This is a genomic window from Rhodococcus gannanensis (assembly GCF_042681175.1).
Classification (GTDB): domain Bacteria; phylum Actinomycetota; class Actinomycetes; order Mycobacteriales; family Mycobacteriaceae; genus Rhodococcus_G; species Rhodococcus_G gannanensis.
In genome coordinates this window covers 27,711-143,053 of record NZ_JBHUFB010000020.1, presented here as the reverse complement: position 1 = coordinate 143,053, position 115,343 = coordinate 27,711, and the positions used below count along the sequence as shown (strand labels likewise).

Annotated in this window: 80 protein-coding genes (1 of these 80 only partly in view); 64 read left to right on the top strand and 16 right to left on the bottom strand. The window is 69.6% G+C overall.

Annotation, left to right across the window (positions count from 1 at the left end; genetic code table 11):
* Both ACFSJG_RS21600 and ACFSJG_RS21595 read left to right on the top strand, forming a co-directional pair.
* Positions 1-135, top strand: part of the annotated coding region (locus ACFSJG_RS21600; protein ID WP_378487290.1) for a non-ribosomal peptide synthetase (this coding region is incomplete at its 5' end). 11,424 nt of the annotated region lie to the left of the window's left edge; 135 of its 11,559 annotated nt are in view.
* A gap of 156 nt (positions 136-291) precedes the next feature.
* Positions 292-513 (top strand): MbtH family protein, encoded by a 222-nt coding sequence (locus tag ACFSJG_RS21595; protein WP_378487289.1) that lies wholly within the window; start codon positions 292-294, stop codon positions 511-513.
* 88 nt (positions 514-601) lie between these two features.
* Here ACFSJG_RS21595 and ACFSJG_RS21590 read toward each other — a convergent pair whose 3' ends face one another.
* Entirely contained in the window at positions 602-1,438 is an 837-nt protein-coding gene (locus tag ACFSJG_RS21590; RefSeq protein WP_378487288.1) for a chymotrypsin family serine protease, read from the bottom strand.
* Between the two features lie 271 nt (positions 1,439-1,709).
* On the opposite strand from ACFSJG_RS21590, the gene ACFSJG_RS21585 reads away from it, so the two are divergent.
* On the top strand, positions 1,710-2,102 hold the full coding sequence (locus ACFSJG_RS21585) for a hypothetical protein (protein WP_378487287.1): 393 nt from the start codon (positions 1,710-1,712) through the stop codon (positions 2,100-2,102).
* 78 nt (positions 2,103-2,180) lie between these two features.
* On the opposite strand, the gene ACFSJG_RS21580 is transcribed toward ACFSJG_RS21585, so the two are convergent.
* Positions 2,181-2,903 carry a GntR family transcriptional regulator gene (locus ACFSJG_RS21580; RefSeq protein ID WP_378487286.1) on the bottom strand — a complete coding sequence of 241 codons (723 nt, stop codon included), beginning with the start codon at positions 2,901-2,903 and terminating at the stop codon, positions 2,181-2,183.
* 31 nt (positions 2,904-2,934) lie between these two features.
* Positions 2,935-4,080, bottom strand: coding sequence for an acyl-CoA dehydrogenase family protein (locus ACFSJG_RS21575; protein WP_378487912.1), 1,146 nt, complete (start codon positions 4,078-4,080; stop codon positions 2,935-2,937).
* 241 nt (positions 4,081-4,321) lie between these two features.
* Here ACFSJG_RS21575 and ACFSJG_RS21570 point away from each other — a divergent pair, with 241 nt between their 5' ends.
* The 3 genes from ACFSJG_RS21570 to ACFSJG_RS21560 all read left to right on the top strand — a co-directional run bounded on the left by ACFSJG_RS21570 (position 4,322) and on the right by ACFSJG_RS21560 (position 8,854).
* Positions 4,322-5,842, top strand: coding sequence for an aldehyde dehydrogenase family protein (locus ACFSJG_RS21570; RefSeq protein WP_378487285.1), 1,521 nt, complete (start codon positions 4,322-4,324; stop codon positions 5,840-5,842).
* Between the two features lie 117 nt (positions 5,843-5,959).
* Positions 5,960-7,372 (top strand): wax ester/triacylglycerol synthase domain-containing protein, encoded by a 1,413-nt coding sequence (locus ACFSJG_RS21565; protein WP_378487284.1) that lies wholly within the window; start codon positions 5,960-5,962, stop codon positions 7,370-7,372.
* 87 nt (positions 7,373-7,459) lie between these two features.
* Entirely contained in the window at positions 7,460-8,854 is a 1,395-nt protein-coding gene (locus tag ACFSJG_RS21560; protein WP_378487283.1) for a wax ester/triacylglycerol synthase domain-containing protein, read from the top strand.
* Between the two features lie 4 nt (positions 8,855-8,858).
* Here the strand turns inward: ACFSJG_RS21560 and ACFSJG_RS21555 are convergent, their stop codons facing one another.
* Positions 8,859-10,085 (bottom strand): TetR/AcrR family transcriptional regulator, encoded by a 1,227-nt coding sequence (locus tag ACFSJG_RS21555; protein WP_378487282.1) that lies wholly within the window; start codon positions 10,083-10,085, stop codon positions 8,859-8,861.
* Positions 10,086-10,441: 356 nt separating this feature from the next.
* On the opposite strand from ACFSJG_RS21555, the gene ACFSJG_RS21550 reads away from it, so the two are divergent.
* The 13 genes from ACFSJG_RS21550 to ACFSJG_RS21490 all read left to right on the top strand — a co-directional run bounded on the left by ACFSJG_RS21550 (position 10,442) and on the right by ACFSJG_RS21490 (position 67,418).
* Entirely contained in the window at positions 10,442-11,422 is a 981-nt protein-coding gene (locus ACFSJG_RS21550) for an NAD(P)H-dependent flavin oxidoreductase (RefSeq protein ID WP_378487911.1), read from the top strand.
* Complete coding sequence (locus ACFSJG_RS21545; protein WP_378487281.1) at positions 11,419-12,225, top strand: enoyl-CoA hydratase; 807 nt, start codon at positions 11,419-11,421, stop codon at positions 12,223-12,225. Before ACFSJG_RS21550 ends, ACFSJG_RS21545 begins: the two co-directional genes overlap by 4 nt.
* 168 nt (positions 12,226-12,393) lie before the next feature.
* Complete coding sequence (gene fadD5, locus ACFSJG_RS21540; protein WP_378487280.1) at positions 12,394-13,983, top strand: fatty-acid--CoA ligase FadD5; 1,590 nt, start codon at positions 12,394-12,396, stop codon at positions 13,981-13,983.
* Between the two features lie 210 nt (positions 13,984-14,193).
* A complete protein-coding gene (locus ACFSJG_RS21535; RefSeq protein ID WP_378487279.1) occupies positions 14,194-15,003 on the top strand; it encodes an MlaE family ABC transporter permease in 810 nt (269 codons plus the stop codon).
* Entirely contained in the window at positions 15,003-15,860 is an 858-nt protein-coding gene (locus ACFSJG_RS21530; protein WP_378487278.1) for an MlaE family ABC transporter permease, read from the top strand. Before ACFSJG_RS21535 ends, ACFSJG_RS21530 begins: the two co-directional genes overlap by 1 nt.
* 1 nt (position 15,861) lies before the next feature.
* A complete protein-coding gene (locus ACFSJG_RS21525) occupies positions 15,862-17,133 on the top strand; it encodes an MCE family protein (protein ID WP_378487277.1) in 1,272 nt (423 codons plus the stop codon).
* On the top strand, positions 17,130-18,203 hold the full coding sequence (locus ACFSJG_RS21520) for an MCE family protein (protein ID WP_378487276.1): 1,074 nt from the start codon (positions 17,130-17,132) through the stop codon (positions 18,201-18,203). Before ACFSJG_RS21525 ends, ACFSJG_RS21520 begins: the two co-directional genes overlap by 4 nt.
* Entirely contained in the window at positions 18,200-19,249 is a 1,050-nt protein-coding gene (locus ACFSJG_RS21515; protein ID WP_378487275.1) for an MCE family protein, read from the top strand. Before ACFSJG_RS21520 ends, ACFSJG_RS21515 begins: the two co-directional genes overlap by 4 nt.
* Complete coding sequence (locus ACFSJG_RS21510; protein WP_378487274.1) at positions 19,246-20,394, top strand: MCE family protein; 1,149 nt, start codon at positions 19,246-19,248, stop codon at positions 20,392-20,394. The genes ACFSJG_RS21515 and ACFSJG_RS21510 overlap by 4 nt, the downstream gene beginning before the upstream one ends.
* Positions 20,394-21,455: an MCE family protein gene (locus ACFSJG_RS21505; protein ID WP_378487273.1), complete on the top strand. Its 1,062-nt coding sequence runs from the start codon at positions 20,394-20,396 to the stop codon at positions 21,453-21,455. The genes ACFSJG_RS21510 and ACFSJG_RS21505 overlap by 1 nt, the downstream gene beginning before the upstream one ends.
* Positions 21,452-22,669 (top strand): MlaD family protein, encoded by a 1,218-nt coding sequence (locus ACFSJG_RS21500; protein WP_378487272.1) that lies wholly within the window; start codon positions 21,452-21,454, stop codon positions 22,667-22,669. Before ACFSJG_RS21505 ends, ACFSJG_RS21500 begins: the two co-directional genes overlap by 4 nt.
* The gene (locus ACFSJG_RS21495; RefSeq protein ID WP_378487271.1) at positions 22,659-23,213 is read left to right on the top strand and encodes a mce associated protein mas1a; all 555 of its coding nucleotides are present in this window, start codon (positions 22,659-22,661) and stop codon (positions 23,211-23,213) included. The genes ACFSJG_RS21500 and ACFSJG_RS21495 overlap by 11 nt, the downstream gene beginning before the upstream one ends.
* Before the next feature lie 690 nt (positions 23,214-23,903).
* Entirely contained in the window at positions 23,904-67,418 is a 43,515-nt protein-coding gene (locus ACFSJG_RS21490; RefSeq protein ID WP_378487270.1) for a non-ribosomal peptide synthase/polyketide synthase, read from the top strand.
* Positions 67,419-67,505: 87 nt separating this feature from the next.
* On the opposite strand, the gene ACFSJG_RS21485 is transcribed toward ACFSJG_RS21490, so the two are convergent.
* The 3 genes from ACFSJG_RS21485 to ACFSJG_RS21475 all read right to left on the bottom strand — a co-directional run bounded on the left by ACFSJG_RS21485 (position 67,506) and on the right by ACFSJG_RS21475 (position 70,191).
* Positions 67,506-68,369, bottom strand: a complete 864-nt coding sequence (locus ACFSJG_RS21485) for an ABC transporter permease (RefSeq protein ID WP_378487269.1) — start codon at positions 68,367-68,369, stop codon at positions 67,506-67,508.
* Positions 68,366-69,118, bottom strand: coding sequence for an ABC transporter permease (locus ACFSJG_RS21480; protein WP_378487910.1), 753 nt, complete (start codon positions 69,116-69,118; stop codon positions 68,366-68,368). The genes ACFSJG_RS21485 and ACFSJG_RS21480 overlap by 4 nt, the downstream gene beginning before the upstream one ends.
* A 95-nt stretch (positions 69,119-69,213) precedes the next feature.
* Positions 69,214-70,191 carry an ATP-binding cassette domain-containing protein gene (locus ACFSJG_RS21475; protein WP_378487268.1) on the bottom strand — a complete coding sequence of 326 codons (978 nt, stop codon included), beginning with the start codon at positions 70,189-70,191 and terminating at the stop codon, positions 69,214-69,216.
* A gap of 269 nt (positions 70,192-70,460) precedes the next feature.
* Here ACFSJG_RS21475 and ACFSJG_RS21470 point away from each other — a divergent pair, with 269 nt between their 5' ends.
* A complete protein-coding gene (locus ACFSJG_RS21470) occupies positions 70,461-71,354 on the top strand; it encodes a glycosyltransferase family 2 protein (RefSeq protein ID WP_378487267.1) in 894 nt (297 codons plus the stop codon).
* 148 nt (positions 71,355-71,502) lie between these two features.
* Here ACFSJG_RS21470 and ACFSJG_RS21465 read toward each other — a convergent pair whose 3' ends face one another.
* On the bottom strand, positions 71,503-72,399 hold the full coding sequence (locus ACFSJG_RS21465) for a glycosyltransferase family 2 protein (RefSeq protein ID WP_378487266.1): 897 nt from the start codon (positions 72,397-72,399) through the stop codon (positions 71,503-71,505).
* 329 nt (positions 72,400-72,728) lie between these two features.
* Between ACFSJG_RS21465 and ACFSJG_RS21460 the strand changes: the two genes are divergently transcribed.
* Together ACFSJG_RS21460 and ACFSJG_RS21455 are read left to right on the top strand one after the other, a co-directional pair.
* Positions 72,729-73,796, top strand: coding sequence for a glycosyltransferase family 2 protein (locus tag ACFSJG_RS21460; RefSeq protein ID WP_378487265.1), 1,068 nt, complete (start codon positions 72,729-72,731; stop codon positions 73,794-73,796).
* A gap of 39 nt (positions 73,797-73,835) precedes the next feature.
* A complete protein-coding gene (locus ACFSJG_RS21455) occupies positions 73,836-75,254 on the top strand; it encodes a wax ester/triacylglycerol synthase domain-containing protein (protein ID WP_378487264.1) in 1,419 nt (472 codons plus the stop codon).
* A 31-nt stretch (positions 75,255-75,285) separates the two neighbouring features.
* On the opposite strand, the gene ACFSJG_RS21450 is transcribed toward ACFSJG_RS21455, so the two are convergent.
* On the bottom strand, positions 75,286-75,759 hold the full coding sequence (locus ACFSJG_RS21450) for a hotdog fold domain-containing protein (RefSeq protein ID WP_378487263.1): 474 nt from the start codon (positions 75,757-75,759) through the stop codon (positions 75,286-75,288).
* Positions 75,760-76,271: 512 nt separating this feature from the next.
* Between ACFSJG_RS21450 and rpsJ the strand changes: the two genes are divergently transcribed.
* The 24 genes from rpsJ to map all read left to right on the top strand — a co-directional run bounded on the left by rpsJ (position 76,272) and on the right by map (position 89,089).
* Positions 76,272-76,577 (top strand): 30S ribosomal protein S10, encoded by a 306-nt coding sequence (gene rpsJ, locus ACFSJG_RS21445; RefSeq protein ID WP_003938093.1) that lies wholly within the window; start codon positions 76,272-76,274, stop codon positions 76,575-76,577.
* Positions 76,578-76,597: 20 nt separating this feature from the next.
* On the top strand, positions 76,598-77,254 hold the full coding sequence (gene rplC / locus ACFSJG_RS21440; protein ID WP_007531903.1) for a 50S ribosomal protein L3: 657 nt from the start codon (positions 76,598-76,600) through the stop codon (positions 77,252-77,254).
* Entirely contained in the window at positions 77,251-77,922 is a 672-nt protein-coding gene (gene rplD / locus ACFSJG_RS21435) for a 50S ribosomal protein L4 (protein ID WP_378487262.1), read from the top strand. The genes rplC and rplD overlap by 4 nt, the downstream gene beginning before the upstream one ends.
* Entirely contained in the window at positions 77,919-78,224 is a 306-nt protein-coding gene (gene rplW / locus ACFSJG_RS21430; RefSeq protein WP_007531907.1) for a 50S ribosomal protein L23, read from the top strand. The genes rplD and rplW overlap by 4 nt, the downstream gene beginning before the upstream one ends.
* 40 nt (positions 78,225-78,264) lie before the next feature.
* Positions 78,265-79,101, top strand: coding sequence for a 50S ribosomal protein L2 (gene rplB / locus ACFSJG_RS21425; protein ID WP_378487261.1), 837 nt, complete (start codon positions 78,265-78,267; stop codon positions 79,099-79,101).
* Between the two features lie 13 nt (positions 79,102-79,114).
* Positions 79,115-79,396, top strand: a complete 282-nt coding sequence (gene rpsS, locus ACFSJG_RS21420) for a 30S ribosomal protein S19 (RefSeq protein WP_005518370.1) — start codon at positions 79,115-79,117, stop codon at positions 79,394-79,396.
* Complete coding sequence (rplV, locus tag ACFSJG_RS21415; RefSeq protein ID WP_007531916.1) at positions 79,393-79,794, top strand: 50S ribosomal protein L22; 402 nt, start codon at positions 79,393-79,395, stop codon at positions 79,792-79,794. Before rpsS ends, rplV begins: the two co-directional genes overlap by 4 nt.
* Positions 79,794-80,588 carry a 30S ribosomal protein S3 gene (gene rpsC, locus ACFSJG_RS21410; protein ID WP_007531919.1) on the top strand — a complete coding sequence of 265 codons (795 nt, stop codon included), beginning with the start codon at positions 79,794-79,796 and terminating at the stop codon, positions 80,586-80,588. The genes rplV and rpsC overlap by 1 nt, the downstream gene beginning before the upstream one ends.
* A 3-nt stretch (positions 80,589-80,591) precedes the next feature.
* Positions 80,592-81,008 carry a 50S ribosomal protein L16 gene (rplP, locus tag ACFSJG_RS21405; protein ID WP_006947154.1) on the top strand — a complete coding sequence of 139 codons (417 nt, stop codon included), beginning with the start codon at positions 80,592-80,594 and terminating at the stop codon, positions 81,006-81,008.
* A complete protein-coding gene (rpmC, locus tag ACFSJG_RS21400) occupies positions 81,008-81,244 on the top strand; it encodes a 50S ribosomal protein L29 (protein WP_378487260.1) in 237 nt (78 codons plus the stop codon). The genes rplP and rpmC overlap by 1 nt, the downstream gene beginning before the upstream one ends.
* On the top strand, positions 81,241-81,522 hold the full coding sequence (gene rpsQ / locus ACFSJG_RS21395; RefSeq protein WP_007531924.1) for a 30S ribosomal protein S17: 282 nt from the start codon (positions 81,241-81,243) through the stop codon (positions 81,520-81,522). Before rpmC ends, rpsQ begins: the two co-directional genes overlap by 4 nt.
* A 231-nt stretch (positions 81,523-81,753) precedes the next feature.
* Positions 81,754-82,122 (top strand): 50S ribosomal protein L14, encoded by a 369-nt coding sequence (gene rplN, locus ACFSJG_RS21390; RefSeq protein WP_007531925.1) that lies wholly within the window; start codon positions 81,754-81,756, stop codon positions 82,120-82,122.
* Positions 82,122-82,436 carry a 50S ribosomal protein L24 gene (gene rplX / locus ACFSJG_RS21385; RefSeq protein WP_378487259.1) on the top strand — a complete coding sequence of 105 codons (315 nt, stop codon included), beginning with the start codon at positions 82,122-82,124 and terminating at the stop codon, positions 82,434-82,436. The genes rplN and rplX overlap by 1 nt, the downstream gene beginning before the upstream one ends.
* Position 82,437: 1 nt before the next feature.
* On the top strand, positions 82,438-83,004 hold the full coding sequence (rplE, locus tag ACFSJG_RS21380; RefSeq protein WP_007531927.1) for a 50S ribosomal protein L5: 567 nt from the start codon (positions 82,438-82,440) through the stop codon (positions 83,002-83,004).
* Positions 83,005-83,006: 2 nt separating this feature from the next.
* Positions 83,007-83,192, top strand: a complete 186-nt coding sequence (locus ACFSJG_RS21375; RefSeq protein WP_050063877.1) for a type Z 30S ribosomal protein S14 — start codon at positions 83,007-83,009, stop codon at positions 83,190-83,192.
* A 332-nt stretch (positions 83,193-83,524) separates the two neighbouring features.
* Positions 83,525-83,923, top strand: coding sequence for a 30S ribosomal protein S8 (gene rpsH, locus ACFSJG_RS21370; RefSeq protein ID WP_050063876.1), 399 nt, complete (start codon positions 83,525-83,527; stop codon positions 83,921-83,923).
* A gap of 12 nt (positions 83,924-83,935) precedes the next feature.
* A complete protein-coding gene (gene rplF, locus ACFSJG_RS21365) occupies positions 83,936-84,475 on the top strand; it encodes a 50S ribosomal protein L6 (RefSeq protein ID WP_007531933.1) in 540 nt (179 codons plus the stop codon).
* Position 84,476: 1 nt separating this feature from the next.
* A complete protein-coding gene (rplR, locus tag ACFSJG_RS21360; protein WP_378487258.1) occupies positions 84,477-84,884 on the top strand; it encodes a 50S ribosomal protein L18 in 408 nt (135 codons plus the stop codon).
* Positions 84,885-84,915: 31 nt separating this feature from the next.
* A complete protein-coding gene (gene rpsE / locus ACFSJG_RS21355; RefSeq protein ID WP_007531936.1) occupies positions 84,916-85,554 on the top strand; it encodes a 30S ribosomal protein S5 in 639 nt (212 codons plus the stop codon).
* Complete coding sequence (gene rpmD, locus ACFSJG_RS21350) at positions 85,554-85,733, top strand: 50S ribosomal protein L30 (protein ID WP_378487257.1); 180 nt, start codon at positions 85,554-85,556, stop codon at positions 85,731-85,733. The genes rpsE and rpmD overlap by 1 nt, the downstream gene beginning before the upstream one ends.
* A 2-nt stretch (positions 85,734-85,735) precedes the next feature.
* Complete coding sequence (rplO, locus tag ACFSJG_RS21345; protein ID WP_378487256.1) at positions 85,736-86,176, top strand: 50S ribosomal protein L15; 441 nt, start codon at positions 85,736-85,738, stop codon at positions 86,174-86,176.
* A gap of 250 nt (positions 86,177-86,426) precedes the next feature.
* Positions 86,427-87,740: a preprotein translocase subunit SecY gene (secY, locus tag ACFSJG_RS21340; protein ID WP_378487255.1), complete on the top strand. Its 1,314-nt coding sequence runs from the start codon at positions 86,427-86,429 to the stop codon at positions 87,738-87,740.
* On the top strand, positions 87,737-88,282 hold the full coding sequence (locus tag ACFSJG_RS21335) for an adenylate kinase (protein ID WP_378487254.1): 546 nt from the start codon (positions 87,737-87,739) through the stop codon (positions 88,280-88,282). The genes secY and ACFSJG_RS21335 overlap by 4 nt, the downstream gene beginning before the upstream one ends.
* 12 nt (positions 88,283-88,294) lie before the next feature.
* On the top strand, positions 88,295-89,089 hold the full coding sequence (gene map, locus ACFSJG_RS21330; RefSeq protein ID WP_378487253.1) for a type I methionyl aminopeptidase: 795 nt from the start codon (positions 88,295-88,297) through the stop codon (positions 89,087-89,089).
* Between the two features lie 75 nt (positions 89,090-89,164).
* On the opposite strand, the gene dtd is transcribed toward map, so the two are convergent.
* Entirely contained in the window at positions 89,165-89,596 is a 432-nt protein-coding gene (gene dtd / locus ACFSJG_RS21325; protein ID WP_378487252.1) for a D-aminoacyl-tRNA deacylase, read from the bottom strand.
* A gap of 226 nt (positions 89,597-89,822) precedes the next feature.
* Here dtd and infA point away from each other — a divergent pair, with 226 nt between their 5' ends.
* The 8 genes from infA (at position 89,823) to truA (ending at position 94,548) form a co-directional block, all read left to right on the top strand.
* On the top strand, positions 89,823-90,044 hold the full coding sequence (infA, locus tag ACFSJG_RS21320; protein WP_003418601.1) for a translation initiation factor IF-1: 222 nt from the start codon (positions 89,823-89,825) through the stop codon (positions 90,042-90,044).
* 78 nt (positions 90,045-90,122) lie between these two features.
* Entirely contained in the window at positions 90,123-90,236 is a 114-nt protein-coding gene (gene rpmJ, locus ACFSJG_RS21315; protein ID WP_003938068.1) for a 50S ribosomal protein L36, read from the top strand.
* 234 nt (positions 90,237-90,470) lie between these two features.
* Positions 90,471-90,842 carry a 30S ribosomal protein S13 gene (gene rpsM / locus ACFSJG_RS21310; RefSeq protein ID WP_378487251.1) on the top strand — a complete coding sequence of 124 codons (372 nt, stop codon included), beginning with the start codon at positions 90,471-90,473 and terminating at the stop codon, positions 90,840-90,842.
* A complete protein-coding gene (gene rpsK / locus ACFSJG_RS21305; RefSeq protein WP_005239680.1) occupies positions 90,842-91,255 on the top strand; it encodes a 30S ribosomal protein S11 in 414 nt (137 codons plus the stop codon). Before rpsM ends, rpsK begins: the two co-directional genes overlap by 1 nt.
* Before the next feature lie 26 nt (positions 91,256-91,281).
* Positions 91,282-91,887 carry a 30S ribosomal protein S4 gene (gene rpsD / locus ACFSJG_RS21300; RefSeq protein WP_007531951.1) on the top strand — a complete coding sequence of 202 codons (606 nt, stop codon included), beginning with the start codon at positions 91,282-91,284 and terminating at the stop codon, positions 91,885-91,887.
* A gap of 118 nt (positions 91,888-92,005) precedes the next feature.
* Entirely contained in the window at positions 92,006-93,070 is a 1,065-nt protein-coding gene (locus ACFSJG_RS21295) for a DNA-directed RNA polymerase subunit alpha (RefSeq protein WP_050063864.1), read from the top strand.
* Between the two features lie 33 nt (positions 93,071-93,103).
* Positions 93,104-93,649 carry a 50S ribosomal protein L17 gene (gene rplQ, locus ACFSJG_RS21290; RefSeq protein WP_007531955.1) on the top strand — a complete coding sequence of 182 codons (546 nt, stop codon included), beginning with the start codon at positions 93,104-93,106 and terminating at the stop codon, positions 93,647-93,649.
* The gene (gene truA, locus ACFSJG_RS21285) at positions 93,646-94,548 is read left to right on the top strand and encodes a tRNA pseudouridine(38-40) synthase TruA (RefSeq protein WP_378487909.1); all 903 of its coding nucleotides are present in this window, start codon (positions 93,646-93,648) and stop codon (positions 94,546-94,548) included. Before rplQ ends, truA begins: the two co-directional genes overlap by 4 nt.
* Positions 94,549-94,575: 27 nt before the next feature.
* Here the strand turns inward: truA and ACFSJG_RS21280 are convergent, their stop codons facing one another.
* Both ACFSJG_RS21280 and ACFSJG_RS21275 read right to left on the bottom strand, forming a co-directional pair.
* The gene (locus tag ACFSJG_RS21280) at positions 94,576-94,944 is read right to left on the bottom strand and encodes a PAS domain S-box protein (RefSeq protein WP_378487250.1); all 369 of its coding nucleotides are present in this window, start codon (positions 94,942-94,944) and stop codon (positions 94,576-94,578) included.
* A gap of 136 nt (positions 94,945-95,080) precedes the next feature.
* Positions 95,081-96,223, bottom strand: a complete 1,143-nt coding sequence (locus tag ACFSJG_RS21275) for an acyl-CoA dehydrogenase family protein (RefSeq protein WP_378487249.1) — start codon at positions 96,221-96,223, stop codon at positions 95,081-95,083.
* Positions 96,224-96,280: 57 nt separating this feature from the next.
* Between ACFSJG_RS21275 and ACFSJG_RS21270 the strand changes: the two genes are divergently transcribed.
* The 5 genes from ACFSJG_RS21270 (at position 96,281) to ACFSJG_RS21250 (ending at position 101,293) form a co-directional block, all read left to right on the top strand.
* Positions 96,281-96,856 carry a TetR/AcrR family transcriptional regulator gene (locus ACFSJG_RS21270; RefSeq protein WP_378487248.1) on the top strand — a complete coding sequence of 192 codons (576 nt, stop codon included), beginning with the start codon at positions 96,281-96,283 and terminating at the stop codon, positions 96,854-96,856.
* A gap of 174 nt (positions 96,857-97,030) precedes the next feature.
* Positions 97,031-98,488: an Ig-like domain repeat protein gene (locus tag ACFSJG_RS21265; RefSeq protein ID WP_378487247.1), complete on the top strand. Its 1,458-nt coding sequence runs from the start codon at positions 97,031-97,033 to the stop codon at positions 98,486-98,488.
* Positions 98,489-98,567: 79 nt separating this feature from the next.
* Entirely contained in the window at positions 98,568-99,743 is a 1,176-nt protein-coding gene (locus ACFSJG_RS21260; protein ID WP_378487246.1) for an Ig-like domain-containing protein, read from the top strand.
* A 33-nt stretch (positions 99,744-99,776) separates the two neighbouring features.
* Positions 99,777-100,661 (top strand): Ig-like domain-containing protein, encoded by an 885-nt coding sequence (locus tag ACFSJG_RS21255; protein WP_378487245.1) that lies wholly within the window; start codon positions 99,777-99,779, stop codon positions 100,659-100,661.
* 68 nt (positions 100,662-100,729) lie between these two features.
* Positions 100,730-101,293 (top strand): NADPH-dependent FMN reductase, encoded by a 564-nt coding sequence (locus ACFSJG_RS21250; RefSeq protein WP_378487244.1) that lies wholly within the window; start codon positions 100,730-100,732, stop codon positions 101,291-101,293.
* 43 nt (positions 101,294-101,336) lie between these two features.
* Here ACFSJG_RS21250 and eccE read toward each other — a convergent pair whose 3' ends face one another.
* Positions 101,337-102,974, bottom strand: coding sequence for a type VII secretion protein EccE (eccE, locus tag ACFSJG_RS21245; protein WP_378487243.1), 1,638 nt, complete (start codon positions 102,972-102,974; stop codon positions 101,337-101,339).
* An 89-nt stretch (positions 102,975-103,063) separates the two neighbouring features.
* On the opposite strand from eccE, the gene eccB reads away from it, so the two are divergent.
* Positions 103,064-104,512 carry a type VII secretion protein EccB gene (eccB, locus tag ACFSJG_RS21240; RefSeq protein ID WP_378487242.1) on the top strand — a complete coding sequence of 483 codons (1,449 nt, stop codon included), beginning with the start codon at positions 103,064-103,066 and terminating at the stop codon, positions 104,510-104,512.
* A 54-nt stretch (positions 104,513-104,566) separates the two neighbouring features.
* Here the strand turns inward: eccB and mycP are convergent, their stop codons facing one another.
* Complete coding sequence (gene mycP / locus ACFSJG_RS21235; RefSeq protein ID WP_378487241.1) at positions 104,567-106,006, bottom strand: type VII secretion-associated serine protease mycosin; 1,440 nt, start codon at positions 106,004-106,006, stop codon at positions 104,567-104,569.
* Positions 106,006-107,427, bottom strand: a complete 1,422-nt coding sequence (gene eccD / locus ACFSJG_RS21230) for a type VII secretion integral membrane protein EccD (RefSeq protein ID WP_378487240.1) — start codon at positions 107,425-107,427, stop codon at positions 106,006-106,008. Before eccD ends, mycP begins: the two co-directional genes overlap by 1 nt.
* A gap of 216 nt (positions 107,428-107,643) precedes the next feature.
* Here eccD and eccCa point away from each other — a divergent pair, with 216 nt between their 5' ends.
* From eccCa to ACFSJG_RS21210, 4 genes are all read left to right on the top strand, one after another.
* Entirely contained in the window at positions 107,644-111,606 is a 3,963-nt protein-coding gene (gene eccCa / locus ACFSJG_RS21225) for a type VII secretion protein EccCa (RefSeq protein WP_378487239.1), read from the top strand.
* A complete protein-coding gene (locus ACFSJG_RS21220; RefSeq protein WP_378487238.1) occupies positions 111,603-113,006 on the top strand; it encodes a type VII secretion-associated protein in 1,404 nt (467 codons plus the stop codon). The genes eccCa and ACFSJG_RS21220 overlap by 4 nt, the downstream gene beginning before the upstream one ends.
* 147 nt (positions 113,007-113,153) lie before the next feature.
* The gene (locus ACFSJG_RS21215; protein ID WP_378487237.1) at positions 113,154-113,468 is read left to right on the top strand and encodes a WXG100 family type VII secretion target; all 315 of its coding nucleotides are present in this window, start codon (positions 113,154-113,156) and stop codon (positions 113,466-113,468) included.
* A 65-nt stretch (positions 113,469-113,533) separates the two neighbouring features.
* A complete protein-coding gene (locus ACFSJG_RS21210; RefSeq protein ID WP_378487236.1) occupies positions 113,534-113,824 on the top strand; it encodes a WXG100 family type VII secretion target in 291 nt (96 codons plus the stop codon).
* A gap of 76 nt (positions 113,825-113,900) precedes the next feature.
* Here the strand turns inward: ACFSJG_RS21210 and ACFSJG_RS21205 are convergent, their stop codons facing one another.
* Complete coding sequence (locus ACFSJG_RS21205) at positions 113,901-115,049, bottom strand: alkaline phosphatase family protein (RefSeq protein WP_378487235.1); 1,149 nt, start codon at positions 115,047-115,049, stop codon at positions 113,901-113,903.
* Positions 115,050-115,343: the final 294 nt, after the last annotated feature.

Genomic DNA, 115,343 nt, shown 5'->3' with positions numbered 1-115,343 from the left:
ACCTGGGCGAACGGCGTCGACGGCCGCATCGAGGTCCACGCGATCGACGAGACCCACTGGGGTATGGCCTCGCCCGAAGCGCTCGGACGGATCGCAGGCGTTGTTGCCCGGTCGTTCGTCGAGCAGCGAGGGTGAGGCGGTAGCGACCAGGGACTGCGCCCTCCACCCCACGAGACCTCCGGCCCGAACCGGAGACCGGTCGCCGCCGCCGCCCGAACGGCGGCGGCGACCACCCCGATTCCAGGCCGGTCGACAACCGTCAATCGCTACGACACGAAAGGCAGTACGACTGTGAGCAATCCCTTCGACGACGAGGACGGCACGTTCCTCGTGCTCGTGAACGACGAGGGTCAGCACTCGTTGTGGCCCCTGTTCGCGCAGGTTCCTGCCGGATGGAACGAGGTCCACGGACCTGCCGCCAGGCAGGAGTGTGTCGCCTACGTCGAGGCGAACTGGACCGACATGCGGCCGAATAGCCTCATCGACGCGATGGCGTCCGACGCCGGGGAATGACCCCGCCACGAGAGCGGCCCCGAGTTCGAGAACTCGGGGCCGCTCCGGTCTGCTCGAGTGTGATGACGTGCGCAGGCCGCCGTCGGTTTCAGTCGTCGCTGTCGGTGACGACGAAACCGCTGCCGGTGATCGCGCGCGAGTTCAGATCGGCGAGGATGGTCTGCGCCGACGTCGATTCCCACTGCGGGAACGCGTCGTAGCGCGCCCGGGTCGAGATTCCGACCCATTCCGAGGTGCCCTGCATGATCAGCGGGCCGCCCGAGTCACCGGGCTGGGTCGGTGCCCACGAGCGGAACAAGCCGTCCCCGGACTCCACGACGACACCGGTCGCAGGGGTGTGCGCCACCGGGTTCGACGACTCCGCCCCGTATTCGTAGGACGCGGCGCCGAAGTTCTGCACCTTGTCGCCAACCCTCGGCAGGGCGGGCTCGCCATCGGTGCCACGGTGGACTGCGTCGATCCGGAAGACCTCGTCACCGGAGGCATTCAGCACCCGGCTCGACAGCTGGATGTGCGGCTCGAACTCGATGACCATGTAGTCGATGCTGCTGCGGTACGACATGTCCGGCGACACCCAGCGGATCCAGCCGATCGGCCCGGCTTCGATGTCGTTCTTGTCCCAGACCGGGTGGTCGTTCCTCTCGATGTGGACCCCGACCGGGGCGCCCGGAAGCGCGCTCACGTCGTCCGGCTCGGAGTAGGGATTGCAGTGCCCGGCCGCGATCCCGACCTTGCGCCCGTCGGCGTCGGTGCCGACCGCGCCGAGCGTGCAGTTCTTGCCCATGTGCCGTACCGGATTCCCGTCGAAGTCGAGGAATGCGCCGGCAGCAATGGTTTTCGACGGGACATCCGCCCACGCGGCCGTCGGCATCGGCAAGGCCAGGGTCAGTGATGCGGTGAGCCCAGCGAGAATTACGTTGCGCATGGGGTGCTTTCCGAGCCGGGGCGCGATGATGCCTCGGCGACACCGCTCCCGGCCCTGGTGAGGCCGCCTGGTCGGCGGACGATGTGGGCAGCGTGTCGCCGACGTTGCCGAGTCTGCGTGTGAAGGGCTGCGTGGCCTCGGTGACAGTACTCGCAGGTGGGACCTGCCGGTCCGGTTTTGCAGAACCGCTGCCCACGGACGGGTGCGGCCCATGCGACGGGGAAGGTCGACCTTCCTTTACAGTCCGACCCCGGACCTGTTCGATGCAGGCATGACCGCTGCCATCGACATCTTCCTGATCCTGCATTTCATCGGCCTGGCCGCCATCATCGGCACCTACATGACCGTGGCGATGCGCGGAGTGCCCCAGGTGCTTCCGGGCATGATGCACGGCGCGTTCCTCCAGCTGGTGTCCGGTCTCGCACTCGTCGGGCTGAACGAGGCGAACGACGCGGACCTCAACCACACGAAGGTCGGGGTGAAGCTCGTCATCGCGATCGTCATCACCGTGCTCGCGGTGATCGGCGTGCGCAAGGTGAAGGAGGAGAACGAGGGGACCTCGGGCGGTGCGGGCGCCCTGGCCACCGCGAGCTCCACGGCGACGCTCGCGCACGCGATCGGTGCCCTCGCCATCGCCAACGTGATCATCGCCGTCGTGTGGTGACCCGACCCTGACGCCACATCAGGCCGCGCCCGGACACCGGGCGCGGCCTGATGCGTTGTCGGCGACGTCGATCGCCGGTCAGTCCCAGATGCCGATCGTCTCCAGGTGCGTGAGGAGGCGGTCGGCGCCGTCGGCGAAGTGCTCGCGGGTGACCGCGGCCGCCTCCTCCGCGTCACCGGACTCGAGGGCCGCGATCAGCCGGTCGTGACTGGCGACCGCGGCCTCGCCCCACGTCGGGTCGGACGAGTACAGGTGTGCGGGGGTGTAACGGACGGCGTTCAGCAGGAACCACGACAGCTTGTTCGCGTTGGCGAGCCGGTTGAGCTGCCGATGGAACGAGAACTCGAGGTGCTCGACGCGGGCGGCGTCCGACTCCGCGACTGCCCGGGCCAGCTCGTCGCGGGCCTCGCGCATCTCCCGCAGCACCTCCGGGGTCACCGCCGCCGTCGCGCGCGTGGCGAGTCGCTCGGCGATCTGTCCCTGCAGCCAGAACAGGTCGTGGATGTCCGAACGGCTCAGCGGCGCAACAACGTAGCCGCGGTGCGGCACGAGTTCGACGAGACCCTCGCCGCGCAACGTGAGCAGCGCCTCCCGCACCGGGGTGACACTGACGCCGAGCTCGGCGGCCGTCTCGTCGAGGCGGACGTAGTCACCGGGTCGCACCCCGCCCGACATGATCAGCCCGCGCACGTGCGCCGCGACCTCGTCCGACAGCTGGGGGCGCCGACGCAGCGCGCTGCCGGCGAAGCCGCCCTTTCGGGTCGTGGTCAACGGGAACCCTCCTTCACGGCTGTCGAGCATAGGCGCCCACGATCGGGTGCCCGACTTCTCGTCAGAGTCCGTACGTCTTGCCGATGATGTCGCGCTGGATCTCGCTGGTGCCGCCGAAGATCGTCGAGACCAGTGCCGACCGGACGTGCTTCTCCATGTCGAACTCGGCCGCGTAGCCGTAGCCGCCCATCATCTGCATGCCGTCGAGCGCGACCCGTCGCGCGGTCTCGGTGGCCTTGAGCTTGGCCATCGAGGCCTCCCGCGGCAGCATCATGTCGGGGTTGGCGTCCGCCTGCCGCGCGACGCTGTAGACGAGCAGCTTCGTGCACTCGATCTCGGTGGCGAGGTCGGCGATCCGGTGCCGCAGCGCCTGAAAGGTGCCGATGGGTCGTCCGAACTGCTTGCGCTGCGAGACGAACCCGAGCACGTCCTCGAAGGCGCGCTCGGCCGCTCCGAGCGCCATCGCCGACAGGATCAGCCGCTCGAAGTTGAGCCCGGTCATCAGTTGGCGCCAGCCGCCGCCGACCTCGCCGACCACCGCGTCCTCGGGCAGCACGCAGTCGGTGAAGTAGAGGTCGTTGGTCTCCTTCTGGCCGCCCATCAGCTCGATCGGACTGATCTTCAGGCCGGGGGTGTCGGCGGGCACGTGGAACATCGTCAGTCCCTCGTGCTTGTTCTCGCCGCGGCTGGTCCGCGCGACCAGCAGGATGTTCTCGGAGATGTGTGCGTTCGAGCACCATGTCTTCTGGCCGTTGACCACCCAGCCGTCGGACGTCTTCTCGGCGCGGGTGCTCAGGTTGCCGACGTCGGAGCCGGCCTCCGGCTCGGACATGGAGATGGACTGGGAGACGCCGGCGACGATGCCGCGCAGCACGGCGTCCTTCTGCGCGTCGGTGCCGAACTTCGCGTACGCGCCGCCGGTGATCAGGGTGGGGCCGATCGCCCCGATCGGGGCCATGCCTCGTGCGGTCTCCTCGAGCAGGATGCACATGTCGACCATGGTCGCGTCGGAACCGCCGTACTCCTCGGGCACGGTCAGGCCCAGCCAGCCGAGGTCGGCCATCTTGGAGTACACGCCCTGGTTGTGGTTGTGCGCGCCGTGGTCGGTGAGCTGGTCGCGCTTCTCCCGGGTGCCCGCCTCGCGCTTGCAGAAGTCGGTGACGGCCTGCGCGAAGGCCCGCTGTTCGGTGGTGAAGTCGACGCTCATCGTCTCTCCCGTGGTCAGGGTGGTGGTCGTGGTGTGGCCGGGCGCGGTCCTCTTGCCTGCCGCCCCGGTACGGCCTAATGTGACGGCCACAACAGTAAGACAAATCAAATATATGTGATGTGATTTCGGTCCGGAAGGGTTCGAACCCGCCCAGGATCGACACAGGCCACCCCGGACCGACCAGGGCAACACGATCGAGTCCGGCTCACATCAATCGCCACACCGACGGAGGAACACCCCCATGTCCCAGGGGACCGACAACAAGCCGAGCACCGCCCCGGCACCCGAGACCGCCGCGACCTTCGCCTCCCTCGATCCGCGGACGGGCAACGTGATCGCCGAGTATCCGATCCACGACCTCGACGACGTGGCCGCCGCCGTCAAGCGCGGCCGCGACGCCTCCGTGTGGTGGGCCGCCCTCGGCTTCGACGGCCGCAAGAAGTGGCTCCAGAAGTGGAAGTCCGCCATCGCCCGCGACGCGCAGTCGCTGGCCGAGGTCATGTCCGCCGAGACCGGCAAGCCCATCGACGACGCGATCCTCGAGATCATGCTCGCCGTCGAGCACCTGGACTGGGCGTCGAAGAACGCGGGCAAGGTGCTCGGTCGCAAGAAGGTCCCGTCCGGCATGGTCAGCGCGAACCAGGAAGCGACCCTCTACTACCAGCCCTTCGGTGTCGTCGGCGTCATCGGCCCCTGGAACTACCCGGTCTTCACCCCGATGGGGTCGATCGCGTACGCACTCGCCGCAGGCAACGCGATCGTCTTCAAGCCCAGCGAGCTGACCCCCGGCGTCGGCGTGTGGCTCGCTGACAAGTGGAAGTCGCTCGTCCCGAACCAGCCCGTGTTCCAGGTCGTCACCGGCCTCGGCGCCACCGGCGGCGCGCTCGTCGAGGCGGGCGTCGACAAGATCGCCTTCACCGGCTCCGGCCCGACCGCGAAGAAGGTCATGGCGGCCTGTGCCAAGACCCTCACCCCGATGGTCGCCGAGGGCGGCGGCAAGGACGCGATGCTCGTCGCCGCCGACGCCGACCTCGACGCCGCAGCCGGCTTCGCGGTCTTCGGCGGCATGGGCAACGCCGGGCAGACCTGCGTCGGTGTCGAGCGGATCTACGTCGCCGACGAGGTCTACGACGCCTTCGTCCGCAAGCTCACCGACAAGGCGTCCCGCCTCCGCGTCGGCGGTGACAAGGACTCCTCGTACGGCCCGATGACCCTCGACCGCCAGAACGCGATCGTCAAGGGGCAGGTCGAGGACGCCCTCGACAAGGGCGCGCACGCGCTGCTCGGCGGCCGCGAGTCGCTGCGCGAGCCGTACATCGAGCCGGTCATCCTGGGCGACGTCCCCGAGGACAGCACCGCCATGACCGAGGAGACCTTCGGTCCGATGCTCGCGGTCAACCGGATGCGCGACCTCGAGGACGGTGTCGAGAAGGCGAACGCGGCCAACTACGGACTCGCGGCGTCGATCTTCACCAAGGACAAGGCCCGGGCCGTGAGGGCCGCCGAGAACCTGCGCACCGGCATGGTGTCCATCAACTCGGTGCTCGGCTTCGCCGGTGTCGCGGCGCTGCCCTTCGGTGGTGTCGGCGAGTCCGGCTTCGGGCGCATCCACGGCGCCGACGGCCTCCGCGAGTTCGCCCGCACCAAGTCCGTCACCCGCCAGAAGTTCAACGCTCCGCTGAACCTGCTCACCATGGAGCGCAAGGCCCGCGACATGAAGATCGCGGCCTGGATGCTGAAGACCCTGCACGGCAAGGGCTGACACCCCGTCGCCTCCACCGGATCGCATCGTGTCGACCGGTGGAGGCGACGCCGCCGCTATACGCTACGGTGCGGCCGCGGTGCCAACCCCGGAGCTCGGCCGGATCAGGAGGCATTCGTGCGGCAACTCGAGCCCAAGGACGCCTGGTTCGTGTACGTGGACACCCCACGTTTCCGCCAGGCGTACATGTCCGCATTCGTCCTGACACCCGACGACGCCGACGGCCGCCTACCCGACCGAGCCGAGATCACCCGCTGGTTCGAGGAGCGCGCAGTCCTGCCGCTCCTGCGTCAGCGACTCCTCCGCGTCCCGCTCGACCTCGACCATCCCTACTGGGTCGACGACCCCGACTTCGCCGTCGACCGTCACCTGCACTTCCACGGCGCGCTCGGATGGGACGAATCCCGAACCATGGTCGCCGACCTCTCCACCGAGCCGATGGACGAACGCCGCCCGCTCTGGGAACTGCACGTGATCGAGCAGGTGCACGGTGTCCCGGACACGGACGGCCCCGCGATGATGGTCGTCCTGAAGATGCACCACGCCGTGACCGACGGCATCGGCAGCGCCGTCGTGACGACGACCCTCTTCGGCGACGCACTCCCGCCGAACCCGAATGCGATACCGCCGCAGCACATCCCGGGCGACGTCGAGCTCGTGCTGCGCGCACTGGGCCGCGTCCCGCGCACCGTCGTCGACGCCGTCTCCGCCGTCCGGCGGGCCCGTGCCAACTGGCGAGCCCTGCATCTCGCCCGCGCCGACGCGGCGTATCCGCTTCCGCGCCAGGACCGTACGCCGACCCCGCTCGACGGCCCCGTCGGTCCGCGCCGAGTGATCGAGGCCGTGCACTTCGCGCTTCCCGAGGTACAGGAGATCAAGGCCCGGATCGGCGGCGTCACCGTCAACGACCTGATGCTCACCGTCGTCGGCGGTGCCATGCGCGCCTACCTGGTCGAGCAGGGGCACACCCCGCCCGGATCGCTCGCCACCTCGGCGCCGATGACCATCCGCGGCACCGGAACCGCCGCAGGAGACGAGTCCAACAACAAGTTCGTCATGATGGTCGTCGACCTGCGAACCGACATCGCGGACCCGGTCGCCCGCGCCCGCGCGGTCCACGACGCCGTGCTCGGCGAACGCGCACGGCTCGGCGTACCCGCCGAAGCGGCCGTCGCCCACGTGGACTACATGTTCCCGGGCTGGGTGTTCCGCGCCGCCCGCCGGGTCCGGGCGTGGCAGGGCGTGGACGCCCAGGGCATCGGCCGCCGCCCGTTCAACACATTCGTCAGCAGCGTCCCCCGCGAGATCAACGAGGTCAGGGTCGCGGGCACCACCTGCGTCCATTCTTTCGGGATCGGACCGCTCGACGGGACGGGTACCGGGCATGCAGTCGGAGCCGTCGGCGAGCGACTCGGCATGAACGTGGCCGCCGACCCCGACCTGCTGACGGACTCACGGCGTTATGCAGAGCTGATCCGGCAGTCGTACACCGAACTCCGAGACGCCGCCCGCCAACTGTCCATGACCTGAACACGTCGCGGTCGCCGCTTCACGCTCGCCCCCAGGCCACACAGTGGCGTCGATGCCAGTCGTTCGAAAGGTCCGACCTTGCAGCAGATGTCGCCCCACGATGCGTGGTTCCTCTACGCGGACAGCGCACGCTTCCGCCACGCATACGTCTCGGCGTACGCCTTCGCTCCCGAGGACGACTCGGGTCGCCTTCCACGTCCCGAGGAGGCGGTGCGGTGGATAGCGGAACGCGCGACCCTGCCCGTGCTCCGCCGCCGGGTCGTCCGCACCCCACTCGATCTCGCGCGTCCCTACTGGGTCGAGGATGCCGGTTTCGACGCCGCCGAACACATCCACGCACACGATCCGATGACGTGGGACGGGTTGCGTGACTTCCTGGCGGCGCTGGCGACCGTGCCGATGGACGACACCCGCCCGCTCTGGGAAGTCCACGTCGTCGCCCGGGTCGACGCCGTCCCGGGCACGTCCGGACCCGTCACCGTCGTCGCCGTCAAGATCCATCACTGCGCCGCGGACGGAGTCGCGAGCGGAGAGGTCACCACCGCCCTGTTCGGAGGCGACACAACCGACCCCGCCGACGACCACGGCAGCCGCGTGCCCGGGCAGGGCGAATTGATCGCCCGGGCCGTCGTCGGCGTACCGGGAGGTGTCGGTCAGGTCGTCGCGGCGGCCAGATCCGCGAAAGCGGCGCGCGCGGCGCAGCTGTCCGCGCGCGAGTCCGCGTCGTATCCCGTTCCACCGCAACGCCGTACGCCGACATCGCTGGACGGGCCGGTCGGACCCGGCCGGGTCTACGAGGTGGCGACGTTCTCGCTTGCGGAGATGCAGGAGGTCAAGGCGCGGATCGGTGACGTGACGATCAACGACTTGATCCTGACCGTCGTCGGGGGTGCGTTGCGGTCGTACCTGGTCGAGCGCGGGGAGACCCCCGGCGGTTCGCTGGCGGCATCGGTGCCGATGACGGTTCGTGGCACGCAACCGCACTCGGACTCGAACAACCAGTTCGTGATGACGGTCGTCGATGTGAACACAGAAATCGTGGATCCGGTCGCGCGTGCCAGAGCCGTCCATGACGCAGTGCTGGGCGAGCGGAGGCGAATGACGATCCCGGCCGAGGCCGAGGTATTGGCAATCGATTTCGTCCTGCCCGGCTGGATGTTCCGGGTCGCCAGGGCGCTGGAGCGGTGGCGGGGCGTGAAGCCGGCCGGTGTGGTCGCGCGGCCCTTCAACACGTTCGTCACGAGTGTGCCGAGGCGCACCACATCACTCCGCATGCTCGACACGACCGCGGTGATGGCCTTCGGCACGAGCACCCTGGACGGCACCGGCACCTCGCACTCGGTCGGATCCACCGGGGACGTTCTCGCCCTCAACATCACCGCGGATCCCGCACTGCTGACGGACTCCCGCAGATACGTGGAGCTGATCCGGCTGTCGTACACCGAACTTCGGGACGCCGCCTTCGCGACGGTGCCGGGCTGAAGAGTCAGCTGTGCAGGACGGTGAGCATGAGTTTCTGCATGCGGCCACGCGCCTGCGCGCCGGTGTCGAATCGCATCTGCCTGCCGACGTCGAGCGTCTGGCCGAGTGCCGCGTGGACGAGGAACCGGGCCTCCGCCTGCTGACGGTCGGGATGCACGGCGGTCAGCAGGTTCACCCACTCCTCGATGTGCAGGCGCTGGACGTTGCGGAGGCTCGTCCGTTCGCTCGCCGGGAGGTTTCCGATCTCGGCGAAGTACACCGCGATCACGTCGGGGTGGGCGAAGGCGAGGTCGATGTATGCGCCGGTGAGTCGTTCGAGGGCCTCGGCGGGATCGGAGGTGCTGCCGAGCGCCGACTGGGTGGCCACGGCCAGCCGATCCGCGGCCCGGTAGAACGCCGCCGCCAGCAGGTCCGCCTTGCTCGGGAAGTGCCGGTACACACTCGACGCGTTGATCCCGGCGGCCGCGCCGATCTCCTCGATGCTCGACTCGTGATAGCCGCGGCGGTCGAAGATCTTCATGGCCTCCGTGAGCAGCAGTTCGCGCTTCGACGTCACCGACAGACCGCCGGCCGACGGGTCCTCGATCGTGGTCTGCGCGGGAGCCGCCGACCCGAGATCGCAGCGCAGGACCGCCCACGCCGCTCCGTGCAGCAGCTTCTCGATCCGCCGGTTCGCCAGGGTCGCGCGGTGCGCGGTGATGCTGCCGATCACGCTGAGAGTGGACGCCGCGATCGCCCCGGCATCGGGTCCGGTCAGTTCGGGGCGCATCTCCGCCAGCGGGGCCATCAGGCCGGCGTTGAGCGCCGCGAAGTCCGCCCGCATCAGCGCGCGGTCGTCGGGCTGGAGGTAGCGGCCCTCCCAACGGTAGAGGCCGCCGGTGGTGCGGTTCTCGATCGTGGTCGTCAGCAGTGCGTTCACGATGGCGTCGAGGCGGCCCTCGGGATCGGCGTCCGACTGCGCCTCGACCGCGCCCTCGGCGGCAGCGCGCAGGGACCCCACGGTCCCGAGCGCTGCCTGCACGAACAGGGCGTACTTGTTGGGGAAGTGCCGGTAGAGCGCGGGGCCCGAGATGCCGAGGCGGGCGGCGATGTCGTCGACACCGACTGCGTGGTAGCCGCGCTCGCTGAAGGCCTCCGCGGCGACCAGGGCGATCTGGGCCTTGCGGTTCTTGGGGCGCTTGCGAGGTGCCGACGGGTCCGGAACCGACCGACTTCGGGTCGATTGCGTCATCGGGCCTCCTGAACTGTTCGGGGAAATGGGAAATGGTATCGGAGGGGACGGCCCCGTCCGGTCGGAGTGCCCCGTCCTCGTCCGAGCCGACCCGGGTCCGGTCGGAGCCCGGTCGGCGCTTCCCCGCTTCGCTGACTGATTCGCTCTTGACAGTACGCGGACCGTCGGCGAAAGTTAACGCGAATTCGCACAACTTCGTGACGGATCTCACCCCCTTGGCGTCGTGTTTGCCCGATTGGTCTGATTCGGCCGAGGCGTCGCGTTCGGGGAGTGATCGCAAGAGATGACCGCAAGCATGATTCGCCGCGGCGCCGGACACGGTCCGGCGGGCGACGGCGGGGAGGTGGATCCACGTGTTGAGAACTCGCTTCACGGAGGCGTTCGGAGTCGAGCACCCCATCGTCCAGGGTGGAATGATGTGGGTCGGCCGTGCGGAACTGGTTGCCGCGGTGGCCAATTCGGGCGCGCTGGGGTTCATCACGGCGCTCACGCAGCCGACCCCGGAGGACCTGGTCAAGGAGATCGCGCGCTGCCGCGACCTCACCGACAAGCCGTTCGGCGTGAACCTCACCATCCTCCCGTCGATCACGCCGCCGCCGTACGCGGAGTACCGGCAGGCGATCGTCGAGTCCGGCATCACGATCGTCGAGACCGCCGGGTCCAACCCCGTCGACCATCTCCCGCACTTCAAGGACGCCGGCGTCAAGGTGATCCACAAGTGCACGAGCGTCCGGCACGCGATCAAGGCCGAGCGCACCGGTGTCGACGCGGTCAGCATCGACGGCTTCGAGTGCGCCGGACATCCCGGTGAGGACGACGTGCCCGGCCTCGTGCTGATCCCCGCGGCCACCGCGCAGCTTCGGATTCCCGTCATCGCCTCCGGTGGCATCGCCGACGCCCGCGGACTGGTCGCCGCGCTCGCGCTCGGCGCCGAGGGCGTCAACATGGGCACCCGTTTCATGTGTACCCAGGAGTCGCCGGTCGCCGACGAGGTCAAGCGTCAGATCGTCGCCAACAGCGAGCTCGACACCAAGCTGATCTTCCGGACCCTGCGCAACACCGCCCGTGTCGCGACCAACGCCGTCAGTCGCGAGGTCGTCGACATCGAGGCCCGCGGGAACGCCACCTTCGAGGACATCCGCGAGCTCGTCGCAGGCGCCCGCGGCCGCAAGGTTTTCGAGGACGGCGACCTCGACGCGGGCATTTGGACCGCCGGTCAGTGCCAAGGCCTGATCGACGACGTTCCGACGGTGGGGGAGATGGTCTCCCGGATGGTCGCCGAGGCCGAGGAGATCATCGCGCGCCGTCTCGCCTCCATCACCGGAGCGACCCGATGACCGAGGCCACCAGCGCGCCGGCGGGGGAGCGGATCGGCGGACTCGTTGTCGCCCAGGACGGCGGCGTCCTGCGCATCACGATCGCGCGTCCCGAGCGGATGAACGCGATCGATCTCGACACCATGCGCACCCTCGGGGACCTGTTCGAGACCCGGGCCAGGGAACGCGACGTCCGCGTCGTCGTGCTGGCGGGCGAGGGTGGTCCGCTCAGCACCGGCGCCGATCTAATGGCCGCGGCCACAGGTCCGGCGACAGATCCGCGTGTCGTCATGGACACCGCGAACCGCCTGATCCGGGCGATCCTCACCGCACCGGTCCCGGTCGTCGCGCAGGTCGACGGCGCCGCCGCAGGCGTGGGTGCCTCGATCGCGCTGGCCGCGGATCTGACCTACGCGTCGCCGAAGGCCTACTTCCTGCTCGCGTTCGTCAACATCGGTCTCATGCCCGACGGTGGGGCGACCATGCTCGTCCCGGCCTCGATCGGCCGGGCCCGAGCGGCGGAGATGGCGCTGCTCGGTGAGCGCCTCCGCGCGGAGGACGCCTTCACCGCGGGCCTGATCACCCGGGTGCTTCCCTCCGAGGAGCTGGCTGCACACGTCGACACTGTCGCGGCGAAGCTCGCGGCCGGTCCCCGGCGGGCGCTGGAGCTGACGAAGCGGTCGATCACCGCCGCGACTCTCGCTCGCGTCGAGGAGGCGTTCGAGATCGAGACCGAGGGCCAGATCGAGCTGCTCGGATCGGCGGACTTCGCCGAGGGCGCGGCCGCGATGCTCGGCCGCCGGGCCCCGAAGTTCGGGTCCTGACCCCACCGGTGTCCCCGGCGTGTCGTACGCCGGGGGCGCTGGTGTCCGAATTTGCGAATACTAGTTAACAAAACGGCCCCGTCCGGGCCGCTTCGTTGCCATAATCGACCACAACCGGAGAGGCGCCCCACCGCGCCGAACAGCTCCGTGACAGGGAAGGCCACGACGATGTCACCCGATCTCCTCACACAGCCCCTGCAGTCTCGCAGGAACCACTGGAACAACCAGGTCGCCACGCACGCGCTGATGCGTCCGGAGGAAACCGCGCTGCGTTTCCTCGGCGCGACCACCACCTGGGCCGGACTGCACGGCCGCAGCGAGGCGCTCGCGGACGCGCTGCACCGCCGCGGCGTCGGCTTCGGTGACCGCGTGCTGATCGTGATGCTCAACCGCCCCGAGTACATCGAGGCCGTGCTCGCGATCAACTCCCTCGGAGCCATCGCGGTTCCCGTGAACTTCCGCCTGACCCCGCCGGAGATGGCGTACATCGTCACCGACAGCGGCTCGAAGGTCGTCGTCACCGACGAGCAGCTCGCGCCGCTCGTCGCCGCGGTCCGCGCGCAGGTTCCGGAGCTGGGCGTCACCATCGTCGCGGGCGGCGAGTCCGCCGACGGCGTGGAGGGCTACGAGGCTCTCGTCGCCGAGGCGGGCGAGTCGCACCCGGCGGTGGATCTGCCCGAGGACATCCCGGCCCTGATCATGTACACCTCGGGGACCACCGGCAGTCCTAAGGGCGCGGTGCTCTCGCACGCGAACATGCAGGCACAGGCGCAGACCTGTATCCGTGCGCTGAGCATTCGGGCCAACGGTGACGTCGGCTTCTGCGCGTCCCCGATGTTCCACATCGCCGCGCTCGGCAGCATGGCTCCCAGCCTGCAGCTCGGCGTGCCGACCGTCATCCATCCGCTGGGCGCGTTCAACCCCGTCGAGCTGCTCGACGTCTGGGAGGCCGAGCGCGTCACCACCGCCTTCCTGGTGCCCGTCCAGTGGCAGGCCGTGTGCGCCATCCCCGGCGTCAAGGACCGCGATCTCGCGCTGCGCGTGATCAGTTGGGGTGCTGCGCCGGCATCGGACACGGTGCTCAAGGCGATGGCCGACACCTTCCCGACCGCGCTCAACGTCGCGGTCTTCGGTCAGACCGAGATGTCCCCGATCACGTGTGTTCTCGACGGCGAGGACGCGCTGCGCAAGCTCGGTTCGGTCGGTCGGGTCATCCCGACCATTCAGGCCCGCGTCGTCGACGACGAGATGAACGACGTCCCTGTCGGCTCGGTCGGTGAGATCGTCTACCGCGGCCCGACCATGATGAGCCACTACTGGAACAAGGAGGCCGCGACCGCAGATGCGTTCGCCGGCGGCTGGTTCCATTCGGGCGACCTCGTCCAGCAGGACGAGGAGGGCTTCGTCTGGGTCGTCGACCGCAAGAAGGACATGATCATCTCGGGTGGCGAGAACATCTACTGCGCCGAGGTCGAGAACGCTCTGTTCAGCCACCCGAAGGTGCTCGAGGCCGCCGTCATCGGCCGCTCCGACGCCAAGTGGGGTGAGGTCCCCGTGGCCGTCGTGGCGCTCAAGGAAGAGGTCACCGAGGACCTGACCCTCGACGAGCTGTCGGCGTTCCTCGACGACCTGCTCGCGCGCTACAAGCACCCGAAGGAGCTCGTCGTCGTCGACGCGCTGCCCCGCAACGCCAGCGGCAAGGTCGTCAAGGGTGATCTGCGCAAGGCGCACGGCACCGAGGGCGTCCGGGTCGGCTGACGCCGAAGTGCGATCGCACGGGTGGTGTCGCGGCCGTCGGGGGCTGCGGCACCACCCGTGCGTCGTTCGTGGCTACCGGTGAGTACGGGGCCGTGGAAGCTGAGTGATACAAAACGCATCAAGTTGTTGCGTGATGTGGGTTACTCCGCATAGTGTTTGGCGAATTGCGGTTCACATGTCGGGGGGCCGCTGGACAGGGGAGCGCGCAAGTTGACCTATGAGCTGCCGGCCGCGAAAGGGCCGCTTCGCGATGTCGCGAACCAGGGTGGCTATCTGATCGGATTCGCGGTCATGTCCTTCGTCGCGCTGATCAGGGCCGTGTTCGCACGTCGCCTCTCGATCAGCGAAACGGTCACCCAGACCCTGTTCATCGGGCGGGTGAGCACCGGCCCGTCGCTCCTGCTCATGATCCCCATCGGCGTGTTCATCGCCGTGTCCGTCGGTGAACTCGCCGGGCGGATCGGTGCGGGCGGCTACTCGGGCGCAGTGGTCGCGTTCATCATCGTCGGCCAGGCCGCAGCGCTCGTCTGCGCGCTCATGATGGCCGGCGTTGCCGGTTCCGCGATCTGCACCGACCTCGGCTCCCGGAAGATCCGCGAGGAGATCGACGCGATGGAGGTCATGGGCCTCGACGTGATCGAACGTCTCGTCGCACCCCGCCTGGTCGCCGCCGTCGTCGTCTCGGTCGCACTGTGCGCGATGGTCACCTTCGGCGGCGTCATGGCCTGCTACCTGTACCACATCTACGTGCAGCACCTGCCCGCCGGAACGTTCATGGCCACCTTCAGTCAGTACGGGCGCATGTCCGACTTCGTGATGGCGCTGATCAAGGCCGCGATCTTCGGCATCACCTCGACGCTCGTCGCCACCTTCAAGGGGCTGCACACCAAGGGTGGTCCGCGCGGCGTCGCCGACGCCGTCAACGAGGCCGTGGTCATCGCGTTCGCCCTGGTGTTCATCGTGAACACCGCGCTCTCCGCGCTGTACACGGTGATCGTCCCCGCTGTGGGGGCGTACTGATGGTCGACATCGACGTCCGCTACCGCCTGCGCCGCATCACGGCGCCCGCCAACCACGTCGCCGACGGCCTCGCCTCGGTCGGCAGGCACGTCACGTTCTACTGCAAGACGATCGCGTCGATGCCGTTCGCGCTCGTCCACTACCGCAAGCACGTCCTCGCGCAGATCAGTGAGGTCAGCTTCGGCACCAACTCGATCCTCTCCGGCGGCGGCACAATCGGCATCGTCTTCGCGATGTCGCTCGCCGCCGCGATGATGCTCGGCGTCGAGACCCAGCGCGGCCTCGAACTCGTCGGCATGACCACCATGTCCGGAATGCTCTCCGCGATCGCCAACACCCGCGAGCTCGCGCCCGTCGTCGTCGCGATCGCGCTCGCCGCGAAGGTCGGCACCGGATTCACCGCCCAGGTCGGCGCCATGCGCATCTCCGACGAGATCGACGCCCTCGACTCGATGGCGATCCGCTCCATCCCGTTCCTCGCCGGCACCCGCGTACTCGCCGCGATGGTGTGCGTCATCCCGATCTACATGATCGGCCTGCTGGCCAGCTACCTCTCGACCCGCCTGGTCCTGGTGACCTGGGGCGGAGCCTCGGCCGGCACCTACGACTACTACTTCCATCTCGCGCTGGCACCGGAGGACCTGCTCTACTCCGCCCTCAAGGCGGTCGTCTTCGCCGCGGTCGTCTCCCTCGTCCACTGCGCCTACGGCTACTACGCGCACGGCGGACCCTCGGGCGTCGGCCAGGCCGCGGGCCGGGCGCTGCGCACCGCAATCCTCGCGATCGGAATCCTCGACGTGCTGCTCACCTTCGCACTGTGGGGCCTGGTCCCCGAGATCCCCGGATTGGGGATCTGACATGGAGAACCTCACTGGACGCGCGAAGGCGGGATACGCGGTCCGGGGACTGATCGCGGTCGTCGTCGGCCTGGTCGTCGCCGTCGCGCTCGTGCTGCGCGGCACGGACTCGCTCAGCCGCAACCCGGTCGTCACCGTGGCCATCCCGGCATCGGCGGGCCTCATCAACGGCGAAGCGCCCGTCCGCTACACCGGCGTCAACGTCGGCCGGATCGCTGGTATCGACTCCGGCACCGAGTCGTCGGTGGTGAGCCTGGAGATCGACTCCGCGTCGATCGACCTCATCCCGGCCGACGTCGTCGCGCGCGTCGTGCCCCGAACCTTCTTCGGCGACATCTACATCCAGCTCGTCGACCCGGCGCCCGAGTCCGGCGCCCCGGCCGACCCACTCGAGGCAGGCGACACCATCGTCGTCGACCAGGGCCCGGACGCGGTCGCGCTCTACAGCATCTACACCAAGCTCGTCGCCGTGCTCGACAGCATGCAGCCGCAGAAGCTGCAGACCGCGCTGACCGCGCTCGGTCAAGCCCTCGACGGTCGCGGCGACACCATCGGCCGGGTCGTCGACCGGTTGGGTTCGGTGACCACGACCCTCACCCCGGCGACCGAACAGTTCCTCGACGCCACACCGGAGTTCCGAGAGGTGATGACCGCACTCGACGCCGCGACACCAGACGTGATCGCGACGCTCGCCGCCGCGACCTCGGTCTCGCAGTCCGTGTCCGACAACCGCGACTCGATCGCCCGCATGCTCGACTCGGCGTCCGGATTCGCGTCCGTCGCCAACGGATTCTTCACCGAACGTCAGGCGGCGGTGACGACGGTCGTCGACTCGGCCGGCATCATCCTCGCCACCACCGCGGCCAACCCCGAGGGGCTGACGGCCACCCTGGCCGGCGCGCAGTCGTTCGGCGCCGCGGGCGGACGGGTGTTCTCGACCGGCAAGTTCAACATCACCGCGGTGCCGTCGTTCGCCGATCCGTTCACCTACACCGGCGCGGACTGCCCGCAGTACGGCACGATGACCGGCGACTACTGCAGCGGCGGCCCCTCCCCGCGGCAGGCTCAGGCGCAGGTGTCCGATCCCCAGGTGCGGGCCGCCGGTGCGCGCGCCGCGGCGCCCGTGGTCGACACGGCCAACGAGTCCGATGCGCTCGGTCTCCTCGAGTCGCACCTGCGTGGCATCCCCGGGCTCGGCGGCGCGGACCCGAACCCGGCGACCGTGACCATGCTCGGCCCGCTCGTGCGCGGAAACGAGGTGACCGTCCGATGAAGCTCGGCTGGGTTCCGGTCGCCAAACTGATCGGGTTCTGCACCGCGGGTGTGGTGTCGGGTGTGCTCGTCGCCAACACCCTGCTCGTGCCGGTGCGCGGGTCCACCGAGGAGTACACGGTGGAGTTCTCGGACGTCGAGGGCCTGTCACCGGGCAACCCCGTGACCATGTCCGGTGTCCGGGTCGGGCGCGTGCAGTCCATCGCGTTCGCCGACGCAGGCGGCGGGACGAGCAAGGCCGTCGTCGACATCGAGGTGCAGTCGGACCACCCGCTCACCACCGACGTCACCGCCGCCGTCCGCTACGGCGACATGCTCGGTGCCCGCTACGTCGCGCTGTCCGGGTCCGACGGTCGTCCCGTCTCCGCGGACGGCGTGCAGCCTGCGGGCGCGACGACGGTCGCGGCGGACGACGAGATCCTCCCGCCCGGGTCGACGATCCCGATGGACCGCACCACCCCGCCCATCGACCTGACCGCGATGATGAACGGCTTCCGGCCGCTCTTCGACGCGCTCGCACCGGATCAGGTGAACTCGCTGACCCGGAGCTTCGTCGAGACGTTCTCCGGGCAGGGGCAGGCGGTGTCGACGCTGCTGACCCAGATCGGCGAGCTCAGCACCGGACTCGCCGATCGCCAGCCCGTGCTCGAACAGCTCGTGAACAACATGGCCGTGCTGCTCGGCTCGGTGGACGCTCGGTCGCCGCAGCTCGAGGAAATGCTCGTCGGCCTCGGGACCCTGTCGTCGACCGTGGTGGGCAGCAACGACGACCTCGTCGCGCTGCTCGACGGTGGCAACCGGGCCATCGCCGACCTCGCGCGGGCGATGGCGGCGTCGAACGGTGCGTTCGGCCAGTCGATCACCGACCTGAAGTCGGTGACCGACTCCTGGATCGCGTCCACACCGCAGTTCGAGACCTTCCTCGCGAAGATGCCCGCGTTCGGCGGCGACCTGAACCGGATCGGCAGCTACGGCAGCTTCGTGAACCTCTACCTGTGCAACTTCACGATGGAGAGCGGTGACGTGAACGTCAACCTGTTCGGCGCCACACATTCTCAGGTGTGCCGATGATGTTCCTCGTCAAGATCATCGACTTCTTCGTCGGTATCGCACTGTTCCTGTTCAAGGGCGAACGCCGACCCGGATCGAACACGCCGATGGCCCTGGGCGCGTTGGGCATCGCCGTGCTCGTCATCGGACTGCTCGCCGCAGTCGGCGCGCCGCAGATCTGGTACCAGGTCAGGACCGGTCCCTACACCGCCGAACTCGCCAACGCGAGCGGCCTGTCCGACGGCGACCCCGTCTACGTGGCCGGTGTCCCCGCCGGCCGGGTGGAGGCCGTCAACCTCGCGGGCGACCACGTGACTGTGGACTTCCGTCTCGACAACGACCAGCCGCTCGGCAACCAGACCACTGCCACCGTCCGACTGAAGACCGTGCTCGGCAAGCGCTACCTCGAGGTGGTGCCCGCCGGCGTCGACGACGGACAGTCGCTGATCCCGTTGTCGCGCACCACGGTTCCCTACAGTCTCGACGACGTCAGCCGGGCGACGACCGACGCCGCGCAGAACCTCGACGTCGACTCGCTGCAGGCGATGCTCACCACCCTCGAGCAGGTCCTGCCCGCGGACTCGGAGCAGCTCGGCAAGGCGCTGACCGGACTGAGCGGGGCGTCCGCCGCCTTCGCGGAGAACGGCGAGCAGATCGACCAGTTGCTGACCACCTCCCGCTCGATCTCCGACCTGATGGTGCGACAGAGCGACGCGCTGACCACGACCGCCCGCAACGCGCAGACGATCATGCAGATCCTCGCCGCGCGCAAGCAGGCGCTGACCGACATCGTGGACAACCTCACCGCGGTCCTCGACACCCTCGCGAACACCATGAGCGCGAAGGAAGCCGAGTTCGGACCGATGGTGGAGAACCTCGTCGCCGTGACCGAGACGTTGAAGGCGAACGCGGCGAACATCGACCAGATCCTGGTGAAGGTGCCGCCCGCGCTGCGCGGTGCCACCGACGCCACCGGCAACGGCGCCTGGACGGACGTGAGCGCACCCGCCGCGGTCATCCCGGACAACCTGCTGTGTGCCCTCGGAATCATGCAGGGGTGCCAATGACAGTCCAGTCCGTAACGCACTGGGAGGGCGACGGTCCGGGCAGCCGACGTCGCTGGCCGCTGGTCGTCACCGCGACCGGTGTCGTCGTCGCGATCGTCGTGGCCGGGTGGTTCGTGTTCGCGCGGACCGACCGGAGCATCACGGTCCACGCGAACTTCGCGTACGTGAACGGCATCTACACCGGCAGCCAGGTGACCGTGCTCGGCGTCCCCGTCGGCACCGTCACCGACGTACAGCCGCAGGGCACCACGGTCCGGGTGTCGATGTCGATGCCCGAGGACGTCCCGTTGCCCGCCGATGCGAGCGCGTACGTGCTCAGCCCGGCTGTCATCGCCGACCGTCACGTCGAACTCGGTCCCACCTACACCGGTGGCCCGAAGCTCGAGGACGGCGCCGACATCCCGGCCGAACGCAGTCACGCCCCGCTCGACTTCGACTCGCTCATGAACAGCATCAGCACGCTGACCGACGCCGTCGAGTCCGAGACCGGATCCACCTCCCAGCTGCTCACGAAGGCCGCCGACGGCTGGCGTGGCCGGGGCGAGGAGTTCAACGAGGCGATCCGCAACCTGAGCTCCGCCACCGGTGTGGTCGGTGCTCGGGCCGAGGACGTCGGCGCGCTGGTGGAGAACCTGTCCGGCCTGATGGCCGCGCTCGACGCCCGCCAGGTCAGCCTGGACCAGCTGGTGCGGGACATGGGTGCCGTCGGCGACCAGTGGGCTGCCGCCGACGTGGACATCGCCGGCCCGCTCCAGGACCTGCAGGTGGTGCTCGACCAGGTCCGCACCTTCATGGACGAGCACGGGGACGACGTCGGCGCCGCCGCCGCGAACGTCACCGCACTCACCGACGTGATGGTGAAGAACAAGGTCGGGCTCGCCGAGTTCATGGACCTGGTGCCACTGCTGATGCAGAACCTGTCGAACAGCATCGACGACGAGACCCAGCGAGGACGGATCCGACTGAACATCTCCACCGCGCTGACCCAGTTCTCGGTCGCGGGACCGCTCTGCGAGCAGTATCCGTTGCCGCTGTGCACCGGCGCGGGCTTCACGAACCCGATTCCGTTCCCGGTCAGCGCCGCCGACCCGCTCAACATCGCACCCACGGTGACCGGCGGTGCCGCACCCTCGGGGGGTAATTGATGTCGCGCCGTATCCGCAGACTCACGGCAGTCTCGGCGAGCCTGCTGATCACCACGGGTTGTGGTGTCGGCATGCAGGACCTGCCGCTCGGACTGAGCGCCGACGGCGCCGACTACACCGTGACCCTGCAACTCGCGACCGCCGAGGGCCTGCTGCTCGGTGGCGACGTGCGCACCGGCCAGAAGGTCATCGGCCGGATCGCGGACCTGGGCACCGACGTGGCGGGGGCGAAGGTCGAGCTGAGCCTCGAGGAGGCGACGCCGCTGCCCGACAACGTCCTGGCCGCGGTCGAGTTGCCGTCGGCGCTCGGCAGTCCGTTCATCCGGTTGACGCCGCCACCGGACCCGTCGGACCGCACGTTGCAGGACGGTGACGTCATCGTCGAGCAGAACACGACGATCGGTCCGCAGATCGAGAGCATGCTCGCCACGCTCGGCACGATCGTGACCGGCAGCGGCCTCGGGCAGCTGCAGACCGTGATGCACGAGCTGGACGTCGCGTTCTCCGGTCGCGGGCCGCAGGTACGCGGCCTGACCGACTCGATGACGGTGCTCCTCGACAAGGCGGTCGCCAACCAGGACGACTTCCAGGTCGCGATCGACACCGCCGCCCGGATCGCCGGACAGCTCACGGCGCAGCAGGGCACCGTGGACGCCTACCTGGACACCATGCCGGACGCCGTCCGGGCCCTCACCGACCAGCGGGACAGTATCGCCGCCCTGCTGACGTCGGCGCGGCAGCTGACGGACACGGCCAACGCCGTGGTCGGCGGCGACCCGGACGGGCTCGGCGCGATGGTCACCGACGCGCAGACGGTGCTGTCCACGCTCGCGGGCTTCAACTCCCAGATCGGCTCGACCCTGGACAACATGAACTCCTTCCTCGACAACTTCAGTCGGTCGGTGCACGGCGACTACCTGAACTTCGACGGCGCGCTCGACGTGCCCGGGACGATCGACATGCTGGTCACCGGCGGCGAAAGCCTCGGCCCGGCCGCGTCGACGCCCGTCATGGGTGTCGCCGGTGACCTGTCCGCGCTGCTGCAGGGAGGCGTGCGATGAGGCGCATCGTTCTGGTTCAGGTGCTGCTGTTCGCGCTCGTGTCGGCGGTGGTCGTTCCCTTCGCGATCAACTACGTGATCGGACCCCAGGCGTTCGGCGACTCGATCCGCGTGTACTCGGTGATGACCGACGCCCGCGGACTGACGGCAGGCACCGCCGTCACCTACCGCGGCGTGTCCGTGGGTGAGGTGTCCGGCGTCCGGCTCGACCCCGACGCGGGCGGTGCCCGCGTCGACTACGAGCTCGACCCGGGCACCGAGATCCCGGTGGACAGCGTCGCCAAGGTCGGCATGGGCACCGCGGCGGGCATCCAGAACGTCGACATCTTCCCCAACACCGGCGACGGGCCCTACCTCCAGGAGGGCGACGAACTGCCGGCGCCCGCGGAGGCGCAGCCCGTCCAGATGGGCGAGCTGATGATCGAGGCGTCCGACCTGCTCGACACCATCGACCCGGCCGCGGTCCGCGACCTCGGAACCGAACTCGGGGCGTCCTTCGACGGGCTCGGACCGTCGCTGGCGAGCATGATCGACAACGGCGACAAGCTGGTGGCGCAGATCGACGAACAGGCCCCGATGCTGACCAGCCTCTTCTCGCGCACTGCGTCGCTGGTCACCACGATGGCCGGCGAGTCCGGCTCGTTCGTGCGGGGGATGGGCGCGGCCCGCAACTTCACCGAGCAACTCGACTCCAACACCCCGGTTCTCGTGTACCTCGCGGACACGTCACCAGCCGCGCTGGACAACGCCCGGACGCTGTTCGACCGCTATCAGGACACGTTCGGGGCGCTGCTGGCGAACCTGGTGACGGTCACGCCGATCATCGCCGACCGGAATCAGTCGCTCGCCTCCGGACTGAACGACATCCCGGACGCGCTCGGCGAGCTCGAGTCGATCGTCACGGGCGATCGAGCCAACTTCGTCCTGGTCGGTACCCTCGGCCAGGTTTGCAGTTACGACACGGTGAGGCGCGCGGTCGGCGACGAGAGTCCCACCGACCCCAACCTGACGTTCTACTGCCCGCCCGCTCCGAATCTGGAGCAGCGCGGGTCCCGTAACGCACCCCGCCCGAACGACCTCGGGCTGCAGAACGCGACGACCCCGGGCACCCCGATCGGGTACCCGCCCGTCGCAGATCCGGTCCTCGTTCCCACGGGAGTCGAGGCGCTGGAGTACTGGAATTCGCTCCTGAAGGACCTCGGCAATGGCCAATGACGACACCGCCCTGATCGACATCACCGACGACGCCGGCGCCACGCCGGAGAAGACGAGCGGCCCGACCGGCCCGCGCAGGCGGGGGGTGTGGCTGCCGGTCGTGCTGGCCGTCGCCCTGCTCGCCGTCGCCGGCTGGCTGGCGTTCACCGTCGTGCAGAACGGCCGGGAGGACTCGCTGCGGGAGGAGGCCGTCGACACCGCCCGCGACTACTCGGTGGCGCTGTCCTCGTTCGACTTCGAGAATCTCGACGCGAACCGCGACGCGATCACCGCGCAGTCGACGCCGGAGTTCGCCGGCAAGTACGGCGAGATGGTCGACGCCCTGCGCCAGGTCGTCACCGACGGCAAGGGCAAGGCGACCGCCTCCGCCGCGCACGTCGCGGTCGAGTCGATCGACGACTCGGACGCCACGGTTCTGGTGTTCGTCGACCAGCAGGCGACGAACGTCGTCAACCCCGAGGGGAACACCCAGAAGTACCGCATGGTGGTCAGCCTGGTTCGCGACGGAGACCGCTGGATCGTCGACAACGTCGACACCAAGTAGCGGCTTTCGTCTCGGGTCGGCCCACGGCCCGCCGCGGGCTTTGCAGTGGACCCCTCCGTCGGCCGAGCGTGACTGTCGCCACGCCGTGCCACCACGCGGTCGTTGCCACCTGCCGTGACGTCTGATACGAATGCACGTTCCGGCCACTGCCGGACGTCGTCCTCCCGACGCCGGCCGTATTCGCTGTGCGCGAACCTGGCCGCCGTGGCAGAGACGGTGACGTGTGACGCATGTGCGGTGCCCACGGGTATCGCCGGGCAAGGAGGCGCCGGGGCGGATCCCGAACGCTGCGGGGGCGGTGCCAGGATGCCGTGTCCGTCATGTGACCGACGGGTGTTCGAATGACGGCAGTTCCTCGGTCAACCGGGTGCGTGTGACCAGGACTTCTCATGCGTTTTCGCAGGACAGTGCAAGGTTCGCGAATCACGGGAGGGACCGCTGGCAGTTAGCCATCGGTAACGATTCGGCGCCCACGGCAGATACAAGATCAGATTCTCACCGCTCGTACTGTTGGATCGTCAGGGGTGGTCGACCGACGTCGACACCGCCGACCGGGCGTTCCGGCAGGGTGGTGGTGAGGCGTACGAGTTGGGTCGAGAAGGGCCTGCGGAGTCGGGGGGCGTGGGGCCCTCGTCAGGTGATTCAGGTCCTTCGTGCACGACGCCGTGGCGGCGGCGACGAGGAGGACGAGTGGACGAGTGGACGACGAACGAGGGAAACCCGACGGGGGAGGGTGCGGGGGTTCCCGCAGGAGCATTCCCCCTCTCGGCCGCCCAGTTCGGACTCTGGCTCTCGCAGCAGCTCAACCCCGATGTGCCGGTCAACATGGCGCAGTACGTCGAGCTCCGCGGTGACATCGATCTCGATCTACTCGAGCGTGCGGGCATCGTCGTCGGCAAGGAACTCGGGTCGGGCTATCTCCGCATCCTCGACGTCGACGGTCGTCCGTACCAGACGATCGACCGCGGCATCGACCAGTCGCTGCTGCGCATCGACTTCTCCGAGCATCCCGATCCCGTCGCGGCAGCACACGAGTGGATGCGCGCCGAGTACACGGCACCCCTCGATCTGCTGTCTGCGCCGCTGATCCTGTGCGCGATGCTCAAGCTGGCTCCCGGCCACCACTACTGGTACGCCCGATGCCATCACGTCGCACTCGACGGACTCGGCGCGATCACCCTGATGACCCGCACGGCCGAGCTGTACACAGCCGCGCTGGCGGGCGAGGACCTCCCGGAGCCTCGCAGCGACGCGCTGTTCGATCTGTACCAGGCCGAGGAGAAGTACCGCGGCACCACCCGCTTCGCCGACGACCGCGACTACTGGCACGAGATCGCCAAGGGTTTGCCGGAGCCGGTGAGCTTCGCGTCCCGTCAGGCACCGCCGCAGGCGCTGAGCCGGGTCGCCAGCTCGCCGCTCTCCCGCGACACCGTCGACCGGATGAGCGAGGCCGGGCCGTCCTTCGCGCCCGCGACGATCGCCGCATTCGCCGCCTACTTCGGCCGGATGACCGGCACCGAGGACGTCCTGCTGTCCCTCCCGGTGTCCGCGCGGACCACGGCGGCGATGCGTCGCGCCGGCGGCATGGTCTCGAACGTGGTCCCGCTGCGCGTGACCGTCCGCGACGACACCCCGATCCGGGACCTGATCGAGTCGGTGCAGGTGCAGATCGTCGGTGCACTGCGCCATCAGCGCTACCGTGCCGAGGACATCCGGCGTGACCTCGGCGTCCACGGAGCCGAACGGTCCTACTTCGGTCCCGTCGTCAACATCATGATGGGACTCGGCGACCTGCGCCTCGGCGAGATCGAGTCGCATCTGCACGTGCTCTCCTCCGGCCCGGTCGACGACCTGATGCTCAACCTCTACGAGACGGGCACCGGATCCACGCACGTCGACTTCATCGGCAACCCCGCCCGCTACACGGACGAGGAGATCGAGCGGCACCACGAGCGGTTCTTCGACTTCCTCGCCCGGTTCGTGGCAGCGGACCCGAGCACTCCCGTCTCCGTCCTCGACTACGTGGGCGAGGCAGAGGTCGTGTGGCTGTCGGACCGGCGTGGTGAGGAGGCCACGGCTCCGACCGTCCTCGGCGACATCCTCGGTGACACCGCGAGCCGTCACCCGGATCGGGTGGCCGTCACCTTCGAGGGCACCGACTGGACGTACCGCGAACTCGACGAGCGGGCGAACCGGCTGGCCCGCGTGCTGGTGTCGCGGGGTGTCGGGCCGGAGACCTTCGTCGCGCTCGCCGCACCCCGTTCGCTGGAGTCGGTGCTCGCGGTGTGGGCGATCGCGAAGGCGGGCGGTGCCTACCTGCCGATCGACCCGAACTACCCGATCGACCGCATCACGCACATGGTCACGGACTCACAGGTGCACGCGGGCGTCACGCTCGACGCACACCGCGCCGGGCTCCCCGAGTCCGTCGACTGGCTCGTGCTGGACGCCGCGGAGGTCGCCGACCTGTGTGCGGCGGAGTCGTCGGAACCGATCACCGATGCCGACCGCCTCGCGCCGGTGCGTGCAGGCAACCCGGCCTACGTCATCTACACCTCGGGATCGACCGGCAAGCCGAAGGGCGTCGTCGTCCCGCACCTGGGCCTGTCGACCCTGGCCGCCGATCTCCGGGTCACCTACTCGGTGACTCCGGGTGCGCGCGTCGCACAGTTCGCCTCGCCGAGCTTCGACGCCGCGTTCGGCGAGATGCTCGCCGCGTTCGCGCACGGCGCCGCCCTCGTCGTCGCACCGCCGTCGGTGCTCGGCGGTGACGACCTCGCCGCACTCATCGCGCGCGAACAGGTCACCACCCTCGTCTCGACCCCGCCCGCCGCCCAGACGCTCGACCCGGCCGGTCTGGACTCGATCGTCCGCGTCGTCACCGGCGGCGACGTGCTGCCTGCGGAGCTGGCGGCGCGCTGGGACGGTCGCCTGCGCAACGCGTACGGACCGACCGAGACCACCGTCATCGTCACGATCACCGAGCCGCTGACGCCGGAGCTGCCCGTCACCATCGGCGCCCCGATGCGCGGCGTGCACGCGCTGGTGCTCGACGCCCGGCTGCGGCCGGCCCCGATCGGCATCGCAGGCGAGCTCTACATCGCGAACCCCGGCCTGGCCCGCGGCTATCACGGCCGCCCGGGGCTCAGCTCCGAACGCTTCGTCGCGAACCCCTTCGGCGCTCCCGGCGAGCGGATGTACCGCACCGGCGACGTCGTGCGCTGGACCGCGGGCGGCGAACTCGACTACGTCGGCCGCGCCGACTTCCAGGTCAAGGTCCGCGGGTTCCGCATCGAGCTCGGTGAGATCGACGACGTCCTCAGCGCCCACCCCGCCGTGGACTTCGCGACCACCCAGGTGCGGGCGGGCGCAGCCGGACAGAGCCGCCTCGTCGCCTACGTCCTGCCCACCGAGGGGCAGACCGTCGACGCCGCCGACCTGCTCGCGTTCGCGGGACGGGCCCTGCCGGAGTACATGGTGCCCGCCGTCGTCGTGACACTCGACGAGATCCCGCTGACGGTCAACGGCAAGCTGGACCGGGCCGCTCTCCCGGACCCGCAGCAGGTCGTCCCGGCCGCGGGCCACCGGGACCCGGCCACCGCCCTCGAGCACCGCATCGCGACCGTGTTCTCGCAGGTCCTCGGGCTCGACCGGGTCAGCGTCGACGCGAGCTTCTTCGAACTCGGCGGCGACAGCATCGTCTCGATGCAGCTGGTGTCGCGGGCCAAGGCCGCGGGGATCTCGTTCACCGCGCGGGACGTCTTCGAGCGGCGCACCGTCGCCGGGCTCGCCGAGGTGGCCCGGATCGTCGACGCCGCGGCGGACACGGTCCGGCTCGCCGAGCTGCCCGGTGGTGGCGTCGGCGACATCCCGTTGACGCCGATCACCCGCGCGATGCTGGAGCTCGGTGACTACGCGGCCTTCGCGCAGGCTCTCGTGTTGACGCTGCCCGCAGGCGCCGACCGCGACCAGGTGGCCGCGACCGTGCAGGCCGTCCTGGACTGCCACGACCTGCTGCGCGGCATGCTGATCGTCGAGGACGGCGATACGCGTCTCGTGACCCACGCGGCCGGTGCGGTCCGGGTGGACGACGTGCTCGTCGAGGTGGCCGCCGTGTCGGCTCCCGGTTCGGCGGAGTTCACCGCGCAACTCGCGGACGAGACCTCCGCCGCCGCCGGGCGGCTGGATCCGGCCGCAGGCATCATGGCGCAGTTCGTCCGGGTGTGCTCGGCCGACGGCAGCGACGACCGGATGCTCGCCGTCGTCCACCACCTCGCCGTCGACGGCGTGTCCTGGCGGGTGCTCGTCCCGGACTTCGCGATGGCCTGGGTGCAGGTGTCGGCAGGATCGGTTCCCGCACTGCCCGAGGTCGGGACCTCCGTGCGACGCTGGGCTCACGGCCTGGTCGAGCAGGCGCGCACGCCGCAGCGCGGCGAGGAGCTGGACTTCTGGCGCGCCGTCGTCGACGGACCGGATCCGCTGCTCGGGTCCCGCACGCTCGACGCGGCCGTCGACATCGCCGACACCGAGCGTCGCCTCGAGGTCGAACTGTCCGCCGAGACGACCGACGCGCTGCTGTCGGCGCTGCCCGCGCAGTTCCGCGCCGGCGTGTCCGACGCGCTGCTCGCCGCGCTGGCTGTGGCCGTCGCGGCGTGGCGCCGCAACCGCGGACTGGCCGAGTCGTCCACCCTCATCGACGTCGAGGGCCACGGGCGTGAGGAAGCGGTCGTGCCGGGCGCGGACCTCTCGCGCACGGTCGGCTGGTTCACCAGCGTCTTCCCGTTGCGCCTCGATCTCGGGGACGTCGACCTCGACGACGCGCTAGCGGGGGGCCCTGCCGCCGCGGTCGCGATCAAGCGGATCAAGGAGCAGGTGCGCTCGGTGCCCGATCACGGCATCGGCTACGGCATGCTGCGGTACCTGCGCGAAGACACCGCGGAGGAGATGCGGGGCTGGACCCGCCCGCAGATCGCCTTCAACTACCTGGGCAGGCTGTCCGTCGGTGACATCCCCGCCGAGCTGCGGGCCGTCGGCTGGATGCCGGACGGCGACTCGCTCGGGACCGGCGCACACCGCGATCCCGGCATGGCGTTGCCCGCCCTGCTGGCGATCGACGCGATCGCCGCCGACACCGCCGACGGGACCAGGCTGACCGCGACGTTCGCCTACGCGTCCGAGGTCCTCGGCGCCGAGTCGGTCGCCGAACTGGCATCCCTGTGGGGCCGGGCCCTCGACGGCTTCGCACAGCTCGCCGCGTCCGGTGCGGCCGGTGGCCACACCCCGTCCGACCTGCCGCTGGTGTCGGTCACCCAGCCTCAGATCGACCTGTGGGAGCAGCGGTACCCGTCGCTCGTCGACGTGTGGTCGCTGTCCCCGTTGCAGGCCGGCCTCCTCTTCCACGCATCGGTGACCGAGCAGTTCGTCGACGTGTACACCGCGCAGATCGTGCTGGACCTCGGCGGCGTCGTCGACGACGAGCGGATGCGCGGCGCCGGTCAGGCACTCGTCGATCAGCACCCGAGCCTGCGCGCCGCGTTCGTCTACGACGAATCCGGCGAACCGGCGCAGATCGTCGTCGACGAGGCGACCGTGCCGTTCACCGTCGTCGACCTGACCGACCGCGAGAGCGGCGAGGCAGAGGCCGAGGCCGAGCGGCTGATCGAGGCCGACCGGGTCGCGCGTTTCGACGTCGCGGCGCCGCCGCTGGTGCGGATGCTGCTGATCCGGGTGGCGGACGGACGCCACCGGCTCGCGATAACCAATCACCACCTGCTCCTCGACGGCTGGTCGCTGCCGCTGATCCTGCAGGACCTGATCGTCCTGTACGCGCAGGCGGGGGACCGGTCGGTGCTGACCCGGAGCCGCTCGTACCGGGACTTCCTCGACTGGCTCGGCCGGCAGGACCCGGCGGTGTCCCGGGAGGCGTGGGCGCGGGCCCTGTCGGGGCTCGAGGAGCCGACGCTGCTGGCGGCCGGCCGCGGGCTGACTGCCCTGCCGGTGCCCGAGCAGGTCGACGTCACGCTCGACGCGGACGTCGAGGCAGGCGTCGTGGAGCTGGCCCGCGAGCTCGGGGTCACCGTCAACACGATCGTGCAGGCGGCGTGGGGTGTGCTGCTCGCCCGGCTGACCGGGCGCACCGACGTCGTGTTCGGCGCGACGGTGTCCGGCCGCCCGCCGCAGTTGCCCGGCATCGAGACGATGGTCGGCCTGTTCATCAACACCCTGCCGGTCCGGGTCCGCCTCGACGAGGACGAGACGATCGCCGACCTGGTGCGGCGGGTGCAGGGCGAGCAGGCGGATCTGCTCGACCACCACCACACGGGTCTGACCGACATCCAGCGGGCCGCCGGCCTCGGCGCCCTGTTCGACACACTCACGGTGTTCGAGTCCTATCCGGTCGACCGGGACGCGCTCGCCGCGGCCACCGACATCGCCGGCATGCGGGTCGACGACATCGGTGTCAACGACGCCACCCACTACCCCCTGACCCTGGTGTCACTGCAGGATCCGGCACTGCGGTTCGCGGTGAAGCACCTGCCGACGGCATTCACCCGCGACGAGGCGCTGGCCCTGATGGCCCGCTTCACCCGGATCCTGGCGGCCGTGGTCGCTGATCCGAGCGCGCCGGTGGGCACCGTGGAGATCGTCGACGACGCCGAGCGGGCACGCCTGGCGCCGGTTCGTGGCCTGCCCGCGACGCAGGCGGGAGACGGCTTCGAGCTCTTCGCCCGAGCGTGCCGCGACAATCTCGAGGGGACAGCTGTCTCCTTCGCCGGCAGGCACCTGACGTACCGCGAGCTCGACGACCTGTCGAACCGCCTGGCCCGCGTCCTCACGGACCGCGGCGTCGGACCGGAAACCTTCGTGGCACTGGGCATGACGCGGTCGCTGCACTCGATCGTCGCGATGTGGTCGGTCCTCAAGGCCGGTGGCGCGTTCGTGCCCGTCGACCCGAACTACCCGCTCGACCGCATCGAGCACATGCTCACCGACTCCGGTGCCCGGATCGGCCTGACGGTGACCGCGGAACGGGCGCTGCTGCCCGGCGGCGACACCGACTGGCTGGTGATCGACTCCGAAGAGTTCGAGTCGCTCGTCGCCGCCCGGCCCGCGGCGCCGCTCACGGCCGCCGAACGCGGCGCAGGCCGACTCGACCAGACGGCGTACATGATCTACACCTCGGGTTCGACGGGCCTGCCGAAGGGCGTCGTCGTGACCCGGTCGGGTCTGGCGAACTTCGCCGTCGAGCAGCGTGAGCGGTATGCGGTGACCCCCGCGTCGCGGGTGCTGCACGTGTCGTCGCCGAGCTTCGACGCGTCGATCCTGGAGTTCACGATGGCGTTCGGCGCCGGCGCCACCCTTGTGGTGTCGCCGCCGACGGTGTTCGGCGGCGCCGAGCTGCACGACCTGATCGTCACCGAGGGCGTCACGCACGCCTTCGTCACGCCGTCGGCGCTCGCCTCCGTCGACCCCGAGGGCCTCGACGTCCTGCAGCACCTGGTCGCCGGCGGCGAGGCCGTGCCGACCGAGATCGTCGCCCGCTGGGCGCCGGGACGCCGCCTGCACAACGGCTACGGGCCGACCGAGACCACGATCATGGCGGCGATCAGCGACCCGATGTCGCCGGGTGCGCCGATCACGATCGGCGGTCCGATCCGGGGCGTCTCGTTGCTGGTGCTCGACGAGCGGCTCCGGGTGGTCCCGGTCGGCGCGACAGGTGAGCTCTACATCGCCGGTGTCGGCCTGGCCCGCGGCTACCACGACCGCCCCTCGCTCAACGCCGAGCGGTTCGTCGCCAACCCGACCGAGCCCGGTACGCGGATGTACCGCACCGGCGACTTGGTGCGCTGGCTCGACGACCTCACCCTCGAGTACCTCGGTCGCTCCGACTTCCAGGTCAAGGTCCGTGGTTTCCGCATCGAGCTCGGCGAGATCGACGCCGCGCTGACCGCGCATCCTTCGGTCGACTTCGCGGCGACCCTCGGTGTCGACAACGAGCACGGCCAGACGCAGCTCGTCGCGTACGTGCGGCCAGTGCCCGGCGCCACCGTCGACGTCGCCGCGCTGACCGCGTTCGTCGCGGAGTCCCTCACCGCCTACATGGTGCCGTCGGCGATCGTCGTGCTCGACGAGGTGCCGCTGACCCCGGTCGGCAAGCTGGACCGGCGGGCCCTCCCGGAGCCGGTCTTCGCTTCCGCCACAACCGAATACGTCGCACCGGTGACCCCGGTCGAGGAACTCGTCGCGGAGATCTTCGCGGACGTCCTCGGCGTGGACCGGGCCGGCCTGACCGACGACTTCTTCGACCTCGGCGGCAACTCGCTGGTCGCCACCAAGGTCACCGCACGGGTCAACGCGGCGCTCGGCACCGCGATCGGCGTCCGCGACCTCTTCGAGGCGTCGACCGTCGGCGCCCTCGCGGTTCGCGCGGAGCACGCAGCGGCCGGGGCCACGGATCGGCCGCCGCTGGTTTCCGGACCGCGTCCGGAACGGATCCCGCTCTCGCTCGCGCAGCAGCGCATGTGGTTCCTGAACCGGTTCGACGCCACCTCGGGCAGCTACAACGTGCCGCTGGCGGTCCGGCTGTCCGGGCGGCTCGATCTGGGTGCCATGCGCGCGGCGCTGCGCGACGTGCTCGACCGGCACGAGGCGTTGCGGACGGTGTTCCCGCAGTCCGTCGACGGCCCGGAGCAGATCGTGCTCCCGCTCGCGGACGTCGACGTCGAGCTCACCACCGTCCAGGTGTCCGAGTCCGAACTGCACAGCCGCGCACTGGAACTCGGATCGCGGGGTTTCGACGTCACCCGCGAGATCCCGGTCCGGGCGCACGTGTTCGAGGTCGTGCCCGACGGAGCGCCGGAAGGCGGTGACACCACCGAGCACGTGCTCGCGCTGGTGATGCACCACATCGTCACCGACGGCTGGTCGCTCGCACCGCTCGCCCGGGACCTGGTGCTCGCCTACAGCGCCCGGACCCGCTCGGTGCCACCGGTGTGGGCGCCGCTGCCCGTGCAGTATCCGGACTTCGCGATCTGGCAGCGGGTGATGCTCGGCGACGAGCAGGACCCGGATTCGCTCGCGGCGCGTCAGATCGACTTCTGGACGCGTGAGCTGGGTGGCCTGCCGGACGTCCTGGAGCTGCCGTCCGACCGGCCTCGCCCCGCTGTTCGCTCGGGAGTGGGTGCGCGCGTGCAGTTCTCGCTCGACGCGCAGACCCGGCGCGCGGTCGACGAGCTGGCGCACGCTCATCGCTCCACCCCGTTCATGGTGCTGCAGTCGACGCTGGCCGTGCTGCTGGCGCGGCTGTCGGGCGAGGCCGACGTCGCGGTGGGCACACCCGTCGCCGGTCGCGGTGAGAAGGCGCTCGACGACCTGGTCGGCATGTTCGTCAACACCCTGGTGCTGCGCACGCCGGTCGATGCAGGCGCCGCGTTCACCGATCTGCTCGCCCAGGTCCGCACCCGAGACCTCGCCGCCTTCGAGCACGGCGACGTGCCTTTCGAGCGGCTCGTCGAGGTGCTCAATCCGGTGCGCTCCGCGGCGCATTCGCCGCTGTTCCAGGTGCAGTTCGCGATGGAGGGCTTCAGCGAGCCCAGCATCGACCTGCCGGGACTGACGGTGCACGCGGAGGGCATCGAGACCGCCGTGTCGAAGTTCGACCTTGCGGTCACGGTGACCGAGCGCGCCGACGCCGAGTACGGCGTCACCTTCCTGTACGCGACCGATCTGTTCGACGAGTCGACGATCACGCGGTACACCCGCTGGTTCACCCGACTGCTCACGGCGGTCCTCGCCGATCCCGCCGTTCCGGTCGGCGACCTGTCGATGCTCGATGTCGACGAGGCCGCCGCCGTCACCGCGCTCGGCTCCACCGGGTCCGGCGAACCGCAGTCGGGACTTCTTCTCGACGACTTCCACGCGCAGGCGCTGCGCACGCCGGACTCCGTCGCGGTCTCCAGCGACGTCCGGACCCTGACGTACGCGGAGTTCGGGGCCCGGGTGTCCCGGGTGGCGCGGGCACTGGTCGGCCTGGGCGTCGGGCCGGAGACCACGGTCGCGCTGGCGATGCGTCGTTCGGTCGAATCGCTCGTCGCCGCCTACGCGATCGTCGAGGCCGGTGGCGCCTACGTGCCGGTGGACCCGGACCAGCCGACCGAACGCAACACCTACGTCCTCGGTGCCGCGGCACCCGTCTGCATCGTCACGACGGCCGCCGACGAGGAAGGCCTTCCCGTCGGCGCGTGTCCGGTGCTGCGGATCGAGGACGTCGCGGACAGCGGCCCCGCAGGTCCGCTCACCGATGCCGACCGGCTCGGGGCCCTGCGCCCGGAGCACCCGGCGTACGTCTTCTTCACCTCGGGATCGACCGGACGCCCGAAGGGTGTCGTCGTCTCGCACCGCGCGATCGTGGCGCACCTGCGCTGGGCCCGCACCGAGGCCGAGCTCTCGGATCGCGATGTGCTGCTGCACAAGTCGGCGTCGACCTTCGACGTCGCCGTGTGGGAGACCTTCGCCGGCCTGCAGGCAGGCGGCAGCATCGTCGTCGCGCGGCCCGACGGACACCGCGACGCCGCCTACCTCGCCGATCTGATCGCCCGCGAACGGGTCACCGCCGCGCACTTCGTCCCCTCGATGCTCGAGGTGTTCCTGAGCTCCGGCCTGCCCCTGGCCGATTCGCTCCGCTACGTCCGCGTCGGCGGCGAGGCCATTTCCCGCTCGCTCGCCGAGCGGGCCGCGGCGTCGGGCGTCCGGGTGCGCAACGGCTACGGCCCCACCGAGACCACGGTCACCGTCACGATCGCCGCCGAGTTCGATCCCGCTGCGCTCGACGCGGGTGCGATCGTGCCGATGGGCCGCCCCGGCGCGCACGTCCGGGCGCACGTGCTCGACGGCCGCCTGCATCCGGTCCCGGTCGGTGTCGCGGGAGAGCTCTATCTGTCGGGCGACCAGCTCGCACGCGGCTACCTCGGCCGCGCCGACCTGACCGCCGAGCGATTCGTCGCCGCGCCGGCGGGAGACGTCTCCGGGGCACGGATGTACCGAACCGGCGACCTGGTGCGCTGGAACACCGCCGGTGAGCTGGAGTTCCTGGGCCGCACCGACTTCCAGGTCAAGCTGCGCGGACAGCGGCTCGAACCGGGCGAGGTCGAGGCCGCACTGCGCGGCGAGCCGAACGTCGCGAGCGCGGCAGTCGTCGTGCACCACGACCAGCACGTCGGCGCGCAGCTGGTTGCCTACGTCGTCACCGTGGACGGCGCGGACGCCGACGCCGGGCTGCTGCGGCACGCGCTCGAGCGGACCCTGCCGCGCTACATGGTCCCCTCCGCGATCGTCACGCTGCCCGAGCTCCCGCTCGGCGCCGCGGGCAAACTGGACCGCCGGGCGCTGCCCGCACCGTCCTTCGACGCCACGGTCGGCGCGTACGTCGCGCCGCGCACGCCGATCGAGGAGATCGTCGCCGCGATCTACGCGGACGTCGTCGGTGCGCCGCGGGTCGGCGCCACCGACAACTTCTTCGACCTCGGTGGCAACTCGCTCGTCGCGACACAGGTGATCGCACGTGTCAACGCCGCCGTCGGCACCTCGCTCGGCGTGCGCGAGATCTTCGACGCACCGACGGTCGCCGAGCTCGCGCTGCGTGCCGAGACCGGCACCGAGGCGGCGCCGCGTCCCGCGCTGGTGCCCCGCGACCGCGGGCGCGAGGTGCCGCTGTCGCTGGCGCAGCAGCGGATGTGGTTCCTCAACCGCTTCGACCAGGACTCCGCCGCCTACAACATGCCGTTCGCGATCCGGCTCACCGGTGAGCTCGATCTGGATGCCCTGCGCGCCGGCATGCGCGACGTGCTCGACCGGCACGAGGCACTGCGCACCGTCTACCCGGACTCCGCGACCGGCCCGCATCAGCTCGTGCTGCCCGCCGAGCAGGTCGCGGCCACCGCCGACCTCGACGTGGTCCGGATCGCCGAGGACGAACTCGAACGCGAGGTCGTCGCCCTCGCCACCGGCCCGTTCGACGTCACCGCGGCGCCGCCGCTGCGCGCGCGGCTGCTCGCCGTCACCCCGGACGACCTCGACGGCACCGCGGTCGCGGACACCCATGTGCTCGTGTTCGTGTTGCACCACATCGCCTTCGACGGCTGGTCGTCGGCTCCGCTGGCCCGCGACCTGATGATCGCGTACACCGCCCGGACGTCGGGGGAGGCGCCCTCGTGGGCGCCGCTGCCGGTGCAGTACGGCGATTTCGCGATCTGGCAGCGGGACCTGCTCGGCGACGAGAACGACCCGGAGTCCCTCGCGGCCCGGCAGCTGGGCTACTGGCGCACCGCGCTCGCGGACCTGCCCGACCTGCTGGAGCTGCCCACGGACCGCCCGCGGCCGGCGGCACAGTCCTTCCGCGGCGCCGACGTCGCGCTGCACCTCGACGCCGACCTGCACGCCCGCCTGCTCGGCGTCGCGCGGCAGACGAACACCACGCTCTTCATGGTCGTGCACGCCGCGCTGTCGGTGCTGCTGGCCCGCCTGTCGGGCAGCGAGGACATCGCCGTCGGCGCCCCCATCGCGGGCCGCGGCGAAGCCGCCCTCGACGACGTGGTCGGCATGTTCGTCGGAACCCTGGTGCTGCGCACCGAGATCGACGAGAACGTCTCGTTCACCGATCTGCTCGCGCAGGTGCGTGAACGCGACCTGGCGGCGTTCACGCACACCGACATCCCGTTCGAGCGGCTCGTCGAGGCGCTCAACCCGACCCGCTCGGCTGCGTACCACCCGCTGTTCCAGGTGTCGCTGTGGTTCCAGAACATCGCCCGCGGCGAGCTCGAACTGCCCGGGCTGACCGTCGCCCCTGCCGAATTCGAGATCGGGCTGTCCCGTTTCGACCTGCAGGTGACCGTCACCGACACCGTCGACGCCCAGGGCGCGCCCGGCGACATCGACATCGTCCTCACCTACGCGACCGACCTGTTCGACCGGTCCACCGCAGAGTCCTTCGTGCGCCGCCTCGGCGGAGTGCTGGACGCCGTCGCCGGCGACCCGGCGGTCGTCGTCGGCGACATCGCGTTGGTGTCCGACGCGGAACGGTCGCTGGTACTGGGCGACTGGAACGACACCGAGCACGTGGTGCCGGAGGTCGCGGCGGGCGACGACACCCTCGTCGCGCTGTTCGACGCGCAGGTGGCCCGCACCCCGGACGCGGTGGCCCTCGTGTTCGAGGGCGAGCAGCTGACGTACGCCGAGTTCGACGCCAGGGCCAACCGCCTGGCGCGCCACCTCGTCGCACTCGGCGTCGGCCCGGAGTCCCTCGTCGGACTGTCGATCAGGCGGTCGATCGACCTCGTCGTCGGCATGTACGCGATCGTCAAGGCCGGCGGCGCCTACGTGCCGCTCGACCCCGACCACCCCGCGGAGCGCAACGGCTACGTCCTGGACAGCGCGGCACCGGTGTGCGTGCTCACCACCTCCCGCGACGCCGACGCGCTGCCCGCGGACGCGCCCGCCCTGCTCGTCGACGAGGTCGATCTCTCCGGCCTCGACCCGGCGCCGCTCACGGACGCGGACCGCATCTCGCCGCTGCGCCCGCAGCACCCGGCGAACCTGATCTACACGTCCGGTTCCACCGGCCGCCCGAAGGGCATCGCCGTGCCGCACGCGGGACTGGTCAACCAGTTGCGCTGGATGCAGGACGAGTACGCGCTCACCGGCGACGACGCGGTGATGCTCAAGACCCCGATGACCTTCGACGTCTCGGTGTGGGAGTTCTTCTGGACCCTGCAGACCGGTGCCCGGCTCGTCGTCGCCCGCGCCGACGGCCACCGCGATCCCGAGTACCTGTCCCGTCTGATGGTCGACGAGCACGTCACGGTCGTGCAGTTCGTGCCGTCGATGCTCGCGATGTTCGTGTCGAACTCCTCGGCGCGGATTCCGGATTCGGTGCGGGCGGTGATCGCGATCGGTGAGGCATTGCCGATCGAGACGGCCGAACGCTTCCGGGCGCTGGCGTCCGCACCGCTCGACAACCTCTACGGCCCGGCCGAGGCGTCCCTCGCCGTCACGTACTGGCGGCACAGCTCCGACGATCGAGGGATCGTCCCCATCGGTGTCCCCATGTGGAACACCCGTCTGTACGTGCTCGACTCGCGCCTGCAGCCGGTCCCGCCGGGTGTCGCGGGTGAGCTGTACCTGTCGGGCACCCAGCTGGCCCGCGGCTACCACGGCCGCGTCGACCTGACCTCCGACCGCTTCGTCGCCGACCCCTTCGCCGCTTCGGGCGAGCGGATGTACCGCACGGGTGACCTGGTCCGGTACCGCACCGGCGCCGACGACGGGCGTGGTGTCCTGGAGTACATCGGCCGCACCGACTTCCAGGTCAAGGTGCGCGGCAACCGGATCGAGCTCGGCGAGATCGAGGCCGCGCTGCTGTCGGCGCCGGGCGTCAGCCAGTCCGTGGTCGTCGTCCGTTCCGACGCCCACACGGGTGACCAGCTCGTCGGCTATGTCGTGCCGACGGGGGAGCTCGAGGTCACCGGCGACGCCGTCGCCGCGCACGCCGCGCAGGCGCTGCCGTCGTACATGGTGCCCGCGGCCGTCGTGGTGCTCGACGAGTTCCCGCTCAACGGCAGCGGCAAGCTGGACCGGAAGGCGTTGCCGGAGCCGGTCTTCGACCTCACCTCAGCCGAGTACGTGGCTCCCCGCACCCCCGTCGAGGAGGTCGTCGCCGGGGTGTTCGCCGACGTGCTCGGCGTGCCGCGGATCAGCACCACGGAGAGCTTCTTCGACGCGGGCGGCAACTCCCTCGTCGCGACCCGCGTCGTCGCACAGGTCGGCGAGGCGCTCGGTGTCCGTGTCGGTGTCCGGGACCTGTTCGAGGCGCCGACCGTCGCGCAGCTGGCGGCTCGGCTGGAGAGCTCCGACCACCGGGACCGTCCCGCGCTGACGCGACAGGACCGCGGCGACGCGGTTCCGTTGTCGCTCGCGCAGCAGCGGATGTGGTTCCTCAACCGGTTCGACCCGTCCTCGCCCGCCTACAACCTGCCGCTGCCGGTGCGAATGGTCGGCGACCTGGACGTCGCCGCGATGGCCGCTGCCGTCGCCGACGTCCTCGAGCGGCACGAGTCGCTGCGCACGATGTTCCCGGACTCGGACAACGGTCCGCACCAGGTGATCGTGCCCGCGGCCGCGGTCGCGCCCGACCTGACGCCGGTCGCGGTGGACGCGGACGGCCTGCACGGCGCCGTCGCCCAGGACGTGACCCGCGGCTTCGACGTCACCGCCGAGGTCCCGCTGCGCGCCCGCCTGCTGCGGGTCACCGACGGCGACGCCCGCGGTGAGCACGTGCTCGTCCTTGTCCTGCACCACATCTCGGGTGACGCGCTGTCGCTGGCGCCGCTGGCCCGGGATGTGATGATCGCCTACCGCGCCCGCACCGCAGGAGAGGTGCCCACCTGGGCTCCGCTGGAGGTGCAGTACGCGGACTACGCGATCTGGCAGCGCGCCGTCCTCGGTGACGCCGAGGACCCGCAGTCCCCGGCCGCCGCGCAGATCGACCACTGGCGCCGGACCCTCGCCGGTCTGCCCGACCGCCTCGACCTGCCGACCGACCGCCCCCGCCCTCACGCGCAGTCGATGCGCGGCGCCGACCACCGGTTCGAACTCGGGGCGGAGCTGTACGCGGAGGTCACCGCGTACGCGCGTCGCCGCGGCGTCACGCCGTTCATGGTCCTGCACGCCGCCTACGTCACGCTGCTCGCGCAGTTGTCCGGTACCGACGACATCGCGGTCGGCACGCCGGTCGGCGGCCGTGGGGAGCGCGCCCTCGACGACGTGGTCGGCATGTTCGTCAACACCCTCGTGTTGCGGACGGTTCTCGATCGCGGCGAGAGCTTCGACGACCTCGTCACCAGGATCCGCAGCACCGACCTCGCGGCGTTCGAGCATGCCGAGGTCCCCTTCGAGCAGTTGGTGGACGCCCTCGACGTCCCGCGTTCGATGGCGCACTCGCCGCTGTTCCAGGTGGCACTCGCCTTCCAGTCCGAGACCCGGTCCCGGTTCGAGCTGGCCGGCCTGGACATCGACGCCCTCGACGTCCCGATGGGCTCGGCCAAGTACGACCTGATGCTCACGGTGCTCGAGAAGGCCGGCGAGCAGGTCGCTTCCGGCGCCGACGCGGTACTGACGTACAGCACCGACCTGTTCGACGCGCCGACCGTGGCGCGTATCGGGGAGCGCCTGCGGTCGCTGCTCGCCGCATCGCTCGCCGCGCCGCAGACCCCGGTCGGCGACCTCACGGTGCTCGATCCCGCCGAGGCCGCCGCACTGGTCGCCCGGCGGGGAACCGAAGCCGAACCCGCCCGGACGCTCGCGGAGATCTTCGCCGCGGCCGCGGCGGAGCACGCCGACCGGACTGCGATCGAGTGGGCAGGCGAGCGCATCACCTACGCCGACCTGTCGGCCCGGTCGAACCGGCTCGCCCGGCATCTCGTCGATCTCGGTGTCGGACCGGATTCCGTGGTGGCCCTCGCGATTCCGCGTTCCGTCGACGCGATGACCGCGATCTGGGCGGTCGCCGCGGCCGGCGGCGCCTACCTGCCGATCGACCCGAAGCTGCCCGCCGACCGCATCGCCCACATGGTGCGGGACTCCGGTGCGGTGATCGGCCTGACCACCGCCGAGTTCGTCGCCGAGCTCCCCGAGCACGTGCGGCCCACGGGCGGCTGGCTCGACCTGCGTGACCCGGCGCTCACCGACACCGTGGCGGCACGGTCCGCACAGCCGCTGTCGGCCGCCGACCGGTCCGCCGAGCCGACGGCGGATCACCTCGCGTACCTGATCTACACCTCCGGCACCACCGGTGTGCCCAAGGGCGTCGCCGTGCCGCACCGCGGCCTGGCCTCGCTGACCGCCGATCTCGTCGAGTACTACGGCACCTCGCCGGCGTCACGGGTCCTGCAGTTCGCGGCGATCAGCTTCGACGCCGCGGTCGGCGAGCTGCTGTCGACGTTCGGAGCGGGCGCCACGATGGTCATCGCCCCGACCGATCTGTACGGCGGCACCGAACTCGCCACCTTCATCCGCGACCAGCGGATCACCCTGTTCGTCGGTGCGCCGACGGCCGTGCAGACGATCGACGCCACAGGTCTCGATCTCGTCGAGCGGATCGTCGTCGGTGGTGACGTGTGCCCGCCGGAGCTCGCCGCCCGCTGGGGTGGTCGTCTGCGGAACGCCTACGGCCCCACCGAGACCACCGTCATCGTCACCGTCACGGAGCCGCTCGCGGCGGGTGCACCGATCACCATCGGCGCGCCGATGCGCGGCGTGCACGCACTGGTGCTCGATGCCCGGATGCGCCCCGTTCCCGTCGGCAGCCCCGGCGAGCTGTACATCACCAACGCAGGCCTGGCCCGCGGCTACCACGAGCGCCGCGGCCTGACCGCGGAGCGATTCGTCGCCAACCCGTATGGTGCGCCGGGGGAGCGGATGTACCGCACCGGCGACGTCGTCCGCTGGACCGACTCGAACGACCTGGACTACGTCGGTCGCTCCGACTTCCAGCTGCAGGTCCGTGGTTTCCGCGTGGAGCTCGGCGAGATCGACGCCGCCCTGGCCGCGCACGAGTCGGTCGCCTACGCCGTGACCGTCGGCCGCCCGGGACCGGCCGGGGACCTCGCGCTCGTCGCGTACGTCCAGCCCGCCGTCGGCGCCCGCCTCGACACCGACGAACTGGCCAGGTTCGTCGCGACGAGGCTCCCGTCGTACATGGTGCCGTCGGTGATCATGGTGCTCGACACGGTGCCGCTCACCGCCCTCGGCAAGGTCGATCGGGCGGCGCTGCCCGCACCCGAGTTCGGTGGCGGCTCCGTGTACGTCGAGCCCGTCGGAGACGTCGAGCGCGGTGTGGCCGAGATCTTCGGACGCATCCTGAACGCGGACCGGGTCGGCGCCACCGACGACTTCTTCGATCTCGGCGGCAACTCACTGGTCGCGACCCGCGTTGTCGCACAGGTCAATCAGGCGTTCGGGACGGAGATCGGCGTCCGTGAGCTGTTCGAGGCGCGCACCGTCGCCGACCTCGCCGCCCGCGTCGTCCGGGGCGGGACGGGAACCCGCCCGCCGCTCGTTCCGCAGCAGCGTGACGGTCGGGTTCCGCTCTCGCTCGCGCAGCAGCGGATGTGGTTCCTCAACCGGATGGATCCGCAGTCCGCGGCCTACAACATTCCGCTCGCCGTCCGGCTCTCCGGCGCCGTCGACCTGCCCGCCTTGCGGGAGGCGCTGCGTGACGTGGTCGGCAGGCACGAGACGCTGCGCACCGTCTACCCGGACTCGGTGGACGGCGGGCACCAGGTCGTGCGCGCCGTCGACTCGGCGGATCTCGACCTCGACGTCGAGGCGGTCACCGCCGAGCAGGTGCCCGATCGGGTGCGAGCCCTCGCCACCGAGGGCTTCGACGTGACCGAGCAGGTCCCGGTTCGCGGCGCACTGCTCGATCTCGGGTCCGGCGAGTACGTCTTCGTCCTCGTGATCCATCACATCGCCACGGACGGCGTCTCGCTGCGACCGCTGGTGACCGATCTGATGACCGCGTACGTGGCCCGCCACGGCGGGCAGTCGCCGCAGTGGGCGCCGCTGCCGGTCCAGTACGCGGACTACGCCATCTGGCAGCGCCGCCTCCTCGGCGACGTCGCGGATCCGCAGTCGCGTGCGGCCGCTCAGCTCGGGTACTGGACCACGGCCCTCGCGGGCCTGCCGGACCAGCTCGAACTGCCCACCGACCGGCCGCGGCCGGCCCGCGCGTCGATGCGCGGCGACCGTGTCGAGTTCACCATCGACGCCGAGGTGCACCGCGCGGCAGCGGAGATCGCCCGCGCCCAGGGCGCCACCGTGTTCATGGTCATGCACGCGACACTGTCGGTGCTGCTGGCCCGGCTGGGGAACACGACCGACATCGCCATCGGCACCGCGGTCGCGGGCCGCGGGGAGGCAGACCTCGAGGGCCTGGTCGGCATGTTCGTCAACACCGTCGTGCTGCGCACGCGGGTCGAACCGGAGACCGAGTTCGCGGCACTCCTCGAGCACACCCGCACCGTGGACCTCGGCGCGTTCGCGCACACCGAGCTGCCGTTCGAGCGACTCGTCGACGTGATCAGCCCGACGCGGTCGCAGTCCCACCACCCGTTGTTCCAAGTGGCGATCGACTTCCAGAACGCCACCGACACGAGCCTCGAACTGCCCGACCTGACGGTCACGCCGGAGCCGGTCACCGCCGGGGTCGCCAAGTTCGACCTGCAGCTCACCCTGGCCGAGCAGGTCGACGCCGACGGCCGTCCGAACGGTATGCGGGCGTCGTTCGACTACGCCACCGATCTCTTCGACGCCTCGACCGTCCGCGCCTTCGCGGACCGGCTGGTGCGCATCCTGTCGACCGTTGTCGTCGATCCGACCTTCCCGGTGGGTGACGTGCCGATCCTCGATCCCGGTGAGCAGTCCGCCCTCGCGGGCGTGGCCGGGCCCGAGGGGCTCCGGGCACGGACCCTGCCGCAGATCTTCGCGGACGCGGTCGCCGTCGACCCCGACCTGGACGCGGTGGACGCCGGTGGCACCCGGCTCAGCTACCGGGACCTCGACGTCCGCTCCAACCGGCTGGCCCGGGTCCTGGCGGACCGGGGCGTCGGCGCCGGATCGTTCGTCGCGGTCGCGATGCCGCGCTCGGCCGACACCGTGGTGGCGGTGTGGGCAATCGCCAAGACCGGTGCGGCATTCCTGCCCGTCGATCCGAACTACCCGGCCGACCGCATTGCGCACATGCTCACCGATTCCGGCGTGGCCGTCGGTGTCACGACGTCCCGGCATCGCGGCGCGCTGTCGGGTGCCGTCGACTGGCTCGTCCTCGACGAGATCGAGACCCAGCTCGCCGGGGCAGGCGACGACCCCGCCGTGCCCGCCCGGCCGGTGCACGTCGACGACGCCGCGTACGTCATCTACACCTCGGGTTCGACGGGTCTGCCGAAGGGCGTCGTGGTCACCCACCGCGGTCTCGCCGACCTCGTCGCCGAGCAGCGCACCCACATGCTGATCGAACCGCGTTCGCGCACACTGCAGTTCGCCTCGCCGAGCTTCGACGCATCGGTGTTCGAGATGCTGATGGCGTTCGGCAGCGCGTCCACGCTCGTGGTGGCCCCGGCGGACCTGTTCGGCGGCGTCGAGCTCTCCGAGTTCCTCCGCGCCCAGCGCGTCACCCACGCCTGCATCACCCCGGCCGCGCTCGCCGCGGCCGACCCCGCCGGCCTGGACACCCTCCGCGTCCTCGCGGTCGCGGGCGACGCCTGCCCGCCGGAACTGGTGGCCCGGTGGGCACCGGACCGCACGATGCTGAACCTGTACGGCCCGACCGAGGCGACGGTCTGGTCGACGGTGTCCGCACCGCTGCGCGCCGGCGAGCCGATCACCATCGGCGCCCCGACCCGCGGCTTCCACGTCTCCGTTCTCGACGGCCGACTTCGGCCGGCTCCGGTCGGTGTCGCGGGTGAGCTGTACCTGTCGGGGCCCGCGCTGGCCCGGGGCTACCACGCCCGCGGCCCGCTGACGTCGGAACGGTTCGTGGCCAACCCGTTCGGCCGCCCCGGCGAGCGGATGTACCGGACCGGAGACGTCGTCCGGTGGACGGCCGACGGCACCCTCGAGTACGTGGGCCGTTCCGACTTCCAGGTCAAGGTCCGCGGCTTCCGCATCGAACTCGGCGAGATCAGCGGCGCCCTGGCGTGCCACGACAGCGTCGGCTTCGTCACCACCGAGGGCGTCACCGCGCCCGACGGCGACACGGTTCTCGTCGCGTACGTGCTGCCCGCGCCGGGCCGCGTCGTCGACGAGGAGACGCTGCGTGCCTTCGCTGCGGAGTTCCTGCCCGCCTACATGGTTCCGTCGCACGTGGTCGGGCTCGACGAGGTGCCCCTCACCCCGGCGGGCAAGCTGGACCGCCGCGCCCTCCCGGTGCCCGAGTTCGTGGCACCCGAGATCGAGTACGTGGCGCCGCGGTCGCTGACCGAGCAGATCGTCGCAGGCATCTTCGCCGAGGTACTCGGGCTCGACCGGGTCGGCGTGACGGTGAGCTTCTTCGACCTGGGTGGCAACTCGCTGTCCGCCACCAAGGTCACCGCCCGGATCGGCGCCGCACTCGGTGTCCGGGTCGGCGTTCGTGAGTTGTTCGACGCACCCTCCGTCGCCGAACTGGCTGCGCGTGTGGAACATTCGTCGGCTCCCGCCGCTCGTGCACTGACGGCGGCGGATCCGCGCCCGGACCGGATCCCGCTGTCCCTCGCGCAGCGTCGGATGTGGTTCCTCAACCAGTTCGATCCGGAGTCGGCCGCGTACAACGTCCCGATGGCGGTGCGGCTGTCCGGGGCACTCGACGTCGACGCGCTGCGCGCCGCCCTCGTCGACGTCCTGACCCGGCACGAGGTGCTGCGCACCGTGTACCCGGACTCCGCGGACGGACCGTTCCAGCAGATCCTGCCGCCGGCCGACGCCGCCGTGTCGCTGACGCCCGTCGAGGTTCCCGAGAGTGAGGTCGTGGCCCGCGCCGTCGACCTGATCTCCCTCGGTTTCGACGTCACCGCCGCTCCGCCGGTGCGGATCGCACTGTTGCAGACCGCGCCCACCGAGCGGGTGCTCGTCGTGGTGATGCATCACATCGCCGCCGACGGTGCCTCCGTCGCGCCGCTGGCACGGGACGTCATGACCGCCTACGGCGCCCGCGCGCACGGCGTCGCCCCGCAGTGGTCGCCGCTGCCCGTGCAGTACGCGGACTACGCGATCTGGCAGCGCGAGCTCCTCGGGTCGCCGGACGACCCGGAGTCGCTCGTCAGCGGCCAGAGCGCCTACTGGCGTGAGCAACTCGCCGGCCTGCCCGAGGTGCTGGACCTGCCGATGGACCGGCCGCGTCCCGCCGTGCAGTCGACGGCAGGCGCGAACGTCGGGTTCGTCATCGACGCCGCCACCCACGACCGGCTGCTGGAGTTGGCTCGTGCACGCGGGGCCAGCCTGTTCATGGTGCTGCACTCGGCGTTCGCCGTGCTGCTCGCGCGCCTGGGCCGCGAGACGGACATCGCGATCGGCACACCCGTCGCGGGCCGCGGCGAGCAGTCGCTCGACGACCTCGTCGGCATGTTCGTCAACACCCTCGTGCTGCGCACGGGCGTCACCGCCGAGACCACGTTCGCGGCACTCGTCGACGCCGCCCGCGAGACGGACCTGGCCGCGTTCACCCACGCGGACATGCCGTTCGAGCAGCTCGTCGACGTCCTCGCCCCCGCCCGGTCCACCGCGTACCCGCCGCTGTTCCAGGCGATGTTCACGATGCAGAACAACGCGCAGGCGAGCTTCACGCTCCCCGGTCTTACGGTCAGCGGCCTGACCTCCGACTTCGACGTCGCCAAGTTCGACGTGCAGCTGACCGTCGGCGACGCGCGCGACGAGCACGGTGCACCCGCGGACCTGGTGTCGACGCTCAGCTACGCGACCGCACTGTTCGACGAGTCGACCGTCCGGGGATTCGCCGACGCCTACCTGCGGATCCTGTCCGCGGTCGCCGCCGATCCCGAGATCGCGGTCGGCGACATCCGGATCGCGGACACCGCCGACCTCGCCGCGATCGCGGCCGTGAACGCCACCGCGCGACCGGTCCCCGAGGCCACCCTGGTCGACCTGTTCGACGCACAGGTCGCCCGGACGCCCGATGCGGTCGCGCTCGTCGTCGAGGGCGAGTGCCTGACCTACGCGGAGTTCGACGCCCGTGCAAACCGTCTGGCGCGCATGCTGATCGACGCCGGTGTCGGTCCGGACGTGTTCGTCGCGCTCGCCGTCCGGCGGTCGACGGAACTGCTCGTCGGCATGTACGCGGTGATCAAGGCCGGCGGTGCCTACGTGCCGGTCGACCCCGACCATCCGGCCGAGCGCACCCGGTACGTGCTCGACTCCGCGAACCCGGCCGTGGTGCTCACGGGCGGCGATGTCGCGCTCGACCTCCCCGCGGGCGTTCCGGCCTGGTCGCTCGACACACTCGACGTGAGCGGCCGGTCGGACGCGCCGGTCACGGACGCGGACCGCACCCGGCCGCTGCGCGACTCGAACGTCGCGTACGTCATCTACACCTCCGGCTCGACGGGACGCCCGAAGGGTGTCGCGGTGCCGCACTCGGGCATCGTCAACCGCCTCGAGTGGATGCAGGCGCAGTACCCGATGGGACCGTCGGACGCCGTCGTCCAGAAGACGCCGGCGACCTTCGACGTGTCCGTCTGGGAGTTCTTCTGGCCGCTGCAGGTCGGTGCCCGTCTCGTGATCGCACGCCCCGACGGCCACCGGGATCCGCTGTACCTGGCGGACCTGATCGAGGAGCACGACGTCACCACCGCCCACTTCGTGCCGTCGATGCTGTCGGCGTTCACGTCGCTGGTCGACGCGGGTCGGGTGCCGTCGCTGCGGCAGGTCTTCTGCTCTGGTGAGGCGCTCACGCCGCAGGCGGCGCAGTCCTTCGCCGCCCTGAGTGCGGCAGCGCTGCACAACCTCTACGGCCCGACCGAGGCGTCCGTCGACGTCACGTTCCACGAGTACACGGCGGCGGACACCACCACGGTGCCGATCGGCGCCCCCGTCTGGAACACCGAACTGCACGTGCTCGACGGCCGGTTGCTGCCCGTTCCGGTGGGTGTCGCAGGTGAGCTCTACCTGGCGGGCACCCAGCTCGCGCGCGGGTACGTCGGCCGCGCCGACCTGTCGGCGGACCGGTTCGTCGCGAACCCCGCGGGCGCAGGCGAGCGGATGTATCGCACCGGCGACCTGGTGAAGTGGGTCGAGAGCGGTTCGGGCGCACTGGAACTGGTGTACCTCGGCCGAACCGACTTCCAGGTGAAGCTGCGCGGCCTGCGTATCGAGCTCGGCGAGATCGAGTCGGTGCTGCTCGAGCAGCCGGGGATCGCACAGGCGGCGGTCCTCGTCCGCGAGGACGTGCCCGGCGCCCAGCAGTTGGTCGGTTACGTTACGGCCGCCGCCGGCGGCGCGCCGCAGGTCGACGCCGTGCTCGCCGCCGTGTCCGCGCGGCTGCCCGAGTACATGGTTCCGTCGGTGCTGATGGTCCTGGACGCCTTGCCGCTCAACGCCTCCGGCAAGCTCGACCGCAAGGCACTGCCCGCACCGGAGCTCACCGATCGCGCGGAGACCTACCGGGCGCCGAGTACGCCTGCCGAGACCGTATTGGCCCGCCTCGTGGCGGAGCTGCTCGGCGTCGACCGAGTCGGAGTCGACGACTCGTTCTTCGCACTCGGCGGCGACTCGATCATGGCGATCCAGCTGGTGTCGCGGGCCAAGCGTGAGGGCATCGTGCTCAAGCCCGCGCTCGTCTTCGAGCACAAGACGGTCGCGGCCCTCGCCCGCATCGCGGCGGTCGGCGACGACGCGGTCGTCCTCGAGGAGCTGCCCGGCGGCGGCGTCGGCGAGATGCCGCTCACCCCGGTCATGCACTGGATGATCGAGCACCTGCGCGCGTTCGACGAGTTCTCGCAGGCGGTCCTGCTCACCCTGCCCACCGAGGTCGCCGAGGCCGACCTGCACGCCACCGTCCAGACGGTTCTCGACCACCACGACATGCTGCGGTCGCGTCTCGTGCGCGCCGAGGCCGGCGGCCACCTCGAGGTGACCGCCCCCGGTTCGGTGCCCGCCGACGCCCTCGTCACCCGGGTGCCGGTCACCGACCAGCCCGGCTCGGACGCGTTCGCGGCCCTCGCGGAGACCGAGATGCGCCGCGCGGCAACCCGACTCGACCCCGAGGCCGGAGCGATGATCCGGTTCGTCTGGTTCGACACCGGCAGCCCGGAATCAGAGGCGGGTGCGGGTCGCCTGCTGGTTCTCGCCCACCACCTGGTCGTGGACGGCGTCTCCTGGCGAGCGCTCGTCCCGGACCTCGCGCTCGCGTGGTACCGCACCACGCAGGGGCAGGGTGCGGACCTCTCCGGGGTCGGCACGTCGTTCCGGCGCTGGGCGCACGGCCTCGTCGCCGAGGCTCCGTCCCGCGTGGCGGAACTGCCGCTGTGGCAGTCGATCCTCGGCGGCGACGACCCGCTCCTCGGATCCCGCGCCCTCGACCCCGCATCCGACACCGTCGGAACGGTGGAGGACCTGCGCATCGAACTCGACCCGGCGATCGCCGACGCCGTCCTCGGGCGCGTGCCGGCGACGGTGCACGGCACCGCCAACGACGGGCTGCTCACCGCACTCGCCCTGGCAGTCGCGAAGTGGCGTCGGGACCGCGGCGTCGACGCGCCCGGTGCCCTCGTCACCCTCGAAGGCCACGGTCGCGAGGAACAGGCCGTGCCCGGTGCCGACCTCGCGAACACCGTCGGCTGGTTCACCAGCGCCTTCCCGGTCCGACTCGACCTGGCGGGCATCGATCTCGACGACGCCTTCGCCGGCGGACCGGCCGCGGGTGCCGCGCTCAAGCGGGTCAAGGAACAGTTGCTGGCCGTCCCGGACAACGGCATCGGCTTCGGCATGCTCCGCTACCTCGACGGCGAGGGCGGCGCCGCGCTGCGGGAGCTGCCGTCGCCGCAGATCGGGTTCAACTACCTCGGCCGCGTCACGGGAGCCGCGTCCGGAACCGGCGCCCCGTGGGTCCCGGACTCCGCGTCCGGGTCCTTCGGCGGCGTCCGCGACGCCGGCATGACCGCACCGGCCGTGCTCGACGTCAACGCCTCCGCCGTCGACACCGAGGACGGCACCCGCCTCGGCGCCACCTTCTCGTACGCCACCGGTGTCCTCGGTGCGGAGCAGGCACGCGGCATCGCCGACCTGTGGGTCTCGGCGCTCGCCGCGCTCGTCACCCACGCCGACACCCCGGGCGCCGGCGGATTCACCCCGTCCGACCTGCCGCTGGTCGCGCTCGACCAGGCCGGTGTGGAATCCCTCGAGGTCCGGCACCCGGGCCTGGCGGACGTGTGGTCGCTCTCCCCGCTGCAGGAGGGCCTGCTCTTCCACGCGCAGTTCGCGGGCGGGCACCTCGACGCGTACATGGTGCAGACGGTGCTCGACCTCGACGGCGTCGTCGACGCCGCGCGCCTGCGGGAGGCAGGCCGGGCGTTGCTGCGCAGGCACGCGAACCTGCGCGTCGCGTTCGACACCGCGTCGGGCGAGCCGGTGCAGATCGTGCCCGGCGACGTCGAACTGCCCTGGCTGGCAGTCGATCTCGGTGGAGAATCCGATCCGGAGGCCGCGTTCGAGGCGCTGCTCGCGGAGGACCGTGCACGTGGCTTCGACATGGCGACGCCGCCGCTGATCCGGTTCACCCTCGCCGACCTCGGCGGCGGCCGGTACCGGATGCTCTCCACCAACCATCACGTCCTGCTGGACGGATGGTCCACCCCGCTGCTGCTCAAGGACCTGCTCTACCTGTACGCCACCGGCGGCGACGCATCCACGATGCCGCAGGTCGGCGCGTACCGGGACTTCCTGGTCTGGCTGTCCGGTCGCGACCGCGGCGCCTCGACCGCGGCATGGCAGGGTGCCTTCGCCGGTGTCGACGAGCCGACCCTGCTCGCGGCGGGCGAGGGCGACGGTTCCGTTGCCTCCGCCGACCTCGCCACCTTCGCGTCCACGGAACTCACCGCGGACCTGACCGCGCTGGCACGCAGGCAGGGCGTCACCCTCAACACCGTCGTGCAGGCGGCCTGGGGAATCGTGCTGTCCGCGTTGACCTCCCGCCCCGACGTGGTGTTCGGGTCGACGGTGTCCGGCCGACCCGCGGACCTGCCGGGCGTCGAGTCGATGATCGGTCTGTTCATCAACACCCTGCCGGTGCGTGTGACGCTCGACCCGGCGGAGACGCTCGCCGACCTGCTCGCCCGCGTCCAGGTCGAGCAGGCAGCCCTGCTGGACCACCACTACGTGGGTCTGTCCGAGATCCAGCACGTGGTCGGGGCCGGTGCCTCGTTCGACACGCTGACCGTCTTCGAGTCGTACCCGGTGGACCAGGAGGCACTGGCCCGGGCAACCGACATCGACGGCATGCGGGTGACCGGCCTGCGTGGCATGGACTCCACGCACTACCCGCTGACCCTGGTCGCCAGCGTCGCGGACCGGCTGCACCTGCAGATGAAGTACCTGACCGGCATCTACGACGCCGACCGCGTCCAGACACTCCTCGACCGGGTGCTCCGGGTGCTCACCGCGTTCGTGGAGACCCCGGACCGGCGCGTCGCCGCCGTCGACGTGCTCGGCGGCGCCGAGCGCGAACAGGTGCTCGCGTCCTGGTTCGACGCCGGTGTCGAGGTGCCCGCGGGCACCCTCGCCGAGGCGTTCGCGGCGCAGGCGCTCGCCCACGCGGACCGCACCGCGGTCGTCGCTGCTCGGGAACTCGGCGGGGATGGTGCTGCTCGGGAACTCGGCGGAGGTGCTGCCGGTGAAGATCGGATCACGTACGGCGAGCTCGCCGATCGGGTGAACCGTCTGGCCCGCGTTCTGATCGCCGAGGGTGTCGGCCCGGAGTCGATGGTCGCGGTCGCCATGCCGCGCACCACCGACCTGGTGGTTGCCCTGCTCGCGGTGGTGACCGCGGGCGGCGGGTACGTGCCGGTCGACGTCACCTACCCGCAGGACCGCCTCGCTTACATGCTCACCGACTCCGAGCCGGTGCTGGTGCTGTCCACTCGCGGCGATGTGGAGTCGGTGCCGGGCAACGACATTCCGCAGTTGCTGCTGGACTCTCCGGAGCTCGCGGCGCGTCTGGAAGGCACGTCGGCGGCGCCGGTCACCGACGCGGACCGGCGGTCGGCGCTGTCGCCGCTGCACCCCGCCTACGTGATCTACACGTCCGGCTCCACCGGCCGGCCCAAGGGTGTCGTGGTGCCGCACGTGGACGTGCTCACCCTGATGGCGAACACGCAGACCAAGTTCGGTTTCGGCGAGACCGACGTGTGGACGATGTTCCACAGCTACGCCTTCGACTTCTCCGTCTGGGAACTCTGGGGCCCGCTGCTGTTCGGCGGCGAACTCGTCATCGTCGACTACCTGACGTCCCGCTCTCCGGAGGAGTTCCTGGAACTGCTGCGGCGCGAACGGGTGACGGTCCTCAATCAGACGCCGTCGGCGTTCTACCAGCTCGCGGAAGCGGATCGGATCCACTCCTCTCCCCGCAACGCAGGGGAGGAGTCTGTCTCGAGCGCAGGGGAGGAGTCTGTCTCCGACCTGGCGCTGCGGTACGTGATCTTCGGCGGCGAGGCCCTGGACCTGGGTCAGCTGGAGCGCTGGTACGAACGGCATCCGGAGGATTCGCCGCGTCTGGTGAACATGTACGGCATCACCGAGACCACGGTGCACGTCTCGTACCTGGCACTGGACCGCGCGTTCGCGGCCGAGTCGACGGCCAGCGTCATCGGCCGTGGACTGCCCGGCATGGGTGTGTACGTGCTCGACTCGCGGTTGCAGCCGGTCCCCGTCGGCGTCGTCGGCGAGATGTACGTCCACGGCGGGCAGCTCGCCCGCGGGTACCTGGGCCGCCCCGACCTGACCGCGGACCGGTTCGTCGCGAACCCGTTCGTAGGGGCGAGCGGAGCGACACGGGATGTGACCGCCTCGGCCGGCGAGCGGATGTACAGGTCGGGTGACCTTGCCCGCTGGAACGACCGCGGTGAGCTGGAGTACCTGGGTCGCAGCGACTTCCAGGTGCAGCTGCGCGGCTTCCGCATCGAGCTCGGCGAGATCGAGTCGGCGCTGCTGCGGTTCGACGGCGTCGCGGCGTCCGCGGTGCTGGTCCGCTCCGACGAGCTCACGGGCGACCGCCTCGTCGGCTACGTCGTGCCCGAGGCAGGCGCGACCGTCGAGGCCGACGCGGTCCTCGCGTTCGTCGGTGAGTTCCTGGCCGCGTACATGGTGCCGTCGGCGCTCGTCGTGCTCGGCGAGTTCCCGCTGACCGCGAACGGCAAGCTCGACCGTCGGGCCCTGCCCGCACCCGACTTCGTCTCGGCGGCAGTCGAGTTCGTCGATCCCCGGACTCCGGTGGAGCGGGCCGTTGCGGACGTGTTCGCGGCCGTGCTCGGCGCCGAGCGGGTGGGCGCCCACGACAGCTTCTTCGACCTCGGCGGCAACTCGCTGGTCGCGACCCGCGCGATCGCCCGCGTCAACGCCGCGCTCGACTCCGCGCTCGGCGTCCGGGACCTGTTCGAGGCACCGACGGTCGCCGAACTGGCACAGCGGTTCGAACGCGCGGGCGCAGGTGCGGGGCGTCCCGCGTTGACGCCGCAGGCGCGACCGGCGCGGATCCCGCTGTCGCTGGCGCAGCAGCGGATGTGGTTCCTCAGCCGCTTCGACCCGGAGTCTCCCGCTTACAACATCCCGATGGCCGTGCGTCTGTCGGGCGAACTCGACACCGGTGCGCTGGCGCAGGCGGTGCGGGACGTGCTCGGCAGGCACGAGTCGCTGCGGACGATGTTCCCGGACTCGGAGGACGGGCCGCACCAGGTGGTCGTCCCCGCCGACGAGGTGGACCTCGACCTCGCCCCGGTCGCGGTGACGCAGTCCGAGCTGGCGGCCGCCGTGGTCGAGCTGCTCGGAACCGGCTTCGACGTCACCGCCGCTCCGCCGGTCCGGGCCCGTCTGCTCGCGGTCGGCGAGGCCGGAGTGGAGCCTGCGGAACGACTCGACAGGACCGAGCACGTCCTGGTGATGGTGGTGCACCACATCAGCGCCGACGGCATGTCGATGGCGCCGCTGGCGCGCGACGTCATGCTCGCCTACACCTCGCGCACGGCCGGTGCGGCGCCGCAGTGGGCCCCGCTGCCCGTGCAGTACGCGGACTTCGCGATCTGGCAGCGTGACCTGCTCGGCTCGGAGGACGATCCCGACTCGCTCGCCTCCCGGCAGATCGGCTACTGGACCGGCGCGCTCGCCGGCCTGCCCGATGCCCTCGACCTGCCCACCGACCGGCCTCGCCCGGCCGACCAGTCGATGCGCGGCGGACGCCACCTGTTCACGATCGGCGAGGACCTGCGCCGCGCGGTGCACGAGCTCGCCGCGGCCAACGGCGCCACGCCGTTCATGGTCCTGCACGCGGCCCTGTCGGTACTGCTCGCCCGCCTGACCCGCGAGTCGGACATCGCGGTCGGCACGCCGATCGGCGGGCGCGGCGAGGCCGCCCTCGACGACCTCGTCGGCATGTTCGTCAACACGATCGTGCTGCGGGCGAACGTCGGCGGGGAGGACTCGTTCTCCGACCTGCTCGCGCGCGTGCGCCACGACGACCTCGGTGCCTTCGGTAACACCGACATTCCGTTCGAGCGGCTCGTCGACGTCCTCAACCCGGCCCGGTCCACCGCCCGGCATCCGCTGTTCCAGGTGTCGCTGTCGTTGCAGAACCAGCAGCGGGCCGAGTTCGAGCTGCCCGGTCTGACCGTCAGTGCGCTCGATCCCGGCGCCGAGGTCACCCAGTTCGACCTCGACCTCACCCTCGGCGACGCCGTCACCGAGGCGGGCGAGCCCGACGGCATGTACGCGTACTTCACGTACGCCACCGACCTGTTCGACGAGTCCACGGTCGCCGGGTTCGCCGAGCGGTTCGTCCGGATCCTCGGCGCCGTGGTCGCCGACCCCGCCGCCCCCGTCGGTGACGCGGACGTCCTCGCCCCCGCCGAACGCGAGCGGATGCTGGTGGACTGGAACGACACCGCGGTCGACCTGGAGCCGGCCACTCTGGTCTCGCTGTTCGACGCCCAGGTCGCCCGCACACCCGACCGGGTCGCCGTGCGGTACGAGGACCGTCAGCTCGACTACCGCGAGTTCGACGCCGCAGCGAACCGGTTGGCGCGCACGCTGATCGAGTCCGGCGTCGGCCCCGAGTCCCGGGTCGGCCTCGCGATGCGGCGTTCGCTCGACCTGATGATCGGCATCTACGCGATCGTCAAGGCCGGTGGTGCTTACGTCCCGATCGACCCGGACCACCCGGCCGAGCGCACCGCCTATGTCCTGCACTCGGCCGATCCAGTCCTGGTCCTGACCACCATGACGGACGGCGCCGACCTGCCCGCCGACCGCTCGGTGCTGTTCGTCGACACCCTCGACCTCGGTGCCCTGTCGTCGGCACCGGTCACCGACGCCGACCGTCTGGCGCCGCTGCGTCCGGACAACGCCGCGTACGTCATCTACACCTCCGGATCGACGGGCCGGCCGAAGGGCGTGGCGGTGTCGCACGCCGCGATCGCCAACCAGACCCGGTGGATGCACACCCACTTCGGCATGACCGACGCCGATCGGGTGATGCAGAAGGCGCCGATCACGTTCGACGTCTCGGTGTGGGAGTGCTTCGCGGCGTTGCAGGTCGGAGGCGCCGTGGTGGTGCTGCGGCCCGACGGCCACCGCGACCCGGAGTATCTGACCGAGGTGATGGCCGCCGAGGCGATCACGGTCGCCGAGTTCGTGCCGTCGCTGCTCGAGATGCTGCTCGCCAGCCCCGGCATGGGGATCCCCGCGTCCATGCGCCACATCGTCGCGGGCGGCGAGGCGCTGTCCCCGCAGACCGCACGCCGGGTCGCCGAACACGGTGTCGCGGTGCACAACACCTACGGGCCCACCGAGGCCGCGATCACCACGACCGCGTTCGACGCCGCGGGCGCGGGGGAGTGGACCGTCCCGATCGGCCGCGCCGTCTGGAACACCACCTCGTACGTCCTCGACGCCCGGCTGCGGCCCGTCGCCGTCGGTGTCGCAGGCGAGCTGTATCACGCCGGCGACCAGCTCGCCCGCGGCTACGTGGGCCGGACCGACCTCACCGCCGACCGGTTCGTCGCCGACCCGTTCGGTACCGATGGCGGCCGTATGTACCGCACCGGTGACCTGGTCCGCTGGAACACGCAGGGACAGCTCGAGTTCCTGGGTCGGACCGACTTCCAGGTGAAGCTGCGCGGCCTGCGCATCGAGCTCGGGGAGATCGAGGCGGCGCTGCTCGCGCAGCCGTCGGTCGACCAGGCCGTCGTCGTGCTGCACAGCGACCCCCACACCGGGGACCAGCTCGTCGCGTACGTGGTGGGCACGGCTGTCGACTCCGCGGACCTCAAGTCGCGTCTGGCCGCACGCCTGCCCGGCTACATGGTCCCGGCCGCGTTCGTCGTGCTCGACGAGATGCCACTGAACGCCAGCGGCAAGCTGGACCGCCGGGCGCTGCCCACCCCGCACATCGAGGTCGACCGCGCCGACTTCGTCGCCCCGCGCGGACCGGTCGAGGAAATCGTCGCGTCCGTGTTCGCGGAGGTCGTCGGCCGAGGTCGCGTCGGCGCCACCGACAGCTTCTTCGATCTGGGCGGAAACTCGCTCGTGGCGACCCGGGTCGTCGCCCGCGTCAACGCCGCGCTCGGCACGAACCTCGGCGTGCGCGCACTCTTCGACGCGCCGACCGTCGCCGGCCTTGCGCAGCAGGCAGAGCGGGCAGGCACCGGCCGGACCACGCCCGCCCTCGCCGCCAGGACGCGGCCCGACCGGATCCCGCTGTCGCTGGCGCAGCAGCGGATGTGGTTCCTCAACCGCTTCGACCCGTCCTCCGCCGCGTACAACATTCCGCTCGCGGTGCGACTGACCGGCGACCTCGACACGACGGCGATGGCCGCCGCGGTACGCGACGTGATCGCCCGGCACGAGTCCGTCCGCACGGTGTTCCCGGACTCCGCCGACGGACCGCACCAGGTGATCCTCGGTGTCGACGACGTCGCGACGGACCTGGAACCGCTGGACGTCACCGCCGACGAGATCGCCTCGGTGGTGAGCGCATTCGCGCTCGCACCGTTCGACGTGACCGAGGCGGCGCCGGTCCGCGTCGCGCTGTACCGGGTCGCTCCCGACGAGCACGTCCTCGCGTTCGTGGTGCACCACATCTCCGGAGACGGATCCTCGACCGCACCGCTCGCCCGCGACGTCATGGTCGCGTACCTCGCGCGCACCGCCGGGGTGGAGCCCGGCTGGGCGCCGCTCGAGGTGCAGTACGCGGACTACACGCTGTGGCAGCGCGAGCTGCTCGGCGACGAGGCCGACCCCGAGTCCCTCGTCGCTCGGCAGATCGCCTACTGGACCTCGGCTCTCGCCGGCGTCCCCGAGGTGCTGGCCCTGCCGACGGACCGCCCGCGACCGGCCGAGCGCACCCAGCGCGGCCGCTCGGTCGAGTTCACGGTGTCCGCACAGACGCACCAGCGGCTCCGCGAGATCGCCCGTGGCAACGGCGCGACCGTCTTCATGGTGATGCACTCCGCGCTCGCGGTGCTGCTCGCGCGACTGTCGGGCACCTCCGACATCGCCGTCGGCACCCCCATCGCCGGTCGCGGCGAGCGTGCCCTCGACGACCTCGTCGGCATGTTCGTCAACACCCTGGTGCTGCGCACCGACGTCGACGGCGCCGAGGACTTCACCACCCTCCTCGGTCGGGCCCGCGAGACGGACCTCGGTGCGTTCGCACACGCTGACCTGCCGTTCGAGCGGCTCGTCGACCTTCTCGACCCGGCCCGCTCGACCTCGCACTCACCGCTGTTCCAGGTGGTGCTGTCCACCGAGGACACCGGCGAGGAGCGGTTCGAACTGCCCGGCCTGACCGTCAGCGGCATCGCCGACGACAGCCACGTCGAGAAGTTCGACCTCGAACTGTCGTACACCGAGGCCGTCGACGACGACGGTGTCGCGACCGGCATGACCGCCCGATTCGGTTACGCCACAGACATCTTCGACGCCGAGACCGTCGAGCTGTTCGCGGCGCGACTGTCCCGGGTCCTGGACGCGGTCGCGGCCGACCCGTCGGCCGCCGTCGGTGACATCGAGATCCTCGGAGAGTCGGAGCGTGCCGCGCTCACCTCGGTCCGCGGCGCGGGCGAGGTCGGTGCACGCACCCTCGCCGAGCTGTTCGCCGCCACCGCCGCGGTCGACCCCGCAGGCACCGCGCTCGTGTTCGGGGACACCGCCGTCAGCTACCGGGAACTCGACGAGAGTTCCTCGCGGCTCGCCCGGATCCTGATCGACCGCGGTGTCGGACCGGAGAGCTTCGTCGCCCTCGGCCTGCCCCGGTCGATCGAATCGGTCACCGCAGTGTGGGCCGTCGCGAAATCCGGTGCGGCGTTCCTGCCCGTCGACCCGAACTACCCGGCCGACCGGATCAGCCACATGCTCACCGATTCCGGGGCACCGCTCGGTGTCACGGTCCGCGCACACCGCGACTCGTTCGACGACTCCGTCGACTGGCTGGTGCTCGACGACGCGGACTTCGTTGCCGACTGGGCGCAGCAGCCGTCCGGGCCGGTCACCGACGCCGAGCGGGTGTCCCCGGTCGACCTCCGCGACGTCGCCTACCTGATCTACACCTCCGGCTCGACGGGTCTGCCGAAGGGCGTCGCGGTCAGCCACCAGGGCGTGCGCAACCTCGCCGAGGACGTCCGTCGCCGGTTCTCGCTGGGCTCCGCGTCGCGGGTGCTGCACGTGACGACCCCGAGCTTCGACGCGTCGATCATCGAGTTCCTGATGGCGTTCGGCTCCGGCGCCACCCTGGTGATCGCCCCGCCGACCGTCTTCGGCGGCGCCGAACTCACCCAGCTGCTGCGTGACGCCGAGGTGACCCACGCGTTCATCACGCCCGCCGCCCTCGCGTCGGTGGACGAGCGGGGACTGGACCGCCTCGTGATGATCGGCACCGGCGGCGACGCCTGCCCGCCGGAACTGGCGGAGCGCTGGGCCCCCGGCCGCGCGATGTACAACATGTACGGCCCGACCGAGGCCACGATCGCGGTCGCGATCGACGGCCCGATGGAAGCCGGCGAACCCGTCGCCATCGGTGGCCCCACCCTCGGTGTCGAGGCGCTGGTGTTCGACTCGCGCCTGCGGCCGGTGCCCGCCGGTGTCCCCGGCGAGCTGTACCTCGCGGGGCCGGAACTGGCGCGTGGCTACCACGCCCGCGCCGGGCTCACCTCGGATCGCTTCGTCGCCAACCCGGTCGGGACGCCCGGTGCCCGGATGTACCGCACCGGTGACGTCGTCCGCTGGATCGCCGGGGACTCCGCGCCGCGCCTGCAGTACCTCGGCCGGTCCGACTCCCAGGTCAAGGTTCGCGGATTCCGCATCGAGCTCGGCGAGATCAACTCGGCCCTCGCCGCCGACCCGGGAATCGACTTCGCACACACCACCGGTCACACGGCCGAGTCCGGCGAGACCCACCTGGTGTCGTACGTCCTCGCGGCCCCCGACGCCGACGTCCGGGTCTCGGACCTCACCGCGAGCCTGGCGCGGACGCTGCCCGCGTACATGGTGCCGTCCGCGATCGTCGTGCTCGACGAACTGCCGATGACCCCGGCAGGCAAGCTCGACACCCGAGCCCTGCCCGAACCCGAGGTCGTCACGGTCACCGGCGCGCACGTCCCGCCGCGGACCGCGACCGAGGAGATCGTCGCAGGCATCTTCGCCGAGGTGCTCGGCGTGGCCGGCGTCGGCTCGACGGACAGCTTCTTCGACCTCGGCGGCAACTCGCTGTCGGCGACCCGGGTCACCGCCCGGATCGGCTCCGTCCTCGGCGCGACCGTCGGCGTCCGGCAGGTGTTCGACGCACCCACCGTCGCGGCACTCGCCGCGCACGTGGACTCGACTCGCGCACAGGGTGTCTCGCGCCCGGCCCTGATCGCCGGACCGCGTCCGGACCGGATCCCGCTGTCGCTCGCGCAGCGACGGATGTGGTTCCTCAACCAGTTCGACACCGACTCCGCCGCCTACAACATCCCGCTCGCGGTGCGGCTGTCCGGCGACCTCGACGTCGCCGCGCTCGCCGCCGCCGTCGCCGACGTCGTGGGCCGGCACGAGACCCTCCGGACCGTCTACCCGGCCGTCGGACGGGAACCGTTCCAGGTGGTGCTGCCCGCCGACGAGGTGGTGCCCGCGCTCACCCCGCGTCCGGTCACCGACGGCGAACTGCTCACCGCGGTCGCCGCGTTCGCCGGCGGCGGATTCGACGTCACCGTCGCCCCGCCGCTGCGGATCGCGCTGTTCGAGACCACGCCGACCGAGCGGATCCTGGTCGTCGTCGTGCACCACATCGCAGGCGACGGCTCGTCGATGGCGCCGCTCGCCCGTGACGTCATGGTCGCGTACGGATCCCGCGCCGCCGGACTGGCGCCGCAGTGGACCGAACTTCCGGTCCAGTACGCCGACTACGCGCTCTGGCAGCGTGAGCTGCTCGGCGACGAGAACGACCCGCAGTCCGTCGCGGCCCGCCAGATCGACTTCTGGCGTGGCGCACTCGCGGACCTGCCGACGGTGCTGGAACTGCCCACCGACCGGCCCCGGCCCCCGGTGCAGTCCCTCGACGGCGACGCGATCGACTTCACGATCGGGGAGGACACGCACCGGGCCCTCGTCGAGGTGGCGCGAGCCGCCGGGGCGAGCGTGTTCATGGTCGCGCACGCCGCGCTGTCGGTGCTGCTCGCCGGTCTGTCCGGCACGACCGACGTCGCCGTCGGCACCCCGTCCGCCGGCCGCGGTGACGCCGCGCTCGACGACCTCGTCGGCATGTTCGTCGGCACCCTGGTCCTGCGCGCCCAGGTCGACCCGGACGCGACGTTCGCCGATCTGGTCGCGGCGGTCCGCGAGAGCGATCTCGCGGCGTTCGGGCACACCGACATTCCGTTCGAGCGGCTCGTCGAGGTGCTCGAACCGGAACGGTCCACCGCGCACTCGCCGCTGTTCCAGGTGATGCTCACCTTCCAGAACCTGGAACGGGCGAGCTTCGCGCTGCCCGGGCTCACCGTCGGCGCCCTCGACGCGGGACCCGAACCCGCCAAGTTCGACCTGACCTTCGGGCTCCAGGAGACCTACGGCGAGGATGGCGCCCCCGCCGCCATCGCCGGATCGCTCAGCTACGCCACCGCGCTCTTCGACGAGGCGACGGCACGGTCGTTCGCCGACCGGTTCGGACGCATCCTCGACCAGGTGTCGGCGAACCCGGCGCTGCGCATCGGTGACGTCGACCTGCTCGGTCAGGACGAGCGTGCGCGGATCGACGAGATCGGTCGCGGGCCGGTTCCCGAGGTGGACGCCCCGACACTCCTCGGTCGGATCGCGGCCCACGTGGCCCGCACACCGGACGCCCACGCCGTCGTCGACGGCGACCGGTCGCTGTCGTACCGCGAACTCGACGAGCGTGCGAACGGCCTTGCCGCCCGGCTGGACTCGGCCGGCGCGGGTCGCGACGACGTCGTCGCCCTCGCGCTCGGCCGGTCGGCCGACTGGGTTGTCGGCATGCTTGCCGCGTGGAAGATCGGCGCCGCGTACGCGCCCGTCGATCCGTCGCACCCGGTGGACCGGATCGCGTTGCTGCTCGCCGACACCGGCGCCCGGGCCCTCGTGTCCACGGCGGACTGGATCTCGTCGTCGAACCTCGGTGACTCGGTCGGCACCGCCGCCGTGATCGTGGTCGACGACGCCGCCGATGCGGCGCAGCCCGTCGACCCCTGGACGGAGCCCGGCGCGGGCGCCCGACTCGGCTACGTCATCTCGACGTCCGGGTCCACCGGCCGGCCCAAGCCGACGCTGGTGCCGATGGCGGGCATCGCCAACACCGTCGACTGGTACCGGCGCGAACTGGCCCTCGCCGAGGGCGACGGAGTGCTCGTCGCCTCGTCCCCGAGCTTCGACCTCACCCAGAAGAACGTGTGGGCGGCGCTCGTGTCCGGCGCCACCGTTCACCTGGCAGGCGAGGCCTTCGACCCCGAGACGATCCTGCGGATCGTCGCGTCGAACCCGGTCGCCGTGGCCAACATGTCGCCGTCCGCTTTCGACGCGGTCCTCGACGCCGACACCGACGGCGCACTGGCACGCCTGCGGATGCTGTTCCTCGGCGGCGAGGCCGTGAAGCCGACGGTCCTGCGCGACCTGATCGACGGCGGACTGCGCGTGTTCAACAGCTACGGCCCGACCGAGGCGTCGGACGTCGTGTCGTTCCACGAGATCGGCCGCGACGAGCACGGCAGCGTGCCGATCGGCGCACCGATCCCCGGTGTGGAACTGCACGTCCTCGACGACCGGCTCCGTCCCGTCCCGATCGGCGTTGCCGGCGAGCTGTACGTCGGCGGCGTCGCCGTCGGCCGCGGTTACGGGGCCATGTTCGGGCAGACCGCGGACCGGTTCCTCGCGAACCCGTTCGGCGAGAACGGCTCCCGCATGTACCGGACCGGTGACCGCGTCCGCTGGAACCGCACAGGTCGGCTCGAGTACCTCGGTCGCGCCGACTTCCAGGTCAAGCTGCGTGGCCTGCGGATCGAGCTCGGCGAGATCGAAGCGGTCCTGCACGACCAGGACTCGGTGGCGCAGGCGGCGGTGCTGGTGCGGGAGGACAACCCCGGCCAGCAGCTGCTCGTCGGCTACGTGGTGCCCACCCCGGGCGCCGCACTCGACGAGTCCGCACTCGCGGCCGGGCTGCGCCGGAGCCTGCCCGAGTACATGGTTCCCGCGGTCTTCGTCGCGCTCGACGCCTTCCCGCTCAACCGCAGCGGAAAGCTCGACCGCAACGCCTTGCCCGCACCGGACCTCGCCGCCCGCGCAGGCGCGTCCCGAGCCCCCCGGACCGACACCGAGAAGCTGCTGTGCGAGCTGTTCGCGCAGGTGCTCGGCCTCGAGTCCGTCGGTGTCGACGACTCGTTCTTCGCCCTCGGTGGAGACAGCATCCTGTCCATCCAGCTCGCTGCGCGCGCCAAGCACGCGGGACTCGTGCTGACCTCGCGGATGGTGTTCGAACACCGGACCGTCGCGGCGCTCGCCGCGGTCGCGTCCGCCGTCGAACAGGTGGTACTCGACGAACTGCCCGGCGGCGGAGTCGGCGACGTCCCGCTCTCGCCGATCGCGCACTGGATGATCGGGCACGGGCGCAGCCACCGCAGGTTCTCGCAGGCCGAGATCCTCACGCTGCCACGCGATGTCGACCCGGCGCACCTGACCGCCGCGGTCCAGGCGGTCGTGGACCACCACGACATGCTGCGTGCCCGACTGGTCGCCGACCCCGCGTCGATCGACGTGCTCGCACCCGGCGCGATCGACGCGGCCGGGCTGGTCCGCACCGTCGCCCACACCGGTGACTTCGTCGACGTCGCTCCCGCCGAACTCGACGCCGCCGCCGACCGGCTCGACGCGGCAGGCGCCGTCATGATCCAGGCCGTCTGGCTGGTCCCGGAGGACGCCGCACAGCCGGGTCGGCTCATGCTGCTCGTGCACCACCTGGCCGTCGACGGCGTGTCCTGGCCGATCATCAGCGGCGACGTCGTCACCGCCTGGGGTCAGATCTCCCACGGCCAGACGGTCGCCCTCGCGCCGGTCGGCACGTCGGCACGGCGATGGGCACACGGTCTCGTCGACGAGGCCCGCTCCGAGCGCCGCGTCGCCGAACTGGACACCTGGCAGCGCATCCTGAGCGGACCGGACCCGGACCTCGGTTCCCGGCCGCTCGACCCCGAACGCGACGTCGTCGCCACCACCGAGGACCTGCTCGTCGAGGTTCCGGCCGGCATCGCGGACGCGGTCCTCACGACGCTGCCGCAGCGCTTCCACGGCACCGCCAACGACGGACTGCTCACGGCACTGACGCTGGCGCTGGCCGCATGGCGGCGTGAGCGCGGCATCGACGAGCCCACCGCGCTGGTCAACCTCGAGGGTCACGGCCGCGAAGAGCAGGTGCTGCCCGGCGCCGACCTCTCCCGCACCGTCGGCTGGTTCACCACCCAGGTGCCGGTCCGCCTCGACCTCGCCGGTGTCGACCTCGCCGCGGCCTTCGCGGGCGGCGCGGAGCTCGGCGCCGCGGTCAAGGCCGTCAAGGAACAGTTGCTCGCGGTGCCGGACCACGGCATCGGGTACGGCCTGCTCAGCAGGCTCAACCCCGACACCGCACCGCTCCTCGCCGGGTACGCCGCCCCGCAGATCGGATTCAACTACCTGGGTCGCCGCGGGTCGGTCGCCGAGACAGGCGAATCCGCCGCCGCCACGCCGTCCGTCAACCTGGCCGGCCGCCGCGACGACGACATGGTGGTGCCCGCGGTCCTCGACATCAACGCCGCCGCGATCGGCACCGCGACGGGCTCCGCGCTCGTCGCGACCTGGACCTACGCGAGCGGGATGCTGGACCGCACCGAGGTGCAACGCTTCGCCGACCTCTGGGTGGCGGCGCTGACCGCGCTCGCCGAGTACGCGACCCGTCCCGAGACGGGCGGTTTCACCCCGTCCGACTTCGACCTGGTGACGGTCGACCAGCGCCGGATCGACCTGTGGGAGGAGCAGTACCCCGGACTGTCCGACGTCTGGTCGCTGTCGCCGCTGCAGGACGGCCTGGTCTACCAGTCGCAACTGGCCGACGGCGACACGGACTTCTACCTGGTCCAGATGATGCTCACCCTCACCGGGCGGGTGGACGCCGACCGGATCCGCACCGCCGGGCAGGCGCTGCTGGGCCGGTACCCGAACCTGCGGGCGGCGTTCAGCTACGAGGGCGGTGTCGGCGCGCAGATCGTCCAGGACGGCGTCGCCCTGCCGTGGCGGACGGTCGATCTGACCGGTGTGCCTGCCGCGGAGCGGGATTCGGCGCTCTCCGCCCTGCAGGACGCGGACCGTGCCGAGGGCTTCGACCTCGCGTCGGCGCCGCTGATCCGCTTCACGCTGGTCCGGGTCGCCGACGACGAGCACCGGCTGATGCTGCTCGTTCACCACGCGCTCATCGACGGCTGGTCCACGCCGCTGCTGCTGCGTGAGCTGCTCACCCTGTACGCAACCCACGGCGACACGACCCACCTGCCGGCTGCCCGCAGCTACCGGGACTTCCTCGCCTGGCTGTCGGTGCAGGACCGTGCCCGGTCGCTGGAGGCATGGCGGGACGCGTTCGACGGCAGCGACGAGCCGACCGTCGTGGTCGGCGACGCAGGCACCGATCCCGGTGACTCCCAGGAACTGTCGGCGCACCTCGACACCGAGGTGTCGGACGCACTGGTCGCGCTCGGCCGCGAGCAGGGCTTCACGATGAACACCGTCGTGCAGACCGCGTGGGCGCTGGTCGTCGCAACCCTCACCGGCCGCGACGACGTCACCTTCGGTGCCACCGTGTCCGGACGCCCGCCGCAGATCGCGGGTGTCGAGGAGATGATCGGCCTGTTCATCAACACCCTGCCCGTGCGGGTGCGGACCGACGCCACCGAGACGGTGACCGACCTGCTCACACGGGTGCAGGGCGAGCAGGCGGACCTCCTCGACCACCACTACCTCGGGATGCCGGAGATCCAGTCGGTCACCGGCGCAGGGGCCTCGTTCGACACCCTCGCGGTGTTCGAGTCCTACCCGGACAGCGGTGCCGGGGGAGGCGGCGACATCGACGGCATGACCGTCGCGGGCATGTCGGGTTCGGACTCGGTCCACTACCCGCTCGCCCTGGTCGCCGAGTACGGCGGAACCCTCGACCTGCGACTGAAGTTCCTCGACGGCATGGTCTCGGCGGAGTTCGCAGGCACCGTGCTCGGCATGGTCACCCGCGCGATGGAATCGTTCGCGCGGAGCCCGCGCACCCGCCTCGCCGCACTCGATCTCCTCGAGGAGACGCAGCGCGCCGAACTGGTGCCCGCACACGGCCCGCAGGGCCACGGCTTCCGTAGCATGCCCGACCTGCTCGCCGCTGCTGCGGCCGTCGACCCGGGCGCACTCGCCCTGATCGAGGGCGACGAGAGCGTGACCTACCGCGACCTCGACGAGGTCTCGAACCGGCTGGCGCGCCTGCTCCTCGACTCGGGTGTAGGGACGGAGAGCGTCGTCGCGATCGCGCTGTCGCGGTCTGTCGAGTCGGTCACCGCGATCTGGGCGACCGCGAAGGCGGGTGCCGCGTTCCTGCCGATCGACCCGAGCTACCCGACGGACCGGATCGAGCACATGCTCACCGATTCCGGTGCCGTTCTCGGGGTGACGCTGCACGCGCACCGCGACGGCCCGCGTGCCGGACTGCCCTGGATCGAGATGGACGATCCCGACGTCGCGGCACGGCTGGCCTCGTACTCGCCTGCACCCGTGACCGACGCCGACCGCACCCACCCGGTACGCCCCGGCTCGGCGGCGTACATGATCTACACCTCCGGCTCCACCGGTCTTCCGAAGGGTGTCGTGGTCACCCACCGCGACGTGTTCAACACCGCGGAGGAGGCACGCACCCGCTTCGGGATCGCGCCGGGTGACCGTGTGCTGCACGTGATCTCGCCGAGCTTCGACGCGTCGGTCCTCGAGTACCTGATGGCGTTCGGCGCGGCGGCCACGATGGTCGTCGCTCCCGCTGGGGTGTTCGGCGGCATGGACCTGGCCGACCTGATGCGCAAGCAGCACGTCACGCACACCTTCATGACGCCCGGCTCGCTCGCGTCCGTCGACCCCGAGGGCCTCGACGAACTGCGGTTCGTCTCCGTCGGTGGTGAGGCGTGCCCGGCCGACCTCGTGGCGCGGTGGGCGCCGGGACGGACGTTCGTCAACGCCTACGGCCCCACAGAGGCGACGATCTGGGTGACCGCCACCGGCGGCATCGAACCCGGGGAGCACGTCACGATCGGCGGGCTGCTCGCCGGCGTCGGCGCCGTCATCCTCGACCGGCACCTGCGGCCGGTCCCCGCAGGCGTCCCCGGCGAGCTGTACGTCTTCGGCGACTCCCTGGCTCGTGGGTACCACCGCCGTGCGGCGCTGACCTCGGACCGGTTCGTCGCCAATCCCTACGGTGCGCCGGGTGACCGGATGTACCGCACCGGCGACGTCGCGCGCTGGGTTGCGCACGAGGAGTCAGGTGGCTGGATCGTCGACTACCTGGGTCGCTCCGACTTCCAGGTCAAGGTCCGCGGGTTCCGGATCGAGCTCGGCGAGATCGAGTCCGCACTGGCCGCGCACCCGAGCGTCGAGTTCGTCCACGTCATCGGTGTTCCCGGTCCGGGCGGGGCGACCGCGCTCGCGGCGTACGTCCTTCCCGTCGAGGGCACCGACGTCGACCCGGTCACGCTCACCGCGTTCGCGGGGGAGACGCTGCCCCCGTACATGGTTCCGGCCGCGATCGTGCCGATCAGCGCGATCCCGCTGACGGGCGCGGGCAAGATCGACCGCAGGGCGCTGCCCGAGCCGCAGTTCGCGGAACGGGCGCCGTACGTCGCGCCGAGCACGCCGACCGAGTCGATCGTCGTCGCGGCGTTCGAGGAAGTGCTCGGGGCCGAGGGTGTGGGCGTCGACGACGGCTTCTTCGACCTCGGCGGGCACTCGCTGCTCGCGACCCGGCTCGTCGCCCTGGTCGGGGAACGGACCGCGGTACGGGTGCCGCTGCAGTGGATGTTCACCGATCCGACGCCGCGCCGCATCGCCGAACGGGTCGACGCCGAGGCCACCGGTGCCGGCGCCGACGAGGACGCGCTGCAGGTCGTGTTGCCGCTGCGTAGCGGGGATGCCGACGGCGCGGTGCCGCCGCTGTTCTGCATCCACCCGTTCGTCGGACTCTCGTGGTCGTACGGTGGCCTCGCGCAGCACCTGCCCGCCGACCGCCCGCTGTACGGCATCCAGTCTCCGGTCCTGTCGGGCGGCGTCCTGCCGGACACCGTCGAGGACATCGCGGCCCACTACGTGGACCGGATCCGGGAGGTGCAGCCGGAGGGGCCGTACCACCTGCTCGGCTGGTCGTTCGGTGGCGTCGTCGCCCACGAGATGGCCGTCCGGCTGCAGGGCGTGGGGGAGACGGTCGGCTCCGTGGTGATGCTCGACAGCTTCCACGAACTGGTCGAGGTCGGGTCGGCTGCCGCCGCGGCCGACATGACCGAGGTGGTCGCGGGGCTCGGCTTCGGCATCGACCTCGGCCCGGACCCGTCGGCGATCACTCCCGACGTCCTGCTCGCGCTGCTGCGGGGGGTTCCGGGCTTCCCGCCCACGCTCACCGCCGAGGACCTCGAGCGCATCCTCGTCAGCGCGGGCCGGGCAGGCGAACTCGTCGACACCCACCGCCCGAAGCGGTACGACGGGCACGTCGACTACTTCGCCGCGGCCGGCGGCGGCGAGCAGCACCGTGGCTCCGAGCAGTGGGCCCGGCACGCCGGTTCGATCGATACGCATGCCGTCGACTCCGATCACAACGGCATGACCACGCCGGACGCGCTGGCGCAGATCGGGCCCGTCCTCGACCGGATCCTCCGCGGTCGGTGACGCTGACCGGGTGACGTGAGAAGGGCCCCGCCGTGAGGCGGGGCCCTTCTGCCGTTCGAGTCCGTGTGTGGCGGGGTGGGACCGCCGTCAGACGGGGGTGCCCGCCGCCTTCCGGTAACCGCGGATGGCGGGCCACGCGAACAACACGATGGCGCCCACCGACCACAGGACGGTCTTGATCAGCGGTTCGGCGACCGGACCGCCCAGGCTCAGGCCCCGCATCGCGTCGATCGCCGTCGACATCGGCTGGTTCTCGACGAAGCCCTGCAGCCACGTCGGGTACGCCGCGGTCGGCACGAAGCCCGAGTTGAAGAACATCAGCAGCGTGCACACCAGGGACAGCAGCTCGACCAGGGGCGCCTTGGCCGAGTTCACCGCGAGCGCGGTCACCATGGTCGCGAAGCCGAGACCCATCAGCAGCGGCACGCACATGAGCGCGAGTCCCGCGATGGGCCCCTGGCCGAACCGGAACCCGAGAAGCATGCCGACCGCGATGATCAGGACCGTCGTGAGCATGATCCGGACCGCCTCGGAGATGAGGCGGCTGATGAGGCCCGAGGCGCGGTGCACGGGCAGCACCCAGAACCGGCTCAGCAGACCGCGCTTCCACTCCATCTTCAGTTCCATGCCGCTGGCCATGGAACCGAACATGGATCCGACCAGGGCGATCATCGGCGCGTACCCGTACACGCTGGGGATTCCGGTTGCCTTGGTCACCGAGGTGCCCAGCACCGCGTTGAACATCAGCAGCATGATTGCCGGGTAGCCGATCGCCTGGAGCATCGTGAACGGATCACGCATCCACCGCGTCATGAGCCGCTTGGCCTGCAGCAGGCTGTGCGTCACCATCGCCTGCCGGGAGTCCTCCGGGTACGCCTCGGTGGTCGGGACGAACGTGACGTCGGTGAGGGCGCCCTCGGCGCGGCGCTCGTGGGTCGGTGCGGTGGTCACTTCCGCCTCACATTCGCCCACACCGTGATCGGTGTGATGACCACGAACAGGCCGACACACCACAGGATCGCGGGGGTCATCAGGTGCAGGGTCACGGTGCCGTCCGCGATGGCCCGCATGGAGATCGAGAACTGGGAGATGGGCTGGTTGCGGACGAACCACTGCGACCATTCCGGGAATTGGGCCACCGGCACGAAGCCGGCGGAGAACATGCCCAGGATCAGCTGGGGAACGGTCAGTGCCTGGCTGGTCCGCTCCGGGCTTCGGGTCAGCGTGCCGATCAGGTCACCGCCCAGCGACAGCGTCATCGCAATGGCCAACGACATCGCGACGAACAGCAGCGAGTTGGCGAGGCCGCCGGTGAACCGGAACCCGATGATGTGGCCGTACACCAGTGCCGCGATCAGGGAGATCGTGCAGTGCACGAACGACGCCGACATCCGAGAGGCCAGCGGGACGCCGGCAAACACCGGCATCGTCTGGAACCGGGCGTTCATGCCGTTGACGGCCTCCTGCGCCGCCTTGCCCGCCGCGGAGATGGCGGTGAACGCCATGGCCTGAAGCACGATGATCGGCATCACGAACTGGGCGTAGTCGACGCCCTGGAACGACATCACGAAACGCAGTGGGAGATAGAAGCCGACCGTGAAGATCGCCGGTGCCAGCACCGCGATGAACAGCTGGCCCGTCGTCCACATCCGCCGGAGGTTGCGGGTCGTCAACGCGAGCCACTGACCCGTCACGGACAGTTCCGGCCTGCGGTGCCTGCCGACTCTCTCGACGGCCTCGGTCTTGGGTTCCGGTGGGGTGTCGTCGGATTGAGTGGTGCCCGCCGCGATCGCGGTCACGAGGCTTCGCTCTCTTCGATGCTCTCCTCGGCGGGCTGGCCGGTCAGAGCGAGGAACACGTCGTCGAGGGACGGACGCCGCAGCGCGATGTCCGCCAACGGCACCCGCGAGATGTCGAGCCGACGCAGGACCTCGGCGAGCGTCTGCGCGCCGTACTGGGCCGGGATCGAGAGCCGGTCGTGGCCGGTGGCCGTGACGTACTCCGGCGGCACCAGGCTGGTCAGCACCGCATGAACGCGCGGAAGATCGGCGATGCTGAGCGGGACCACCTCGCAGTAGCTGCCGCCGGTCCGCTCCTTGAGTTCGTCGGCGGTGCCCTCGGCGATGACGGTGCCCTTGTCGATCACCACGATGTTGTCACTGAGCACGTCCGCCTCTTCGAGGTACTGCGTGGTCAGCAGGATCGTGATGCCCTGCTCCTTGAGCGTGGAGACGAGCGACCACACGCTCTGACGGCTGCGCGGGTCGAGTCCGGTGGTCGGCTCGTCGAGGAAGACGACCTCCGGCCGGGTGACGAGCCCACACGCGATGTCGACGCGGCGGCGCATGCCACCGGAGTATCCGGCGACCTTCCGCTCGGCGGCGTACTCGAGGTCGAACTGGCGCAGCAGTTCCTCGGCGCGGGCCTTCGCGGACTGGCGGTTGAGACCCATCAGTCGTCCGAACAGGACGAGGTTCTCGCGTGCCGTCAACTGCTCGTCGAGCGCCGCGTACTGGCCGGTCATCATGATGGACCGCCGTACCGCGGGCGCCTGTGTCACTACGTCGTGGCCGGCGACGACCGCGCGTCCCGAGTCCGGGCGCAGCAGGGTGGACAGCACGTTGACCGTCGTCGTCTTACCTGCGCCGTTGGGGCCGAGAACGCCGAGAACAGTGCCGCGAGGCACCTCGAAGCTGACCCCCCTGAGCGCCTGCACTTCCCCGAAGGACTTGCGGATGCCCTCGACCAGGACGGCAGAGTGGGGTGTGGACATGCCAGCGAGTATGTCACGCGTCGGATGCGCTGGAGGCTGTCTGGGTGAAGTACATCCGAACCTCGGATGACCGGTGAACTGGCCGGTAACATACCCGACCCGGTGCGCGATACGCAGCGCCGACCCCGGAACGAGTGCCGATCCGGTGCCCGGTTCTCGATGCGTGCCAGGGGCTGCGCGCGGTTGCTCCGCGGACCGGTGTCGGACGAACGACCGACATCGTGCTCATCCGGACCGCGAGGCACCGGTGGTGTCCCTAGTCTGTCGCGGTGACTCCTCCCACCCTGGCTGTTGTCATTCCCACATTCAACGAGTCGCGCATCATCGCCGCGGCCATCGAGCGGCTGCTGCGGCAGATCGACAGAATCGACGAGATCATCGTTGTCGAGAACAACTCGACAGACGGAACTGCGGACGTGGTGACCGCGTTGCTCGGCCGATCTCCGAAACTGAAGATGATCGTCGAACGGAGGCCGGGGTTGATCGCGGCGCGCAACGCCGGCGTCGACGCGGCGAAGTCGGAGATCGTTGCGCGAATCGACGCCGACACCCTGGTGCACGACGGATGGGCTGCAGCGATCACGGACTTCTTCGAGAATGCCCCGGCCGATGTCGGAGCGGTGACCGGTCCGCTGGTCCCGCATGACAGTCCGCCGAGTTTCCGGACCATGTTCGTCGCAGGGCAGGACGCGAAGATCAACCGGGCACTCGCCGAGTCGGACGACCCGCGCGCAGTTCACGGCATCGAGGCGGTCCGCGGTCCGAACATGGCGTTTCGGCGGTCGGTGTGGCGCGAAGTGCGTGGCGCGCTCACCACCCGTACCGATGTCTACGAGGATCTCGACTTCGCGCTGTGCGTGCAGAAGGCGGGATACCGCCTCGCGTGCGTCGTGGGCATGCGGGCCGACGTGTCGGGTCGCAGATTCCTCACCGGTCGCAGGTCCTACTGGCAGTACACTGCTCAACTCCCTCGGACCTGGGAGGTGCACGGCAACGACGAGCGTGCGCGCGACAGTCGGAAGGAAATGTGGTCGAACAGACTCATGTACTGCATCTACTGGATTCCGAACCGGGCCTACGATCCCGTGACCCAGAAGTACTCCGCGAGGCGGGTCCTCGCCAAGCGTGACGAGTTGGTCATTCCGACTGCCACCGACAGGTAGCTCGTGCAGTTGGTGTCGGTGGTCGTGCCGCTGCCGGGCGGGCGCCCGCGACGCACCGACGAGAACTGCCTCGAACCCTCGACGGTGACAGGTTCCGGGTATGGATATGGCTGGGAAACGAGTCGAGGAACGTTCGGACCGGAGCAGTTCAGTTCGACGACCCGGATTCTGGGCGTCCGGTGATCCGGTCCTGTTCGGGGGTGAACATCCGGGTGAACGAGAACCGTCGTGACTGCGGGTCGTATGCACGGGTCGGCAGCCAGGTGACCAGGTGAACTGCGCGGTTGTTCCAGACCTCCACCCGGGTTGCGCGGGCCTCGGGCGTCATTCCGTGCGTCTTGTACGTTCTGGTCAACAGGTTCGTGTAGCGCCAGTACGCCACCGGGTTCGTACGGAAACGACGGGCTGACGTCTCGGCCTCCATACCGAGGATGAACGCGATGGAGAAGTCGCACCTTCGGGCACACAGGGAGAGGTCGAGGTCGTCGTGGATGTCCGTGCGATCCGAGACGGCCGCCCTCACGGTGGACCACGCGGACCTGCGAATCACCATGTTTCCGCCCGGCGCCATCCGGAGTCCGACGACGGAGCGGCCGTCACTCGACGCGGCGCGTGCCCTCGCGATCATCCTGTCGTTCGATTTGGTGAACGCGTTTCGGAACGGTGAGTCGAACGGCAGCAACGGGCCTGTCGCGATGCCGACCGTGCCGGGTGCCGAGGCGAAGTAGTTTCGGATCGCTCGCGCCCACCCTGGTTGCGCGAGGGTGTCGGCATCGAGACGTGCGATGACGTCGGAGGTGGCGGCATTCAGGCCGGTGTTGCGGGCGAAGCTCACACCGCGTCGCGGCTCGTTCACAACCTTGAGTTTCGGATGACGCACTTGGAATTCCCGAAGGACGTCCTCGGTGCGGTCGGTCGAGTTGTTGTTGACGACCACGATTTCGTCGATTTCGTCGATCTGGGCGAACAGGTGGTCCAGCGTCGCCGTGATCGTGTCTTCCTCGTTGAAGGCGGGAACGACCACAGAGAGCGAAGGAAGAGCCATGGGCACACAGATTAGATGTGGCGGGCCCGTTCGACGAAGACGAAACGCCTATAGTGTGTCGACTTGTTCGACCATTCCGGAGGGGTCGAACAACCCGATACTGCCGTTCGTAGCGGGTGTTCCGTGCGGTTGACGACGCGGATGTGCCGGCGACCGACCGCGGAGGCGGTGCGTGTCGACAGGGCATCGGAGCGAGATCGTCGCTGTCGAGAGGCACCTGACTTCCAGCGGCCACCGAAACTGTTGAAGGGGAAGGTCTCAGTGGCGGAGTGCCGTACAGGACCCGCCGTTGACTCGGGGCGGCCCGGTCCGGCAGACAGAAGTGTGACGTGAGTGTGCCGTGGCGCACGACCACACGTCCTGCCCTGAATGTGGGCCGTGCAACGCCGGAATCGGTACCGGCGTCGAGCCTGCGCCGCCGCGACGAGTCCTCGTTTCGGCCGACCGGTGACTCTCCGCCGACAGCACGGGGCCGGGACGAGCCTGCCGACTCGCCGGGACGCCGACCGCAGCAGCTGCCACGTCTGGTGTCGGTGATCATTCCGGTGCGGAACGGACTCCCACACATCGACGAGCAGCTACGTGCGCTCGCCGATCAGGACTACGCCGGTGACTGGGAGGTGATCGTCAGCGACAACGGCTCGACGGACGGCACGCGCGAACACCTGGAGTCGCACGCGGTGACATCCACCCTCGACCTGACCCTCGTCGACAGTTCAGCACGAACGGGAGTCTCCCATGCGCGCAACGTGGGGGCGTGCGCAGCCAGAGGCGATCTGTTCGTGTTCTTCGATGCCGACGATCGCGTTCGGCCGGATTGCCTGACCAACCTCGTCGACGCTGCACAGGGTTTCGACGCGGTCTCCGGCGCGTTGGTGACCACCGAGATCAACAGCGTTGCCGTCGCGAAGAGTCGGCGCATCTTCCCACCGGACAAGCCGTGGGAGATGGCGGCGGGGATTCCCACGCTGCCTGGCGCGAATCACGCGGTGTGGCGCCATGCCCACAATGGGACGGGTGGTTGGGACGAGAGCCTCACGGCCTCCGAGGACAACGATTTCGCGTGGCGGCTGCAGCGCTCCGGCTACACCATCGGGCACAGTGCCGACGCGATTGTCGATTACCGCTTACGGAGTCCCTGTCGACAAGTGTGGAACCAAGGGATGGCGTACGGGGAAGGTGAGGTCGACATTCGGGTGAAACACGTCGGCGACGAGTTGTTTCCGGCTTTTCCGAATCCTCTCCGGTTCCCGCTCACCCTGGTCGGGTTCATTGCGAAGAATCCGCTGTTGCCGATGCTCGTCACCAGAACTCCACGGCGGTACTGGCTCTTCTCGCTCGGCTACGAGGTCGGGAGAATCCGCGGCAGCATTCGGCACCGAGTGCTCTGTATCTGACAGCGCGCACATCGCGACCGGCCACGTATGTTCGAAGGCATGGGGGAATACGTCGGTCGTTGCGGACCACAGTCGTCACAGATCGCTCCACGCGACGCGGCCAACATCTACGGGGAGACGGATCGCAGCCCGGCAACGATCGTCGACGCGTACGTGTTCGACGGCGGCGGCCGGCGACTGACCGACGGCCAGGTGCTGGAGTGGATGGCTGAGCGGACCCACGCGTCGCCGGTGCTCACGTCGACACTCCACCGGGTATGGGCTGACCTCGAGTACCCGAGTTGGGTTCAGGACCCGGCGTTCGACCTACGGAACCACGTCACCGTCGTCGCGGGCGACACGGACTGGGAGAGTGCACGCTGGATCCTGTCGGGTCTGGTGCACGCCCGCATGGACCTGACGATGCCGCCGTGGGGAATGACGGTCGTGCAAGGGGTGTCCGGGATGGGAGAGGGGATCCCGGACGACGCAACCCTCGTCGTCTTCCGCTTCCATCATTCGATCGGTGACGGGGTCGCGACGGCGTCGCTGGCCCGGCAACTCTTCGACATCCGGCCACCGGTACCGGCGGATCCGCCCGCCCGAAACCGGAGTCGATGGCGTCCGCCGCCGGTGGTCGCTCTGCCTCGCAACCTGGTGCGGTACGGATCCGCCTTGGTCGCGGGGATCCTCACCGCGCAACTGGAGGACCGTGCGGTGCGACGAGGTGAAATCCCGGCGGAGGGACCGAGTCCACGCACCCGGTTCGACCGGAAGCTCGCAGGCGTGCCTCGGATTGCCGTCCTCTACTTCGATCTCGCCGAACTCCGGGCCGTCCGCGCATCCGTCGAAGGAGCGACGATCAACGACGTCGTCCTCACCGTGGTGGGTGGTGCGATGGCCGCCTATCTCACCGAGACCGGTGAACGGCCGGCGGGCTCGCTGAGCACGAAGATGCCGATAGCCCTCGCGGACGACACAGGATCAGAGAACAGGTTCGCGCTGGCACTGGTCGACCTTCACACCGATGCGACATCGTCGCGCGAGAGGTTACGCCTGGTGAGCGGATCGACCCGGGCCGCGAAGGACCGGCAGAAGCACCCCGTGGTGGCGGCCCGCCGCAGCAATGTCCGCCGTATTCCGGCAATAGCGACGCGCTTCGCCGGTTTCCGGACGTCGCGCCCCGAGCCGGAGGACGCGACCACCCGGACGGGCAACACCCTGATCTCGAACGTCCCGACCGACCGCACCGGTGCGACGTTCTGTGGTGCGCCGATCGTCGCCACCTTCGGCGCACTCACACTCTCCGACGGTGACGGTCTCGCGCACTTCGTGTCGTCCGTCGGCGACCGGTTGTCTCTGACGGTGACCGCGGACAGCGCCACAATGCCCGATCTCGACCACTACGAACGCTTGCTGCGCAGCGAATTCGAACGACTGCTGGCCGAGGGACTCGACGAGGTGCCGTCCGCACCCTGACGTCGGCGTCACGATCACAGCGCCGCCGCCGTCAGGTCGGCGTGACCCAGACGGTGATGTCCGCGTGCACGACCAGGACGCCCGCCCGGTCGAGGATCGAGACCGGAACGACGAGGTCGAACCCCTCGTCCTCGCCGAACTCCGGCAACGCCGGGAGCTCGGCGACCGCGCGCAGCCCGGTCGAGGCCTTGGCGAGGTACTGCGTGTGCATGGCCTTCGGGATCCAGCGATGCGTGGGCGGGACGGTCGCCTCGGCGAGCATCCCCATGGCGACCTCGGCGAGATTGCAGGCCGCGATGGCGTGGAAGGTACCGATGTGGTTGCGCACCCCCCACCACTTGGGTGCGCGTACCTCGCAACGGCCGGGTTCGAGCGCGGTCACCCGCGGGAGCACGGAGGTGAAGTAGGGAACCCGCACGCACATGCCCAGGGAGAAGAGCGCGGAGCCCAGGGTGTTGCGGGGGAGCCGCTGCCACGCGCGGTAGGTCGGTGTCACCGTTGTCATGACCAAACCTTACTCGTAAGTAAGATTGCCCACGAGATGTGACCCGATCGGATTTGAAGTCCTGGGCGAACTCCGGCATACTGGTCGGGTTGCCTGGACCGGGGACGTGCACGAGTGCGGCCTACGTCCGGCGTTAAGGGTCGACGAGCATCACCTGTCGACAAGGTGGCAAGCAGTTACCAACCGTGCTCCATCCGGAGTGCGACCCGGTTTCACATTCTGCTGGTCGATTCGTGTGCGAACACGAATCGGAGAATGAGCGGGAGGGCGACACGCCCGACCGCGTGGACCGGGGACAGTTCCATGACAGATGAACAGCGGCAGCGGATCGGACATCCCGATCGGCATCGGACCAGGGCCAAGCGCCTCGGACCCCGATCGCCAACGTTCTTCTTCGCCCGGTAGTGGGTGGAACTGTGCAGACAGTGACCCCACGCGGGGTCACAGCAGACGAGCGCTCCCCTCGGGGAGTGCAAGGCCTAATCACATCGGGCAAGGAAGAGGACACAAGCGTGGCGGGACAGAAGATCCGCATCAGGCTCAAGGCCTACGACCATGAGGCGATCGACGCATCTGCGCGCAAGATCGTCGAGACGGTGACCCGTACCGGGGCCCGCGTGGTCGGACCGGTGCCGTTGCCGACCGAAAAGAACGTGTACTGCGTCATCCGCTCGCCGCACAAGTACAAGGACTCGCGCGAGCACTTCGAGATGCGTACCCACAAGCGGCTCATTGACATCCTCGACCCGACGCCGAAGACGGTCGACGCGCTCATGCGCATCGACCTCCCGGCGAGCGTCGATGTCAACATCCAGTGAGCGCGGCGGAGACAACAACAATGACTGAGAACAAGATCACGGGAATCCTGGGCACCAAGCTCGGCATGACCCAGGTCTTCGACGAGAACAACCGGGTCGTTCCGGTCACCGTCGTCAAGGCCGGACCGAACGTCGTCACCCAGATCCGCACCGAGGAGCGCGACGGATACAGCGCCGTTCAGCTCGCGTACGGCGCGATCGATCCCCGCAAGGTGAACAAGCCGACCTCCGGCCAGTTCGCCAAGGCGGGCGTGACCCCCCGTCGCCACATCGTCGAGCTGCGCGTCGCCGACGCCGGCGAGTACGAGGTCGGCCAGGAGCTCACTGCCGCTGTGTTCGAGGACGGCGCCTACGTCGACGTCACCGGCACCTCCAAGGGCAAGGGCTTCGCCGGCACCATGAAGCGCCACGGCTTCGCCGGCCAGGGTGCTTCGCACGGTGCGCAGGCGGTTCACCGCCGTCCCGGCTCCATCGGTGGCTGCGCCACCCCCGGCCGCGTGTTCAAGGGCATGCGCATGTCGGGCCGCATGGGTAACGACCGCGTGACCACGCAGAACCTCACCGTCCACAAGGTGGACGCCGAGGCCGGCCTGCTTCTGATCAAGGGTGCGATCCCCGGCCGCAAGGGCGGCCTCGTGATCGTCAAGACCGCAGTGAAGGGTGGTGCGTCCGCATGACCGAGACCGCAACCAAGCTCACCCTCGACGTGCGCAACGCCGACGGCGGCACCAACGGCACCGTCGACCTGCCCGCCGAGATCTTCGACGCCCAGGCCAACATCGCGCTGATGCACCAGGTCGTCGTCGCTCAGCTGGCCGCGGCACGTCAGGGCACGCACTCCACCAAGACCCGCGGCGAGGTCCGCGGCGGTGGCAAGAAGCCGTACCGCCAGAAGGGCACCGGCCGCGCACGTCAGGGCTCGACCCGCGCGCCGCAGTTCGCCGGTGGTGGCACCGTCCACGGACCGAAGCCGCGTGACTACTCGCAGCGCACCCCCAAGAAGATGAAGGCCGCCGCTCTCCGCGGTGCCCTCTCCGACCGGGCACGCAACGAGCGCATCCACGTGATCACCGAGCTGGTCGCGGGTCAGACCCCGTCGACCAAGTCCGCCCTCAAGTTCCTGGGCGAGATCTCGGATCGCAAGAAGTTCCTGCTCGTCGTCGGCCGCGAGGACGTCGCAGCCTGGAAGAGCGTGCAGAACCTCGAGGGTGTGCACCCCATCGCCCCCGATCAGCTGAACACCTACGACGTGCTCAACAGCGACGACGTCGTCTTCAGCGTCGAGGCGCTCAACGCGTTCATCCACGGCCCGGCCGAGGCGGCGCAGAAGGAGGAGAGCAAGTGAGCACCATCGCAGATCCCCGCGACATCCTGCTCGCCCCGGTCATCTCCGAGAAGTCCTACGGACTGATCGAGGAAGGCACCTACACCTTCCTGGTGCACCCGGACTCGAACAAGACGCAGATCAAGATTGCCGTCGAGAAGGTCTTCGGCGTCACTGTGACCAGCGTCAACACCGCCAACCGTCAGGGCAAGCGCAAGCGGACCCGGTTCGGCTACGGCAAGCGCAAGGACACCAAGCGCGCGCTCGTGACCATCTCGGCCGACAGCAAGCCCATCGAGATCTTCGGAGGCCCGGTCGCGTAAGCGAGCGGGACTTGACGAGACAAAGAGGACGAGAAGACTCATGGCAATCCGTAAGTACAAGCCGACTACCCCGGGCCGTCGCGGCTCGAGCGTCTCGGACTTCGCCGAGATCACTCGGTCGACGCCCGAGAAGTCGCTCATCCGCCCGCTGCACGGGCGTGGCGGTCGTAACGCACACGGTCGCATCACCACCCGTCACAAGGGTGGCGGACACAAGCGCGCCTACCGGCTGATCGATTTCCGTCGCAACGACAAGGACGGCGTGCCGGCCAAGGTCGCGCACATCGAGTACGACCCCAACCGCACCGCGAACATCGCGCTGCTGCACTACGCCGACGGCGAGAAGCGCTACATCATCGCGCCGAAGGACCTCAAGCAGGGTGCACGGGTCGAGTCCGGCGTCGGCGCCGACATCAAGCCCGGCAACAACCTGCCGCTGCGCAACATCCCGACCGGTACCACCATCCATGCGGTGGAACTGCGTCCGGGCGGCGGCGCCAAGATGGCCCGCTCCGCAGGCGCCAGCATCCAGCTCCTCGGCAAGGAGGGTCCGTACGCGACCCTGCGTATGCCGTCGGGCGAGATCCGCCGCGTCGACGTGCGCTGCCGCGCCAGCATCGGCGAGGTCGGCAACGCCGAGCAGTCGAACATCAACTGGGGCAAGGCCGGCCGTATGCGCTGGAAGGGCAAGCGCCCGACCGTCCGTGGTGTCGTCATGAACCCGGTCGACCACCCGCACGGTGGTGGTGAGGGTAAGACCTCCGGTGGTCGCCACCCGGTCAGCCCGTGGGGCAAGCCGGAAGGCCGTACCCGCAAGCCCAACAAGCCGAGCGACAAGCTCATCGTCCGCCGCCGTCGTACCGGCAAGAAGCGCTAGGAGGGAGTGAAGAATGCCCCGCAGTCTTAAGAAGGGTCCGTTCGTCGACGACCACCTCCTCGCGAAGGTGGACGTGCAGAACGAAAAGGGCACCAAGCAGGTCATCAAGACCTGGTCCCGTCGTTCGACCATCATCCCGGACTTCATTGGTCACACGTTCGCCGTCCACGACGGTCGCAAGCACGTGCCGGTGTTCGTGTCCGACTCGATGGTTGGTCACAAGCTCGGCGAGTTCGCACCGACCCGCACGTTCAAGGGTCACATCAAGGACGACCGGAAGAGCAAGCGTCGATGAGCACTGAAACTCAGAACCCCACCGCCAAGGCGGTCGCGCGCCACGTGCGTGTGACGCCGATGAAGGCGCGTCGTGTCGTGGACCTGGTTCGTGGACGTTCCGTCGAGGACGCCCTGAACATCCTGAAGTTCGCGCCGCAGGCCGCCAGCGAGCCGGTTGCGAAGGTCGTTGCCAGCGCAGCGGCCAACGCCGAGAACAACCTCGGCCTCGACCCCAGCACGCTGGTCGTCGCCACCGCGTACGTGGACGAGGGTGCCACCCTCAAGCGTTTCCAGCCGCGTGCCCAGGGCCGTGCGTTCCGCATCCGCAAGCGCACCAGCCACATCACGGTCATCGTGGAGAGCCTGCCCAAGGCCGGCGCCTCGAACCGCAATCGCCGGAAGGGAAGTGCTCAGTAGTGGGCCAGAAGATCAACCCGCACGGCTTCCGCCTGGGTATCACCACCGACTGGAAGTCCCGCTGGTACGCAGACAAGCAGTACGCGGAGTACGTCAAGGAAGACGTCGCGATCCGTAAGCTCCTCGCCACCGGCATGGAGCGCGCGGGCATCGCGAAGGTCGAGATCGAGCGCACCCGTGACCGGGTCCGCGTCGACATCCACACCGCGCGTCCGGGCATCGTCATCGGCCGCCGCGGCGCCGAGGCCGACCGCATCCGCGCCGAGCTCGAGAAGCTGACCGGCAAGCAGGTCCAGCTGAACATCCTCGAGGTCAAGAACGCGGAGGCCGAGGCCCAGCTCGTCGCGCAGGGTGTCGCCGAGCAGCTCAGCAACCGTGTCGCGTTCCGTCGCGCCATGCGCAAGGCCATCCAGTCGGCCATGCGTCAGCCGAACGTGAAGGGCATCCGGGTGCAGTGCTCCGGTCGTCTCGGCGGTGCCGAGATGTCCCGCTCGGAGTTCTACCGCGAGGGTCGCGTCCCGCTGCACACGCTGCGCGCGGACATCGACTACGGCCTGTACGAGGCGAAGACCACCTTCGGTCGTATCGGCGTCAAGGTCTGGATCTACAAGGGCGACATCGTCGGCGGCAAGCGTGAGCTGACCGCTGCGGCTCCGGCCGAGCGCCCGCGTCGTGAGCGTCCGAGCCGTCCGCGTCGTTCCGGTGCCTCGGGCACCACCGCGACCAGCACCGAGGCCGGTCGCGCCGCCACCGCCGAGGCTCCGGCCTCGACCGAATCGAATCAGGAGGGCTGACGCATGTTGATCCCACGTCGGGTCAAGCACCGCAAGCAGCACCACCCGAGCCGTTCGGGTGCGGCCAAGGGCGGCACCCAGGTCACCTTCGGTGACTACGGCATCCAGGCTCTCGAGCCGGCCTACATCACCAACCGTCAGATCGAGTCCGCTCGTATCGCCATGACGCGCCACATCAAGCGTGGCGGCAAGATCTGGATCAACATCTTCCCGGATCGCCCGCTCACCAAGAAGCCCGCCGAGACCCGCATGGGTTCCGGTAAGGGTTCGCCGGAGTGGTGGGTCGCGAACGTCAAGCCCGGTCGGGTCATGTTCGAGATGAGCTACCCCAACGAGGAGATCGCCCGCGAGGCCCTGCGCCGCGCGATGCACAAGCTCCCGTGCAAGTGCCGGATCGTCACCAGGGAGGAGCAGTTCTGATGGCTACTGGAACCCCCGCCGCAGAGCTCCGCGAGCTCACCGAGGAAGAGCTGGTCACCAAGCTCCGTGAGTCGAAGGAAGAGCTGTTCAACCTTCGCTTCCAGATGGCGACCGGTCAGCTGGACAACAACCGTCGGCTGCGCACCGTCCGTCACGAGATCGCGCGCGTCTACACCGTTATGCGCGAGCGTGAGCTCGGCCTCGCCACCGGCCCGAACGCGGGTGACGTGGCATGAGTGAGAAGGACACCGCAGTGACCGAAGAGCGTGGGACCCGCAAGGTCCGCATCGGCTACGTCGTCTCCGACAAGATGGAGAAGACGATCGTCGTCGAGCTCGAGGACCGTGTGAAGCACCCCCTGTACGGCAAGATCATCCGCCGTACCACCAAGGTGAAGGCACACGACGAGAACGGCGTCGCCGGCATCGGCGACCGCGTCCAGCTGATGGAGACCCGACCGCTGTCGGCGACCAAGCGCTGGCGTCTGGTCGAGGTGCTCGAGAAGGCCAAGTAAGCCCTCTCGACCCGAGTACGTCATGACGAACGGCCCGTCCCGAGCACGTGGGGGCGGGCCGTTCGCCGTTCGTGGGGTGTCACCTGGGACGATTTGGTTTCCCGGGGTGGATTCCCTACACTAGAGCGGTTGCCTGTGCCTCTGCGCGTCCGCGTGCGGCAGGCAGGCGGCAGACCGCGCGTATCGGGTCGGTATCCGCTACGTACGAAAATCCAGGTCTAGGAGACATCAGTGATTCAGCAGGAGTCGCGACTGCGTGTCGCCGACAACACGGGTGCCAAGGAGATTCTCTGCATCCGCGTTCTCGGTGGTTCGTCTCGTCGCTACGCCGGGATCGGTGACATCATCGTCGCCACCGTCAAGGACGCCATCCCGGGTGGAAACATCAAGAAGGGCGAGGTCGTCAAGGCCGTCGTCGTGCGCACCACCAAGGAGCGCCGCCGCCCGGACGGCTCGTACATCAAGTTCGACGAGAACGCCGCCGTCCTCATCAAGCCCGACCACGATCCCCGTGGCACCCGCATCTTCGGACCCGTCGGTCGCGAGCTGCGCGACAAGAAGTTCATGAAGATCGTCTCGCTCGCCCCGGAGGTGCTGTGATGAAGGTGCACAAGGGTGACACCGTTCTGGTCATCGCCGGCAAGGACAAGGGCGCCAAGGGCAAGGTCATCCAGGCCTACCCGGCGACCGACAAGGTCCTCGTCGAGGGTGTGAACCGGATCAAGAAGCACACCGCGGTTTCCGCGAACCAGCGTGGCGCCTCCTCCGGCGGCATCGTGACGCAGGAAGCCCCGATCCACGTGTCGAACGTCGCGGTCATCGACTCGGACGGCAACCCCACCCGCGTGGGCTACCGCACCGACGAGAACGGCAAGCGCGTTCGGATCTCCCGTAAGAACGGGAAGGACCTCTGAGATGACGAGCACTGAGAACAAGATCCAGCCGCGCCTGAAGCTGCGCTACCGCGCCGAGATCAAGGACGCGCTGAACGCAGAGTTCAAGTACGACAACGTCATGCAGATCCCCGGCGTGGTCAAGGTCGTCGTCAACATGGGTGTCGGCGACGCCGCCCGTGACGCGAAGCTGATCAACGGTGCGGTCGCGGACCTCGAGCTGATCACCGGCCAGAAGCCGGAGATCCGCAAGGCCCGCAAGTCGATCGCGCAGTTCAAGCTGCGTGAGGGCATGCCCATCGGCGCGCGCGTCACCCTCCGTGGCGACCGCATGTGGGAGTTCCTCGACCGTCTCGTGTCGATCGCCCTTCCGCGAATCAGGGACTTCCGCGGCCTGTCCGGCAAGCAGTTCGACGGCAACGGCAACTACACCTTCGGTCTCAACGAGCAGTCGATGTTCCACGAGATCGACGTCGACAAGATCGATCGCCCGCGCGGTATGGACATCACCGTCGTGACGACCGCCACCAACAACGAAGAAGGCCGTGCCCTGCTCAAGCACCTCGGCTTCCCGTTCAAGGAGAACTGAGCATGGCGAAGAAGGCACTGGTCAACAAGGCCAACAAGAAGCCCAAGTTCGCGGTTCGCGCGTACACCCGCTGCCAGAAGTGCGGCCGGCCGCACGCGGTCTACCGCAAGTTCGGTCTGTGCCGCGTCTGCCTGCGCGAGATGGCGCATGCCGGCGAGCTGCCGGGTGTTCACAAGAGCTCCTGGTGATCCATCGCACTTCGCGGTGACAACCAGAGGCTCTCGGTGACTCACCGAAGCTGACGCGACAGGGCGCGCACTCCATCGGAGTGCGCGCCCTGTCGCATTCACCCGCCTCGTGCGGGGTGGCGAAACCGGACGATTTGTCCTGTGCTGCGGTTTTCCCTACACTAGTGGGGTTGCCCGTGCAACGTCGGTGCTCTGCGGCCTGTCGTTGCCGAGTGGCACGAATTCACTCCGGTCGGCCACTGTCGCCCGGACCAGCCGAATTGTTGTAGGCCCACGACCGGTTCGCCGGTGCTGAATGGGAACCGCAGCGAGAAAGGTGTCGAGGTCTAACCATGACCATGACCGATCCCATCGCAGACTTCTTGACGCGTCTGCGCAACGCCAACTCGGCGTACCACGACGAGGTGAAGCTGCCGCACTCGAAGATCAAGGCGAACATCGCCGAGATCCTCAAGCGCGAGGGCTACATCTCCGATTTCCGCACCGAGGACGCCGAGGTGGGCAAGACCCTCATCGTCGACCTCAAGTACGGCCCCAGCCGTGAGCGCAGCCTCGCCGGCGTCCGCCGTGTCTCCAAGCCCGGTCTCCGGGTGTACGCGAAGTCCACCAACCTGCCCAAGGTTCTCGGCGGCCTCGGCGTGGCCATCATCTCCACGTCCTCCGGCCTGCTCACGGATCGTCAGGCGGCCAAGCAGGGCGTGGGCGGCGAAGTCCTCGCCTACGTCTGGTAAGGGAGGACCACCATGTCGCGTATTGGAAAGATTCCGGTCACCATCCCCTCGGGTGTCGAGGTGACCATCGACGGCCAGGACGTCGCAGTGAAGGGTCCCAAGGGCCAGCTGTCGCTGACGATCGCCGAGCCGATCGCCGTTGCCAAGGGTGAGGACGGTGCCCTGCTGGTCACCCGTCCGAACGACGAGCGCAGCAGCCGCGCGCTGCACGGCCTCTCGCGCACCCTCGTCGCGAACCTCATCACCGGTGTGACCCAGGGTTACACCACCAAGATGGAGATCCACGGCGTCGGCTACCGCGTTGCGCTCAAGGGTCAGGACCTCGAGTTCTCGCTCGGTTACAGCCACCCGGTTCCGATCGAGGCGCCCGAGGGCATCTCGTTCGCAGTCGAGTCGCCGACCAAGTTCTCGATCTCTGGCATCGACAAGCAGAAGGTTGGCCAGATCGCGGCCAACATCCGCCGCCTGCGCAAGTCCGACCCGTACAAGGGCAAGGGCATTCGCTACGAAGGCGAGCAGGTCCGCCGCAAGGTCGGAAAGACGGGTAAGTGATATGAGCCAGACTGCAAACCAGAAGGCCAAGCGGATCCCGCTCGGCAAGGACGCGTCGACCACGCGTCGTCTCTCGAAGACGCGTCGTCACTTCCGTCTGCGCAAGAAGATCTCCGGCACCCCCGAGCGTCCGCGTCTCGTGGTGAACCGCTCCTCGCGCCACATCCACGTCCAGCTCGTGGACGACCTCGCCGGCCACACCCTGGCCGCGGCGTCGACCACCGAGGCGGACCTGCGTGCTGCCGAGGGCGACAAGAAGACGCTCAGCGCGAAGGTCGGTCAGCTGATCGCCGAGCGCGCCAAGGCAGCCGGTGTGGAGGCCGTGGTGTTCGACCACGGTGGCCACGGCTACCACGGCCGCATCGCCGCTCTGGCCGATGCCGCTCGCGAAAGCGGGTTGAAGTTCTGATGTCGAAGATCTCTAACGGAAGGACAGTCTGATGCCGGGACGTCAGCGTCGTGACGGCGGCAACGGACCCGCCGGACAGAATGGACCTGCGAACGAGGGTCGGGGCGGTCGCGACCGTCGCGACAACCGTCGGGACAACGCAGCGGAGAAGTCGAACCACATCGAGCGTGTGGTCGCGATCAACCGCGTGTCCAAGGTCGTGAAGGGTGGTCGTCGCTTCAGCTTCACCGCCCTCGTGATCGTGGGCGACGGCAACGGGCTCGTTGGCGTCGGCTACGGCAAGGCCAAGGAAGTTCCTGCGGCCATCCAGAAGGGTGTCGAGGAGGCTCGCAAGGGCTTCTTCCGCGTGCCGCTCATCGGTAGCACCATCACCCACCCTGTTCAGGGTGAGGCTGCTGCCGGCGTCGTCATGCTCCGCCCGGCCAGCCCGGGTACCGGTGTCATCGCCGGTGGCGCGGTGCGTGCCGTGCTCGAGTGCGCCGGTGTTCACGACATCCTTGCCAAGTCGCTCGGTAGCGACAACGCCATCAACGTCGTGCACGCGACCGTTGCCGCCCTCAAGGGCCTCCAGCGTCCCGAGGAGGTGGCCGCTCGTCGCGGTCTGCCGCTCGAGGACGTCGCCCCGGCCGGCATGCTCCGTGCACGCGCACAGGCTGGGAGCGTGAAGTAATGGCCGAACTCAAGGTCACCCAGGTCAAGAGCATCATCGGGACCAAGCAGAACCAGAAGGACTCGCTGCGCACGCTGGGTCTCAAGGGCATCCGTCAGACCGTTGTCCGTGAGGACAACGCGCAGAACCGCGGTCTGATCAACGTGGTGCGCCACCTCGTCACAGTTGAGGAGGTCTAACCATGACCATCAAGCTGCACCACCTCCGGCCTGCGCCGGGCGCCAAGACCGACAAGACCCGCGTCGGCCGTGGTGAGGGTTCGAAGGGTAAGACCGCTGGTCGCGGTACCAAGGGCACCAAGGCACGCAAGAACGTGCCGGTGGCCTTCGAGGGCGGGCAGATGCCGTTGCACATGCGGCTGCCCAAGCTCAAGGGCTTCACCAACCCGAACCGCGTCGAGTACCAGGTCGTCAACGTCGCTGATCTCGCTCGGGTGTTCCCCGAGGGCGGTCAGATCGGTGTCGAGGACCTCGTCGCCAAGGGCCTGGTTCGCAAGAACCAGCTCGTGAAGATCCTCGGTGACGGCGAGCTCACGGTTGCCGTCCAGGTGACCGCGAACAAGTTCACCGGCTCCGCCAAGGAGAAGATCGCCGCTGCGGGTGGGACCACCACCGAGCTGTGATTGCTCCGTAGCTGCACCGGACCGGCCGCAGCACCGTCCCGAAAGGGGCAGTGCTGCGGCCGTTTCCGTCGGTTCCTCCTGCCGGTGACGGCAATTGGGGGAATGCCGGGCAGTCGCACGAGCCGCCACTGATAGAGTTTCAGAGTTCGGCGTGACCGTCGGGCTCGCCGCCGGGACCCCGGTGCGGCCCCGCACGCGGTTCCACTGTCCCAGCCCACCCCTCATCTCATCGTCGTGCCCAGGAGGATTCTTGCTTTCCGCCTTCGTCTCGGCCTTCAGGACTCCCGACCTGAGGCGGAAGATCCTCATCGCACTCGGATTGATCGCGCTGTACCGGTTCGGTGCGACGCTGCCGTCTCCGGGTGTCGACTACGGCAACGTCAAGGCCTGTATCGACCAGATCTCGGGCAGTGACCAGGCGGGCATCTACTCGCTGATCAACCTGTTCTCGGGCGGGGCGCTGCTGCAGCTGTCGGTGTTCGCGATCGGCATCATGCCGTACATCACGGCGAGCATCATCGTGCAGCTGCTGACGGTCGTCATCCCGCGCTTCGAGGAGCTCCGCAAGGAGGGCCAGGCCGGCCAGGCGAAGATGACGCAGTACACGCGCTACCTGTCGATCGCGCTCGCGGTCCTCCAGTCGACCGGCATCGTCGCCCTCGCGGCACGCGGGCAGCTGCTCCAGGGCTGTTCCGAGCCGATCCTGGCCGACGACTCCGTCTTCTCGATGGTCACCATCGTCCTGGTGATGACCGCAGGCGCCGCCCTCGTGATGTGGATGGGCGAGCTGATCACCGAGCGCGGTGTCGGTAACGGCATGTCGCTGCTGATCTTCTCGGGTATCGCGTCCCGCCTGCCGTCCGAGGGCAAGGCCATCCTCGACTCCCGCGGCGGCCTCATCTTCGCAGCGGTCTGTGTGGCGGCACTGGTGCTGATCGCCGGCGTCGTGTTCGTCGAGCAGGGCCAGCGCCGTATCCCCGTCCAGTACGCGAAGCGGATGGTCGGCCGGAAGATGTACGGCGGCTCGTCGACGTACCTGCCGCTGAAGGTCAACCAGGCCGGTGTCATCCCGGTCATCTTCGCGTCGTCGCTGCTCTACCTGCCGAACCTCATCGCCCAGTTGTCGGGTGCATCGTCGGCCACGGATCCCAGTTGGTGGCAGCGGTTCATCAACGAGTACCTGGTGAACCCGTCCAATCCGATCTACATCCTCATCTACTTCCTGCTCATCGTCTTCTTCACCTACTTCTACGTCGCGATCACCTTCAACCCGGAGGAGCGCGCCGACGAGATGAAGAAGTTCGGTGGCTTCATCCCGGGCATCCGCCCCGGTCGTCCCACCGCGGACTACCTCCAGTACGTGCTCAGCCGCATCACGCTGCCGGGCGCCATCTATCTCGGTTTGATCGCCGTGCTGCCCAACTTCTTCCTGGCGCAGGGCAGCGCAGGCAGCAGCATCTTCGGTGGTGCCGCCGTCCTGATTCTGGTCAGCGTCGGTCTCGACACCGTCAAGCAGATCGAGAGCCAACTCATGCAGCGCAACTACGAAGGGTTCCTCAAGTGAGACTTGTCCTCCTTGGTCCTCCCGGTGCCGGAAAGGGCACCCAGGCCGCGATTCTGTCCGAGAAGCTCGGCGTTCCGCACATCTCGACGGGCGACCTGTTCCGTGCGAACATCGGGCAGCAGACGGCGCTCGGACTCGAGGCGAAGAAGTACCTCGACGCCGGCAACCTCGTGCCCAGCGAGATCACGAACAACATGGTGAAGGCACGGGTCGCGGAGCCGGACGCCGCGAACGGCTTCCTGCTCGACGGTTTCCCCCGCACGGTCGACCAGGCCGAGGCGCTCGAGGGCATCCTGTCCGAGCTCGGCGCGAAGCTCGACGGCGTCCTCGCCTTCGACGTCGACGACGAGGTCGTGGTCGAGCGCATGCTCGCCCGTGGGCGTGCCGACGACACCGAGGACGTCATCCGCAACCGGATGCGGGTCTACCGCGAGGAGACCGCACCGCTGCTCGATCACTACCAGGGCAGCATCGTCACCGTCGACGCGGTCGGCTCGGTCGACGAGGTCAACGCCCGCGCGCTCGCCGCGCTCGGCAAGTAGGAAAGTCGGACCATGGGGTTTCGTCGTAAGAAGGTCGTTCCGTTCCGCACCGCCGGTGAGCTCGACGCGATGGCAGCGGCTGGGGCGATCGTCGGCGCGACCCTGGTGGCAGTCCGCGCCGCGGCCAAGCCCGGCGTGAGCACGCTCGAGCTCGACCGCCTCGCCGAGCAGACGATCCGCGATGCGGGGGCCGTGCCGTCCTTTCTCGGCTATCACGGATTCACCGGATCGATCTGCTCGTCGGTGAACGATCGCGTCGTGCACGGGATCCCGTCCGCCGACGACGTCCTCGCCGAGGGCGATCTCGTCTCGATCGACTGCGGCGCCATCCTCGACGGCTGGCACGGGGACTCGGCGTGGACGTTCGGCGTCGGCGACCTCTCCGCCGCGGACCACGATCTCAGCGAGGCGACCCGGCTGTCGCTGGAGGCGGGGATCGCGGCGATGTTGCCGGGCAACCGGCTCACCGACGTCTCGTACGCGATCGAGCAGGGCACCCTCGCGGCGGAGCAGGCGCACGGACGCAGCTACGGCATCGTCGACGGCTACGGCGGTCACGGTATCGGCCGGGAGATGCACATGGATCCGTACCTCGCCAACGAGGGCAAGCCCGGCCGTGGGCCGGAGCTCGTCGTCGGGTCGTGCCTGGCGATCGAGCCGATGCTGACCCTCGGCACCACGGAGACGAAGATTCTCGCCGACGACTGGACGGTCGTGACCGTCGATGGTTCCCGGGCTGCGCACTGGGAGCACACCGTCGCGGTGACGGAGGACGGACCGAGGATTCTGACGCTTCGGCCCGAGTAGGCAGGCACGTCGACAACGAGTACGGCCCCCGCACACGCGGGGGCCGTACTCGTCTTCCGGGACGTATGAGTGACCTCACGTCTCCATCAGGATCGTGACCGGTCCGTCGTTGACCGACGACACTCGCATGTGGGCACCGAAGTGACCCGTCGCCACCTCGGCGCCGAGGTCGCGCAATGCCTCGGCGAAGGCGTCGACGAGGGGTTCTGCAACCGGACGCGGAGCCGCGGCGGACCACGACGGGCGCCGGCTCCTGCGGGCGTCCCCGAGCAGCGTGAACTGGCTGACCACCAGGACCGGAGCCCCGATGTCCGAGGCGGAACGCTCGCCGTCGAGGATGCGCATCCGCCAGATCCGGCCGGCCAGGGCCGCGGCGCCCGCGGCGTCGTCCTCGTGGCCGACGCCGAGCAGGACGAGCAGTCCCTGCGAGTCCGGAGTGATACGGGCCACGACCTCGCCGTCGACCTCGACTGCGGCCTGGGTCACTCGCTGCACGACCGCGCGCACGCTGGACGTCCCTTCGTTCGGTGGGGGAGACACGCCGCGTTTGGCCTGGGTGGCAAGCTCCGGTAGCATGGACCAATGGTGCGTCCTGCGTGCCGGTCGTGTGCTGTTTCGGTCCCGCTTCCCGCGTCGTTCTCGGGAGCAATTCGAAGCCAGTGAGCGGGCGGTTCTCGATCGCGTCCGCACCACCGTAACGGAGAACGATGCCCACCAACGGATCGCGGAGGATATGGCTAAGAAAGACGGGGCCATCGAGGTCGAGGGACGAGTTGTCGAGCCACTGCCCAATGCGATGTTCCGCATTGAGCTGGAGAACGGCCACAAGGTCCTCGCGCACATCAGCGGCAAGATGCGGCAGCACTACATCCGCATCCTGCCCGAGGACCGGGTCGTCGTAGAGCTTTCGCCCTACGACCTTTCGCGCGGTCGCATCGTCTACCGGTACAAGTAGAAACTTCCCGGGCCACGCCTGGTCTGGGGAAAGTATGTCCACCGACCGGTGGGCGACACATCAGGAGATTAGACAGACGTGAAGGTTCAGCCGAGCGTCAAGAAGATCTGCGAGAAGTGCAAGGTGATCCGCCGTAACGGGCGGGTCATGGTGATCTGCGAGAACCTGCGCCACAAGCAGCGTCAGGGCTGATCACTCCTCTCGAGGATCTGCTTGGCAACAAGCACAGATGACCTTCCAGCACCAGCCGGTGTCCACGGCCACCCGACCTCCGGGTCGAACGGCAGTCACCGGTGCACCCCCGGCACGGAGGCCGGGGCCCCACTGAGTTAGTTGAGAGACGTATCGCGGTCCGGTTCACCGGAACGGCGATGACACAGGGGACGGACTGGGAGCAGACCTCCGCACACCGAAAAGGAATGCCTCATGGCACGACTCATGGGTGTCGATCTTCCCCGCGAAAAGCGGATGGAGATCGCACTGACCTACATCTACGGCGTTGGCCGTACCCGCGCGAAGGAAATCCTCTCCGCAACCGGCGTCAGCCCGGACCTGCGCAGCAAGGACCTGAGCGACGACGACCTGACCACGCTTCGTGACTACATCGAGCGGTCGGAGCTCAAGGTCGAGGGCGACCTGCGCCGCGAGGTGCAGGCCGACATTCGGCGCAAGATCGAGATCGGCTGCTACCAGGGCCTGCGCCACCGTCGTGGTCTGCCCGTGCGTGGACAGCGCACCAAGACCAACGCGCGCACCCGCAAGGGCCCGAAGCGCACCGTCGCAGGGAAGAAGAAGTAATGCCTCCGAAGTCACGTAGCACCGGTCCGAAGAAGACCCAGAAGGCGCGTCGCAGGGACAAGAAGAACGTCCCGCACGGTGCCGCTCACATCAAGAGCACCTTCAACAACACGATCGTGTCCATCACGGACCCGGCCGGCAACGTCATCTCGTGGGCCTCGTCGGGCCACGTCGGGTTCAAGGGCTCGCGTAAGTCCACCCCGTTCGCCGCGCAGCTCGCTGCCGAGAACGCTGCCCGCAAGGCGCAGGAGCACGGCGTGAAGAAGGTCGACGTCTTCGTCAAGGGCCCCGGCTCGGGCCGCGAGACCGCGATCCGTTCGCTGCAGGCTGCCGGCCTCGAGGTCGGCACCATCTCCGATGTCACCCCCCAGCCGCACAACGGCTGCCGCCCGCCCAAGCGGCGTCGCGTCTAAGTAGCGGGAAGGATAGGTAAAAGAACATGGCACGTTATACCGGACCCATCACCCGCAAGTCGCGTCGTCTGCGCGTCGACCTCGTCGGAGGCGACCAGGCGTTCGAGCGTCGTCCTTACCCGCCGGGCCAGCACGGCCGTGCGCGGATCAAGGAGAGCGAGTACCTGCTCCAGCTGCAGGAGAAGCAGAAGGCCCGCTTCACCTACGGCGTCATGGAGAAGCAGTTCGTCCGCTACTACAAGGAAGCGGTGCGTCGCCCGGGCAAGACCGGCGAGAACCTGCTCCGCATCCTCGAGACCCGCCTCGACAACGTCGTGTACCGCGCCGGCCTGGCCCGTACCCGTCGTCAGGCTCGTCAGCTCGTGACTCACGGTCATCTTCTCGTGAACAACAAGAAGGTCGACATCCCGAGCTACCGCGTCTCGCAGTACGACATCATCGACGTCCGCGAGAAGTCGCTGAGCACGCTGCCGTTCCAGGTCGCGCGTGAGACGGTCGGCGAGCGCCCGGTTCCCGGGTGGCTGCAGGTCGTCCCCGGCCGCCTGCGCGTCCTGGTCCACCAGGAGCCCGAGCGCGCACAGATCGACGTCCCGCTGCAGGAGCAGCTGATCGTCGAGCTGTACTCGAAGTAAAGCCTTTTCGGCTCGTGCGCGGTTTGTGTGTCGTCAGACCCGCAAACCGCGCACGAGCGCCGGAGGCGCCATCCAACTGGGCGTCAAATAGCGGACGCCCGTACAGGAGGAAATCCACATGCTCATTTCGCAGCGACCCACACTGACCGAAGAGGTCATCGCTGACAACCGCTCGAAGTTCACCATCGAGCCCCTTGAGCCCGGCTTCGGGTACACCCTCGGCAACTCGCTTCGCCGCACCCTGCTGTCGTCGATCCCCGGCGCTGCTGTCACCAGCATCCGCATCGACGGCGTCCTCCACGAGTTCACCACCGTCCCGGGCGTGAAGGAAGATGTCACCGACATCATCCTGAACCTCAAGGGCCTGGTCGTGAGCTCCGAAGAGGACGAGCCGGTCACCATGTACGTCCGCAAGCAGGGCCCCGGTGCCGTGACTGCAGGCGACATCGTGCCTCCGGCCGGCGTCACGGTGAACAACCCGGATCTGCACATCGCCACCCTGAACGACAAGGGCAAGCTGGAGATCGAGCTCGTCGTCGAGCGCGGTCGCGGCTACGTTCCCGCCGTTCAGAACAAGGCGTCCGGAGCTGAGATCGGCCGTATTCCGGTCGACTCGATCTACTCGCCGGTCCTCAAGGTCACCTACAAGGTGGAGGCGACCCGTGTCGAGCAGCGCACCGACTTCGACAAGCTGATCCTCGACGTGGAGACCAAGAACTCCATCACCGCGCGGGACGCGCTCGCCTCGGCGGGCAAGACCCTGGTTGAGCTCTTCGGCCTGGCCCGTGAGCTGAACGTCGAAGCGGAAGGCATCGAGATCGGACCCTCGCCCGCCGAGGCCGATCACATCGCTTCCTTCGGTCTGCCGATCGAGGACCTGGACCTGACGGTTCGGTCCTACAACTGCCTCAAGCGCGAGGGTGTGCACACCGTCGGTGAGCTGGTCGGTCGCACCGAGTCCGATCTGCTCGACATCCGCAACTTCGGCCAGAAGTCCATCGACGAGGTCAAGGTCAAGCTGCACTCGCTCGGCCTGTCCCTCAAGGACAGCCCGGCCTCGTTCGATCCGTCCACGGTTGCCGGCTACGACGCCGCCACCGGGACCTGGAGCGACACCGACGCCGGTGCCTTCAACGAGGGCGATGGCAACGACCAGGACTACGCCGAGACCGAGCAGCTGTAACCAGCTCACTGGGTCCTTACTAGGAGATTCATCATGCCCAAGCCCAAGAAGGGTGCCCGCTTCGGCGGGTCGGCTTCGCACCAGAAGGCGATCTTCGCCAACCTGGCCACCGCGCTCTTCGAGCACGGTCGCATCACCACCACGGAGGCCAAGGCCAAGGCCCTGCGTCCGTACGCCGAGAAGATCGTGACGAAGGCCAAGGGTGGCACCCTCGCCGACCGTCGCGAGGTTCTCAAGGTCATCCGCAACAAGGACGTCGTCCACACCCTGTTCGCGGAGATCGGTCCGTTCTACGCGGAGCGCGATGGCGGCTACACCCGCATCATCAAGACCGTCCCCCGCAAGGGTGACAACGCTCCCATGGCGATCATCGAGCTCGTCAAGGAGCAGACGGTCACCTCCGAGGCCAACCGCGCTCGCCGCGTCCAGGCTTCGCAGGACGCCAAGGCCGAGAACGTCGTCGAGGCCGTCGAGGCCGAGGCGACCGACGCCGAGGTCGAGAACGCCGACGCCGTCGTGGAGGGTCTCGAGAACGAGACCGCCACCGCAGCGGACGCCGACGAGGCCAAGAAGGACTGACGCTGAACGCGACAGCTTCCGCGAACGAACCCGCCGCTCCCATCCGGGACGGCGGGTTCGTTCGCTTTCGACTCGACGTCACCTACGACGGGACGGACTTCTCCGGCTGGGCTCGCCAACCGGGCCTGCGCACGGTGTGTGGCGTCCTCGAGGAGGCGATCTCGACGGTCCTGCGCCGGCCCGTCCAGCTGACCGTCGCCGGGCGGACCGACGCCGGAGTGCACGCGAGCGGCCAGGTTGCGCACATGGATCTTCCGGACGACCTCGACGAGTCGGATCGCCTCGTGCGCCGGCTCGCACGGTTCCTTCCGCCGGATGTCCGGGTCACCGCGATCACCCCGGTTCCCGTGGAGTTCGATGCCCGATTCTCGGCGATCCGGCGTCATTACGAGTACCGGATCACGACGGCGCGATACGGGGCGGAGCCGCTGCGGGCGCGCGACACGGTCTCCGTCCCCAAGGCGCTCGACCTGGACGCGATGCGTGCTGCGTCGCACGCCCTGCTCGGACTCCACGACTTCGCCGCGTTCTGCCGGCGCCGTGAGGGCGCGACCACCGTCCGCGACCTGCAGCGATTCGACTGGGTGCGCTCCGACGAGGATTCCGTCCGGTCTGGTGGTGGAGACGGCGAGATCCTCACGGCGTACGTGAGCGCGGACGCCTTCTGCTGGTCGATGGTGCGCAGTCTCGTCGGCGCGGTCCTCGCGGTCGGCGAGGGCAGACGCACCGTCGACTGGACGGCCGCGCTGCTCCAGGAGAGGGAACGTTCGAGCTCGGTGCTCGTCGCCCCGGCGCACGGGCTGAGTCTGGTGAAGGTCGACTACCCCGCGAACGAGGACCTGGCCTCGCGCAACGCGGAAACCCGCGAGGTGCGGTCGTTGCCGGGCGGTTGTTGCTGACGGCGTCGGGGCGCCGGGCGTCCCCGGCTACCGGGTGTCCGTGATGACGGTCATGACGACCGTCTCCGCGTTGTGTCGGGCGACGGACTTCGTGAGTCGGACGCGGACGACCTCCCCACTCTTGCGGACGAGGTCGCAGTCGGCCGACATGCCGAGCCTCTTGCCTGCGACCAGCTCTGCCTGCGCTCGGTGGTAGTCGGCGAGCAGGGGTGGATGCACGAACTCCCGGGGCCCGAGATGTCGGGCCTCCGGGAGCGTGTAGCCGAGGAACTCGGCGAAGGCGCGGTTCACGTCGACGACGTGGTCCTCGTCGGTGTGCATGATCACCGGCAGGTCGACGTTCTGGAGCAGCGCACGATAGTGCGCACCGCCGACTCCACCGCCGTGTCTGGACACCGGGTGTCTCGAACCTGCGTGACTCGTCTTCATCGCGACCTCCCGACTGGTCTGCGTGTGCACTGAGCTTGCGTCTATGTGACAGTTTTATAACGCTTTGTGCAATGTGATTGCAGACACAGTCGGTCGGGACGGTTCAGCCTGCGAGGGACCGAGCGATGACGAGTCGCTGAATCTGGTTGGTGCCCTCGAAGATCTGCGTGATCTTCGCTTCGCGCATGTACCGCTCGACGGGGAAGTCCTGCGTGTAGCCGTACCCGCCGAACACCTGGACCGCGTCGGTGGTCACCTTCATCGCGGCGTCGGTGGCGACCAACTTGGCTACCGAGGCCTGACGTGAGTAGGGGAGTCCGGCGTCGCGGCGCCGCGCGGCGTCGAGGTAGGTCGCGCGCGCCGAGTCGACCGCTGCGGCCATGTCGGCAAGCACGAATCCGAGACCCTGATGGTCGATGATCCGCTTGCCGAACGCCGTGCGTTCCTTGGCGTAGGCGACGGCGTCGTCGAGGGCGCCCTGCGCCAGGCCGACGGCGACCGCGGCGATGCCGAGGCGGCCGGAGTCGAGTGCGCTGAACGCGATCGGGAGGCCCTGTCCCGGCTTGCCGATCATCCGTTCGGTGGGAACGAAGGCGTTGTCGTAGTGCGCCGAGGTCGTCGGAACGGCGCGCAGGCCCATCTTCTCCTCGGGCTTGCCGAAGCTCAGACCCTCGGTGTCGGCATCGACGAAGAAGCAGGACACCCCGCGGGAGCCGGCCTCGCCCGTGCGGGCGAAGAGGGTGTAGAAGTCGGCCCGGCCGCCGTTGGTGATCCACGCCTTCGATCCGGTGATCCGGTAGCCACCCTCGGCCTCCGTCGCCTTGCAGGCCAGCGCCGCGGCGTCCGACCCGGCCTGCGCCTCGGACAGGCTGTAGGCGCCGATCGTGTTGCCGCCCAGCATGTCCGGCAGCCACTTCGACTTCTGTTCGTCCGTTCCGTGAGTGGCCATCGCGAAGCACGAGAGGCTGTGCACGCTCGTCGCGACCGCGACCGCGGCCCATCGCGCCCCGAGTTCCTCGAGTACCTGCAGGTACACCTCGTACGGCTGGTTGCCGCCACCGTACTCCTCGGGGTACGGCAGGCTCAGCAGGCCGGCGGCCCCGAGCGCGGGGAACACGTCGTCGGGGAGGGTCTCGGACTTCTCGCACTCCGCGACGCGGGGCGCGAGCACCTTGTCGGCGACGTCCCTGGTCAGCTCGATCAGGTCGTGCGCTTCCTGGGTGGGGAGCAGGCGTTCGACGGGCACGGGGTCTCCTTCGCTCACTATCGGTACTGAGGACGATACTCCAGTACAGTTCTTGGTATGGCAACCCAGGTTCGTGGCGCTGCGAGGCGCGCCCAGCTGCTCGACCAGCTCGTCGAACTCCTGCTGGCCGAGGGCTTCGCGCACCTGACCCTCGACGAGATCGCCGGACGCCTGCGCTGCTCGAAGTCGACGCTCTACACCCTCGCGTCCAGCAAGGAACAGCTCGTCCGGGCCGCCACGGTGCACTACTTCCGGGCCGCGACCGAGCGGGTCGAGCGGGCCGTTGGCGAGGCGACCGGGGCGCACGCCCGGATCCGGGCGTACCTCGAGGCGGTCGGTGAACAACTGAGGCCGGCGTCCCTGCAGTTCATGACCGACCTTGCCCAGAGCGATTCCGCGCGCCCGGTGTACGAGCGGAACACCGAGATCGCGGCCGGCCGGGTCCGGGAGCTCATCACAGACGGGGTCGAGTCGGGGGAGTTCCGTGACGTCCACGCGGCCTTCGTCGCCGACGTCACCACCGCGACGATGGTCCGGATCCAGCGCAGACAGGTCGCCGAGGCAACGGGACTCGACGACGCCCGGGCGTATCGCGAACTCGCCGCGCTCGTCACCACAGGCCTGGCGACCTGACCCCTCAACGCCGCGGCGGCTGAGCTGCGACGACGATCTGAACGATCGTCCTGGGCAAATCGCCGTTTCGATCACGGATCGGCAACGTACTGGCTAAAGTAATGCCACTTTGCGTGCGTGCGACCACATGCATTCGTGGCCGCGAGCACGCGATCTGTTCGTGAGGGGGTAGTGATGGCTCGTCCGGCTGTGCGTCGGTTGGTGGCGGCGATCGGTGCTGCGGCACTGGTGACCCTGGGCGTCGGTGTCGTCGCGACGCCGTCGGCGTCGGCGGCGACGTCCGCGACCAAGACCACCGACAACATCAAGGTCACCAAGAGCGTGACGCCCGGCACCGCGACACGAGGCGCAACGGTCACCTACACCTCGGTGTTCGAGGACACCAACGCCGTCGATCGCTATCTCAACAAGATCACCGACGTGTACCCCGCCGGGTTCCAGTACGTCCCTGGCAGCGCCAAGATCACCGCATCCGGTCTGGTCACAGGCCCGTCGACCTCCAACGTCACCCCCTCCGTCGACGCCGCGAACAACCGGCTCTCGGTCAGCGGGAACTGGCTGCTCGCCGATCGCTGGCTCGCCGAGAACAAGGACGTCACCTTCGAGGTGTCCTACACGGTGCCGCCCACCGCGCAGCCCGGCACCTACGACAGCGGGCTGACGTTCGAGGTCTTCTCCTTCCAGACGACGCAAGTCTTCGACCCGATCGGCGTCCACGTCACCGTCGACGTCCCGAACGTGGCGACCGCGACCACGGTGCAGGTCCCGGCCACCGCGACCGCCGGGCAGCAGGTGAATCTCACGGCGACGGTCGCGCCCGCCCCCGACGGCGGAACCGTCCAGTTCAAGGACGGCGCCACGGATATCGGCGCACCCGTCGCCGCCGCGGGCGGTACCGCCACACTCCCGTGGACTTTCACGACGGCGGGAACCAAGTCGATCACCGCCGTGTACTCCGGGGCGGTCGGCTTCGCCGGATCGACCTCTGCCGCGGCAACGGTGAAGGTCGGCGCACCCGACGCCACCACCAGCACGACGGTCCAGGCGCCGGCGTCGTCGACCACCGGTCAGTCGGTGCAGCTGACGGCGACCGTCGCACCGGCGCCCTCCGGCGGCACGGTCCAGTTCAAGGACGGCACCGTGAACATCGGTGCACCGGTCGCGCTGGACGAGGGCGTGGCAACCCTGTCCCACACCTTCGGGGTCGCCGGTGCCAAGGCCGTCACCGCCGTCTACTCCGGGACAACCGGATTCGTCGGTTCGACCTCTCAACCGGTCACCGTCACCGTCACCGATCCCGCCCCGGGTGACGTTCTCACCTCGACCACGGTCACCGTGCCGGGATCGGTCGCACTCGGTCAGGCCGCCGAACTGATCGCGACCGTCGCACCCGCGGGCGCCACCGGCACAGTGCAGTTCAAGGTCGGCGCCACCTCCATCGGTGGACCCGTCGCCGTCGTCGGCGGGGTGGCCGCCCTGTCGCACACGTTCTCGTCGTCGGGTGAGAAGGCTGTCACTGCCGTGTATTCCGGCGGACCCGGCTATGTTGGCTCTGCGTCCCCGCCGGCGGTGGTGACGGTCTCCGGCGGCGGCGCGGGAACCGGATCGCTGGAGAACATCTTCGGTTCCTGACAGGCGGCCCATCGCCCACATCCCGACTCTGCTCGACACACGAACCGAATCCGGTTCCCACACATGGAGGATCGACCACATGTCACGTCCCAGTGCCCGCCGATTGGTAGCGGCGGTGAGTGTCGCGGCGTTCGCGGCGTTGGGTTTGTCCGCGATCGGTGCGGGCACCGCGTCGGCGGCCATGTCGGTGACGGAGACGACCGGCAACATCAAGGTGACGAAGACGGTGTCCACGAGCGCGGTCGAGCGCGGCGACACGGTCACCTACAAGACGGTGTTCGAGGCGACCGACGGGGTCGATCGGAACATCACCCGGATCACCGATGTCCATCCCGAAGGATTCGAATACGTCTCGGGCAGTGCGAAGCTGACCTCCGCAGCAGCCGAGACGGGTATGGCGACCGAGGCGCCCACGCCGACCGTGGACACACCCAACAACGAGATCACCGTCAACGGCGACTGGCTGCTGTCGTCCCGCGCGGGCAGTGAGAACAAGAACGTCACCTTCCAGGTGACGTACCGGGTGTCGCAGGCGGCCGAGGAAGGCAAGTTCGACAGCGGGCTCGTGTTCGATGCCGCCGGTGCGCCGACCCAGGCGTTCGACCCGATGGGCGTCACCGTGAAGGTGGCGCCTCCGGGCAAGACCACCAAGACGGTGGTCACCGCGCCCGCGACTGCGATTCGCGGCAAGCCGGTCGAGCTGGTCGCCACGATCTCCCGCAACACCGTCGGCGGTGCGGTGCAGTTCAAGGACAACGGCGAGGACATCGGCAGCTCGGTGGTCCCGACGAAGGGCCAGGCCGCGCTCTCCTACGCCTTCCCCACGGACGGCATTCACACCATCACCGCGGAATTCACCGGATCCGGTGATCGCGAGGGATCGGCCTCCGAGCCTGTGCTCATCGAGGTGACGGCGGGAACCGGAACGGTCATCAGCGGCCCGTCGGAGGCACAGGCCGGTACGCCGGTCACGTTCCTCGCGACAGTGAGCCCCGGCCAGGGCGGCGGCACGGTCGAGTTCAAGGACAGCGGTGTCCTCATCGGTAAGGCCGAGATCATCGGAGGCACCGGCACGCTCGACCACGTGTTCACCGTCAACGGTGAGCACGCGATCACCGGCACGTTCACCGGAAACTCGGTACTCAACGAGTCGACCTCCGAGATCGTCACCGTCACCGTCGTCGGCGGCGTGGATCCTGAGACGCAGGGCACCGGCTCCATCGAGGACATGTTCAACAACCTGTTCGGGTCCTGACCGGCCCCGACACACAACGGAGGCGGAACCTGAATGTCTCGTAACGTGATTCGTCGTGCCGTTGCCGCCATCGGTGCGGCCGCGGTGGTCGCGCTCGGGCTCGGCCTGGGCGCGGGCACCGCGACGGCAGCGACGTCGGCGACGAAGACGACCGACAACATCAAGGTCACCAAGAGCGTGACGCCCGGCGCGGTGGGACGTGGCGCGACCGTCACGTACAAGACGGTGTTCGAGGTGACGAGCATCGTCGACCGATACATCACCAAGATCACCGACGTTCACCCCGCCGGATTCGAGTACGTACCGGGTAGCGCCAAGGTCACGTCGTCGGAGTTGTTCTCGGGACCGTCGACGGAGACGCCGGTTCCGGCGGTGGACGCCGCCGCCAACCGACTCTCGGTCAGCGGCGACTGGCTGGTGTCCGACCGTCCACTGAGTTCGAACAAGGACGTCACCTTCGAGGTGACGTACCGTGTTCCCGACGCCGCCGCGCCGGGCACCTTCGACAGCGGAGTCACCTTCGACGTCTCGACGTTCCAGTCCACGCAGGCGTTCGCGCCGATGGGCGTGCACGTCCAGGTGAATGCGCCGGCAACCGCGACGACGACCGCACTCACCGCGCCGACTCTCGCCTCCGTCGGCACCGCCGTCACACTTCAGGCGACGGTGACGCCTGCACCGGCGGGTGGAACGGTCCAGTTCCAGGACAACGGTGTGCCGGTCGGCGCACCCGTGCCGATCGTCTCCGGTGGGGCGAGCCTGTCACACGTCTTCGACACCGCCGGAGTGCATTCCGTCAGTGCCGTGTACTCCGGTGGTGGCGACTACCGCGAGTCGACGTCCCAGGTCGTCGCCGTCGAGGTGTCCGACCCGGCATCCGGTGGCAGCCTGGACGTCTCCACCCTCTTCGCTTCCTGAACTGACCAGGTCCGTCAGCCCCCGCCCACCCGGTCGGGGGCTGACGTCGTCTACGGCATGATGGGGAAGTGACCACAGACCGGATCCGCCTCGAGGTCGTCGTCGGAAGCGTGCGCAGCGGCCGGTTCGGGCCCGTCGTCGCCGACTGGTTCGTCCGCCTGGCGCAGGACGACCCGCGGTTCGAGATCTCGCTGCTCGACCTCGCCGTCGCCGACCTCCCCGCCGATCACACCGACAGCCCGCAGGCGCAACGATTCCGGAGCCGAGTCGACGCCGCGGACGCGTTCGTCTTCGTCACTCCCGAGTACAACCACGGGTATCCCGCAGCCCTGAAGAACGCCGTCGACACCGCGAAGGAGGAGTGGCGCGGCAAGCCCGTGGGATTCGTGTCCTACGGCGGACTCTCCGGCGGTCTCCGCGCCACCGAGCAGCTCCGGCAGGTCGTCGCGGAGGTCCACATGGTCTCCGTCCGCCAGACTGTCAGCTTCCACCGGGCACGCAAACGATTCGACGCCGACGGCCACACCGACGACGGGGCTGCGATCGACGGCCACGCGCGCCTGCTCGAGCAACTGGCGTGGTGGGCCGACGCGGTGCGCGGTGTTCGTTCACACCGCCCCTATCCGGGGTGAGTACTCCTCGAGTGCGGTCCCGCGAGCGGTCGGGAACGGCCGGTCACATCGCGGGTGCGTGAACAGGAGTCGGCGCCGGTGCGGGTGCCGAGCGTGGCCGGCCCAGGAATGCCGCCTCGGCCGTCGTACCGACCATTGTGAGGTCGTAGCGGGAACCGGCCGCCCACAACACGATCCGGCCGCCGTACCCGCCGGGTTGCAGCAACGCGACCGACACGTTCCCGGACTTGGGGGTGTCACCGACGTGGACGGTGGTGACACCTCGGGGGAGCGGGAACGGTTCCACGCCGTCGAACACCACGGCGGTCGTGGACGCGGACGGCCCCGCGGTGCCGCCGAGTGCAAGTCGTTCGGTGTCCCCGATCGAGCCCACGAACTGCCGCCACAGCTGTGGTCGATCGCTGTACACGGCGATGCGCGCGCCGGTCGCGACGGCCCGCAGCAGCACCTGCTGCGCCAGATACGGCTCCCCGATGACGTCGAGACGTTCGATGTCGGGGCCCACCGCTCGGACCGACACTCCTCGACCGTCCGCGTCCGCGCCGACGAGTTGCCCACACCCTCCGGGCGACAGCGACACGTGGCGCAGATCGGCGGCGTCGACGTCCGCAAACTCCGTGAGCGAGTCCAGGTGCGGGGCGCATCCGGGCTGGTGCGACGCCAGTGCGTCCGCGTCCCGGCCCGTGGTCGGCGCAAGCCCGGGGATTGGTGGACGATCCGGTTCCCCAGCCGTCGTGAAGCGACACGACGCCGCGATGCGTGCCGCGGTCACTCCGCCCGGACGGATGCGGACCGTGACGGTCGTTGCCACGGTCCGCACGGCCCAGACATCGGTGAGCACACCTGCGGACAACAGGTGTGGATCGAGCGAGTATCCGGTGTTGATTCCGTTGGGGAGGGCGACGTGACTCCATTCCCGGGGTGCGGACCGCGGCGTGACATCGGCGGTCACGATCCCGCGGGCGTGCCGGATCTCGGCGCCCGGAAGTATCCGGTTCTCGGTGCCGAGCTGCGTCAGGGTGCGCGCGATTCGTCGGGTCGCGACCGACAGTGCGCGCGCGGCACCGTCGGTGCCACCGCCCCGGAGGGTGACCGACCGGGCCTGCACCGCGGCGTCGAACCGGACCACGAGCCACACGGATCGTGCCGCGATCGCGGGGAGGGGGCCCACCAATTCGTCGTACACGCGGGCCGGCGGCGAGTGCGGGTCGACGCGGCGACCGTGCGCGACGACGTCCACACCTGCGAGCGAGATGTCGTGCTGGACCAACGATTCCGCCAGCGCGACCAGGGGGAGCGGATGGTCGTCGACGACGTCGTCGCGCCCCAGTCGTGTGACGCCGCCTCGAGGGGGAAACACCTCGATCACGGAGCAGACTGTCCCGCCGTTCCACACCATCCCGATCACGGTTCCGTCGGACGCTGCCGAATCGGTGATCTCGGGCTCGGGCGACCGATCGGTCCGCCGGTACCGCACGGCGGTGACGATCCAGTCCAGTGCCCGGCGGCGCCGGACGGGAACCAGCATCGCGGCGGCGGGGACGGCGCCGACGAGTAGTGCCTGCCACCAGACCATTCCGGCGACGCTCGCGATCGCCGCGACCGCCAATGCGACGAATTGCGCTGTCAGCACTGCAGATGTCGCCGGCATCAGGCTGCTGCGCCAACGCGTCACGTTCATCCCCCTCGTAGACCCGGACGCCCCCACGGCTCGGTTTCCGCGGACTGTACTCTTTGCCCCCGTAGTGCCGGCCAAGCGGGGGAGGAAACATGGCGGGGCAGCCGACGACACGGTGGCAGGTGAGCGGGTACCGCTTTCTGGTTCGCCGGATGGAGCACGCCCTGGTGCGCAGGGACGTTCGGATGTTGCACGATCCGATGCGCAGCCAGTCGCGGGCGCTCGCGGTCGGCGCGGTCCTGTCGGTCGTGGTGGTGGCGGGTTGTGCTGCGCTGGCGTTGATCCGGCCGAAGGACAGCATCGGAAACGCGCAGATCGTGGTGGGCAAGGAATCCGGCGCGATGTTCGTCTTCCTGGAGGACACGCTGCACCCCGTGCTCAACCTGGCGTCGGCCCGCCTCATCGTCGGCAGTGACGACCGGCCCGTGATCGTGAAGGAGTCCGAGCTGGGGACCCGCCCGCGCGGACCGCTCCTGGGGATTCCGGGTGCGCCGTCGGCGCTTCCGCACCAGGACCCGGGCGCCTGGACCCTGTGCGATTCGATCGCGCCCGGCGGTGCACGCGCGGTGACGAGCTCGATCGTTCTCGGTGGACCGCACCTGGGCGCCGGTGCCGACGACCTGTCCGACGACGAGGCGCTGCTGGTACAGAGCGTCGACGGTACCTGGTTGGTGCACAACGGAACCCGCAGCCGCGTCGACCTGGGCGACCACGCCGTTGTTCTCGCGTTCGACCTGGACGGCATCACGCCGAGGCCGGTCAGTGAGGGCCTGATCTCCGTGATTCCCGAGGTACCGGCAATCACGCCGCCCGAGATCCGCGATGCGGGCAGGCAACCACCGTACGAGATGCCGGGCAAGCCGATCGGGTCGGTCGTGCAGGTCGAGGATGCCCGGGAGTCCCGCTACTACGTCGTGCTCTCCGACGGCCTGCAGAGAATCGGCAGGGCCACCGCCGACCTGATCCGGTACTCGGATTCGCACGGCATGACGGGGCTGGGCACCGTGACCCCCGACGTCGTCACCGGACCGCCGATGTCGACCGCACTGCCCGTCGACGGCTTCCCCGAGACGCCGCCGACGATCGTCAGCGACGTCAGTGACCCGGTCAGCTGCCTGTCGTGGCGTCCGGTGTCCGGTGACGGGGGCGTGCAGGCGAGCGTCGACGTCGTCGTGGGGAACAGCCTTCCCCTTCCCGAGGGGGCGAAGCCCGTGACCCTGGCGCAGAGTGACGGCCCGGGTGAGATGGCGGACCAGTTCTATGCGGCGCCGGGAACGGGTGCTCTCGTCCACTCCACGGGCATCACCGCGTCCAGCGAGCGCACCGGCGCCCTCTTCTTCGTCGGCGACACGGGAGTCCGATACGGCGTCGAGGGTCAGGAGACCGCAGCACTTCTCGGCTTCACGGAAGGCTCGGTGCCTGCACCGTGGCCGATCCTCGGCCTCCTGGCGCCGGGGCCGCTTCTGGGACGCGAAGAGGCGTTCCTCGCGCACGACGGGGTGGCACCCGACGAAGCGCCGATGGACGTCTCGCCGCGCTGACGGCTGTACCGCGTAGTCTTTCGGCACGGTCACGATTCGTCGCCGTCTCGAGTCCTATGCGGATCTGGTCGACCGGCGACGACGACGGGACGAGAGCGAGCGGCCCCACCGCAGGTCGGCCACGCGTCCACTCGCCAGCGGAGTCGACGCGACCAGTCCGATCACCAGCAACGTGCCGACGACGGCCGCACCGCCCAGTGCCACGGTCCGAGGGCGGTTGTCCGGCGGCGGGGAGGGGGCGGGGATCGCCACCGCTACCGATGGCGGTTCCGCCGGCGTGGCGGGTCCGGTCGACGTGAGTGCGGCGAGCGGATCGACGACGCCGTGCCCGACGAAGGGATCCCAGTCTCCCGCGGGTGCGTGGGCGGTCGCCTCGATCCGCGCCATCACCTGTGCGGCGGACAGTTCCGGGTGACGTGCCCGGATGAGCGCAGCGGTCCCTGCGACGTACGGGGCCGCGAAGCTGGTTCCCTGGACGGGACCCCGGCCGGTGGCGTCGGTGAGTCCGGCGTCCTCCAGCCGCCGCGGATCCAGGGAGGTGATGGCGGTCCCGGGCGCCGCCACGTCCACCCACGGGCCGGGGACCGTGAAGTCGCTGGGTGAACCGTCGGGGTCGACCGATCCCACGGTGAGCACCTGGTCGTCGAACCACGCCGGAGTCACCACTGTGACGACGTCGTCCCACGGATCGGCCTGTGGGCGTGCCGGATCGAGGCGCGGATTCCCATCTGAGCAGTCGTTCTCGCGATTTCCGGCGGCCGCGACTATCACCGCGTCGTGGACGCGCGCCGCGTAGTCGATCGCGGCGCTGAGCGCGCGGTGCTCCCCGGCCCGTGCAGGCATGCAGGCAACCAGGGAGATGTTGATGACGCTCGCGTTGCGATCCGCAGCGAGGCGGATCGCGGACGCGAGCGTGTCGAGGCTCCCCACTCCCGTGGCGTTCTTGCCGTCCTCGTCTCGCTGCGGGCCGACCTGCCGATAGATGTTGCTGGACTGCCGGATCGTGAGGATGCGTGCGTCCGGTGCCACCCCCGCGAACCCGGTGGACCCGGATCGGCCGGCCGCGATGATCCCGGCGACGAGGGTGCCGTGCGCGTCGCAGTCGGAGGTGCCGTCACCGGGCGCCACGAAGTCCCCGCCTGCCTCCAGGCCACGCAGGCGCGGGTGTCGTTCGACTCCGGTGTCGATCACCGCGACGAGCTGCCCGGCACCGGTGGACAGTGGCCAGACCGACTCGAGGTCCAGGGACCGTTGGGGCCCGGGAATCGCGAGTGGATCGACCACTTCTGCGGTCGGGGTGCACGGGTCCCGTAGCTCCGACGGCGGTGGTGGGAGGTTTCCGGGAGGAAGCGCGCCGGGGTCGATCGAGGGTGGCCGGACCGCGAGTACGGTCGCCGGAATCGCCGAACTCAGGGTTGCAGCAAGGATTCCGGTCGCCAGTGCCTGCGCCGCCCGGCGCGGCCGATCGGATCGGCCGGCGCCGTTCGCGCGCATCACAGGCCGCGCATCGCCGCGAACAGTCCCGCGACCCAACAGGTCAACGGCAGCACCGCGGCGATGGCTGCGTAGTCGATCAGTTCGACGGCGCGCCGTTGGACCGGGGAGAACTCCTGGCGGGGCGCGACGAAGCCGAAACCGAGTGCCGCCGCGATCCCGAGGGCTGCCAGAACGAGGACGACTGGCGCCCAGCTCGGTTCGACGATCGCGGCACCGACGACGAGCAGAACGGCGACGAGTGAACCCGCCCCGATCAGGACCGCGGCCTGCGACAGGCTCGCGTACGTCCGTCCCCGCAGCATCAGCACCAGCGCGGCGACCGCCGCGAGCGCGAGACCCGGCCAGTCGACAGCGCGGAATGCGTCGGCCGCGACGAGGCTGCCGACGGCTGTGGTCACCGCGGCTGCGCACACCAGGCCGGTGAGGTGTCCACGTGCGCGCTGGGCCTTCGCCTCGAGTCCGTCGAACGACGGCAGCGGCGCGTCGCCTGCTTCCTCGCTGTCGAGGGACGATCCCGGTGACGGGACGGGCGGCAGCGGGAGACGGGCCAGCAGCATTGCGATTCGGGGTGCGGAGGTGAGCAGGATCAGCCCGGCCGCGGTGACGATCGCGCCGATCTCCTGTGCGGGCAGCTCCGTCAGGACGGCGATGCCTGCCGCACCCGCGGTGACCAGTGAGACGGTCGATGTCGCCACGGCGACCGCGATGCCCGTCCCGCTCATCCGCGCAGCGAGGACGGCGAAGGCACCGCAGGTGACGGTGCCGAGGAGCAGTGCGGGTGCGCCCAGATCTCCGGGAACGACCAGTGCCCCCGCGGCGAACGCCGGGGCGAGCGAGGCTCCCCACAGTGTCATTGACGCCGCGCGGTCCCCGTACGCGCGCGCGACGACGGTGCCCGCCGCGACCAGCAACACGGCGACGACCAGAGCCGCGATCATGCCGATCGGCCCGTCGTCCTGTCGTCGGGCGAGCAGGACGGCGAGCGCTCCGGCGACGCTGAGCGCGAGGGTGACCGCCGATCCGGCGACCCGTGCCGATGCGGGCGTCCAGCGGCGGAAGGTGTCCGCCTCGACCGCGGCGACGTTGTGCATGAGGTCGTCGAAGAGCGGTGCGGGTGCGGCACTGTCGGCCGACTGGAGCAGCAGGAGTTCGCCGTCGCGGACTCGATGGTCGGCGAGCGATCCGGTCGGGTCGAGTGCGGCGCGGCCGAGCCTGCCGAGAGTCCAGTCGGCCGGGCCCGTGGAGCGACCGCGGGCGGCGGACGGGTCGCGGTGCGCGTCGATGACGGTCACGACCTCGGGGATCAGGAGCGCCAGCGGCGCCCCTGTCGGCAACGCCAGGTCGACTTGCACCTGATCGGCGAGAATCGTCACCCTGCACAGGTCGGTGCGGTCACCCGACTCGACGCCGATAGCCACGAAATGCCCCCTCGAAACTCGACTCACGCCGGCACCTCCCGTCGGCGCCGCCCCCTTCACGAAACTGCGCGAACTCTACGTGAGCCGCGAGGCGGGGTGGGTCGCGGGTGGATCGAGGCATGCACTACTGTCCAACGCCGTACGCGTGCCGGGGGATGGCATGGCGTCCACCGCTTCTCGGCCGGAGGTCGGGCCGGGACCAGGGGGGTTGAACGCATGGCCACAGTGCGATTCGTACGTAAGGCGCGTGCGGAGGTTCCGCGCACGCCCGGCGGCGAGGTGAGCCTGCAGCCACCACCGGACATTCCCAAGGTCGTCCCCGGCAACCTGCTCATGAAACTGCTGCCCGTGGTGATGGTCGTCGCCATGGTCGGCATGATGGCCCTGATGTTCACCTCGGGTGGGATGTCGTCCAACCCGATGTCGCTGATGTTCCCCGTGATGATGGTCGTCTCGATGCTCGGAATGGTCGCGGGTGGGCGCGGGAACGGGTCGCGGGGAGCCGAGATCAACGAGGACCGCAAGGATTACCTGCGCTACCTCGACCAGCTTCGGCGAGACGTGTACGACACGGTGGACAAGCAGCGGGCAGCTCTGGACTGGAGCCATCCGGAACCCGCACACCTGTGGTCGCTCGTCGGTACCGCCCGGATGTGGGAGCGCCGCGTCGGCGATCCGGATCACCTGCACGTCCGGGTCGGCCGCGGCAGCCAGCGGCTGGCCACGCGGCTCGTGGCACCGGAGACGGGACCGGTCGAGGACCTCGAACCGGTCGCCGCGGTGTCGCTTCGGCGTTTCGTCCGGACGCACTCGGTTGTCCCGGGCCTGCCGACGGCGGTGGCGATGCGCGGTTTCGCCTCGATCGGGTTCGACGGCGACCGCGCCGTGTCCCGCGACCTCGTTCGCTCGATGCTGGTGCAGTTGTGCACCTTTCACGGACCCGACGTCGTTCAGGTCGTCGTGGTCTGCGGCCCCGACACCGCCGGCGAATGGGAATGGGTCAAGTGGCTGCCGCACGCGCAGCATCCCGACCGCGTCGACGGCGCGGGCAGTGGCCGGATGGTCTACGGTTCGCTCGCGGAGCTGAACGAGGTCCTCGGCCCACATCTGGCGATGCGGGCGCGGTACTCCCGGACCGCCCCGGCCACCACGGGGGTCCCGCAGATGCTGGTGGTCCTCGACGGCGGCATCACCACGGGCTCAGGACTTCTCGACGACGGCATCGACTCGGTGACCGTGCTCGATCTCGGTGGTTACCGCCCGGCCCTCTCGGCGACCCGCGGAATCCAGTTGGTCCTGTCGGAGACCGGACTCGGGGCGCGGAGTGCGGCGGGTGTCGAGACCTTCGCCGTCCCGGACGGTCTGAGCACGCATCAGGCCGAGACGGCTGCTCGCCGGCTCGCGCCGTATCGCGTGGTCACGGCGACCGCCGCGGACGCCGGGGACGACGCCGACGCCGACACCGACTGGCGACGGATGCTCGGACTGCCCGAACTCGTCACCCTCGATGCGGCGACCGCGTGGGCGCCGCGCAGCCCCCGTGACCGGCTCAGGGTGCCGATCGGACTCGCACCCGACGGCTCCCCGGTCGAGATCGACCTGAAGGAATCCGCGGAGAACGGCATGGGCCCGCACGGGCTGTGCATCGGTGCGACGGGTTCGGGCAAGTCCGAGTTCCTGCGCACCCTCGTTCTCGGGTTGGCCGCGACGCACTCGCCGGACGCGTTGAACCTGGTGCTCGTCGACTTCAAGGGTGGCGCGACCTTCCTCGGTCTCGACGGACTGCCGCACGTCGCTGCGGTCATCACGAACCTGGCCGAAGAGCTCGCGATGGTGGACCGGATGCGCGACGCGCTCGCCGGCGAGATGAACCGCAGGCAGGAGCTGCTGCGCTCGGCAGGCAACTTCGCCAACGTCACCGAGTACGAGAAGGCGCGGGCGGGTGGCGCCGATCTGGCACCACTGCCCGCCATGTTCATCGTCGTCGACGAGTTCTCCGAGCTGCTCAGCCAACAGCCGGATTTCGCGGACCTGTTCGTCGCGATCGGGCGTCTCGGGCGGTCGCTGCGCATCCACCTGCTGCTCGCGAGCCAGCGGCTCGACGAGGGCAAGATGCGTGGACTCGACAGTCACCTGTCCTATCGGATCGGTCTCAAGACGTTCTCCGCCAACGAATCGCGGACGGTTCTCGGTGTGCCCGATGCCTATCACCTCCCCGCGCAGCCCGGTGCCGGGTACCTGAAGTGCGACTCGGCCGAGATCGTCCGGTTCACCGCCGCCTATGTGTCGGGCCCGTACGTCATCCGCTCGGCCGGGGGCGGCTTCGCCGGGGCGTCCGCGGCGGCGGACCTTCGACCGCGTCCGTTCACCGCCGCTCAGGTGGCGCTGCCGGTCGCACCCGAGCCTGTGCGCACGGAGGAACCCGAGCTGGTCACCGACACCGGTCGCACAGTGCTCGACACCGTGGTCGACCGACTCAAGGGGAAGGGGTCGGCAGCCCACGAGGTGTGGTTGCCGCCGCTCGACACGTCGCCGTCCCTCGGTGAGCTCGTTCCCGCTCCGGCAACCGCCGACGGCATGCCGGTGACGTTGCGCGCCCCGATCGGCATCGTCGACCGCCCGTACGACCAGCGTCGCGACCTGCTGATCGTGGATCTCGCCGGAGCGCGTGGCAATGTCGCGGTCGTCGGCGGACCTCAGTCCGGAAAGTCGACGACGCTCCGGACGCTGATGATGGCCATGGCGCTCACTCACACCCCGCGGCAGGTGCAGTTCTACTGCCTGGACTTCGGTGGCGGCACCCTCGCGGGGCTGTCCGGGCTGCCGCACGTCGGGTCGGTGGCGAACCGTCTCGACGTGGACCGGGTTCGCCGCACCGTCGCCGAGATGAACACCCTTGTACGGGACCGTGAGCTGCGGTTTCGGGAACTCGGAATCGATTCCATGGCGGAGTTCCGGCGGCGGAGGTCCGAGGGTGACCCGAGCGTCACGAGCGACCCCTACGGTGACGTGTTCCTGATCGTCGACGGATGGCCCGGCATCCGGCAGGACTTCGAGTCACTCGAGATGCAGATCAACGCGCTGGCCGGGCAGGGCTTGTCCTTCGGCGTCCACGTCGTGGTCACCGCCTCCCGGTGGGCGGAGATCCGTCCGGCCCTCAAGGACCAGTTGGGCACCCGTATCGAACTGCGACTGGGTGATCCGTCCGACTCCGACATCGGCAGGGTCAAGGCCAGCCGGGTGCCGCAGGGCCGACCCGGACGGGGTATGACGTCGGACGGACTGCACCTGCTCATGGCTCTGCCCCGAATCGACGGACGGGACACCAGCGACGACCTCGGCGCAGGCGTCGCCGACGCGGTCGCCCGTGTCGGCGCCGCCTCCACCGGTGATCGCGCGCCCGCGGTTCGGATGCTGCCCGACCGGTGCGACCGTGCCGACGTCCTGGCGAGGACGGCGGCGTGGCCGCCGGCCTCCGACGGTCCATGCCTGCGGGTGCCGATCGGCCTGGACGAGGCCGAACTCGCGCCCGTGCACATCGATTTCACAGAGCATCAGCACGTGCTGGCGTTCGCCGACGGTGGTGCGGGCAAGACGACGCTGCTGCGCGGAATCTGCGCGGGACTGATGGAGTCCAACACTCCGCAGCAGGCCAAGATCATCCTCGCCGACTACCGCCGCACCATGCTCGGCGCGGTCGAGGGCGATCACCTCGCCGGGTACGCACCGAACGCTCCGACGCTGAACACCATGATGAGCGAGCTCGCGGGCGTCCTCGCGGGACGGATGCCCGGGGCCGACCTCACACCCCAGCAGATCCGGGACCGCTCGTGGTGGACCGGACCGGAGATCTACGTGATCGTCGACGACTACGACCTCGTCGTGACGTCGAGTGGCAATCCACTGCTTCCGCTCCTCGACCACCTCGCGCACGGACGTGACGTCGGTCTGCACCTGATCGTTGCCCGCCGGTCCGGCGGTGCGGGCCGTGCGCTCTACGAGCCGATCATTGCCCGCCTGCGTGACCTGGTGCCGACCGGATTCGTGATGAGCGGCAGCCGCGACGAGGGCAACCTCATCGGAATCGCGCGGCCGACCGAGATGCCGCCCGGCCGAGCGCAACTGGTCACCCGCGCCGGGACCTCGCAGATTCAGGTCGCCTGGATGCCGCCACTGTGACAGCGAGGTCGACGGTCGCGATCCACCTGACCGAGTCCGTCACGTGGGCTCGAGCGGGGGATCGGACCGTCGATCGTCCCGCGGGGGTGGCGATCACCGCGGGACGGGTCGGCGTGGCCGTCGACCGGTCGACGGCTGCATCGGACGAGGTGTTCGAGCCGTCGCCGATCCGGTACGTCGGCGACGACGTGCTGTTGCTCGGGGGCGCGGTCGTCGATGTCGCCGCAGTCCTCGAGGAGGTGCTCGCCGACGCGATCGGAGCGCTGGGCGCGGCGACGCCGGTGGACCGTCTCGTGCTGACGTGCCCGTCCGGGTGGGGCACGGTGCGGCGCCGGGCACTCGTCGCCGCGGGGCGCCGGGTCGCCCGCGAGGTTCGCACGGTGCCGGTCGCGGAGGTCGCGGCCACGGTGGCGAATCCCGACGGTGCGGACCGGTTCGGCATCGTCCTCGAGATCGGCATGCTGTCGTCGGAGGCCACGGTCACTGCGGGAGGGTCGACGTCCGTCGACTCGATCGGCGCAATGGACCTCACCTCCCGCCCGGAATCCGTGGCCGATCTGGTCGACGCGATCCATCCGGAGCTGCCGGACCATCCGGAATGGGTTGCGGTCGTGGGAGTTCTGCCCCCTCCGGTCGTCGACGCACTGGCGCGGAAGCTGCGTGAGCGGTGGGGCGCCGACGTTCCGGTGTGCGAGGCGTCGGAGCGCCAACTCCTCGAGTCGGCATCCGAGTGGGGGCTACGGCAGGCGGGACCACTGCCGGTGCCGCACCGCGAGACGAAACGGGACGCCGTGAACGCAGCAGCCCGTCGCCGTCGGATCCGGTCCGTCGTCGCGATCGGCGTGCTCGTGCTCGCCGGGGTGGCGGGCTGGTCGGCGTTCACCGCGGTCCGGGGCTCGGACGGTGCTGCGACGGTCGCAGCCCCGCAGGCGACGGGGACGTCGGCGTCGAACGCTCCGGGGACTCCCTCGGTGTCGCCGCACCGTGTCTCCACGGGACGGGCGGCGCTGGACGTGCCTGCCGGGTGGCATCGGCGGACGGCGAGTGACGGCTCGGACCGGGTGGAACTGGTGCGGGACGACGGTCGGCCTGCCCGAATCCTCCTCGTGCAGAAGGACCTCCGGGCCGGCGCGGACCTCGACGCGGTCGCGGTCACATTGGCCGATCAGATCGCGGAGCGGTCCGCCACGTTCGGCGCGATCGACCAGGTGGAGTTCGACGGACGTCCCGCGCTGTCGTACCTGGAGACCCCGGACGACCAATCGCAGGTCGTGTGGAGGGTGTTCGTGGTCGACGGGCTGCAGATCAGTGTCGGGTGCCAGGCGCCGCTGACCGATCCCGGAAGCGTCGACCCGGCGTGCGGCGAGGTCTCCCGCTCCATCACCGTCGCGGTGAATTGAGGGTCGGTCCGACGGGAGTCGCGAAACTTTCCGGAATCGGATGGAACCGCACGCGATACCCGTGCGTCCAACAGGGTGTAGGCGAGTCCGAGCCGGCCCATCAGGGGTCGAACATTTTCGCGGACACGGGACACCAGGAGGGGTTGCATGAGCGGTCAGATGAGGACAACGACCGAAACCATGGAGACCGCCGCGACGCACGTGAGTGACGTCAACGGCGACATCCAGGGTCTGCTGTCGTCGCTGCAGGGTCGGCTCTCGGCTGTGAACGGGGCGTGGGAGGGCGCTGCGAAGGTTGCGTTCGACAACCTGATGCAGCGCTGGGATCAGGAGGCAAAGAACCTGAACCAGGCACTCCTGGAGATCAGCGAGAACATCCGGGCCAACGGCGCGGCGTTCGCAAGCGCCCAGGACGAGCACGTCGCGGCGATCAACAACTCGGCCGGCAGCCTCAACCTCTGACCCTCGACGGTCGGTAGCAACCAGTCACAGATACACCCACCCGACGAACAACCCAGGGGGACAGCATGAGCGGCGCAATGCGTTATGACTTCGGCGCGATCGACGGCGCCCGCGCGGACATCGCGGCGACCAGCGGAAACATCAACGGCAAGCTCGCCGACCTGAAGAGCTACCTCGCTCCGCTCGTCGCGGAGTGGGAGGGCTCGGCCGCCGAGGCATACCAGGCGAGCCAGGCCAAGTGGGACAAGTCGATCGACGGTCTGAACCAGACCCTCGAGGCGATCGGTCGCGCGGTCGGTGCAGGCAACGAGGACATGGCCGCCACGAACAGCAAGGCGGCGCAGAGCTGGAACTGACCAGAACCAGTTCCTGAACGAGAACGTCCCCGGTGGAGGAGAGCCACTCGGGGACGTTCTTACGTTCGGAGCCTCACTAGGGTCGGAACAGGAGAAGAGGCACGTGCAGTTCCGCCGATGTCAGCGATCCGTGGTGGCCGACGAGGATCGACTGCAGCGGCTCCGCCGACCGACGGATCAGTGCGCGCTCACCGGTCGCGACCGCGATGACGTCGCCGATCCGTTCCTTCGCGCGCGCGCTCACGGTCGGGCCGAACCAGCCACGCTCGATGACCTCCGCTCGCGAGAAGACCGCGAAGTCGTCTGCCAGACGCGACCGCCACCGCTCGAGGACCGATTCCGCCTCGTCCGACTCGGTGTAGACGTGCCGCGCCCGGGGCTCGCCCCCGATCTGCCGCACACCCTTCGTCAGCTCGGGTTCCTGATCGACGTCCAACGGCGAACGAACCTGGACCATCCCGTGATCGGCCGTCACGATGAGGGCGCCGTCCGACGGGAGACGGGTGGCGATCTGCCGCGCCAGCAGGTCGACCTGCGCAAGTTCGAGCGACCACGCGGAGGACTCCGGGCCCCGCGCGTGACCGGTCAGGTCGAGCTCACCGTGATACGCGTACACGAGGGACCGCTCTCCTTCGCGTAGTGACGTCACTGCCGCGTCGACGAGATCGCCCATGGAGAACGTCGGTTTGAACTCGCCGCCACGCAGCGCCGCCCGGGTCAGCCCGGATCCTCCCTGGTAGGCCGGCGCGACCCGAGACACCGTGACGCCGCTTGCCGCCGCCCGCTCGAACGCAGTCGGGGCGGGCTGGAACTCCTCGGGTACGAGTTCGCGCAACAGGTCCACCCGAGGCCCTTCACCGTGCAGGCGCCACTTCAACGGGTTCATCAGCCTGTCCTCGCCGGGAACCGACATCAGGTAGCCGACGACACCGTGCTCACCGGACGGCACACCCGTTCCCAACGACGCCAGACTGGCCGCGGTCGTGGTCGGGAAACCCGCCGTCAGTGGGGGGCGCGACGCTGCGGACGAGAGGAAGGGGGCTTCGTCGGGGTGCGACGCCAGCAGCTCGGAACCCAATCCGTCGACCAGGAGGATGCACACCCGATTCACGCCGGCGAGGTCGATGCCGATGCGATCCGTTTCGTCGGCGACGCCGAGCTGGGCAAGGACAGAGGGGACCAGGTCGGACAGAGACTCCCGTCCGTACTGCGGGGCAAGCAACATGGAATCAGGCTAGGCGGTGACCGTCGTCGACGTGACGCCCGCCACTTCTGTCCCGCCGGTCTGCCGATCGTTGCGTCGCCACCTGGATGTTTCGCTCACTTCGGGTCCTGTGACCAGGCGATTTGCGTTGGGCGTCATGGACACGTAACTTTTGTCGAGTCAGAGCGACACGGACACCGACTCCGCCCCCGGGCGAGAGACACGAGGTTGTACGAAGGCGCCTGGCCAATCCAGAGGTTAGCGACAGTAGTAGTACTGGCGCGCTTCGACTGCCTTAACTGATTGTGACCGACA

What these genes read in the sequence shown, in the direction of transcription:
- ACFSJG_RS21590 (WP_378487288.1), bottom strand. Translation starts at nt 1,438, where the DNA reads ATGCGCAACGTAATTCTCGCTGGGCTCACCGCATCACTGACCCTGGCC.
- ACFSJG_RS21585 (WP_378487287.1), top strand. Translation starts at nt 1,710, where the DNA reads ATGACCGCTGCCATCGACATCTTCCTGATCCTGCATTTCATCGGCCTG.
- ACFSJG_RS21580 (WP_378487286.1), bottom strand. Translation starts at nt 2,903, where the DNA reads ATGCTCGACAGCCGTGAAGGAGGGTTCCCGTTGACCACGACCCGAAAG.
- ACFSJG_RS21575 (WP_378487912.1), bottom strand. Translation starts at nt 4,080, where the DNA reads ATGAGCGTCGACTTCACCACCGAACAGCGGGCCTTCGCGCAGGCCGTC.
- ACFSJG_RS21570 (WP_378487285.1), top strand. Translation starts at nt 4,322, where the DNA reads ATGTCCCAGGGGACCGACAACAAGCCGAGCACCGCCCCGGCACCCGAG.
- ACFSJG_RS21560 (WP_378487283.1), top strand. Translation starts at nt 7,460, where the DNA reads ATGTCGCCCCACGATGCGTGGTTCCTCTACGCGGACAGCGCACGCTTC.
- ACFSJG_RS21555 (WP_378487282.1), bottom strand. Translation starts at nt 10,085, where the DNA reads ATGACGCAATCGACCCGAAGTCGGTCGGTTCCGGACCCGTCGGCACCT.
- ACFSJG_RS21545 (WP_378487281.1), top strand. Translation starts at nt 11,419, where the DNA reads ATGACCGAGGCCACCAGCGCGCCGGCGGGGGAGCGGATCGGCGGACTC.
- fadD5 (WP_378487280.1), top strand. Translation starts at nt 12,394, where the DNA reads ATGTCACCCGATCTCCTCACACAGCCCCTGCAGTCTCGCAGGAACCAC.
- ACFSJG_RS21530 (WP_378487278.1), top strand. Translation starts at nt 15,003, where the DNA reads ATGGTCGACATCGACGTCCGCTACCGCCTGCGCCGCATCACGGCGCCC.
- ACFSJG_RS21525 (WP_378487277.1), top strand. Translation starts at nt 15,862, where the DNA reads ATGGAGAACCTCACTGGACGCGCGAAGGCGGGATACGCGGTCCGGGGA.
- ACFSJG_RS21520 (WP_378487276.1), top strand. Translation starts at nt 17,130, where the DNA reads ATGAAGCTCGGCTGGGTTCCGGTCGCCAAACTGATCGGGTTCTGCACC.
- ACFSJG_RS21515 (WP_378487275.1), top strand. Translation starts at nt 18,200, where the DNA reads ATGATGTTCCTCGTCAAGATCATCGACTTCTTCGTCGGTATCGCACTG.
- ACFSJG_RS21510 (WP_378487274.1), top strand. Translation starts at nt 19,246, where the DNA reads ATGACAGTCCAGTCCGTAACGCACTGGGAGGGCGACGGTCCGGGCAGC.
- ACFSJG_RS21505 (WP_378487273.1), top strand. Translation starts at nt 20,394, where the DNA reads ATGTCGCGCCGTATCCGCAGACTCACGGCAGTCTCGGCGAGCCTGCTG.
- ACFSJG_RS21500 (WP_378487272.1), top strand. Translation starts at nt 21,452, where the DNA reads ATGAGGCGCATCGTTCTGGTTCAGGTGCTGCTGTTCGCGCTCGTGTCG.
- ACFSJG_RS21495 (WP_378487271.1), top strand. Translation starts at nt 22,659, where the DNA reads ATGGCCAATGACGACACCGCCCTGATCGACATCACCGACGACGCCGGC.
- ACFSJG_RS21475 (WP_378487268.1), bottom strand. Translation starts at nt 70,191, where the DNA reads ATGTCCACACCCCACTCTGCCGTCCTGGTCGAGGGCATCCGCAAGTCC.
- ACFSJG_RS21465 (WP_378487266.1), bottom strand. Translation starts at nt 72,399, where the DNA reads ATGGCTCTTCCTTCGCTCTCTGTGGTCGTTCCCGCCTTCAACGAGGAA.
- ACFSJG_RS21455 (WP_378487264.1), top strand. Translation starts at nt 73,836, where the DNA reads ATGGGGGAATACGTCGGTCGTTGCGGACCACAGTCGTCACAGATCGCT.
- ACFSJG_RS21450 (WP_378487263.1), bottom strand. Translation starts at nt 75,759, where the DNA reads ATGACAACGGTGACACCGACCTACCGCGCGTGGCAGCGGCTCCCCCGC.
- rplC (WP_007531903.1), top strand. Translation starts at nt 76,598, where the DNA reads ATGACTGAGAACAAGATCACGGGAATCCTGGGCACCAAGCTCGGCATG.
- rplD (WP_378487262.1), top strand. Translation starts at nt 77,251, where the DNA reads ATGACCGAGACCGCAACCAAGCTCACCCTCGACGTGCGCAACGCCGAC.
- rplB (WP_378487261.1), top strand. Translation starts at nt 78,265, where the DNA reads ATGGCAATCCGTAAGTACAAGCCGACTACCCCGGGCCGTCGCGGCTCG.
- rpsS (WP_005518370.1), top strand. Translation starts at nt 79,115, where the DNA reads ATGCCCCGCAGTCTTAAGAAGGGTCCGTTCGTCGACGACCACCTCCTC.
- rplV (WP_007531916.1), top strand. Translation starts at nt 79,393, where the DNA reads ATGAGCACTGAAACTCAGAACCCCACCGCCAAGGCGGTCGCGCGCCAC.
- rplP (WP_006947154.1), top strand. Translation starts at nt 80,592, where the DNA reads ATGTTGATCCCACGTCGGGTCAAGCACCGCAAGCAGCACCACCCGAGC.
- rpmC (WP_378487260.1), top strand. Translation starts at nt 81,008, where the DNA reads ATGGCTACTGGAACCCCCGCCGCAGAGCTCCGCGAGCTCACCGAGGAA.
- rpsQ (WP_007531924.1), top strand. Translation starts at nt 81,241, where the DNA reads ATGAGTGAGAAGGACACCGCAGTGACCGAAGAGCGTGGGACCCGCAAG.
- rplX (WP_378487259.1), top strand. Translation starts at nt 82,122, where the DNA reads ATGAAGGTGCACAAGGGTGACACCGTTCTGGTCATCGCCGGCAAGGAC.
- rplE (WP_007531927.1), top strand. Translation starts at nt 82,438, where the DNA reads ATGACGAGCACTGAGAACAAGATCCAGCCGCGCCTGAAGCTGCGCTAC.
- ACFSJG_RS21375 (WP_050063877.1), top strand. Translation starts at nt 83,007, where the DNA reads ATGGCGAAGAAGGCACTGGTCAACAAGGCCAACAAGAAGCCCAAGTTC.
- rpsH (WP_050063876.1), top strand. Translation starts at nt 83,525, where the DNA reads ATGACCATGACCGATCCCATCGCAGACTTCTTGACGCGTCTGCGCAAC.
- rplF (WP_007531933.1), top strand. Translation starts at nt 83,936, where the DNA reads ATGTCGCGTATTGGAAAGATTCCGGTCACCATCCCCTCGGGTGTCGAG.
- rplR (WP_378487258.1), top strand. Translation starts at nt 84,477, where the DNA reads ATGAGCCAGACTGCAAACCAGAAGGCCAAGCGGATCCCGCTCGGCAAG.
- rpsE (WP_007531936.1), top strand. Translation starts at nt 84,916, where the DNA reads ATGCCGGGACGTCAGCGTCGTGACGGCGGCAACGGACCCGCCGGACAG.
- rpmD (WP_378487257.1), top strand. Translation starts at nt 85,554, where the DNA reads ATGGCCGAACTCAAGGTCACCCAGGTCAAGAGCATCATCGGGACCAAG.
- rplO (WP_378487256.1), top strand. Translation starts at nt 85,736, where the DNA reads ATGACCATCAAGCTGCACCACCTCCGGCCTGCGCCGGGCGCCAAGACC.
- map (WP_378487253.1), top strand. Translation starts at nt 88,295, where the DNA reads ATGGGGTTTCGTCGTAAGAAGGTCGTTCCGTTCCGCACCGCCGGTGAG.
- infA (WP_003418601.1), top strand. Translation starts at nt 89,823, where the DNA reads ATGGCTAAGAAAGACGGGGCCATCGAGGTCGAGGGACGAGTTGTCGAG.
- rpsM (WP_378487251.1), top strand. Translation starts at nt 90,471, where the DNA reads ATGGCACGACTCATGGGTGTCGATCTTCCCCGCGAAAAGCGGATGGAG.
- rpsK (WP_005239680.1), top strand. Translation starts at nt 90,842, where the DNA reads ATGCCTCCGAAGTCACGTAGCACCGGTCCGAAGAAGACCCAGAAGGCG.
- rpsD (WP_007531951.1), top strand. Translation starts at nt 91,282, where the DNA reads ATGGCACGTTATACCGGACCCATCACCCGCAAGTCGCGTCGTCTGCGC.
- ACFSJG_RS21295 (WP_050063864.1), top strand. Translation starts at nt 92,006, where the DNA reads ATGCTCATTTCGCAGCGACCCACACTGACCGAAGAGGTCATCGCTGAC.
- rplQ (WP_007531955.1), top strand. Translation starts at nt 93,104, where the DNA reads ATGCCCAAGCCCAAGAAGGGTGCCCGCTTCGGCGGGTCGGCTTCGCAC.
- ACFSJG_RS21270 (WP_378487248.1), top strand. Translation starts at nt 96,281, where the DNA reads ATGGCAACCCAGGTTCGTGGCGCTGCGAGGCGCGCCCAGCTGCTCGAC.
- ACFSJG_RS21265 (WP_378487247.1), top strand. Translation starts at nt 97,031, where the DNA reads ATGGCTCGTCCGGCTGTGCGTCGGTTGGTGGCGGCGATCGGTGCTGCG.
- ACFSJG_RS21260 (WP_378487246.1), top strand. Translation starts at nt 98,568, where the DNA reads ATGTCACGTCCCAGTGCCCGCCGATTGGTAGCGGCGGTGAGTGTCGCG.
- ACFSJG_RS21255 (WP_378487245.1), top strand. Translation starts at nt 99,777, where the DNA reads ATGTCTCGTAACGTGATTCGTCGTGCCGTTGCCGCCATCGGTGCGGCC.
- eccE (WP_378487243.1), bottom strand. Translation starts at nt 102,974, where the DNA reads ATGAACGTGACGCGTTGGCGCAGCAGCCTGATGCCGGCGACATCTGCA.
- eccB (WP_378487242.1), top strand. Translation starts at nt 103,064, where the DNA reads ATGGCGGGGCAGCCGACGACACGGTGGCAGGTGAGCGGGTACCGCTTT.
- mycP (WP_378487241.1), bottom strand. Translation starts at nt 106,006, where the DNA reads ATGCGCGCGAACGGCGCCGGCCGATCCGATCGGCCGCGCCGGGCGGCG.
- eccCa (WP_378487239.1), top strand. Translation starts at nt 107,644, where the DNA reads ATGGCCACAGTGCGATTCGTACGTAAGGCGCGTGCGGAGGTTCCGCGC.
- ACFSJG_RS21215 (WP_378487237.1), top strand. Translation starts at nt 113,154, where the DNA reads ATGAGCGGTCAGATGAGGACAACGACCGAAACCATGGAGACCGCCGCG.
- ACFSJG_RS21210 (WP_378487236.1), top strand. Translation starts at nt 113,534, where the DNA reads ATGAGCGGCGCAATGCGTTATGACTTCGGCGCGATCGACGGCGCCCGC.
- ACFSJG_RS21205 (WP_378487235.1), bottom strand. Translation starts at nt 115,049, where the DNA reads ATGTTGCTTGCCCCGCAGTACGGACGGGAGTCTCTGTCCGACCTGGTC.